At 36.4% G+C, this 115,343-nt stretch carries 91 protein-coding genes, 6 tRNA genes and 2 pseudogenes (2 of these 99 cut by a window edge); 65 read left to right on the top strand and 34 right to left on the bottom strand.

All coding sequences use genetic code 11. From position 1 onward, the window contains the following. A protein-coding gene (locus CUN60_RS12620; RefSeq protein ID WP_158649427.1) for a response regulator crosses the window boundary here: on the top strand, window positions 1–2,370 show its 3' portion. It extends 423 nt beyond the left edge of the window; the window shows 2,370 of its 2,793 coding nt (coding positions 424–2,793); its start codon lies beyond the left edge, outside the window; its stop codon occupies window positions 2,368–2,370. Beyond that, complete coding sequence (locus tag CUN60_RS12615) at window positions 2,357–3,268, top strand: diguanylate cyclase domain-containing protein (RefSeq protein ID WP_102952381.1); 912 nt, start codon at window positions 2,357–2,359, stop codon at window positions 3,266–3,268. Before CUN60_RS12620 ends, CUN60_RS12615 begins: the two co-directional genes overlap by 14 nt. Window positions 3,269–3,354: 86 nt before the next feature. Here the strand turns inward: CUN60_RS12615 and CUN60_RS12610 are convergent, their stop codons facing one another. Next, window positions 3,355–4,158: a DUF1338 domain-containing protein gene (locus CUN60_RS12610; RefSeq protein ID WP_102952380.1), complete on the bottom strand. Its 804-nt coding sequence runs from the start codon at window positions 4,156–4,158 to the stop codon at window positions 3,355–3,357. A 236-nt stretch (window positions 4,159–4,394) separates the two neighbouring features. Between CUN60_RS12610 and CUN60_RS12605 the strand changes: the two genes are divergently transcribed. The 21 genes and pseudogenes from CUN60_RS12605 to CUN60_RS12500 all read left to right on the top strand — a co-directional run bounded on the left by CUN60_RS12605 (window position 4,395) and on the right by CUN60_RS12500 (window position 26,257). Next, a complete protein-coding gene (locus tag CUN60_RS12605; RefSeq protein WP_245866356.1) occupies window positions 4,395–4,997 on the top strand; it encodes a short chain dehydrogenase in 603 nt (200 codons plus the stop codon). Window positions 4,998–5,214: 217 nt separating this feature from the next. Further along, window positions 5,215–7,578, top strand: a complete 2,364-nt coding sequence (locus CUN60_RS12600; protein ID WP_102952378.1) for a beta-N-acetylhexosaminidase — start codon at window positions 5,215–5,217, stop codon at window positions 7,576–7,578. A 152-nt stretch (window positions 7,579–7,730) separates the two neighbouring features. Beyond that, a complete protein-coding gene (gene groES / locus CUN60_RS12590; protein WP_102952376.1) occupies window positions 7,731–8,021 on the top strand; it encodes a co-chaperone GroES in 291 nt (96 codons plus the stop codon). Window positions 8,022–8,068: 47 nt separating this feature from the next. Further along, window positions 8,069–9,712: a chaperonin GroEL gene (gene groL / locus CUN60_RS12585; protein ID WP_102952375.1), complete on the top strand. Its 1,644-nt coding sequence runs from the start codon at window positions 8,069–8,071 to the stop codon at window positions 9,710–9,712. Window positions 9,713–10,083: 371 nt separating this feature from the next. Beyond that, entirely contained in the window at window positions 10,084–11,526 is a 1,443-nt protein-coding gene (locus CUN60_RS12580; protein WP_102952374.1) for a basic amino acid/polyamine antiporter, read from the top strand. An 82-nt stretch (window positions 11,527–11,608) separates the two neighbouring features. Further along, window positions 11,609–12,847 (top strand): CNNM domain-containing protein, encoded by a 1,239-nt coding sequence (locus tag CUN60_RS12575; protein ID WP_102952373.1) that lies wholly within the window; start codon window positions 11,609–11,611, stop codon window positions 12,845–12,847. Window positions 12,848–12,992: 145 nt separating this feature from the next. Then, window positions 12,993–14,687 carry a type IV-A pilus assembly ATPase PilB gene (gene pilB, locus CUN60_RS12570; protein WP_102952372.1) on the top strand — a complete coding sequence of 565 codons (1,695 nt, stop codon included), beginning with the start codon at window positions 12,993–12,995 and terminating at the stop codon, window positions 14,685–14,687. Between the two features lie 8 nt (window positions 14,688–14,695). Then, a pseudogene (locus CUN60_RS12565) lies at window positions 14,696–15,363 on the top strand (type II secretion system F family protein); the annotation flags it as partial. Then, window positions 15,352–16,062: a type II secretion system F family protein gene (locus CUN60_RS12560; RefSeq protein WP_425266158.1), complete on the top strand. Its 711-nt coding sequence runs from the start codon at window positions 15,352–15,354 to the stop codon at window positions 16,060–16,062. The pseudogene CUN60_RS12565 and the gene CUN60_RS12560, both read left to right, overlap by 12 nt. Before the next feature lie 72 nt (window positions 16,063–16,134). Beyond that, window positions 16,135–17,007: a prepilin peptidase gene (locus CUN60_RS12555; protein ID WP_102952369.1), complete on the top strand. Its 873-nt coding sequence runs from the start codon at window positions 16,135–16,137 to the stop codon at window positions 17,005–17,007. Continuing rightward, complete coding sequence (gene coaE, locus CUN60_RS12550) at window positions 17,007–17,603, top strand: dephospho-CoA kinase (RefSeq protein WP_102952368.1); 597 nt, start codon at window positions 17,007–17,009, stop codon at window positions 17,601–17,603. Before CUN60_RS12555 ends, coaE begins: the two co-directional genes overlap by 1 nt. 7 nt (window positions 17,604–17,610) lie before the next feature. Next, entirely contained in the window at window positions 17,611–19,722 is a 2,112-nt protein-coding gene (locus CUN60_RS12545) for an AsmA family protein (RefSeq protein WP_102952367.1), read from the top strand. Then, window positions 19,722–20,060, top strand: coding sequence for a PilZ domain-containing protein (locus CUN60_RS12540; protein ID WP_102952366.1), 339 nt, complete (start codon window positions 19,722–19,724; stop codon window positions 20,058–20,060). Before CUN60_RS12545 ends, CUN60_RS12540 begins: the two co-directional genes overlap by 1 nt. Before the next feature lie 15 nt (window positions 20,061–20,075). After that, the gene (locus CUN60_RS12535) at window positions 20,076–20,570 is read left to right on the top strand and encodes an outer membrane protein assembly factor BamC (RefSeq protein ID WP_102952365.1); all 495 of its coding nucleotides are present in this window, start codon (window positions 20,076–20,078) and stop codon (window positions 20,568–20,570) included. Continuing rightward, entirely contained in the window at window positions 20,534–21,199 is a 666-nt protein-coding gene (gene bamC, locus CUN60_RS12530; RefSeq protein ID WP_102952364.1) for an outer membrane protein assembly factor BamC, read from the top strand. Before CUN60_RS12535 ends, bamC begins: the two co-directional genes overlap by 37 nt. Before the next feature lie 24 nt (window positions 21,200–21,223). Next, entirely contained in the window at window positions 21,224–22,786 is a 1,563-nt protein-coding gene (locus tag CUN60_RS12525) for a M48 family metalloprotease (protein ID WP_102952363.1), read from the top strand. Between the two features lie 110 nt (window positions 22,787–22,896). Then, on the top strand, window positions 22,897–24,456 hold the full coding sequence (locus tag CUN60_RS12520; RefSeq protein WP_222593273.1) for a long-chain-fatty-acid--CoA ligase: 1,560 nt from the start codon (window positions 22,897–22,899) through the stop codon (window positions 24,454–24,456). A 106-nt stretch (window positions 24,457–24,562) separates the two neighbouring features. Next, a complete protein-coding gene (gene gltX / locus CUN60_RS12515) occupies window positions 24,563–25,933 on the top strand; it encodes a glutamate--tRNA ligase (RefSeq protein ID WP_102952362.1) in 1,371 nt (456 codons plus the stop codon). Window positions 25,934–26,017: 84 nt separating this feature from the next. Further along, window positions 26,018–26,094 (top strand) — tRNA-Met (locus tag CUN60_RS12510). Between the two features lie 6 nt (window positions 26,095–26,100). Next, window positions 26,101–26,176, top strand: a tRNA-Thr gene (locus CUN60_RS12505). 5 nt (window positions 26,177–26,181) lie between these two features. Then, window positions 26,182–26,257 (top strand) — tRNA-Phe (locus CUN60_RS12500). Between the two features lie 2 nt (window positions 26,258–26,259). Here CUN60_RS12500 and CUN60_RS12495 read toward each other — a convergent pair. Further along, window positions 26,260–26,763, bottom strand: coding sequence for a DUF4149 domain-containing protein (locus CUN60_RS12495; protein WP_158649426.1), 504 nt, complete (start codon window positions 26,761–26,763; stop codon window positions 26,260–26,262). Window positions 26,764–26,968: 205 nt separating this feature from the next. Here CUN60_RS12495 and rplK point away from each other — a divergent pair, with 205 nt between their 5' ends. The 8 genes and pseudogenes from rplK to rho all read left to right on the top strand — a co-directional run bounded on the left by rplK (window position 26,969) and on the right by rho (window position 39,896). Continuing rightward, complete coding sequence (rplK, locus tag CUN60_RS12490) at window positions 26,969–27,403, top strand: 50S ribosomal protein L11 (protein ID WP_102952360.1); 435 nt, start codon at window positions 26,969–26,971, stop codon at window positions 27,401–27,403. Next, window positions 27,403–28,095 carry a 50S ribosomal protein L1 gene (gene rplA, locus CUN60_RS12485; protein ID WP_102952359.1) on the top strand — a complete coding sequence of 231 codons (693 nt, stop codon included), beginning with the start codon at window positions 27,403–27,405 and terminating at the stop codon, window positions 28,093–28,095. The genes rplK and rplA overlap by 1 nt, the downstream gene beginning before the upstream one ends. A 239-nt stretch (window positions 28,096–28,334) precedes the next feature. Continuing rightward, window positions 28,335–28,832, top strand: coding sequence for a 50S ribosomal protein L10 (rplJ, locus tag CUN60_RS12480; protein WP_102952358.1), 498 nt, complete (start codon window positions 28,335–28,337; stop codon window positions 28,830–28,832). 51 nt (window positions 28,833–28,883) lie between these two features. Further along, entirely contained in the window at window positions 28,884–29,258 is a 375-nt protein-coding gene (rplL, locus tag CUN60_RS12475; protein WP_102952357.1) for a 50S ribosomal protein L7/L12, read from the top strand. 266 nt (window positions 29,259–29,524) lie between these two features. Further along, window positions 29,525–33,651: pseudogene (gene rpoB / locus CUN60_RS12470) on the top strand (DNA-directed RNA polymerase subunit beta). A 177-nt stretch (window positions 33,652–33,828) separates the two neighbouring features. Further along, entirely contained in the window at window positions 33,829–38,046 is a 4,218-nt protein-coding gene (rpoC, locus tag CUN60_RS12465; RefSeq protein ID WP_102952356.1) for a DNA-directed RNA polymerase subunit beta', read from the top strand. Between the two features lie 118 nt (window positions 38,047–38,164). After that, entirely contained in the window at window positions 38,165–38,488 is a 324-nt protein-coding gene (gene trxA / locus CUN60_RS12460) for a thioredoxin TrxA (protein ID WP_102952355.1), read from the top strand. A 151-nt stretch (window positions 38,489–38,639) separates the two neighbouring features. Continuing rightward, window positions 38,640–39,896: a transcription termination factor Rho gene (gene rho, locus CUN60_RS12455; RefSeq protein WP_102952354.1), complete on the top strand. Its 1,257-nt coding sequence runs from the start codon at window positions 38,640–38,642 to the stop codon at window positions 39,894–39,896. Window positions 39,897–39,959: 63 nt separating this feature from the next. Here the strand turns inward: rho and tssG are convergent, their stop codons facing one another. The 4 genes from tssG to tssD form a co-directional block, all read right to left on the bottom strand. After that, window positions 39,960–40,964, bottom strand: coding sequence for a type VI secretion system baseplate subunit TssG (gene tssG / locus CUN60_RS12450; RefSeq protein WP_102952353.1), 1,005 nt, complete (start codon window positions 40,962–40,964; stop codon window positions 39,960–39,962). After that, window positions 40,928–42,664 (bottom strand): type VI secretion system baseplate subunit TssF, encoded by a 1,737-nt coding sequence (gene tssF / locus CUN60_RS12445; protein ID WP_102952352.1) that lies wholly within the window; start codon window positions 42,662–42,664, stop codon window positions 40,928–40,930. The genes tssG and tssF overlap by 37 nt, the downstream gene beginning before the upstream one ends. An 8-nt stretch (window positions 42,665–42,672) precedes the next feature. Continuing rightward, complete coding sequence (gene tssE, locus CUN60_RS12440; RefSeq protein ID WP_102952351.1) at window positions 42,673–43,092, bottom strand: type VI secretion system baseplate subunit TssE; 420 nt, start codon at window positions 43,090–43,092, stop codon at window positions 42,673–42,675. Window positions 43,093–43,161: 69 nt separating this feature from the next. Further along, entirely contained in the window at window positions 43,162–43,650 is a 489-nt protein-coding gene (gene tssD / locus CUN60_RS12435) for a type VI secretion system tube protein TssD (protein WP_102952350.1), read from the bottom strand. A gap of 354 nt (window positions 43,651–44,004) precedes the next feature. Here tssD and tssH point away from each other — a divergent pair, with 354 nt between their 5' ends. The 5 genes from tssH (at window position 44,005) to tssC (ending at window position 51,991) form a co-directional block, all read left to right on the top strand. Next, on the top strand, window positions 44,005–46,716 hold the full coding sequence (tssH, locus tag CUN60_RS12430) for a type VI secretion system ATPase TssH (RefSeq protein WP_102952349.1): 2,712 nt from the start codon (window positions 44,005–44,007) through the stop codon (window positions 46,714–46,716). 187 nt (window positions 46,717–46,903) lie between these two features. Continuing rightward, window positions 46,904–48,505, top strand: coding sequence for a type VI secretion system Vgr family protein (locus tag CUN60_RS12425; protein ID WP_158649425.1), 1,602 nt, complete (start codon window positions 46,904–46,906; stop codon window positions 48,503–48,505). Window positions 48,506–48,532: 27 nt separating this feature from the next. Further along, complete coding sequence (locus tag CUN60_RS12420) at window positions 48,533–49,897, top strand: hypothetical protein (RefSeq protein ID WP_102952347.1); 1,365 nt, start codon at window positions 48,533–48,535, stop codon at window positions 49,895–49,897. A 106-nt stretch (window positions 49,898–50,003) separates the two neighbouring features. Continuing rightward, complete coding sequence (tssB, locus tag CUN60_RS12415; protein WP_102952346.1) at window positions 50,004–50,489, top strand: type VI secretion system contractile sheath small subunit; 486 nt, start codon at window positions 50,004–50,006, stop codon at window positions 50,487–50,489. A 14-nt stretch (window positions 50,490–50,503) separates the two neighbouring features. After that, on the top strand, window positions 50,504–51,991 hold the full coding sequence (gene tssC / locus CUN60_RS12410) for a type VI secretion system contractile sheath large subunit (RefSeq protein WP_102952345.1): 1,488 nt from the start codon (window positions 50,504–50,506) through the stop codon (window positions 51,989–51,991). Window positions 51,992–52,039: 48 nt separating this feature from the next. Here tssC and CUN60_RS12405 read toward each other — a convergent pair whose 3' ends face one another. Beyond that, a complete protein-coding gene (locus CUN60_RS12405; protein WP_102952344.1) occupies window positions 52,040–54,610 on the bottom strand; it encodes a DUF2169 family type VI secretion system accessory protein in 2,571 nt (856 codons plus the stop codon). Continuing rightward, window positions 54,588–56,060 carry a DUF2169 domain-containing protein gene (locus tag CUN60_RS12400; RefSeq protein ID WP_102952343.1) on the bottom strand — a complete coding sequence of 491 codons (1,473 nt, stop codon included), beginning with the start codon at window positions 56,058–56,060 and terminating at the stop codon, window positions 54,588–54,590. The genes CUN60_RS12405 and CUN60_RS12400 overlap by 23 nt, the downstream gene beginning before the upstream one ends. 234 nt (window positions 56,061–56,294) lie before the next feature. Between CUN60_RS12400 and CUN60_RS12395 the strand changes: the two genes are divergently transcribed. From CUN60_RS12395 to recN, 6 genes are all read left to right on the top strand, one after another. Then, window positions 56,295–57,560 (top strand): MFS transporter, encoded by a 1,266-nt coding sequence (locus tag CUN60_RS12395; RefSeq protein WP_102952342.1) that lies wholly within the window; start codon window positions 56,295–56,297, stop codon window positions 57,558–57,560. 151 nt (window positions 57,561–57,711) lie between these two features. Next, window positions 57,712–58,434 carry a pyridoxine 5'-phosphate synthase gene (gene pdxJ / locus CUN60_RS12390; protein ID WP_102952341.1) on the top strand — a complete coding sequence of 241 codons (723 nt, stop codon included), beginning with the start codon at window positions 57,712–57,714 and terminating at the stop codon, window positions 58,432–58,434. A 2-nt stretch (window positions 58,435–58,436) separates the two neighbouring features. Next, a complete protein-coding gene (locus CUN60_RS12385; RefSeq protein WP_102952340.1) occupies window positions 58,437–59,048 on the top strand; it encodes a LysE/ArgO family amino acid transporter in 612 nt (203 codons plus the stop codon). Further along, on the top strand, window positions 59,045–59,422 hold the full coding sequence (gene acpS / locus CUN60_RS12380) for a holo-ACP synthase (protein ID WP_102952339.1): 378 nt from the start codon (window positions 59,045–59,047) through the stop codon (window positions 59,420–59,422). Before CUN60_RS12385 ends, acpS begins: the two co-directional genes overlap by 4 nt. A gap of 101 nt (window positions 59,423–59,523) precedes the next feature. Next, complete coding sequence (locus CUN60_RS12375) at window positions 59,524–60,399, top strand: NAD(+)/NADH kinase (RefSeq protein WP_102952338.1); 876 nt, start codon at window positions 59,524–59,526, stop codon at window positions 60,397–60,399. 17 nt (window positions 60,400–60,416) lie between these two features. Next, window positions 60,417–62,078, top strand: a complete 1,662-nt coding sequence (recN, locus tag CUN60_RS12370) for a DNA repair protein RecN (protein WP_102952337.1) — start codon at window positions 60,417–60,419, stop codon at window positions 62,076–62,078. 37 nt (window positions 62,079–62,115) lie between these two features. Here recN and CUN60_RS12365 read toward each other — a convergent pair whose 3' ends face one another. After that, the gene (locus CUN60_RS12365) at window positions 62,116–62,928 is read right to left on the bottom strand and encodes a pyrroline-5-carboxylate reductase family protein (RefSeq protein ID WP_102952336.1); all 813 of its coding nucleotides are present in this window, start codon (window positions 62,926–62,928) and stop codon (window positions 62,116–62,118) included. Beyond that, window positions 62,918–63,622, bottom strand: a complete 705-nt coding sequence (locus CUN60_RS12360; protein ID WP_279639069.1) for a YggS family pyridoxal phosphate-dependent enzyme — start codon at window positions 63,620–63,622, stop codon at window positions 62,918–62,920. Before CUN60_RS12360 ends, CUN60_RS12365 begins: the two co-directional genes overlap by 11 nt. 321 nt (window positions 63,623–63,943) lie before the next feature. Here CUN60_RS12360 and CUN60_RS12355 point away from each other — a divergent pair, with 321 nt between their 5' ends. After that, on the top strand, window positions 63,944–67,114 hold the full coding sequence (locus tag CUN60_RS12355; RefSeq protein ID WP_102952334.1) for a beta propeller repeat protein: 3,171 nt from the start codon (window positions 63,944–63,946) through the stop codon (window positions 67,112–67,114). 29 nt (window positions 67,115–67,143) lie between these two features. Then, entirely contained in the window at window positions 67,144–69,849 is a 2,706-nt protein-coding gene (locus CUN60_RS12350; protein WP_102952333.1) for a hypothetical protein, read from the top strand. A 120-nt stretch (window positions 69,850–69,969) separates the two neighbouring features. On the opposite strand, the gene CUN60_RS12345 is transcribed toward CUN60_RS12350, so the two are convergent. The 6 genes from CUN60_RS12345 to zapE form a co-directional block, all read right to left on the bottom strand. Further along, on the bottom strand, window positions 69,970–70,362 hold the full coding sequence (locus CUN60_RS12345; RefSeq protein WP_102952332.1) for a hypothetical protein: 393 nt from the start codon (window positions 70,360–70,362) through the stop codon (window positions 69,970–69,972). Window positions 70,363–70,400: 38 nt separating this feature from the next. Further along, window positions 70,401–70,610 (bottom strand): hypothetical protein, encoded by a 210-nt coding sequence (locus CUN60_RS12340; protein WP_102952331.1) that lies wholly within the window; start codon window positions 70,608–70,610, stop codon window positions 70,401–70,403. 352 nt (window positions 70,611–70,962) lie between these two features. Next, window positions 70,963–71,038: transfer RNA gene (locus tag CUN60_RS12335), tRNA-His, on the bottom strand. A 31-nt stretch (window positions 71,039–71,069) separates the two neighbouring features. Then, a tRNA-Arg gene (locus tag CUN60_RS12330) sits at window positions 71,070–71,146 on the bottom strand. Between the two features lie 46 nt (window positions 71,147–71,192). Further along, window positions 71,193–71,270 (bottom strand) — tRNA-Pro (locus CUN60_RS12325). Window positions 71,271–71,310: 40 nt separating this feature from the next. Beyond that, on the bottom strand, window positions 71,311–72,387 hold the full coding sequence (gene zapE / locus CUN60_RS12320) for a cell division protein ZapE (protein WP_102952330.1): 1,077 nt from the start codon (window positions 72,385–72,387) through the stop codon (window positions 71,311–71,313). A gap of 103 nt (window positions 72,388–72,490) precedes the next feature. Between zapE and CUN60_RS12315 the strand changes: the two genes are divergently transcribed. Together CUN60_RS12315 and CUN60_RS12310 are read left to right on the top strand one after the other, a co-directional pair. After that, window positions 72,491–73,456 carry a hypothetical protein gene (locus CUN60_RS12315; protein ID WP_102952329.1) on the top strand — a complete coding sequence of 322 codons (966 nt, stop codon included), beginning with the start codon at window positions 72,491–72,493 and terminating at the stop codon, window positions 73,454–73,456. After that, entirely contained in the window at window positions 73,449–74,081 is a 633-nt protein-coding gene (locus CUN60_RS12310; protein ID WP_102952328.1) for an RnfABCDGE type electron transport complex subunit B, read from the top strand. Before CUN60_RS12315 ends, CUN60_RS12310 begins: the two co-directional genes overlap by 8 nt. A 26-nt stretch (window positions 74,082–74,107) precedes the next feature. Here the strand turns inward: CUN60_RS12310 and rfaD are convergent, their stop codons facing one another. Beyond that, window positions 74,108–75,118 carry an ADP-glyceromanno-heptose 6-epimerase gene (gene rfaD, locus CUN60_RS12305; protein ID WP_102952327.1) on the bottom strand — a complete coding sequence of 337 codons (1,011 nt, stop codon included), beginning with the start codon at window positions 75,116–75,118 and terminating at the stop codon, window positions 74,108–74,110. Between the two features lie 256 nt (window positions 75,119–75,374). On the opposite strand from rfaD, the gene CUN60_RS12300 reads away from it, so the two are divergent. From CUN60_RS12300 to CUN60_RS12280, 5 genes are all read left to right on the top strand, one after another. After that, window positions 75,375–76,055, top strand: a complete 681-nt coding sequence (locus tag CUN60_RS12300) for a DUF3313 family protein (protein ID WP_102952326.1) — start codon at window positions 75,375–75,377, stop codon at window positions 76,053–76,055. Between the two features lie 11 nt (window positions 76,056–76,066). Then, window positions 76,067–76,732 (top strand): DUF3313 family protein, encoded by a 666-nt coding sequence (locus CUN60_RS12295; RefSeq protein WP_158649424.1) that lies wholly within the window; start codon window positions 76,067–76,069, stop codon window positions 76,730–76,732. Beyond that, window positions 76,732–77,028, top strand: coding sequence for a rhodanese-like domain-containing protein (locus tag CUN60_RS12290; protein WP_102952324.1), 297 nt, complete (start codon window positions 76,732–76,734; stop codon window positions 77,026–77,028). The genes CUN60_RS12295 and CUN60_RS12290 overlap by 1 nt, the downstream gene beginning before the upstream one ends. A gap of 361 nt (window positions 77,029–77,389) precedes the next feature. Next, window positions 77,390–78,385: a WD40 repeat domain-containing protein gene (locus tag CUN60_RS12285; protein ID WP_102952323.1), complete on the top strand. Its 996-nt coding sequence runs from the start codon at window positions 77,390–77,392 to the stop codon at window positions 78,383–78,385. Between the two features lie 24 nt (window positions 78,386–78,409). Then, complete coding sequence (locus CUN60_RS12280) at window positions 78,410–79,534, top strand: chitinase (RefSeq protein ID WP_102952322.1); 1,125 nt, start codon at window positions 78,410–78,412, stop codon at window positions 79,532–79,534. A 215-nt stretch (window positions 79,535–79,749) separates the two neighbouring features. Here CUN60_RS12280 and CUN60_RS12275 read toward each other — a convergent pair whose 3' ends face one another. From CUN60_RS12275 to putP, 15 genes are all read right to left on the bottom strand, one after another. Further along, entirely contained in the window at window positions 79,750–80,055 is a 306-nt protein-coding gene (locus tag CUN60_RS12275) for a helix-turn-helix domain-containing protein (RefSeq protein WP_102952321.1), read from the bottom strand. Then, window positions 80,045–80,410: a type II toxin-antitoxin system RelE/ParE family toxin gene (locus CUN60_RS12270; protein WP_102952320.1), complete on the bottom strand. Its 366-nt coding sequence runs from the start codon at window positions 80,408–80,410 to the stop codon at window positions 80,045–80,047. Before CUN60_RS12270 ends, CUN60_RS12275 begins: the two co-directional genes overlap by 11 nt. A gap of 186 nt (window positions 80,411–80,596) precedes the next feature. Next, complete coding sequence (locus CUN60_RS12265; protein ID WP_102952319.1) at window positions 80,597–81,379, bottom strand: glycosyltransferase family 2 protein; 783 nt, start codon at window positions 81,377–81,379, stop codon at window positions 80,597–80,599. Further along, complete coding sequence (locus CUN60_RS12260; RefSeq protein ID WP_102952318.1) at window positions 81,379–82,488, bottom strand: glycosyltransferase family 9 protein; 1,110 nt, start codon at window positions 82,486–82,488, stop codon at window positions 81,379–81,381. Before CUN60_RS12260 ends, CUN60_RS12265 begins: the two co-directional genes overlap by 1 nt. Then, window positions 82,460–83,578 carry a glycosyltransferase family protein gene (locus tag CUN60_RS12255; protein WP_102952317.1) on the bottom strand — a complete coding sequence of 373 codons (1,119 nt, stop codon included), beginning with the start codon at window positions 83,576–83,578 and terminating at the stop codon, window positions 82,460–82,462. The genes CUN60_RS12260 and CUN60_RS12255 overlap by 29 nt, the downstream gene beginning before the upstream one ends. Window positions 83,579–83,618: 40 nt before the next feature. Continuing rightward, window positions 83,619–85,622, bottom strand: a complete 2,004-nt coding sequence (asnB, locus tag CUN60_RS12250; RefSeq protein WP_102952316.1) for an asparagine synthase (glutamine-hydrolyzing) — start codon at window positions 85,620–85,622, stop codon at window positions 83,619–83,621. Continuing rightward, window positions 85,610–87,010 (bottom strand): lipopolysaccharide biosynthesis protein, encoded by a 1,401-nt coding sequence (locus tag CUN60_RS12245; RefSeq protein WP_102952315.1) that lies wholly within the window; start codon window positions 87,008–87,010, stop codon window positions 85,610–85,612. The genes asnB and CUN60_RS12245 overlap by 13 nt, the downstream gene beginning before the upstream one ends. Before the next feature lie 10 nt (window positions 87,011–87,020). After that, window positions 87,021–88,157, bottom strand: coding sequence for a dTDP-4-amino-4,6-dideoxygalactose transaminase (gene rffA, locus CUN60_RS12240; protein ID WP_102952314.1), 1,137 nt, complete (start codon window positions 88,155–88,157; stop codon window positions 87,021–87,023). Window position 88,158: 1 nt separating this feature from the next. Beyond that, entirely contained in the window at window positions 88,159–88,863 is a 705-nt protein-coding gene (locus CUN60_RS12235) for a WbqC family protein (protein ID WP_102952313.1), read from the bottom strand. After that, window positions 88,856–89,671 carry a phytanoyl-CoA dioxygenase family protein gene (locus tag CUN60_RS12230; protein WP_102952312.1) on the bottom strand — a complete coding sequence of 272 codons (816 nt, stop codon included), beginning with the start codon at window positions 89,669–89,671 and terminating at the stop codon, window positions 88,856–88,858. Before CUN60_RS12230 ends, CUN60_RS12235 begins: the two co-directional genes overlap by 8 nt. A 9-nt stretch (window positions 89,672–89,680) precedes the next feature. Then, window positions 89,681–90,607: a glycoside hydrolase family protein gene (locus tag CUN60_RS12225; RefSeq protein WP_102952311.1), complete on the bottom strand. Its 927-nt coding sequence runs from the start codon at window positions 90,605–90,607 to the stop codon at window positions 89,681–89,683. Beyond that, the gene (locus CUN60_RS12220; protein ID WP_102952310.1) at window positions 90,608–91,264 is read right to left on the bottom strand and encodes an acetyltransferase; all 657 of its coding nucleotides are present in this window, start codon (window positions 91,262–91,264) and stop codon (window positions 90,608–90,610) included. It abuts the gene before it with no gap. Window positions 91,265–91,277: 13 nt separating this feature from the next. Beyond that, window positions 91,278–92,327 (bottom strand): TDP-N-acetylfucosamine:lipid II N-acetylfucosaminyltransferase family protein, encoded by a 1,050-nt coding sequence (locus CUN60_RS12215; RefSeq protein WP_102952309.1) that lies wholly within the window; start codon window positions 92,325–92,327, stop codon window positions 91,278–91,280. Continuing rightward, a complete protein-coding gene (locus CUN60_RS12210; protein WP_102952308.1) occupies window positions 92,320–93,654 on the bottom strand; it encodes an AlbA family DNA-binding domain-containing protein in 1,335 nt (444 codons plus the stop codon). Before CUN60_RS12210 ends, CUN60_RS12215 begins: the two co-directional genes overlap by 8 nt. 169 nt (window positions 93,655–93,823) lie before the next feature. Beyond that, window positions 93,824–95,311, bottom strand: a complete 1,488-nt coding sequence (gene putP / locus CUN60_RS12205) for a sodium/proline symporter PutP (RefSeq protein ID WP_102952494.1) — start codon at window positions 95,309–95,311, stop codon at window positions 93,824–93,826. A gap of 321 nt (window positions 95,312–95,632) precedes the next feature. Here putP and CUN60_RS12200 point away from each other — a divergent pair, with 321 nt between their 5' ends. The 12 genes from CUN60_RS12200 to CUN60_RS12145 all read left to right on the top strand — a co-directional run bounded on the left by CUN60_RS12200 (window position 95,633) and on the right by CUN60_RS12145 (window position 107,220). After that, window positions 95,633–96,166, top strand: a complete 534-nt coding sequence (locus tag CUN60_RS12200) for a hypothetical protein (protein WP_102952307.1) — start codon at window positions 95,633–95,635, stop codon at window positions 96,164–96,166. 355 nt (window positions 96,167–96,521) lie between these two features. Next, the gene (locus tag CUN60_RS13270; protein WP_102952306.1) at window positions 96,522–97,307 is read left to right on the top strand and encodes a YMGG-like glycine zipper-containing protein; all 786 of its coding nucleotides are present in this window, start codon (window positions 96,522–96,524) and stop codon (window positions 97,305–97,307) included. A gap of 23 nt (window positions 97,308–97,330) precedes the next feature. Further along, window positions 97,331–98,824, top strand: a complete 1,494-nt coding sequence (locus CUN60_RS12190) for a hypothetical protein (RefSeq protein ID WP_102952305.1) — start codon at window positions 97,331–97,333, stop codon at window positions 98,822–98,824. Between the two features lie 110 nt (window positions 98,825–98,934). After that, window positions 98,935–100,008, top strand: coding sequence for a 3-phosphoserine/phosphohydroxythreonine transaminase (gene serC / locus CUN60_RS12185; RefSeq protein ID WP_102952304.1), 1,074 nt, complete (start codon window positions 98,935–98,937; stop codon window positions 100,006–100,008). A gap of 447 nt (window positions 100,009–100,455) precedes the next feature. Next, window positions 100,456–100,689: a hypothetical protein gene (locus CUN60_RS12180; protein ID WP_102952303.1), complete on the top strand. Its 234-nt coding sequence runs from the start codon at window positions 100,456–100,458 to the stop codon at window positions 100,687–100,689. Window positions 100,690–100,715: 26 nt separating this feature from the next. After that, complete coding sequence (locus CUN60_RS12175; RefSeq protein ID WP_158649423.1) at window positions 100,716–101,255, top strand: pilus assembly FimT family protein; 540 nt, start codon at window positions 100,716–100,718, stop codon at window positions 101,253–101,255. After that, entirely contained in the window at window positions 101,256–102,248 is a 993-nt protein-coding gene (locus tag CUN60_RS12170; RefSeq protein ID WP_102952301.1) for a PulJ/GspJ family protein, read from the top strand. Window positions 102,249–102,251: 3 nt separating this feature from the next. After that, window positions 102,252–102,992 (top strand): pilus assembly protein, encoded by a 741-nt coding sequence (locus CUN60_RS12165; protein ID WP_102952300.1) that lies wholly within the window; start codon window positions 102,252–102,254, stop codon window positions 102,990–102,992. Between the two features lie 101 nt (window positions 102,993–103,093). After that, the gene (locus CUN60_RS13375) at window positions 103,094–103,501 is read left to right on the top strand and encodes a type IV pilin protein (RefSeq protein WP_102952299.1); all 408 of its coding nucleotides are present in this window, start codon (window positions 103,094–103,096) and stop codon (window positions 103,499–103,501) included. A 36-nt stretch (window positions 103,502–103,537) separates the two neighbouring features. Next, window positions 103,538–105,046: a type IV pilus modification protein PilV gene (gene pilV / locus CUN60_RS12155; protein ID WP_158649422.1), complete on the top strand. Its 1,509-nt coding sequence runs from the start codon at window positions 103,538–103,540 to the stop codon at window positions 105,044–105,046. A gap of 14 nt (window positions 105,047–105,060) precedes the next feature. Continuing rightward, complete coding sequence (locus CUN60_RS12150) at window positions 105,061–105,981, top strand: hypothetical protein (RefSeq protein ID WP_102952297.1); 921 nt, start codon at window positions 105,061–105,063, stop codon at window positions 105,979–105,981. Window positions 105,982–106,278: 297 nt separating this feature from the next. Beyond that, a complete protein-coding gene (locus CUN60_RS12145) occupies window positions 106,279–107,220 on the top strand; it encodes a diiron oxygenase (protein WP_102952296.1) in 942 nt (313 codons plus the stop codon). Here the strand turns inward: CUN60_RS12145 and CUN60_RS12140 are convergent. Together CUN60_RS12140 and CUN60_RS12135 are read right to left on the bottom strand one after the other, a co-directional pair. Then, window positions 107,198–111,163 (bottom strand): YhdP family phospholipid transporter, encoded by a 3,966-nt coding sequence (locus CUN60_RS12140; RefSeq protein WP_102952295.1) that lies wholly within the window; start codon window positions 111,161–111,163, stop codon window positions 107,198–107,200. The two genes, CUN60_RS12145 and CUN60_RS12140, sit on opposite strands and share 23 nt — an antisense overlap. A gap of 116 nt (window positions 111,164–111,279) precedes the next feature. Then, window positions 111,280–111,702: a hypothetical protein gene (locus CUN60_RS12135; protein WP_102952294.1), complete on the bottom strand. Its 423-nt coding sequence runs from the start codon at window positions 111,700–111,702 to the stop codon at window positions 111,280–111,282. Between the two features lie 317 nt (window positions 111,703–112,019). On the opposite strand from CUN60_RS12135, the gene ppsA reads away from it, so the two are divergent. Both ppsA and fabF read left to right on the top strand, forming a co-directional pair. Beyond that, window positions 112,020–114,410, top strand: a complete 2,391-nt coding sequence (ppsA, locus tag CUN60_RS12130; RefSeq protein ID WP_102952293.1) for a phosphoenolpyruvate synthase — start codon at window positions 112,020–112,022, stop codon at window positions 114,408–114,410. Next, window positions 114,410–115,343, top strand: the 5' portion of a protein-coding gene (gene fabF / locus CUN60_RS12125) for a beta-ketoacyl-ACP synthase II (RefSeq protein WP_102952292.1). The gene runs 299 nt beyond the window's last position; only the first 934 of its 1,233 coding nucleotides appear in the window; the start codon lies at window positions 114,410–114,412; the stop codon falls past the right edge of the window. The genes ppsA and fabF overlap by 1 nt, the downstream gene beginning before the upstream one ends.

Genomic DNA, 115,343 nt, shown 5'->3' with positions numbered 1-115,343 from the left:
AAGCTTAAACATAGTGAAAAACTTTTGGCAGAGACGGCAAAATTGGTATTGGTTGGTAGTTGGGAATATGATGTTGGACGTGATACTGTATATTGGGGTGAATATACCGCGCAAATGCATGAAACACCAGCTGGATTTCAGCCTTCAGTTACAGATGGGGTTTCTTTTTATAAAGAAGGAGAAAGTCGGGACAAAATAATTCGACTTTTTGGCAATGCGATTGAAAATGGTATTCCATTTGATGATGAATTTATTATTGTTACTTATTTGGGTAATGAGAAATGGGTTAGATGCAAAGGGTTTCCCGAAATGCAGAATGGTAAATGCTACCGGGTTTATGGTGTACTCCAGGATATTACCGAGCGGAAAAGTTATGAAACTAAGTTGATTCAGGCAAAAGCAGAAGCCGAGGCAGCGAGCATTGCAAAAAGTGCGTTTGTGGCGAATATGAGTCATGAAATTCGGACACCGTTAAATGCAGTTATTGGACTAAGTCAACTTTTATTACAAACTAGACTAGACTATATTCAGAGTGGGTATCTGCAAAAAATCACCGCCTCTTCAAAATTGCTACTGGGTATAATCAATGATATTTTAGATTATTCTAAGATTGAGTCGGGTAAACTGGAGCTTGAGCAGCAACCATTTAATCTTCACGAGTTAATCCATCAGATAGTAACTGTTTTTTCTGTAACTAATGGAAATTTGGATAAGCTTGAGTTTTATGTACGGATGCATGATGATATTCCTACAGAATTGCTTGGAGATTCATTACGTTTGACCCAAGTGATTAATAATTTATTGAGTAATGCGATAAAATTTACCGAAAAAGGCTATATTGAGCTTAAACTTAATCTTCTAGAGTCAGGCGATGATCTGGCCTTGATTGAATTTAGTATAAAAGATACTGGAATTGGAATTAGTGAAGAACAGCTATCACGGTTATTTAAGCCATTTACCCAATCGGACTCTTCTATTACTAGGAAATATGGCGGTACAGGTCTGGGGTTAGTTATTAGTAGCAAAATACTTGCGGAAATGGGTAGTCAGCTCAAGGTTGACAGCAAGCTTAACCATGGCTCGGTTTTTTATTTCCAGTTGCGCTTGCCTATTGTTAGACATATACAGCAGGAGAGTAATTCCCAAGCTTTATCTGTAGGGCATGGTAAGCGAATTCTGATTGTTGATGATCAGGAGCTTGCGCGTGATATTCTTAGGGAAATTTTATTAAAAAATGGCTATGAAGTTATTGAAGCGGATAGTGCTGAAAATGCAATTGCAAAAATATTGGTTGAATCTGAAAACCAAGGATTTGATTTTATACTGATGGATTGGCGAATGCCTGGTATGAATGGGTTAGATGCAATTAATAAAATTCGCAAGCTTGCTGCTGGCGGGTTAATAAAAGGACAGATTCCTTCAGTATTGATAGTTAGTGCATATTCTAGTGAGGAAATCAATTTAGGAAATAATGAGCAAATTACTTTGTTACAAAAACCAGTTTTACCACATATGTTACTTCAGTCAATGGAGGATGCACTAAAAGGAGTTTATTCATATAATGAATATACTAGTGTAAATACTGCGATTACAGATTTTAGCACCCTCAGAATTTTGATAGCTGAAGATAATGAAATTAATCAGGAAGTAGTTACTGCCATGCTAGTCAGAGTAGGTGCGCAGATAACTATTGCCAATAACGGTCAGGAGGTAGTTAACTTCATTATTGAGCAAAATGAAATATTTGATCTGATATTAATGGATCTCCAAATGCCGATCATGAGTGGTTATGATGCTGCAAAGCTGATCCATGCAGCTAATCCTAAATTACCAATAATTGCTTTAACTGCAACCGTTATGGCTGAGGATAAAGCAAATATGTTTGCATCAGGAATGTGTGATCATATAGCTAAGCCAATTGACATGCAGGAGTTATACACAAAAATTGCTCACTGGTGTTATCAAGAGGGAGACGCGATAGTTATTCCAAATTTGGATTCCATCTTGGGTATAGATTGGGGGAGTATTGAGAGAACTTTCGCCAATAACCATGAATTATTAGCTAAATTATTTTCTAAACTATTGCAGCAAATAGAGCAATATATCTTGTTGTGTGGTGAGTCAGAGCTCAGGAGTATTGATGAGTTATTTAGAGCCAGCCATTCTTTACGTGGAGCATGTGCCAATCTTTATGTCACTGGGTTAGCAAATTTTTTTGCTAAACTTGAACTTTCAATAAAGAATGGGAAAACTCCTAATGATTCTGAGATATTAAAGCTGGAACAGCTTTCTAATGGTTTACAGCATGAGTTGAGAGTACATGGCTTAAATATTTTTGTTAGTGGAGTGGAGTCTCATGAATCAATATAAAGCTACTATTTTGATTGTAGATGATACACCTATAAATATCCAAATATTATCTGAGATTCTGAAAAATGATTATCACCTAAAGGTTGCAACAAGTGGTGAAAAGGCTATTGAGATTGCTTCTTCGGGGGAAAGAATAGATCTAATATTACTTGATATTGTCATGCCGACTATCGATGGCTATCAGGTTTGCCGAAGGTTAAAAGCGGAAAATAATACCAACAAGATTCCCATTATATTTGTGACCGCCAAAAATGATGTTGACGATGAAGAAGCTGGGTTTAATCTTGGGGCGGTTGATTATATAATCAAACCATTTCATCCCGCAATTGTCAAGGTTCGTGTGCGGAATCAGGTGAGCTTGAAACTTAAAAGTGATTTGTTGGAAGAGCTTGCCCAAATAGATGGATTAACCCAGATTTTTAATCGTCGTTATCTGGATGGTAGGCTACCTCTTATTTTAGATGAGTGTCAAAAACAGCAACAGAAACTTTCCCTAGTTATGATTGATGTTGATTATTTTAAAAACTATAATGATAATTATGGGCATGGCATGGGGGATGTTTGTCTGATTGAGCTAGCAAAATGTCTGAAAAAGTACGTGAATATGGTTAAGGGGGCACTTGTTGCTCGTTATGGTGGGGAAGAATTTGTTTTGGTATTACCTGAGTTAGAAAAAGAAGAAGTTATTTCACTAGTAGATCAAGTGATTAAGGCTGTAGAGAAACTTCAAATCCAGCATGCTTATTCAAAGGTTAGTCCATTTATTACCATTAGTGCTGGTCTTGCAATATTTCTGCCCTTTAAACTCGACGCTGCTTCTAATGTACTTGCCATTGCAGATAAGGCTTTATATCAGGCAAAGAGTAATGGTAGAAATCAGTTGGTTACATTTTCATAGTAGTGGTGGATTTTTTTTAGATCTATTAACAAAGTAAATTGACCTCCTGCTGCATTTATGAATCAGGAGGTCAATGGTTATTTGAATTAGCCGCCTACATAAGTACTTTCAAATAATTTATCTGCTGATTTGGCAATGAAACCCTGATAAATTGAACCATCAGTTTGCGGATAGCGTTTGGCAAATTCATAAAAGCTATTCAAAATTTCATAAGTTCCTTGACTAAATTTTACTGGAACTTTATTTGCCATGGTGCTGGATTGTTCTAAGAGTTCTTCTGGAGTCCCTTTTATTTCACCGCCTGCGGTATTTAGGGTAAATCCATTCTCTTTTAAAAACTCATTTACTTTTTCAATTGTATCAAGTTTTTTTAATTCATTGATATAGACAGTAAAATGATTTGCGCGAAATCCAAATACATAGAGCCATGCAGCGTACTCAGATTCAGCAAGAAGTTTCTGATATACTTCATAATCAAGATCAGCCCAGATTGCACCAGAATAGAGTAATTCAGGCGTGCCCAAAAACGCTTGTGGAATCCGCTCTACACATTCTTTGGCTTTATCCTGTAAGTATTGACTGAATTTACTGGTTGTTAACTCACTGATAAATACTTTTGGTTGTTTGGGGTCGGTTTTATGTTCAAAATGTTTAGCTCTTAGGCATTTACTTTCAAATACATATTCACCTTTTACTTCATAACCAAGTTTTTCAAAATGAATTGCTAGTTGCTCAACATTGATGCGCGGATCATCAAAGGTGCGAAAGGCAATGTGATCATTAATAACCTCTTCGCCAAATTCTACAAATTTATTATAAATCTCAAGTGCTTCGGGACTTTCTTTTACGTATTGATCCCAAAGGTTATTAAATAATTCTGATGCATTCATATTTTTGTCTCCGATAAGTTTAAATAAGATAAGGTATTTTAAATAACCTTGTTTATTTAGATATTGTAATACATTTTTTATATTGTGGTTATATAAACTTATATTTTTTGTGGTTTAATTTTTGGTGAATAATATTATGTTAATAATCTCAATAGTATTAGTTAGTTATGGATTATTTGACAGTGGATGTAAATAGTCGTTACAATTGAGCACTTAATTCAACAGTGTGAGGATAAATGATGAGAGTTTTGGTAATTGGTGCGAGTGGTACAATCGGTAAGGCAATTGTTGCTGAGCTAGCAGAAAGACATGAAGTTATTACTGCGGGGACAAAAACGGGTGATGTTCAAGTTGATATTTGTAATTTGGATTCGATTCGGGCAATGTATGCTCAGGTAACAAATCTGGATGCGGTAGTTATTGCCAGTGGTAAAGTTCATTTCGGCAAATTAGAAGAGATGACGCCTGAACTTTATGCTAAGGGACTAGACAATAAGCTAATGGGGCAGGTAAATATAGTTATGGAAGGAATTAAGCATCTTAATGATAAAGGTTCTTTTACCTTAACTAGTGGCATTCTTAATCGTGACCCAATAGTTTTGGGTAGTAGTGCTGCAATGGTAAATGGGGCACTTGATGGGTTTGTTAAACATGCTGCAATAGAGTTACCACGAGGTTTAAGAATAAATATCGTAAGCCCAACTGTAATTACTGAAGCAATGGCAGGTTATGCACCATTTTTTAGAGGTTATAAACCTGTTGCGGCGGCTGAAGCTGCTTTAGCATATAGTAAAAGTGTTGAAGGTGCTCAGACTGGTCAAGTATATATTGTAGGTTGATCATCTAATTTAAAGTTCGTATACTAAATCAGATTGAAGGAGCATGGTAGGCGTGAGTGACGTGGCTTACAAGTAGTAAGTAAGGAGCGAAACAACAACCTAGAAACTTCAATTTGTTTTAGTCTATAATCCTGAATATCTGTTATTCAATATTGTATTACTGTCTGCTTCTTTATTCTGATAAAATTCTAAGGACTCATTTATTCAGGAATAAAGAATGAAGAAAATAGCTTTAACTTTTGCTGTGTTGCCATTACTTATATCTTGTAGCAGTGGCAATTCATCCAGTAGCAATACTACTCCACTAATCAATATAAGCTCAGTAACAGTTGGTAAAATGGCTGGTGATACTCAGGCAAGTCAGTTTTCAACGGTAATAAAATTTACCAATGGGAATAATAAGTTATCTAACTGGCAGTTTGGCTTTTATATGCCTCGCAGCTTTGATACTGTGGTAACTACTCAGCAATCAGTAAACCCTGATTTGCTTATGCAAATTTGTATAGAAAATTCAACTAGCTGTGCTAATTTAAAATATCAGACGACTTCCTCAATAACTAGTCAAGATTTAAGTGCTGGCTATACAACGGTTCTGGCACCAGAAGGCAGTTTTATTCTAGAATCTGGGGTTAATTATGTTGTTAATCTACTACATAATAATCAATGGAATGCAGGTAATTATTCAGCAGTTCCACAAAACTTCTTTATTACTTCAGGAAGCCAAGTTTCTAATATTCCAACAACAACTACTACTTATCAATTATTGGATTATGATGCGACAGCAGTTAATATACAGATCAATCAGCATATAAATACTATCTGGGCAAATTCAAATTCATTTATTGAAAGTGTTAATCTTATCCCAAGTCCAGTTACATATGTAGCTGGAACTGGTAGTTATACACTGCAAAGTGGTTTAGCAATACATAATGAGTTAAATACTGATAACACTGTGGCAAATTTTTATCGTGATGATCTGGCTAAAGATCTTGGAATATCAGCTACGGTTGATAATCAGCCTAATGTAACTAGTGGTATAGTTATAAAACAATTAAGTGATACTACATTAATTGCTAATAATCCCGAGGGTTATCAGATTGCAATTGGAAATGGAGTAATTTATGTTTATGCGTTAAATAATACTGGTGTGCTATATGCATTACAAAGCTTACGTCAGCTTTGGAACCAGAACTCTACTTTGGCGGCAGCTACAATTACTGATTATCCACGCTTTAAATATCGTGGGGTTTTACTTGATACTGCACGTCATTTCTTTAGCGTTGCCGAGATTAAGGTATTAATTGATCTGGCATTGGCACATAAGATAAATACCCTCCATATGCATTTTGCTGATGATGAAGGCACCCGAATTGGACTTGCCGCTTATCCAAGCATTAAATCCGTGGCTGATGTGCGTGGTTATCCCAATAGTATTACGGCATTAATGTTTATTCAGGGTAATCTGGATATTACTAATTTTAATGATCTTACTTATCCGCAATATAATACTACATATACCGGAACCTATTCATTGAATGATTTAGCTGAACTTGTTAGCTATGCGAATAAGCGTGGAATTACTATCATTCCCGAAATTGATACTCCCGGACATGCGCGCTCACTGATTAAAGCTTTTCCTGATGAGCTGGTTGATCCAAACGATAAATCTGATTTTATCTCGGTGCAAGGTTATACTGATGATGTACTTCCGGTGTGTACTTACAACAGCACAACATCGGTTGGTCCAAAGTTTACTACGCTATTTGATAATATCTTTAATCAGGCGGCGACCATCTTTAACAACCAAAGTACACTTTATGCTATAAACAATGAAATAAGTGTTGGAGGCGATGAGGTAAGTTCTGGCGCTTGGACAAATGATAGCAGCTGTAGTGGACAATGGGCTAATCTAAGTGCATTGGGTAAATCACAGTTATTTTTCCAGATGTTTGCGGCAAAAAATCCAAATCTTAAAATATCTGGTTGGCAACAATATATCCAGACCGATGAAACTGCTTTGGGACAAAACGTAGTGCCAGCAGCGCAGGCAGGGCATGTGTGGATCTGGAATACTTCCACTGGTGGGATTCCACAAGCAAAAGTATTGGCTGAATCTGGCTATCCAGTTGTTCTAGATTATGCTGATGAAACCTATTTTGATCTAGCGTATAACCCAGCGATAACTGAGCCAGGTTTCACTTGGGCAACCGGATTTTCCGATACGCAAGCAGCATTAATGAGTGCAGTGAGTGCTACCCAGACAGTTAATCAGATAGCACCAGCGTATCAGCAAAATATACTTGGACTTGAAGGTACTTTATGGGCAGAAAATCTGGCTACTTATGAGCATATGATTTATATGGCATTACCAAAGATGGCTGGATTAGCTGAGGCTGGCTGGTCACCAGCTACCATAACTGATATAAATAACCAAGTAAACTGGCAGAGCTTGTCAATCCGGCTTGGTTGTGGGCAAACTGGCTTCTTGGCATATTTGAATAAACTATTTGCAGTGCATTATCGTGGTTATCCCAATGGTATTGCCTTAGAAGTTCCATCCTCAAGCTGTCCGAAAAACTAGCTTATACGGTAAAATAAAACCACTTTCAGCATGAAGTGGTTTTTTTATTTGCAAAAAAATTATAAAAAGCTCTTGAAATCCTCTTTTATACTCCCATATAGCAATTGTTAGATTAATTTTTATTGTTACTATAACTTTTTTAGGAGTTAGATATGGCAACATTGAAGCCTTTACATGACCGTGTAGTAGTTGAGCGCGTTGAAGCTGAAGAAAAAACTGCATCAGGAATCGTTTTACCAGGTAGTGCAGCTGAAAAACCAGATATGGGTGTAGTTGTAGCAGTTGGTTCGGGTAAAAAACTTGATAACGGTTCACGTCAGGAGATGTGTGTTAAAGCTGGTGATCGCGTATTATTTGGTAAATATTCTGGTCAAGCGGTAAAAATGGACGGTAAAGAATTACTAGTTATGCGTGAAGACGACATTTTGGCTATCGTTGGTTAATAAGTTAATTCATAAAGTTTAAGTAAATAAATTAGAGGACATAAAATATGGCAGCTAAAGAAATAAAATTTGGTATTGATGCCCGTGATAAGATGGTACGTGGGGTTAACTTACTTGCGGATGCAGTAAAGGTGACTCTTGGTCCAAAAGGACGTAATGTTGTATTAGAACGCTCATTTGGTGCGCCGTTAGTGACTAAAGATGGTGTATCAGTCGCTAAAGAAATCGAACTTAAAGATAAGTTTGAAAATATGGGTGCGCAGATGGTTAAAGAAGTGGCATCAAAGACAAATGATATTGCTGGTGATGGAACTACTACAGCTACTGTATTGGCTCAGGCAGTTGTTAAAGAAGGTATGAAATACGTTGCTGCGGGTATGAATCCGATGGATCTTAAACGTGGTATTGATAAAGCAGTAGAGGCATTGGTTAGTGAATTAAAAAATATTGCTAAACCATGTACTACATCTAAAGAAATCGCGCAAGTCGGTTCAATTTCTGCTAATTCTGATTCTGAAATTGGTGAAATCATTGCTGAAGCTATGGATAAAGTAGGTAAAGAAGGTGTTATCACTGTAGAAGAAGCTAGCGGTCTTAGTAATGAACTTGATATCGTTGAAGGTATGCAGTTTGATCGTGGATATTTATCGCCATACTTCATCAATAATGCAGATAAACAAATTGCATTACTAGATAATCCATTTATTTTATTATTTGATAAAAAAATCTCGAATATCCGTGATCTATTGCCAGTTTTGGAACAGGTTGCAAAATCTAGCCGTCCATTACTGATTATCGCTGAAGATGTTGAGGGTGAAGCATTAGCTACGCTAGTAGTTAATAATATGCGCGGAATTCTGAAAGTAACTGCGGTTAAAGCGCCTGGTTTTGGTGATCGTCGTAAGGCTATGCTTGAAGATATCGCTATTTTAACTGGTGGTACTGTGATTGCTGAAGAAGTTGGTTTATCTCTAGAGAAAACTGAATTAGCTCATTTAGGTCAGGCTAAACGTGTTGAAATCGGTAAAGAAAATACTACTATTATCGATGGTGCTGGTAGCCAAGATGATATCAAAGCGCGTGTTGAATTGATTCGTAAACAAATCGCTGAATCTACTTCTGATTATGACAAAGAAAAATTACAAGAGCGTGTAGCTAAACTTGCTGGCGGTGTTGCCGTGATCAAAGTCGGTGCAGCAACTGAAGTTGAGATGAAAGAGAAAAAAGCCCGTGTTGAAGATGCGCTTCATGCTACTCGTGCAGCGGTTGAAGAAGGTATTGTTGCAGGTGGTGGAGTTGCTTTACTACGTGCGCGTTCTTCAATTGTAAATCTTGATGGAGCTAATCCAGATCAAACTGCTGGTGTTAAGATTGTATTAAAAGCAATCGAAGCTCCATTACGCCAGATCGTTGCTAACTGTGGTGATGAGCCATCAGTAGTGGTAAATAAAGTCCTAGATGGTAAAGGTGCATTTGGTTATAATGCTGGTACTGGCGAATTTGGTGACTTGATTGAGATGGGTGTACTTGATCCAGCTAAAGTAACTCGTGCAGCACTACAGCATGCAGCATCTGTAGCAGGTTTAATGCTTACTACTGATTGCATGATTGCGGATTTACCTAAAGATGATGCTCCAGCTATGCCAGGTGGTGGTATGGGCGGCATGGGTGGTATGGACGGTATGTACTAGTCATAACTGCCATTCTTGTTTAAAGCTCCTGACAATATTCAGGAGCTTTTTTGTTGCATTTTTACAGTGAAAAAAGATATTTTTTTTGACAGTATTGGTCTGAAGTGTTTGTGTTTTTTTGATATGCTGGTAGTCTATAATTAATCCTAGTTACTATAATCAATACCCTTTGAAACAAATAGTTGTATAATAATAATGTTTGATATAAACCATCTTCTTACTATATTCTTTTTTATTGTTGGATATGCTAATAAATGAATTGAATTTTAAGTTAGAATACATATTATTATAAATATAAATTATCTAATGGTTTAAAAGTATTAATAAAACAAAGTGGCAGGTAATACGTTACACTTTAAAAGGAAAGTTTTATGGCTGGAAAGACTACCGGGCAGGGAATAGATGTTAAAGATTTAACTTTTTTTGCACTATTCTCTTTAACTTTTGGTTCTATGATGGGGAGTGGTGTATTTGATATTCCACAAAATATTGCCAATCGCTCTGGGGCGGTCGCAGTTGTTTTACACTGGGGAATTGTTGCCGCAGGCATGATTGCGCTGGCTTGGTCTTTTGTTTATATTAGTAATAAACGTCCAGATATTAAAAGTGGTATTTATGGTTATGCTAAATTTGGTTTTGGTGACTATGTAGGATTTACCTCTGCTTGGGGGTATTTTCTTAATGCTTTATTGGGTAATGCCAGTTATCTGATATATATCTTTGCTACCCTTGGTAATTTTTTCCCTGTTTTCGGACACGGAGCTACTGCCGGGGCTACATTACCTTCATTTTTATGTGAATCATTGCTACTTTGGATAGTTATGGGGCTAATTATAAAAGGAGTAAAAGAGGCTTCTATCGTAAACATAATAATTACTTCAGTAAAGCTAATGGCTCTTGCAGCCCTGATATTAGTATTCATTTATGGCTTCAAGACTTCAGTTTTTATGAAAAATATGTCTACCCATGATTTGCACCTTGGGTCAATGTTCGAACAGATAAAAGCTACCATGCTAGTTACTGTTTGGGATTTCTTGGGTATTGAGGCTGCCTGTATTTATGCAATTTATGCTAAATCAATGAAAGATGTTGGTAAGGCTACTATGTTAGCAGTAATTGCCGTTCTTTTGATTGATACCCTATTATCTTGCTTGCCATTTGGGATTATGCCAACTGCAGAAGTTCAGCAGTTAACAACCCCTTCTACCGCAGGTGTAATGGCATTAGTTATTGGGCCTATTAGTGCGAATATTATTCGTTTTGCAGTATTAATTTGTGTGGTTGGTGCATTACTTGCTTGGAATATGCTGGCGACAAATATTTTATTTCTTTCGGCTCAAGATAAAACTATGCCTAGATTCTTAACCAAGCTAAATAAAGGTGGGGTGCCAGTTAATGCAGCGATTATGTCTGGGTTAACTTTGCAGGTAATGATGATTTGTGCCTACTTTAGTCAGGCAGTTTACTTAAATATGATTATGATTGCTACAAGTCTGGTGCTAGTTCCTTATCTTTTAGCAGCAATGTTCTCTGTTAAGTTAATTCTTACTGATAAAAAAGTTCATTATTATGAATTGATCAAAGGATCATTAGCCGTTCTTTATGCAGTATGGATGATTTATGCTGGAGGGCTTAAATATCTTGCGATTTCAACTTTGATGTATCTTATTGGAATATTTTTATTTTATAAAGCACGTCGTGAAGATGGGCGGAGACTATTCGAAAACAAATTTGAAATTGTATTATTTACAACCATTGTGATTTGCGCAATTGCATCTGGTTGGGCGTGGTATACCGGAGTGGTACAGTTCTAGAAAATCCAAAACCGAAAAACCCCAACAAAGTTGTTGGGGTTTTCATTTAAGTACTATTTAGTTGCTATACAGGAATTTATTAATGTTGGTTTTTAGTTTAATTGGTCTTTTTCTTTTATTGCTTATTGCTAGCTTATTTTCTTTTCTAGAGACTGCGAGTGTTGCTATTTCTGAACACCGACTGATTAGTCTTTCTGAAAAACAGCGCTGGGCACATTATGCTCTAATTTTAAAGCAGCAGTTAGAGAAAGTACTTATTTTTAGTCTTTTTGGGAATAGCTTTTTTAATGCCTTGGTAACGACATTATCTACGATGTTAGTTCTTAATATATTTGGTAATGGACACCAGTTAATTCTATCAGTTGCTACATTAATTGTTACTTTAATGATTATTATTTTTTCTGAAGCTGCACCCAAGATAATAGCCTCAAAAGCACCATTACATGTTTTAAAGTTTATTGCTATACCATTATACTATCTATTTATAGTTACTAAACCATTAATTTGGTTTATTGACAAGATTGTTTATGGAATTACTCGTTTGATTGGTGTAGGTAGTGCAGATGGAACATCACTTGATGAACTGAAAGCGATAATTGCCGATAAACGTTCGCCATTTCAGGAGCGCCATCGTTCAATTTTGTTAAATTCCATCGAGCTTGAGCAGCTTACAGTAAAAGAAATTATTATACCTTTGCGAAATGTTGAGATGATTAATTTTTCGGGGGAAATAGATCTAATTCGTCAACAGCTTGAACAAGCTCATCATACCCGAATTATTATTTATGCGGATCAATTAGATAATATTCTTGGTTATCTACATGTAAAAGATGTTTTGAGTATTTCCAATCGTGACTATACTCATCAGGAATTAAGTAACTTGATCAGGAAAATAAATTATATTCCTGACTTTGTTCCAATTATAAAACAAATCGCAAAAGCACAAAAGAATCGGGATCGGGTATTTATGGTTGTCAACGAATATGGCGACAATCTTGGTATTGCCTGTCTTGAAGATATGCTGGAAATTGTTTTTGGTGATTTTACGACTGATGCTCCACATCGTAGTTACCTGATGGTTAAAGAAGAAAATGATTCCTATATCGTTGATGGAGCAGCCTTAATTCGTGAATTCAATGAAGCCTCTGGTTTTGAAATCCCATTTAGCTACGATGCCATGAGTATTAATGGATTGATAATGAAGTATTTAGGGACAGTGCCAGTGAATGGGGTTTGTTTCAAAATTAATCAAATCTGTTTTGAGATTATTCATGTTGGCAAATTCTGGGCAGAGCGGGTAAGAATTTCTAGGTTAAACTGATTGGAGCATAACATTTTTTAGCAGACATGATAAAATATTATGTGGATTGGTTTCATTTTGATAAAAATGGATGTATCACTTAGATTAGAGCTTGTAAACAAGTTCTTAAACAACAAGTACAAGTAACCTTAGAGTAAAAGACAATATGCCAGTAAATAGTGGAATTTTTACGATTTTGGAACAAAGTGGGTTAATTTCAGATCCAGAGTCAAAAGCTGCATTTGAGCTTGTCAATCGGGAGCGGATTTCTGTAATTTCAGCAGTAATCAGAGTAAAACCAGAATTAACAACGATACAGATCTTAATGGTACTATCCAAGTTTTACGGTATCCCAGTTTTGGATATTGATGCATACAATCTTGAATTTATGCCAAAGAACTTACTGCCTGTTGATTTTATAATTGAACATAAAGTTATTCCTCTTTTTAGCCGGAATAAACGCCTCAAACTTGGAGTCATTGATCCTACCCAAAAAGAAATTTTTGCCGACATTGCTTTTAAAACTGGACTGGCAATTGATTTAATTCTTCTAGAAGAAAAACAGCTACAGCAAGTAATAAATCAGAATAGCACTAATTATTTTAAAACCATTAACCTTGATGAGGATGCACTACAGGGGGTTGAGTTTGCTGACACCTTTCCTGATAGTGATATGGTCAACTCTGGCGATGATGACCAGCCAATTGTTAAATTTGTACATAAAATGATTTTTGATGCTGTGCAGGTAGGTGCCTCGGATATTCATTTTGAGCCGTATGAGAAAGTATATCGGGTTCGTTATCGGATTGATGGTGTATTGAGTGAAGTCACTACTCCGCCAGTTGCGCTTAAGGAGAAAATCGCAGCAAGGATCAAAGTTGTTTCTAAACTGGATATTTCGGAAAAGCGTGTTCCTCAAGATGGTCGCTTAAGGCTAGCCCTGTCTCAGAATCAGATAATTGACTTTCGGGTAAGTACTCTACCTACCTCTTATGGTGAGAAAATTGTACTAAGGATCTTAGATCGTAGTGCAGCAAGTCTAGGTATTGAGGCATTGGGCTTTGAACCGGAACAAAAGCGTGTCATTATGGATACTATTAGTCGTCCATATGGTATGGCACTAGTTACTGGACCAACAGGCTCTGGTAAAACCGTAACGCTCTATACTTGCCTCAATCTGTTAAATGATGCGAGTAAAAATATCTCTACCGCTGAAGACCCAATAGAGATTCCTATCGGTGGGATTAATCAAGTGGCAATTAATGAGAAGACTGGATTAACCTTTGGAGTTGCCTTACGTGCATTCTTGCGTCAAGATCCTGATGTAATAATGGTTGGAGAGATTAGGGATTTAGATACGGCTGAAATGGCGATTAAAGCTGCACAAACCGGGCACTTGGTTTTATCTACGCTCCATACCAATAATGCTCCAGCTGCTTTAACTAGGCTTGTAAGCATGGGTGTGCCAACTTATAATGTTGGTGATGCTATCTTGACGATTATTGCCCAGCGACTAGTTCGTAAATTGTGTCCAAATTGTAAGCGCCATGGTAAATTTGATAAAGAAACGCTGATTATGGCTGGATTTTCTGAAGAGTTAGTAAATAGTGGTTGGCAACCGTATGTTGCGGTGGGTTGCTATCTTTGCCATAACACTGGCTACAAAGGGCGGATTGGTGTTTTTGAGGTAATGGCTATTTCCGATGAGTTAAAACGATTAATTTTAACTGGTGCAACTTCAGTTGAACTTGCAGATCAGGCAAGAAAAGAAGGGGTTCTTAATTTACGACAAAGTGGGCTTGAGAAAGTAAGACAGGGTGTAACTAGTCTGTCTGAAGTGGAAGCTAATACTAATGAGTAGACATCATCATGGCAAGAGTTAGAAAGCAAGCAGATCTTAGTTGGTCATACGAAGGGCGAACTAAAAATGGAGACTTAGTTACGGGGACGATAGAAGCACCAACTGCAATTATTGCCCGTGTGAAACTGCGTAAACGTGAAATTATTCCATTAAGTGTTCGCCAGAAAAGCAGTTTTTCATTTCTTGGTGATGTACTTTCACAGTTTAAAGGAAAAGTCGGCACTCAGGAAAAGAGGCTTGGCTTATTTGCTAAACTTGCACGCTCCAAAGAAATTCATGATTTGACCCGTAAAGAAGAAACAGATGTCGAGAAGCGTACCAAGAAAAAAATTAAACGTCCGGTAAAAGCCAAAGAAATTACGGTTTTTATTAAACAGTTTGTGGTAGTTATAAAATCGGGTGTTCCATTATTAAAGGCTTTTGATATTGTTATTCGTGGAATAGATAATAAAAAATTCCTTGAGATTCTTGAAGATATCAAATTTGGAGTTGAGAATGGATTGAGTCTTTCAGAGTCTTTTGGTACCTATCCAAAAGTATTCGATCCTCTTTTTATTAATTTCCTTGCAATCGGTGAGCAGGGGGGATACTTGAGACTTTATTATTGAGATATGTCGAATATCGCGAGAAAATTGATGCAATCGGACGTAAAGTAAAAGCAGCAATGGCATATCCGGTAATTGTCTTGGTGGTATCAACAGTGGTTTTGGGTATTGTTCTTGGTTTTGTAGTTCCGCAATTTCAGAAGATTTTTTCCAGCGTGGGAGCTAAATTACCTACGCCAACCTTGATTGTAATTGCGGCATCAGATGCTGTAATACACTATTGGTGGTTATTTATCGCTGGTGGAGTGGGGCTATTTTTCCTATTCCGTTTTATGTATCGCAATTTTCCACGTTTTCGTTTCTTCTGTGATAGCAGTATTTTTCGGGTTCCACTTTTTGGGGAGCTTGCCCAGAAATCATTAATTTCACGCTGGACACGAACCCTATCCCTATTGTTTGCAGCTGGTGTACCATTAAATGAAGCACTACATTCGATTGCCTTACTGGTAAATAATTACTTATATGGTGCGGCGACGTTGAATATTCAGAAAGATGTTGAATCTGGTAGTAGTTTATATGGTGCGATGCTGGTTACGGATATTTTCCCCAGTATGGTAAATCAGATGATTGCCGTTGGTGAAGAGGCTGGTTCGCTAGAGTATTTACTACAATCGATAGCAGATTATTATGATCAGGAAGTCGAAATGGTTATTGAGACGTTACTTTCTCTAATTGAACCAGCAACGATAGTTATACTGGGTAGTGTACTAGGGTCAATTATCATTGCCATTTATTTACCATTATTTAATTTGGGAAATGTAGTAGGATAAATAAGTATTCATATTAATCCGCTAATCTTATTTAATACTTGTAACTGCTTGGACTAAAGGAACAGGTTAATTATGATTGATTTATTTGGTTTTTTATTTTTTAATAGCTTATTATTTCGGGCAATTTGCTTGTTTTTGTTTGGAATTTGTATCGGGAGCTTTCTCAACGTAGTTATTTATCGTCTTCCCATCATGTTACAGAAATCTTGGCGTAATCAATGCGTTGAGCTTTTGGGTGCAGAGTGCGGAGTTAGCTCAGATAATACTCATTTTAATTTATTGCATCCGGCATCACATTGTCCAAAATGTCATAGTAAAGTCCCGGTTTGGACTAATATTCCAATACTTGGTTATTTTCTGATAGCTGGCAAATGCATTAAATGTAAAATGCGAATTTCTATTAGGTACCCTCTAGTTGAGCTTGTAAGCGGATTACTTTTTGTTGCCATTGGTTTTATTGAGTCGGAAACTTTAAGTATTATTGGTGCGCTTATCTTTACCTCGATAATAATCTGCCTGATTCTAATTGATTTTGATACTTTTTTGTTACCGGATGAGTTAACTTTACCTCTTGTTTGGTTAGGGCTATTATTCAATTTAAATGGCAGTATCTGTGGAGGGCTAAGTAATGCGGTTATCGGTGCTGTAGTTGGCTATCTTTTTCTTTGGAGTATCTATTGGTTATTTAAGCTTATTACCAAAAAAGAAGGCATGGGTTATGGAGACTTTAAATTATTGGCTGCTATTGGTGCTTGGCTTGGTTGGCAGAGTTTGCTAAATGTGATTATTATTTCTTCGCTTGCTGGCATAATTTATGCGGTAATCATGCGTTTAACCGGACGGTTACTTCCAAATAAACCCATTCCATTTGGACCCTTTCTTGGGGTTGCAGGATTAGTTACCTTTTTTTATGGAAATAAACTGCTTCCTTTGGTACTTTTCTAATGAAAGTAATTGGACTTACGGGTTTAATTGGTAGTGGTAAGACGACTGTAGCTAACATCTTTATCAGACATGGTGTAAAAGTTATTGATACTGACCAAATTGCTCATGATATTACGGCTAGCAATGGAATTGCGATACCTATGATTATTAAACAATTTGGGGCAAGGTATATAGATAATAGCGGGGCTTTATCTCGAGATAAAATGCGCGAGCTAGTTTTTGGCGATGAGAGTGCTAGAGAAGAGCTTGAGAAAATCCTGCATCCGATTATTTTTGATGAAGTTAATCGCCAAATTGCAGCGTTTAATGTTGAGAGCTATTTGATTTTGATGGTGCCATTATTATTTAAATCACCTCGTTATTTAAAAATAACCAGTCGCAATATTTTTGTTGATTGTAATTACGACGCAATTGTTTCACGACTAAAAGCAAGAAATAATTTTACCCAGCATCAAGTGGATAATATCTTAGCAACTCAGGTGACAAGAGAAAAGCAAATGCTTTTGGCTGATGATATCATTTATAATAACGGGGGAATAGATAATTTAGAGCAACAGGTTAATCTTTTACACGAGAAGTATTTACAGCTAAAGTAAAATTGTAATGTATAAATATCTGAAATTTAATGTCAGTAGAAAACAGCGTCGGATTATCGGCTGGGCAGTATTTACTGCTTTTTTTATAACAGTTGGTTTGCCACTGATGTTTTTTTATTACTGGTTTGATGCGAAAACAGTTAGACAAATTGTGATTAGCCAGTTTGATAAGCAAAACTATTCAGTTCAGATCGATGGTACTGTAGAACCTCGCTCTTGGCACGGGCTTAGTTTATTTATATCTGATCTAACTGTATTTGATAAAAGAAATCAGAAGATACTACACATAAATACAGCTAATTGTCAATTATCATGGCCGGAATTAATTATCGGCAGATATAAGGTAAAGCGTATTGCTTTTAATGGGGTTACATTTTATCGTGATGCATTAAAAAGTACAAATTATGCTACTCTTTTTGACTATAATACAATTGCAAACTCTGAATTTAGCAATTTAAATAGTTTATCAGTTACTAATCTCAATTTGATTGAAAGTGCTGCTACTTACATTATTCGTGATGCTAACCTGCAACTATACAGTCTTAATTCAAAAAAACCAACTTTCCATTTGGGGTTTAAGCTCGCTCGTTATCAATCAGATTTGAATGTCTATGGTAAGGTTTCTAGTATTGAGAATGGTAATATTAATATAGAAGAACTAAATACTGCCATTGTTAATCCTCGCGTAAACTTTGAGATGCAGTCACATGCCCGTTATGTGTCGAAGGGGCAACAGTTATGGATTGAAAATAGTAAAGGAGTAGTAAATGGTAAAAAATATAGTGGAACCATGGCAATTGATACCATCCTCTATTCTAGTTATGGCTTAACTGTAAGCAGTATAAATGCGATACTTAATAATCCGTTAAAGCAGTTTAATCAGACAATAAGTTTAAATGCCTATAAAATTGCCACAGATGATTTTTATGACTATAATATTGACAGTCTTAACCTGCGATATGAGGCGGCGAACGTTGACCAGAAATTTTCAGCAAATATAGAACTAAATGATGCCAATCTTAATGAAAGCTTGAATCTGGTTAATAATAATTGTAGCGTTGGACTTAATATAAACTCTAGCAAACAGGGGCGACTGTTTTATGGTGGATTACGAGGAAGTTGTAATTTTTATTTGCCAGTTAATCAGGCTTCATTCAATTTACGTGGTAAGCTTAATGGTGCAAATACTCAACTGACAGGCACATATAGCCATAAGGATATTATTCCTGAACTTGAAGTAACTGCAAAGGTTGCGGCATTGGATCTATCAAAATTTATTCTTGAAGAACACTCCAATCAATTCTTGCCATTATACTCAGATGCTAGCCGTCTGCCATTTAATTGGATAAGCATTATTGACATGAAAGCCAAGATGTTTTTTGAGCAGTTAAAGCTTGCTAATCTGACATTAAATAATTTTGATACTGAGCTTAGTGTGCAAAAGGGGCAGCTGAATATAACAAAGCTTGATGCTGGGGTTTATGGAGGGAAATTGTCTGGACATGCTCAAATTAACAAGGTTAAGAATGGTTTTGATATTTCTCTTGCTAATACTATAACTGGAATAGATTTAAAGCGTTTATTTAGCAACTTATTTAATGTAAATGCCATTATTGGGAGTGCAGATTTATTAATAAATACTCATGCTGAGAGTATTACTAATTACCAGGATTTACACAAAAAGATGAATGGTACGGTAAATTTGAGCGTCAATAATGGTGGGTTCTCCGGAGTTGATTTTAGCTTGTTTCTGAGCCCCGAAAATCTGGCAGCTTTCCAAAATAGAAATGTTATGATGACAAACTTTACTCGGCTTCAGGCTAATTTTAGTTTTGTTAATGGGCGTTCAGAGAAAAGTCAGATTAATTTTAATTCGCCAACTATTCTAGCGAATGGAACCGGGTTAATCAGTTTTGCAGATAATAGTATTGATTATAAACTTCAAGTTAGCAGTATTTTGCCTTTAAATATGCAAAAAATTAAATCAATTTCAATTCCTGTGGAGATTAATGGAGAGTTATTTAGCCCTAAAATTTATATTCAGAATATGACATTAAATGCTGAGTCTGGGCATCAGAGAAATAAGACTTATAAAAGCGGAAAGAGACGTGGTGGATAATGAGCGGTAATATTTTAAAAGTCGGATTTAGCAATAAGAATGAATTAGCTAAAGCGTATATTAAACAATTCAAAAATGGTGGGATTTTTGTTCTGGATAATCATACGCTGGAACTAGGTGACGAGGTATTTTTAATAATCTCCTTGCCCGAAGGAAATGAACCACTTGCGATTAGTGGAAAAGTTTTTTGGGTTAGTCCTTCCTCTGCTGTAGGATATCGTGCTGGAATAGGTGTCCAATTCAATGCAGATAGAGCCGGGCAGGATGCCAGATCTAGGATTGAAGTTATGCTAGGTGGCTTATTACAGAATAATATGCTCGAATATTATACATTTTAGGTAAATTGAAATAACATGATAGCAAATACAAATAAATTTGGATATATTCTAATTACAGTGGGCATGCTTTTAGGTTTGGGTGGATGTGGTACTACCGATTCACAAGCTGCATTTACCTCTGCGGCTCCCCGAAATACAGATACATTAATTACACCGCCAGGAATGAGTAGCCCGGACTTGAATACTAACTATAAGATGGATTTGACGGCGCAAAAGCAGTCGTCATATCAGGTTAGTCGAGCAAGAGGTATGTCAATAGTTACGGGTGGTTCTCAGCGTTGGCTAGTTATTGAGAGCCAGAGCGTTGATCGGATGATGCCCGTAATGTTGGCATATATTAATCAGCTTGGATTAACTGTAAAATATCAAAATCCCGCCCTAGGGGTAATCCAGACTGATTGGTCAAGTAGAAATACCAAAGTTCCACAGGGCGCATCAATCAGGGGGCTTTTTGACTGGATTGGTTGGGGGGGATGTATTCACTCAATTCAATGTATCTTTACCGGGTAACTTTATGGCAAGATGGTCATAATGTTGTAATAATGGATACCAATTATCAGATGGATGAGGTATATGAAGGATGTGGTAGAGAGGGAATTTCTACTACATCGAGCTTTGCTTCTTCAGATACCCAAAGAACAAAATGGATAACCAGACCATCAAATCCGCAATTGGAGCTTGAATTTCTGGCTCAGTTTATGGCTTTTGCCGGAACTCCGCAAGATCAAGTCAAGAAAATTGTTAAACAGGTGGAGTCAGCACCAAAAGAAGCAAATCTCATAAATAATAATCAGGTGATTGTGAATGATCAGTTTGACCGTGCATGGTGGCGTACTGCCGTTGCTCTTGACCGAATTGATCTTGGAGTTGTAGATAAAAATCGGACCAAGGGCGAATACTATGTTTACCCACTTCAGGCACAGCTTGATAATCCTGATCCTGGCTTTATGAAAAAATGGTTTGGTAAGGAGTCTGCCAATCAGAATAGCGCACCAAAACCGCTTTATACAATAAAATTAGTTGCTCAGGGTAATCAAACTGTAATTACTATGTTACCATATGATAGCCAAAATCTTGATAAGGATTTTAGTGCAAATCAGAAGAAGTATATGAGTGGGTTAGCTCAGCAATTACAGTAAAATTTGCTATCAGGTTATAGACAAATGAAAAATCTGGGAAGTATCATTGAGCGTTTATATGCTGCGCGAAAAGATTCTCCGCAAGAGCAACTTGATTTGGTTATTGACCTTTCAAGGCGAGGATTTCTTCATCAGGTTGTAGGAGGAGTTGCATTAGGTGTTGCTATGAGTCTTTGCAATCATAAATCCATTGCCGATGGAATCAATGGTCTGCCAGATATGGGGGATAGTGATCGAAGTAACCTCACCCCTCATCAGGCAGATATGCTTGGTAAGCAAGTAATTTTGCAAATATATGCTAGTGGCGACATGCTGGAAGATTTTGATTGCCTTGATTATCTTAATACCTTAGGAGGTAATTTAGTTAGTTATTCGCCAATGGCAGGACAGCAATTTAATTTTTATTTGATTAAAGATAAAGAAATTAATGCCTTTGCTCTTCCTGGAGGGTATATCTGTGCTTATAATGGTTTAATCTATGCGACCATGTCTGAAGCAGAATTATCTTCTGTTATGGCTCATGAGATTGGGCATGTAATTCAGCATCATATTTTCCGGAATATAAGTGTCGCCAATCGGGCACAATGGCTTACTATTGCAGGGATTATTGCTGGGGCACTGATGGCTCCAATTGCCCCTGGAGCTGCAATAATTGCTGCGCAAAGTGGGCAGGGTGCTGGAATCCAAAGTCAGCTAGCTTTCTCGCGTGATTATGAGCGTGAAGCTGATCGGGTTGGGCAGCAGTTGATGTATCAAGCTGGATTTGATGCTCATGCCATGCCAGAATTTTTTCAGCGCATGCAGGATGCATATAAATTTAATGCTAATGATGCATTAGCTTTTTTGCAGACGCACCCTGTAACTATAGAGCGACTAAGTGAAGCTGAGGTTCGTGCCAATCATATGCCAGTTAAGATGCGTCAGGATAGTATAGATTTCTTACTATCTAGGGAAAAATGTCGGGTACGTCAGCTTGGTAATGAAGATGCAATAAAATTTTATCTAAACGCATTGGCAAATAAACGTTATGTAAATATTGATGCTCAGCACTACGGGTTAGCTCTTGCTTATTTCCAGAATAAGGACTATAAAAACAGCATCCTTATTTTAAATAAAGTTAGTAGTAAGTCAGTACAGGGGCACCCTATGACTCTTGGTTTAAAGGCAAAACAATTAATTGCCGTAGGTAATAATAAATTGGCTGATACTCTTTATGATCAGGCTTTGCAGGATTATCCAAACCATAAGGGATTATGGATGGGGCAGCTTGAATTTCTTATCGCTACTAGAAGTTATCCTAAAGCTGCGAATCGCTTGGGGATTTTGGCACAAACCAATACCAGTGATCCTGATGTCTGGGATCAGTACGCGATATTATATTCCGATGGCAAATATAATCAACCAATAAAATATCATTACGGATTGGGAACTGAATTTTATTACATAGGTAATTATAAACTTGCTATGGAACAATATAATGCAGCATTGAAATTGAAACCTTCCAAACCCGGTGATACTGATTTGCAGGGCTTAATCAGTGCCCGCCTACCAGAAATTAATGCCAAACTTCAATTATTGAGGCAATAGATTCTCGAGAGTTAATTTGTTATATTCCCAACTTATGCAACAAAAAAATGCTTACGGTGCTCTAAATCAGGTATAATCAAATAAAATTTTATTCAGAATAAGGAATTAAGGTGGACAACTCCATTTCTCCAACAAATTTTTACCAGATTTTAGTTAATAATAGTGCTCTCAAGCCGGGAAAAACAATAATTTTTGAAGAAGAATTAAAGATTTCCAATCAACAGCTTGTTGAATATGTAAATACTGTAGCAAGTTATCTACATAAAAAAGGAATTAAAAAAGGTGATAAAGTTGCACTATTAATGGCAAATAGCTGGCAATTTATTGTCAATTTCTTTGCGATTAATAAAGTTGGTGGGGTAGTCGTTCCAATAAATAACTTTCTTAAAGAAGATGAAATTGCCTATATTCTTAATGATAGTCAGGCAAAGCTGCTATTTGCCTCCGGTAAGTTTGCCAAGGAAGTCAAAGAGCAGGTATTTAAGACTGGAATAGCAAAAATCATCTGGATTGGCGATGTTCCGCTTGAAAATGATAAAAACATAGATCATGATTCAATCCTCTCTAGTCCTGAAGATTCTGCACCACACACTCCGCTTGATGAAAATGAATTATCTGTGATAGTTTATACTTCTGGAACGACAGGTAAGCCTAAAGGTGCAATGCTAGCATTCCGTAATATTTATTCAAATATAACAGGTTGCCTAGAACATTTGCGCGTTAAACCAGGTAAGATTCCAATGGTATGCTATCTTCCGATGTTTCATGCCTTTACGCTAACAGTAACTGTACTATTACCAGTATTAAGTAATAGTGGTGTAACAGTGATTCGTTCGATTGCTACCAAAGGTGATTTTGCTAAACTTTTGAAGCAAGTACTTTTAAAGCGTGTTCCTTATTTCGCTGGCGTTCCAGATGTATATAGCGCACTATCTAAAGCTACCTTACCTTGGTATTTTCATTGGTTTCACGCCGTCAAGGGGTTTATTTCTGGAGCTGCGCCATTAGCCGAAGAGACTATGCGTAAGTTCGCTGCTACTTTTAAAAAAGGTACTCTTATTCAGGGGTATGGAATTAGCGAGTGTTCGCCAGTAGTATCGGTAAATACGCCATGGGCAAACCGGACTGGTTCAGTTGGGAAGGCTTTACCCGGGTATCAGGTTGAGTGTTTTGATGACAATATGCAGCAGGTAGCCCGTGGCACAATTGGTGAGATTTGTGTTAAGGGTGATTGTGTGATGCTTGGTTATTATAATCGTCAGGCAGAAACCGAAGATGCTGTTATTGATGGCTGGTTTAGAACTGGCGATATCGGTAAAGTTGATAATGATGGTTTCATTTTCATTGTTGATCGAAAGAAAGACTTGATTATCAGTAAGGGGATGAATATCTATCCGCGTGAAATTGAAGAAGTGATTTATACTAATGATAAAGTTAATGCTTGCGCTGTGATTGGCATCAAGGATATTGAGGCGAATGAAACGCCAGTTGCCTATATTGAACTTAAAGAAGGTGAAACAGCTACTGAAGCTGAATTTAAAGAATATATCAAGCCACATCTTGCGCCATTTAAACAACCGCGTAAAGTTTATTTTATGGAAAAACTTCCACGCAATGCAACGGGAAAAATTCTCAAACGAGAATTGCGTGACATTGCCAATCAGGAGTAAGCAGTAGCTCTTTCTCTATTTCATTAATACTATACCTGATAATGAAGCTATTTTTATCAGGTATAATATTGTCTTATAATTAATCTCAAGCTAATGGATAAAAAATATGGTTAGAACTCGTTTTGCACCCAGTCCAACTGGGTTTTTACATATCGGTGGTGCCAGAACAGCACTTTTTTCTTGGGCATACGCCAGAAAAAATAAAGGTACGTTTATTTTGCGTGTTGAAGACACAGATTTGGAGCGCTCTACGCAGGAATCGGTTGATAGTATTATTCAGGCAATGGACTGGCTTAACTTAGATTATGATGAAGGTCCATATTTTCAGACTCATCGGATGGAGCGCTATAAGGAAGTTATCGCGCAAATGCTGAAAGACGGCACCTCTTATTACTGTTATTGTTCTAAAGAAGAATTGGATGAAATGCGCGAAGCACAGCGGGCAAGAGGTGAAAAACCTCGCTATGACATGCGTTGTCGGCATAACCACACACCACGCCCGGGAGTAAGACCGGTCGTTCGCTTTAAAAACCCGGTAGATGGAGTAGTTGTTTGGGATGATTTGGTAAAAGGGCGGATTGAGATTGCCAATAGCGAACTGGATGATTTGATCATTGCGAGAAGTGATGGGACGCCAACATATAATTTCTGTGTGGTAGTCGATGATCTGGATATGCAGATAACTCACGTTACTCGAGGTGATGATCACGTAAATAATACGCCACGCCAGATAAATATCTTAAAAGCACTTGGTGCGACTTTGCCGCAATATGCTCATGTGCCAATGATTTTACGTGATGACGGGCAAAAAATGTCAAAGCGGAATGATCCAGTTAGTGTCATTCAGTATCAGGATATGGGGATTTTACCGGAAGCATTACTTAATTACCTTGCACGATTATGCTGGGGGCATGGTGACGATGAGGTGTTCTCAATAAGTCAGTTTGTTGAATGGTTTGATTTAAATAATATTTCACCATCTCCAGCCCGCTTTGATATGAAAAAACTGTATTGGGTGAATGGACAACATCTAAAGAATAGTTCGGTTGAGACACTAACAAAGCTTCTTCAGCCTAAACTAGAGCAGTTGGGTGTTGTTGATCTTAATAGACTTGATTTGAATGCAATTATTGAGTTGGTTAAATCACGTAGTGATAATCTGAATGCAATGGCAGAAGAAGTACATTATTTTTATCAGCCAAAAATTGCCGCTTCAGAAGAAGTTGAAAAACATTTAACTTCGGATGCAAATGTGATTCTTACTAAATTTGCCGAAGCATTATCTACCCTAAATGAGTGGAGTCTTGATGCCATAAAAGCTACAATAAAAGAGTTCTGTTCAGTGAATAATATCAAAATGCCGCAGCTAGGGATGCCATTACGACTAAAATTATGTGGAACTACGCAAACACCATCGTTTGATGCTGTTCTATATATCTTGGGTAAAAACAATGTGTTAAGCAGATTGGCGGCTTAGTAATAAATTTTAGGCGTGAAAATAATATAAAAAAACGTTGACATTGTTGAATTGATTGAGATAGAATACCTATCTCAGATTTGAGGCGAATTAGCTCAGCCGGTTAGAGCGACGGAATCATAATCCGCAGGTCCGGGGTTCGAGTCCCTGATTCGCCACCAAAATATGCCGGAGTAGCTCAGTTGGTAGAGCAGCTGACTTGTAATCAGAAGGTCGAGGGTTCAATTCCTTTCTCCGGCACCATTTTTGGCCAGGTAGCTCAGTCGGTAGAGCAGAGGATTGAAAATCCTTGTGTCGGCAGTTCGATTCTGCCCCAGGCCACCATTTTATTTTTCCAAAACAATCAAAATTGCTAATAGTCCTGTTAGTACAAATAATCCTGATGATAGAGAATGCCAAAAGTTAAAGCTTGGTGTTGTTTGAATTACGTGGTGCGCGATATCGGCAAGTTTGGTGCGTAAATTTGCTATGATAGGGAAAATCCCAAAATAGTTTACTGTTAGTATTGCTTCCGATGAGAGTGCGTACCAAAATTTACGTGATTTAAAAAAATATAGCTGGTGTTTAATTATTAGTCCGATTATTATAAAAATACAGGCCACCATTCCTGTGTATGCATTTATGTTTAGAATTTGTCCGGTAATCGTTGCTGCGGTTATCTGATCTAGTGTCTTGAATAATAGTGGGATAATTATAGAGCCAATCGTGATAGTTCCTCCCGTCCAGAAGCAGGTGGCTAGTTTAGTTAGTTGCCCGAAATTGAGGATGTCAAGGGGTTGGTTTATTAGGTTTGTTGTTTTTTTTGCGCTTCTTTTTTTTATGGTTGCCACGATTTTCCCTTGCGATAGATGGTGCGTTAATTTGGGTATAGAGCCGAGTTTATAAATGCTTTGCATTAAATTATAGTAAATTAAGTGTGATTTTAACTTGAATTATGCTATAATAACAAGCTCAAAATTTCACAATAATCCGGGGAGCAAATCTAAGTTACTGCTTAGAAATGCGTTTTTACCCATTTTAAAGGTATGTATAAAGATGGCAAAAAAAGTCATTGGCTTCATAAAGCTACAAATTCCTGCCGGTAAGGCAAATCCATCACCTCCAGTTGGTCCTGCGCTAGGTCAGCGTGGTCTTAACATTATGGAGTTCTGTAAAGCTTTTAATGCAAAAACTCAATCAATGGAGCCAGGTCTTCCTGTTCCTGTGGTTATTACCGCTTTCTCTGATAAGAGTTTCACTTTTATAATGAAAACTCCACCAGCTTCAATTCTATTAAAAAAAGCTGCTGGGATTAAGAGTGGTAGTTCACGTCCAAACGCTGATAAAGTAGGTAAAGTTACTCGCGTTCAGCTGGAAGAAATTGCAAAAACTAAAGAACCAGATTTGACTGCTGCTGATTTGGATGCGGCTGTACGTACTATTGCTGGTTCTGCGCGTAGTATGGGGCTTGAAGTTGAGGGGGTTAAATAATGGCTAAGTTAACGAAAAGACAAAAGGCGTTTGCCGCTATTGATGGTGCAAAATTATACGCTGCTACAGAGGCGATTTCTTTAGTTAAGTCGGCTGCAACTGCAAAATTTGATGAGTCAATTGATGTGGCTATCAATCTTGGTGTTGATCCGCGTAAATCTGATCAGATGATTCGTGGTTCACTAGTATTGCCAAATGGTACAGGTAAGACAGTGCGTGTGGCTGTATTTGCTCAAGGTCCACAAGCAGAGGCAGCTAAAGCTGCTGGTGCTGATATTGTTGGTTTAGAAGAGCTTGCTGATGAAGTTAAAAAAGGTAATCTTAACTTTGATTTAGTGATCGCAACTCCAGATACGATGCGTGTGGTTGGTACACTTGGTCAAATTCTTGGGCCACGTGGTCTTATGCCAAATCCTAAAGTTGGTACAGTAACTGCAGATGTGGCTACAGCGGTTAAAAATGCTAAAGCTGGTCAGGTTCAATATCGTACAGATAAAAATGGTATTATTCATTCAACTATTGGTCGAGCTTCTTTTGCTCCTGAAAAATTGGGTGAAAATTTAGCTGCTCTTGTTGATGTGCTAGTTAAAGCAAAACCTGCAAGCAGTAAAGGTCAATATCTTAAGCGTGTAACAGTATCCAGCACTATGGGTGTTGGCGTTAAGGTTGATGCTGCTACAATTGCAAAATAATTTTTAAACCTCGGTAATTCTTGCCGGGGTTTGTAAAATTTGACTCTAGTTTTGGAGTCAATTGGGGATAAGGCTTTTGCCTTATCATTATCAAAGACCGTGGGAGTCGTTTGTTTTTAACAAGCGCTTAAATTTCTCTGAAATCCTACGCAGATAGTGGAAACTCGACAGATATAAAGTTCTCATTCTGACTACTCTATTAAATCGTTTAAATCCACTATAAATTTAGGAGTTGAGCCTTGAGTTTAAACCTAGACAGTAAAAAAGTCGTTGTCGCTCAGGTCTCAGAAACCCTTGGTAGTGCTCAAACTGTTGTTGTTGCTGAGTATGCTGGTGTTACAGTTGAATCATTGACTGCTATTCGCCGTGAAGCCCGCAAAGCAAATGTTTACTTGCATGTAATTAAAAATACATTAGCACGTAAGGCAGTTGAAGGTACCAAGTTTGCTCCATTGGCTGAGAAAATGACTGGCCAATTGATTTATGGTGTTTCTGAAGATCCGGTTGCTGCTGCAAAAATTATCAACGAATTTGCCAAAGCTAATGACAAAGTAAAAATCGTTGCTGGTATGTATAATGAAAAATTGCTTGATACCGCTGGTGTTAAACAATTAGCATCTATACCTAGCCGTGATGAATTGCTTGCTCAAGTTATGGGTGTTATGCAACAAATCCCTGCTAGCTTTGTTCGTTTGGTTGCTGCAATCAAAGACAAAAAAGAACAGGAAGCTGCTTAATATAGCAGTTGTTAAAATTAATTATTTTTAAAGATTTATTAGGAGTCAAAAATGGCTGTTTCTAAAGTAGAAATTATTGAAGCAATTGGTCAGATGACCGTTATGGATTTATCTGAGCTAGTAAAAGAAATGGAAGAAAAATTTGGTGTTTCAGCTGCCGCTGTTGCTGTTGCTGCTGGCCCTGCTGCTGGTGGTGCTGCCGCTGCTGAAGAGAAAACTGAATTTGACGTAGTTCTTACAGAAGCTGGTGCAAATAAAGTTGCTGCAATTAAAGTGGTTCGTGAAATCACTGGTCTAGGTCTTGCTGAAGCTAAAGCTCTAGTTGAGTCTGCACCTAAAGCAGTTAAAGAAGGCGTAGCAAAAGCTGATGCTGAAGCATTGGTTAAGAAAATTACCGAAGCTGGTGCTAAAGCTGAGATGAAATAATTAACTTGTCAGTTAATTTGAAAATAAAAGGGGTAACACTACGTTGCCTCTTTTGCCGTATTTATTGGCAAATAGCCAAACACTAATTAAAAGCTAATAAAAATAACTATTTCGACTAAATTTATAAATATTGCTGCTAGTGTTTTTAATAATTTGATTCCTTACTTTAATTGGGAATGATTTTAGCAATAGCAATTTAAACGTAAAAAGTAGTTATTTCGGTTATCTTTTTTCTTTATTTACTCATACACATCGGAGCCTTACTTATGAGCTATTCTTTCACAGAAAAAAAACGTATTCGTAAGAGCTTTGCCAAGCAGCCTGCCTTCTTGAAGGTACCCTATTTACTGGCAATGCAAAAAAATTCCTATAACGATTTTTTACAACAGGGAGTAGCGCCAGCAAAACGGCAAAATATTGGTTTACAAAAAGCATTCAATGATATTTTTCCAATTATTTCCAATAATGGTAGTACCCGTTTGGACTTTATTAGCTATAGTCTTAGTAGTCCGATGTTTGATGTTTATGAGTGTTTGCTACGTGGTGTGTCATATGCTGGAAAATTGCATGCCAAGGTACGCCTAACTGTATTTGACCGTGATTCTGATTATAAAACTGTATTACATACCGCGGAAGAAGATGTATATATGGGAGAAATCCCTTTTATGACAGATACTGCATCGTTTATTATTAATGGTAATGAACGTGTTGTGGTTGCTCAGTTGCATCGTTCTCCTGGGGTATATTTTGAGCATGATCATGGTAAAAATCATTCTGCGAATAAGCTACTTTATTCTTCAAGAATAATTCCTTATCGTGGTAGCTGGTTGGATCTTGAATTTGATGCCAAGGATCTGATTTACTTCCGTATTGATAAGCGACGTAAAATGACTGTTACTTTGTTATTGAAAGCAATTGGTTATAGTCATGATGAGATAATTGATCTTTTCTACGATAAAGATGTTTATGCTATTAAGCGCGGACGGATTTATAAGCAAATAATTTCTGAACGCTTAAAAGGTGAGACTTCGCGTTTCGATATCAAAGATAAAGATGGTAATTTGATTGTTGCTAAAGATAAAAAAATTACAACTAAGCATATCCGTGATCTGGAAAAAGCTGGATTGACCGAAATAGAAGTTCCTGTGGAAGAGTTGGAAGGACGTATTTTAGGTGCTGATTTACTGGATCGTGATACTGGCGAAATACTTGCTAAATCAAATACAGTGATTACTGAAGATTTAGTAAAAAATGTGTTAGTAAGTTCAATTAAAGAAATTAAGACTTTGTATGTAAATGATCTTGAGCATGGTTCATATCTGGCGGATACTTTACGTGATGAAGAGGCTTCTAAAGAAACTGCAGATAATAAAGTAGAAGCAATCCACCAGATTTATAAAATGATGCGTCCAGGTGAGCCATATTCTGAAGATATTGCAGCAACCGTATTTAATCGTACTTTCTTTAATGCTGAAACTTATGATTTATCAAATGTAGGTCGATTTAAATTTAATTCCCGTACATATCTACATGAATTAGATCCAAAAACTCCACAGTGGTTTAGAAACCTGCTGTCTAGTTTACAACAGCCAGATAATGAAGCCGTTTTATTAGCAAAAGAAGATATCATCTTATCGCTGGCTATTTTAATTGAATTACGTAATGGTCGTGGTGTTATTGATGATATTGATCATTTGGGTAATCGCCGGATTCGTGGTGTTGGTGAGTTGGTAGAAAATCAGTTCCGTATTGGATTGTCGCGAATAGATAAAGCAGTAAAAGACAAGTTGACTCAACCACTTGAAGAAAAAGATTTATTGCCAAATAAGTTAATAAGTGCTAAACCAGTTACATCCAGCTTGAAAGATTTCTTCTCGACTAGCCAATTATCGCAGTTTATGGATCACACTAATCCACTGTCTGAGATTACTCACAAGCGTCGTATTTCTGCATTGGGACCGGGTGGTTTGACTCGTGATCGTGCTGGATTTGAGGTTCGCGATGTACACGTTACTCATTATGGTCGCTTATGTCCAATCGAAACTCCAGAGGGGCAGAATATTGGTTTGATTAATTCTTTATCAGCATTCGCGAGACCAAATCAGCATGGATTCTTGGAAACTCCGTATCGTAAAGTTGAGAATAATCGAGTTACTGATGAAATCGAGTACTTATCTGCAATTGATGAAGATAAAGTAGTTATTGCGCAAGCAAATGCAACGCTTAGTTCTGATGGTTCTTTTGCGGATGAGCTGGTGTTTGCGCGTAAAAAAGGTGAAACAACACTTGTTTTACGTGAAGAAATTGATTATATGGATGTGGCAACTAATCAGGTTGTATCGGTTGCCGCTTCGCTAATTCCATTCCTTGAACATGATGATGCGAACCGTGCATTGATGGGTTCAAACATGCAACGTCAGGGTGTACCATGTGTACGTGCTGATAGTCCTTTGGTTGGAACTGGTATGGAACGGGTTGCGGCAATTGATTCCGGGACAGTAGTTATTGCTAAACGTGGCGGTGTTGTTGACTTTGTTGATGGTAATCGTATCATTATCAAAGTGAATGAGAATGAAATCGTTGGCAATGATCTTGGTATTGATATTTATAATCTAGTTAAGTATTTACGTAGTAACCAAAATACATGTATCAATCAAAAACCAATTGTAAAAGCTGGGATATTATTTCTGCTGGTGATGTGGTTGCGGATGGTTCTGCTACTGATCTTGGTGAATTGGCTGTTGGACAGAATGTTCTAGTTGCCTTTATGCCTTGGAATGGATACAACTTTGAGGATTCAATTCTTGTTTCTGAGAAGCTAGTTGCAGCAGATAAATATACCTCAATTCATATTGAAGAATTATCAGTTGTTGCTCGTGAAACCAAACAAGGTGATGAAGAAATTACTCGCGATATACCAAATCTTTCACAAAGCCAATTAGCTCGTCTTGATGATACTGGTATTATCCATATCGGTGCTGAGGTTACTCCAGGCGATGTTTTAGTAGGTAAAGTAACTCCAAAAGGTGAAGTACAACTTACTCCAGAAGAAAAATTACTGCGTGCAATTTTTGGCGAAAAAGCATCAGATGTTAAAGATACGTCTTTACGTGTACCTGTTGGTATCAGTGGTACAGTAATTGATGTTCAGGTATTTAATCGTGATGGTAGCAAGCTTGATCCACGTAGCCTTGAAAATATTGAAGCTGAACTTGGTAGATTGCGTCAAGATATTCGTGATCAAATGACGATTATTGAAGATGATGCGGCTACACGGATTAAATCGACATTGCTTACTCAAGAATTGAAAAATAAAAAAGGTAAAGTAACCGAAGAGTTACTTGCTGGAATGGCTAAACGTGATTGGTTGACCCTTGAATTAAAAGATGAGGCGATCAATGAGCAACTAACCATGATGGTTAAAGCTATTGACGAAAAACGTGCCGAACTTGAAGCGCGCTTTAAAGTGCAAAAAGATAAGCTTTATCAAGGTGTTGATCTACCAAATGGCGTTATCAAGATGGTTAAAGTTTTCGTTGCGATTAAACGTCGCTTACAGCCTGGTGATAAAATGGCTGGACGTCATGGTAATAAGGGTGTGGTATCAAAAGTATTACCAGTAGAAGATATGCCATATATGGAAGATGGACGTACAGTTGATATTGTTCTTAATCCACTTGGGGTTCCATCACGTATGAATATCGGACAGATCCTTGAAGTACATTTAGGGCTTGCTGCTAAAGGACTTGGGCATAAGATTGATAAAATGTTGCGTGATCAGAGAAACATGCTTGAAGTAAAACAATTTGTTGATCAGGTTTATAAGTCTGCAGGTAAAGGTGAAGATGTAAATCAGCTGAGCGAAGTTGAGTTTAATGAGCTAGCACAGAATCTACGTAAAGGCGTACCATTTGCCTCTCCGGTATTTGATGGGGCTAAAGAAGTTGAAATTAAAGAAATGCTAAAACTTGCAGATTTACCTGAATCAGGTCAGGTGACATTATTTGATGGTCGTACTGGCATGCAATTTGATCGTCCAGTAACAATTGGTTATATGTATATGCTTCGTCTCCACCATTTGGTAGACGAAAAAGTACATGCTCGTTCAACTGGTCCATATTCACTTGTAACTCAGCAGCCATTGGGTGGTAAAGCTCAATTTGGTGGACAACGTTTCGGTGAGATGGAGGTGTGGGCACTTGAAGCATACGGTGCTGCATATATTCTTCAGGAAATGTTAACTGTTAAATCAGATGACGTTGAAGGTCGTACCGAAATGTATGAACGTCTTCTTGAGGGTGAGCATAAGATTTCTGCACAGATTCCAGAAGCCTTTAGAGTATTGACTCGCGAGGTGAGAGCGTTGGCACTCGATATGGAACTCGAAGAATAAACTGCGCAACTAATTTTGTAATAGCTTTGGCGTAAGGCTTCTTGTGTATTAATTGTATACGGCGTCGCCTTACTTCTCGCTCTTACAAATTAATTTGGCAGTTTAGACATGAATCATCAAATAAAATAGGCAATGAAGTTTTCATTGCAGTAGCGGCAAAATTTTTGGAGTAGCGTAATGTTGGAGTTTAACAATCTCTTTCTTAATAATAAAGATAGTAATGAACATTATGGTCGTATCCGTATTGGCTTAGCCTCCCCGGAAAAAATTCGTTCGTGGTCATATGGTGAAATTAAAAAGCCGGAGACGATTAATTATCGTACTTTACGTCCTGAGCGGGATGGCTTGTTTTGTGCACGAATTTTTGGACCAGTTAAAGATTATGAATGTTTATGTGGAAAATATAAACGGATTAAACATCGCGGAGTAATCTGTGAGAAGTGTGGTGTTGAAGTAACTTTATCTAAAGTGCGTCGTGAACGCATGGGGCATATTGAATTAGCTTCTCCGGTTGCACATATCTGGTTCTTAAAATCATTACCATCTAGAATGGGGATGGTACTTGATATGCCATTACGTGATATTGAACACGTTTTATATTTTGAAGCATATGCAGTTATTGAAGTCCTTGATCGTGTTGAACCTCCGCTACATCCTAAAGATGGCAAAACTCCAATTAGAAAAGGAGATATTCTATCTCCTGAACAGTATAATTTTCTTATCGAAAATAACGATGATGACAAATTAGATGTCGGAATCGGTGCCGAGGCAGTACGTAGAATGCTTCAGTCAATTGATTTAGAAACTGAGATTGGTACAATTCGTGAAGAAATGGCTACTACCAAATCAGAAACTAATTTGAAAAAATTGGCTAAACGCCTGAAAGTACTAGAAGGATTCAAGCGTTCAGAAATGAAACCTGAGTGGATGATTATGGATTGTGTTCCAGTATTACCACCGGAATTACGTCCATTAGTTGCTCTTGATGGTGGACGCTTTGCTACTTCTGATTTAAATGATTTATATCGCCGTGTAATTAACCGAAACAATCGGTTACGCAAATTGATCCAGCTACGTGCGCCAGAAATTATCCTCCGTAATGAGCGCCGTATGTTACAAGAAGCTGTGGATTCATTATTTGATAATGGTAAGCGCGGTAAGGTGATTACTGGTGCGAATAAACGCCCATTAAAATCACTTGCTGAGATGATTAAGGGTAAATCAGGTCGTTTCCGTCAAAATCTATTGGGTAAACGTGTTGATTATTCTGGTCGTTCGGTAATTACGGTTGGTCCTAATCTGCGTTTGTATCAGTGCGGGTTGCCAAAAATTATGGCATTAGAGCTTTTCAAGCCTTTTGTTTATCATAAGTTACAAATTTTAGGTTATGCTTCTTCAATTAAATATGCGAAACGAATGGTTGAGCAGGAGCATCCACAGGTCTGGGATATCCTTGAAGATGTAATCCGTGAACATCCAGTATTATTAAACCGTGCACCGACACTTCACCGTCTTGGTATTCAGGCTTTTGAACCAGTATTGATTGAAGGTAAAGCTATTCAATTACATCCACTGGTTTGTGCAGCATTCAATGCCGATTTTGATGGGGATCAGATGGCGGTACACGTACCATTGAGCCTTGAGGCGCAGATGGAAGCGCGCACTTTGATGTTGGCATCGAATAACGTATTATCACCAGCTCATGGTGAACCAATCATTGTTCCATCTCAAGATATTATTCTTGGACTTTATTATATGACTCGTGAAAAAGTTAATGATAAAGGTGAAGGCACAATATTTGCCAATCTTAAAGAGCTTGAACGTGCTTATCAAACCGGTCAAGTTGGACTACATGCTTTAGTTGAAGTGCGTTTAGAAGAATGGCATCGTGATGGTAATGGCGATATGGTTAGCCATTCTGTTCGTCGTAAGACTACAGTTGGTCGCGCTATTCTTTCTCAAATTATGCCACAGGGGCTAGATTTTGAATTAATCAATAAAGCATTGAAGAAAAAAGAAGTTGCTAAATTAATCAACGTATCATTCCGTAAGTGTGGGATTAAAGATACAGTGATTTTAGCCGATCATTTGATGTATATGGGTTTCCGTTATTCAACAATTGGTGGAATCTCTGTATGTGTTAATGATATGCATGTACCAAATTCAAAATATGATAAAGTTGCCAAAGCTCAATCTGAAGTTGATGCGATTTTACAGCAGTATAACGAAGGTCTGGTTACACAGGGTGAACGTTATAATAAAGTAATTGATATTTGGGGTCGTTGTGGTGAGGATATTGCCAAGACTCTGATGAGTGAATTATCTAAAGAAAAAGTAACTGATAAAGATGGTACTCTTGTAGATCAAGATTCATTTAATTCAATCTTTATGATGGCGGATTCTGGTGCGCGGGGATCGATTGCTCAGATTAAACAGCTATCAGGAATGCGTGGTTTGATGGCTAAACCATCGGGTGAGATTATGGAAACTCCGATTACAGCAAACTTCCGTGAGGGATTGACGGTATCGCAGTACTTCATCTCAACCCATGGTGCACGTAAAGGATTATCGGATACCGCACTTAAAACAGCAAACTCGGGTTACCTGACGCGTCGTTTGGTGGATGTTACCCAAGATTTGGTAATCGTTGAAGATGATTGCGGTACAACCAATGGTGTAGTAATGCGCTCTATCATTCAGGGTGGTGATGTAATTGAATCATTGCGTGATCGTATCCTTGGACGCGTTGTTGCTGAAGATGTTATTGATCATGATACAAATAAAGTAATTGCTGCGGCTGGGACTCTTCTTGATGAAGGATTGGTAGAACGAATTGAGCAAACTAATATTGATGAAATTAAAGTTCGTACACCATTAACTTGTGATACTCGCTATGGTTTATGTGCTAAATGTTACGGTCGCGATCTAGCTCGTGGTTATCAGGTTAATCAGGGTGAAGCAGTTGGTATTATTGCTGCTCAATCAATTGGTGAGCCGGGAACTCAGTTAACGATGCGTACATTCCACATCGGGGGTGCGGCTTCGCGCGCTGCTGCTGTGAGTCAGGTTGAAGCTAAATCATCAGGTATTGTTGGTTATAAAGATTTACGTTATGTAACTAAACCATCTGGCGAAAAAGTTATTGTTTCGCGTTCAGCTGAATTGGTGATTTTGGATCAACATAACCGCGAACGTGAACAACATAAAATTCCTTATGGCTCAATACTTGCCGTTGCTGATGGTGAAAAAGTTGATGCTGGTAAAAAGCTTGCTAGTTGGGATCCACATTCACGCCCAGTAATTTCTGAACATTCTGGTACAATTGTTCTTGAGAATGTTGAAGAAGGCTTGACAGTAGTTAAAGAAACTGATGACGTAACAGGTTTAACTGCGCTTAAAGTAATTGATCCGGCTAAAGTTAAAGGTGCTAAATCTAAAGATAAAAACTTGCGTCCAGTAGCGCGTCTATTTGATGAAGCTGGTCGTGAGGTTAAAATATTTGGAACCGATGCGCCAGTTATTATTTCTTTCCAGATTGGTGATATTATTGCGGTTCGTGATAATCAGAATGTAAATGCTGGTGATATTATAGCGAAAAAACCACAAGAATCAATGAAGACTCGTGATATTACTGGTGGTCTGCCACGTGTTGCTGAGTTATTTGAAGCGCGGATACCTAAAGATGCGGGAATGTTAGCTCCTTTATCTGGAACAATTACCTTCCAAAAAGAAACTAAAGGTAAACATAAAATCAAAATTCTTGCTGTAAGTGGTGAAGAAGTTGATTTAGCAATTCCAAAAGATAAGCATATCCTAGTTAATGATGGTGAGTATGTGGAACGTGGACAGATGATTGTTGATGGTCCAGTTGATCCACATGAGTTACTAGAAATGAAGGGTATTGAAGAATTATCTAAATATATCGCACATGAGGTACAGGAAGTTTACCGCTTGCAGGGTGTAAAAATCAGTGATAAACATATTGAGGTGGTTGTACGTCAGATGCTACGTCGTGTAGTGATTGTAAATCCTGGTGATAGTGCAATTTTCCTTGAGGGTGAACAGGCTGAGCGTTCAGCAATTCTTGATGAAAATGATCGCCTAATTGCTGCGGGTAAAGAACCTGTGGAGTTTAAAAATATTCTTTTGGGTATTACTCGTGCCTCATTAAATACTGATTCGTTTATTTCTGCGGCATCATTCCAGGAAACTACTCGAGTTCTGACTGAATCTGCTGTATCTGGACGCGTTGATTACCTACGTGGATTAAAAGAAAATGTGATTATGGGACGTCTGATTCCTGCCGGAACCGGGTTGTCTTATCATCGTGCTAAACATGGTCACCAACTACCACAAATTAATGATAATGGTACAGCACTAGACTTAGATCAGTAAGTATTATTGTGTGGGTACATATAATGTGCCCTAAAAAATAAACTTATTTAAGATTTATAGTAATATATTTTTATTGTGCTATAATAATGGCGAAGGTTTTTTAAGGTTTTTAAAAATTATGAGTAATGTTGTATATGCTACAGATGCTTCATTTGAAGCTGATGTTTTAAAGTCAGAAGTACCTGTTTTAGTCGATTTCTGGGCTGAGTGGTGTGGTCCATGCCGTATGGTTGCGCCAATTCTGGATGATTTATCTAAAGAATACGCTGGGCGTTTGAAAATTGTTAAAGTTAATGTGGATGAAAATAGTGTTTCTGCTGCAACTTATGGAGTGCGCGGAATTCCTACATTATTGCTATTTAAAAATGGTCAAGTTGTAGAAACTAAGGTTGGTGCTTTACCTAAAGGTCAGCTGGCTGCATTTATTGACAGCAATATCTAGTTATTATAAATAGTTGCCGAATAAGGCAACTATTTATCTTTCAATCAAATCGAGTAATTCCAAATACCACAAAAATTCTCAAAAATTCAAAATTCATTGTCTGGCAGGAAATTAAAACTAACAGTAACAGGTTTTTAGGTGTTATAAAAACATGCATTTATCAGAAATAAAAGATATTCACGTATCGCAGCTTGTTGAAATGGCTGCTGGTTATAATATTGAGGGGGCGAGCAGACTGCGTAAGCATGATCTGATTTTTGCTATTTTGCGTAAAGTTGCCGAACAGGGTGAGAATATATCCGGTGGTGGGGTACTTGAGGTTTTGCCTGATGGTTTTGGCTTTCTACGCTCGCCAGATACTTCATATCTAGCCAGTCATGATGATATATACATCAGTCCAAGTCAGATTCGTCGTTTTAATTTGCAAACTGGTGATACCGTTGAAGGTGAAATTAGGATGCCAAAAGAAGGTGAAAAGTATTTTGCCTTGGTAAGAGTTGATACAGTTAATGGCAATCCACCTGAGGCAAATAAACATAAGATATTATTTGAAAATTTAACTCCATTATTTCCAGATCAGCAGATACACCTTGAGCGAGATATTAAGGGTGAAGAGAATTATACAGGAAGAGTAATTGATTTGTTCTCTCCAATCGGTAAAGGACAGCGTGGTTTACTGGTTGCACCACCTAAGACTGGTAAAACAGTTATGCTTCAACATATTGCTCATTCTATTACAGCTAATCATCCTGAAGTTGTTCTGATTGTATTATTGATTGATGAGCGCCCGGAAGAGGTTACTGAGATGCAACGCTCGGTAAAAGGTGAAGTTGTTGCCTCAACATTTGATGAACCAGCTGCGCGCCATGTACAGGTTGCGGAGATGGTTATGGAAAAGGCTAAACGCTTGGTTGAGAGTAAGAAAGATGTGGTAATTTTGCTTGATTCAATTACGCGTCTTGCGCGTGCTTATAATACGGTTGCGCCTGCTTCGGGGAAAATTTTAACTGGTGGTGTTGATGCTAATGCCTTACATCGACCAAAACGTTTCTTTGGGGCTGCACGGAATATAGAAGAGGGTGGTTCACTGACGATCATAGCTACAGCGTTAGTTGATACTGGTTCGCGCATGGATGACGTGATTTATGAAGAGTTTAAAGGTACCGGAAATATGGAATTACATATGGATCGTACTTTGGCAGAACGCCGAGTTTATCCGGCAATTGATATCTTACGGTCCGGAACTCGTCGTGAAGAGTTACTATTAAGTAAGGATCAGTTACAAAAGTTATGGGTGTTGCGGAAGTTCTTGTCTGAGAAACAACCGATTGAAGCGAGTAGTTTTGTTCTTGAGAAAATCAGGGAAACCAAGAATAATGGTGATTTCTTTAATGCAATGACTAGGTAGTTTTAATTATTCATTTAACCAACGGTTTTGATGTCTCTAAGAGTTAGTAAAACCGTTGGAATATTATTCAATATAATCAAATCTGACATTATAAACAGCCTTTCTTGAAGCTTTCTTATCTAAAAGCCAGCTATCATATCCCAGTTGTGCACCATTTATTTTTCCAAGAGTTATTCCAGGGACTTCTTCTCCTAGAATTGATAATTCTACATCCCAAATTAATGGTTGATCAATATATAAACTAACCGATTGATGAAGTAGTTTAAATTTTTTAGAGTTAGGTAATAACTGGGAGTAGTCATCATAAGAAATTGGTCCAATCTGAATTGTAAATGCATTATTAGTGGAGATTATCTCTTTGCCCAGGTGGCTAGTTTCGCCTAGTTGACAGTTATTAATTCCTAAGCTAAACTGCTGATCTTTAGGGATTGGTAATAAACTATCTTGGCATTCAATGATTTTGATTGTGCTTAAGTTTAGTAGGTCACTAAGTAGAGTTTTCAAGCCATACGCAGATCTGGGGAAGTGCCCTAATATTCCAAGGTAGCGCAGCGGATTATATTCTGAAGAAATATTATTTCTTACATTTTCATTGGTAAGTCCACCAAAGCTATATAAGAAAAACATATAACTGTTATCTTTTTCTTCAAAAAGCTTATAGCCAAGTCGATGAGTCCGCCATATTTTGAAAAAAGAATGATAAAGGTGATTGTTAAAAATGTCGATAAATTCTCTATTTAATGAATTGTCTTCTGCCGCTTCATGAAATAGATTCTCAGTATAGAATGTTGGCAGCGGAGAAGATACCCCATAAAGTCCAAGAAAAGTAGCAGTTAGCAAATAACGGCTGCCATTTTCTGTCGCAACTTCTTCAATGCTGGCAACATCTGAGCCTGGGAATTCAAGTGATAACTCAGGGCGAATACGGAGTTGTTCCTGTAAGGAAGTTTTTTCTTCTTTAGTTAATAGGTTTAGTAGCCTATTAGCCTGAACGAAGGAAAACTTATTGCCAGAGGTTAATAGTAGCTCTTTTATATTAATGTTCGATTGCCTATTTTCACTGGCCATTTAAAACTTACTCCCGAGTTAAGTTCTTTAAGATTAAATTGGATAAAAGTATTAATACTTGCATAGATCGTGAAGAAACTATTTAATACACTTCCAAATAAATATACATCGCCAAGTCCTGCAAACTGATCTGCATATACTTCCATTTCTATCTTGTGTCCCCGAACTATACGTCCTTTATGTACCCTGTCAATTGGAGCTGCCTTGATACTACTTATTCCTGTAATTCTCTTCTGATTGGCTGTAAGTCTGGGTTTATCCTGATCTTCACTCGATAGAAATAGTTTTAACATGGCTTTAAGATTATCTAATTGTGTTAATGACAGAAAATTCAGTGATAAGTATGAAATAAACCGCCAGAAATTCATTGAGTCGGTTGGTGGTTCTATCGAATATGTCGGTTGTAAAATATTCCGAAAATTAAGGCTTTCAGGGGAATTAAAAGTTGGAACGCAAATATCGCCTATTCTTAATTTTTCGGGTAGCCTGCCATTAGTGGATTTTACAGTAACCACAAGAGTCTCTTCATTTATTTTGGTAGCGTCTTCCTGATATGGGAAAAATAAATATACTTCTGGATGGTTGTTTATTATTGAGCGTTCTCGAAGTAGCTGATATACAGGGCTGTTAGAGCTTTTATGTCCAACAAAACTGTTAATTGGAAGGTATTCTTTTTTATCATTAACCCCTTCGGTATATGCAACTACACTTTGGACTTCATATACCTGATAATGAGTTGGATAGTGGGGGTTTGGACGCAATAAAGTTTTTTCTATTTGGTGATTGAGAGTAATTGGATCCATTTCGTACGAAAACAGATTTATTACCGGAACTGCATTTAAAATGAAAGTATCCTTATTTACCTGTAGGTCATTTTCTGGAATGTCATGCAATTCAAAAGTAATTGAAAATTTATCTGATTTTCCTCGATCCAGCCATTTATCAAACCCGGTAAGCTTCATAAAGAAGAATTTGTAAGGTAAAATAAAATATTCCTGTAATAAGCGAAAGGCGGAGAATGATTGTACTGGATAATCAAGAAGCTGATTATCTATATCCATCCCAATTGCTTCTAGCTGCTCTGGTTTTAGGATAAACTGTCTCCCATCTTCAGATTTTATAATAATCTTTTTTAAGTTATTATACAGAAGCATATAAATATTTGCTGCCCGGGTATAAGTTCCACCAAGAAAAAGATATAATCCCTGTTGAATATTCCAGCTTTCCAATGTAGTACCTTGTAATTCAAAATATACATCTAGATGGGAGACCTCTTCTGTTACCCGCTCCAGTTTTGCAGAGATGATTTTTAGTGGGTGAACTTCAAGATCAAAAGAAGTTTGGAACTGACATGATGTGCCATCAACTTTGTTCGCTGCAAGTGTTGTTTTAGCTTTTACAGTTACTGGTTCAGTTTGCCCTGCTTTGGGCTCAAATAATACAATTGATGTTGCCGGAATAGGTCTTACGAATTGTGGGTAAATTAACTCGATGGTTTCTTTAATGAATTTCTGAAATTCATTATCTAGTTTTTGATTTAATAGACCACTTAAAAAGGCAACGCCTTCAAGCATCCGTTCAGCTCCGGGATCCATACTTGGTCCCATTAATAGTGGTGCTGTTACTGGATGTTCTCTTGCAAATTCAGTAGCTGCTTCTCGTAGCTTATGTAGCTCATTCTCATAGTATTTATTAAACATAAGCTTTTTTACCTTTCAACTTTCACCATGCCATCAGACGTTATTACTGTTTCAAAAAAAATTGGGTGCTGGCGCCCACCATTATCAACAATTAGTTCTGCTGATAAGCCAAACTTTAGTGTGAGAGCATCACTTGTGTCAGGGTTATAACTAATTTTAATATTGCGTAATCTGGGTTCATAACGCTCGATAGTGATTCGCATCATCTTTTCTAGTTCCTGAACAGCTTCAGCAAGGTTTTCCCCCGGAAAGTTAGTTAAATCTGGCATGCCATAATTATCTGCAATTAATACACTTCCTCGTCTGGTATTTAAAATATTTCGCAGATGTTCCAAAATCGAGTCAATATATGCAGAGCTATTATTATCCTGTTTATCAAGAGTTTTCTCAATATAACGGAAAGTTTCAAATAAAGTGCGAGTTGTCATTTATAGTACTTCAAATAAAAATGGCATTGATTAAAACCAATGCCATATTATAAACCACAAATACTTGGATTATGCTAATTTAGGTGCATTCCATGCATCTTCTGCTTCCGTACTATTTATATTGTCTATCCATGAAATTTTCTCATACGACATTGAAATTGTCTGCATATGTTTGTACGGTTTATTATCAGCAATAAAAGTCTCTGGAAACCATTCACGAGAGTTTACTACGATTGCCTTTGTTAACTTAACAGTGTAATATTTTTCTTCAAGACCTTTATCATTAATACGATAAAAATCAAGGGTTACATCTAATGGTTCACCAGTAGAACATGCTTGGAAAATTTTCGGCGTATGCTTTCCAATTTCAGTGGTTAGTACTACAGGATTATGAATCCGTTGACCAACAGCCAAACCAGTATGCGTGTCACGAGGGATTTCAACATCATGATCAAGTGCGTAACCTAAAATGGTATTTTCACGACCTTGCTGTTTAACATCGCCCTGGATAGCTCCCTGACTTGAACCTTGAATAGTTGCGTATATTGTAATAGCCATTTTCATCTCCTAGTTTATTAAGAATTTTTTAGTATTGAAAAGCTCAGATAGTTAGTTATTGAGCTATCTGAACTAACTTTTATACCTGTTATAACATTTTACTTTGTTAAGTAAAATATACTTATTATTTTGGTATGGCAAAATAATATCATAAAGAAAATTGTATTGCAAGCTTTTTAGTTAGCCAATTTGGACAAGAAATTAATATATGGTATTAATAAGATTGCTGCCATAAAGGTTTCATATATTTTCTTTGAAAACCAGTGTTTAAATCTGGGTTGACTGTCAAACTACTTATGATATAATTGGCTAAACATTCAACTATAACACTCGCTATTATTTAGGAGCATATATATGATCGCTAGCGATATCAAAGCCTTGTTGATGAAGTTAAATGATTGCAGTAGTATGGCACTGCAAAATGCGATCGGAATGTGTGTTTCACGAACTCATTATGAGATTACAATTGAGCATTTCTTATATAAACTACTTGAAGATATGGACAGTGATTGCTCGGTAATATTAAAAGAAAGTGGTCTAGAGCATGTAAAAGTCCAAAAGTTGCTTTTACAGGCACTTGAAGAGTATAAGTCTGGTAATTCTTCCAAGCCCGTTTTTTCGCCACAACTGTTAGATTTAATTCAGGACTCTTGGCTAATTACCTCCATTGACCTTTCTGAGCGCAAAATTCGTAGTGGAGCTATTTTAATTGCTTACTTAACTAAGCTTGTGTTGTATTCATCTGGTTATTACGCTGATTTGTTAAAAGAAATAGATCGCGATGCTTTACTGAAGTCATTTGCTGATTATACTCGAGCCTCAAAAGAGCATTCGACAGTAGATGATGCTGGGAGCTCATCAAATCCAATGGATGGGGTTCAGCAAGTAAATGGTACAACTGGCTTTGTTAAACAGTTTTGTACTGACTTTACCGAACTTGCTAAAGATGGCAAAATTGACCCGGTCTTTGGGCGGGATGAAGAATTGCGTTTGATAGTTGAGATTTTGGGGCGCAGACGGAAAAATAACCCTATATGTGTTGGAGAACCTGGGGTTGGTAAAACCTCTATTGTCGAAGGGTTAGCATTACGAGTAATAAATAATGATGTTCCTGATTTATTAAAAGACATGCGGATTCTTGGTTTAGATATGGGGGCTTTGGAAGCTGGAGCTGGCGTAAAGGGCGAATTTGAAAAACGTTTGCGTGGTGTGATTAATGAAATAAAGTCTAGCGCGCAAAAAACTATTTTATTTATTGATGAAGCTCATATGCTTATCGGGGCAGGTGGCGCTGCTGGTGGGAATGATGCTGCTAATTTATTAAAGCCATCTTTGGCGCGTGGGGAGTTGAGAACTATTGCCGCAACCACTTGGAAAGAATACAAGAAGTATTTTGAGAAAGATCCTGCGTTGGTAAGAAGGTTTCAGCTAGTGAAGCTTGATGAACCTTCGCTTTCTGATGCTACGCTAATTTTACGGGGAATAAAAGAGCATTATGAAAAAGAACATCAGGTAACAATTCGCGATGCAGCAGTGGAAGCTGCAGTTATTCTATCTGACCGCTATATAACCGATCGGTTTTTACCGGATAAAGCGATTGATCTTCTTGATACTAGTTGCTCGAGAATAAAGATAAATCTTTCTGCTAAGCCGGGCATCCTTGATAATAAAGAACGGGAGATTCTTGCTATAAACCGTACTTTGAATGCTCTGGAACGAGATCGTTTAAATCGGATTACCATTGATGAAGAAAAATATACCAAACTAGCAATTGAGAAAAGTCTACTTGAAGCCGAAGCACACGAGCTTTATGAGCGCTGGATGAAAGAGAAGAAGTTAGTAGAAGAAGTACTTGATTTACGGAAAGAGTTATTTGCCAATAAAGAAAATGCAGATAGAGCTAGGGAGTTAGGTGAAAAACTAAATGAAGCCGAATCTGAACTAAAACGTAATCAAAATCCGGATGCTTTATTAAGGATTGATGTTGATCAGGATGTCGTAGCTGAGGTTGTTTCAGATTGGACTGGTGTGCCTTTGGGTAAAATGCAGCGTGATGAGAGTGGTATTCTTATTGACTTGGAGAGTAGGCTTGCTGAATCTATCCGGGGTCAAAATCATGCGCTTCATTTAGTTGCTGATTCTATTCGTGCTGCCAAGTCTGGGCTGAAGAATACTCAGCAGCCAATAAGTGTATTTTTATTTGTTGGTCCAAGTGGTACGGGTAAAACTGAATGTAGTCAAGCTTTAGCTGATTTGATTTTTGGTAATCGCAAGAATATTGTTACTATAAACATGAGCGAATTTCAGGAGAGTCATACAGCTAGTAGATTACTTGGCTCCCCTCCTGGATATGTCGGTTATGGTGAGGGTGGGATGCTAACAGAAGCAGTTAGACAACGTCCATATTCTGTGGTATTACTTGATGAAGCAGAAAAGGCTCATTTGGATGTATTAAACGTATTTTATCAGGTATTTGATAAAGGTATCGTTAATGATGGTGAAGGCAAAGAAATCAATTTTAAAAATACCATTATTATCTTAACTAGTAATCTGGCATCAGATGTTATTCAGGAGATGACTAGTGGTGATGGGGCTAGTGAAATTCCGGTTGCCAATATTATTAGTGCGATAAATCCGATCTTGAGTGCATATTTTAAACCTGCATTGCTGGCTAGAATGACAGTTGTTCCTTTCTTTAGTCTTGGCAGTGATGCTATGTATGGGATTGTTGAGCAAAAGTTAAAGAATATTCAAAATACCTTATTTGCAAATAATAAAATGGTGCTTACTTATTCCAAGGCTGTGGTAGAAGCCATCGTTAGTCGTTGCGTAGAAGTGGAAAGTGGTGCGAGGAATATTGATTTCATATTAAATGGTAATGTTTTACCCAAACTTTCAAAAACAATAATTACTCATGCTGGTAGTGGAAAAATGCCAGAGAAGGTGTTTATAGATATTATGGAGTCTGGTGAATTTATTTTTAAATTTGATGAAGAAATAAAAAATATCGAGAGTGAAGTAAAAGAAAAAACTAAAGCTAAGGCAAAAAAAGCAAAACAGGATTGACTTGGCTAGTCAATTTGTAATAAAGTATTAACTCTATTACAAAAATATGTATGACTAGACAACTGAATGAGGGTAAGTGAGGGTATTGCATTTATATCTAAAATAATAAATAAAAACATAGATATATAAAGTATGTAGATAATTTGGCAGATTCTTATAGTATGGTTTATTGGTTTAGGAGATGACAATGGCCAATGTATTTCATTTTAAAATAAAATGGGAAGAAACAGATAAAAACAAAATAGATTTTGATGTGGTAGAACTTGATGGTAAGGAAGCTTTATCACAGCATTATGAGTTTGTTATCAATCTTCGTTCAAGTGAGTTACTAAAAAACACTAATCCATTAGGAAGAAAAGCAAGTTTAACCATCCAAATGGAGAATATGCATGATTTTTCGGTTACTAATCAACAATCAGTATATAATGGAATAATAATAGGATTTAGTAGCCTAGTCAAGATTAAAGATTACTACTATTATCGGGTTATTCTAGCCCCAAAACTAGCCAAATTAAGGTATTCAAAAAAATCAGATGTATATATAGGCAATGGTTTGGGGGATATACTAAATAATGTTTTTAACGAGCAGGGCTTCTCACAGGAAGAGCGTAAGCTTTCTTTTAATTCATCTGATAAAAAATATCAACCAAGTTCAGATTGCTATAATCGCTATGCTTTTATCTGTCAGTACGAAGAAAGTGATTATAACTTTATTAATCGGCTGATGGAGCGAGATGGCGTTTATTATTACTTTAAACAAACGGAAAGTGGTGAGCAAGTAGTTATCACTGACCGGAAAGAAGATTTTATTTCACGGCAGGAGTCATTGCGGTTTCGTTTTTTAAGTGAGCAAACTTCTGCTCCGGATCCGAATTCAATTCATGCTTTCGAAAAAAAGATGGTTAGTGTTCCCAAACAAGTAACTATTCTTAATTATGGTTATGAAAAAGCTAATCTTGGTGATCAAGGGGTAATTTCTTGTTCTGCTTTTGTTAGTGCTGATGGCACTGAGGATAAAAGTCTTTTTGGCGAAGAGGTTATCTATGGCGAAAATTTTATTAGCCAAGAGAATCAGGGGGATGGTCAATTTTTAGCTACAATTCGCGCACAGGAACTATATTCACATAGCCAATTTTGTTATGCGAAAAGTACTGCGGTTCCGATTCATGCGGGAATGAAAATAAAGCTGGATGATACAAAATATGATGAATACAATGGTGAATATTTAGTAGTGGAAGTAATTCATAAAGGACAGCAGCAATTGGCTGGAATGCAAAATCAGAAAGATAATTTGCGTTTTTATGAGAACACACTAGTATTATTACCAGCCAAAATTCAGTTTCGTCCAAAACGGATTACTCCTTTGCCGAAAATTTATGGTATCATGAATGCACTAGTTGATGGTGAACAAGATAGCCAATACCCACAGCTTGATAGTACTGGGCGCTATAAAGTTAGGCTTCCATTTCTTAAGACCGCTAAAGCTGATGGTAAAGGTTCAATCTGGATTAGAATGGCAACCCCATATGCCGGTAATGGTTATGGACTTAATTTTCCATTACATAAAGGAACAGAGGTAGCTTTATCATTCCGAAATGGCGACCCTGATTTACCAGTAATTATGAGTGCAGTATTTAATTCAATAAATAGTAATTTTGTTGTTGATCAAAATGCCTATTTGGGAGGAGCCATTATTAGTAAATCTGGTAATGTTTTTGTAATGGATGACACACAAGGTAACTGTGCTGTAGGGCTATGTGCTAATGACTCATGGCATTATTACAAGTAATTACTAAACTTTAAGGAGGATATTATTATGGCTGGTTATCTACTTTCAAATAAAGGTCCTGGATTAACTGTTAGCTCTTCAAATAGTAATGCAACATTAGCTATTGGAGATACTATTTCAATGGCAGCTGGAACTACAACTAAAGTAACAGCAGGTGCTACAGCGAGTTTGGCAATAGGACCTACCACTTCATTTAACCTAGGGACGACTGTTAGCTTTAATGCATCAACAACAATTTCCTTTAGCGCAAGCAAGGCCAAGAAAATTTATGCAGACGACAAGACAGAAACTGCGGAGAATACAACAAATTCTGCGACGGGGACATATCTTATTCAAGGTGGGACTCTGGCTGGTAATGCAGGTAATGTGGCAAGAATTTCCCGTAAAAAAGAGATCGGTATTGCTTTATTAGCAACTGCAGCTTCCTTAGCTGCTACAATTGGTGGGTCAATCTATGGTTTGATGAATCCACCATTTACTGTTAGCTCATCAACAGGAGCAAATGGTTATGCTACAGGATATTCATCAAGCTGGAGCGGTCTTGAGATAGGAATAACTGCAGTTTTTACTATGGTAGTTCAAATGCTAACAACTAAATATCTCTTTAACCAGATTCAGGTGGCCCCAGTTGCTAAATTAACTTTAGATAGTAATGGCTTTAAAGCTACTGCTACAAATAGTAATAGCTATACGGCAGATATTGGGATTACAAGTCCAGCAAATACTTTTCCAGTAATAGAACTAAATACCAGTTCTACGGTAGCAAACAGTAATTTCAGCAATATCTATCTTGGGCAGAAAAGGATCTTAATAAAAACTAAAAATAATGGAGTTACTCCTACGATTGCATTAAATAATAGTACAAATGGGGGGACTGTTTCACTATTTAATAATAGTACTGGGGTTTCCAATGGTGTAATTACGATGGATAATACTGCAACTAAAATTATGCGTCCAGCTCAAAATACCTTGTTGCAGGTTGGAAATGCGGCTACAAATTCCGCTTTAAATCTACAGAATAATCAAGCCGCCTTGAGTGCCACTGGAGGTGGGCAAACCGGGGCTGTAACTGTAACACCTAACTCTGTTGTAGTTGGGACGGGTGTTAATAATGCAACTTTTAATGCGAATGGTATTACTCTTGGTGGGGTTCAGATAAGCAGTAATCAGATATCTATTGGTGGGGTTTTAACTGTTATGGCAAGTGCAATTCCTGGATTAAATTCCGCAATACAACTGGCACAACAAACTGCAACTCAAGCAGCAACACAGTATACTGCACAAATAAATCAGTTACAATTGGACATCCAAGCGTTACAAACAGAAAATGCGACACTAAATACAACTATTAATACTTTGAGGAAAGATGTAGAGGATTTAATATTTACGTAGAGGGAATCAAAGTTTTTACAATTGATTTATGGTAAATGTTAAAATACTTGACATATATTGCTAACAATTAAAGTATATTAGATGCTAATTTTAAAGGAACTAAATAATGGCTAAAGAATCCTCAATTGCACCCAAAGAACGGGTGAATATTGTATATCGTCCACATACGGGCGATGCTAAGGAAGACATTGAATTATCATTGAAGTTATTGGTGCTTGGTGATTTTACTGGTGATGTTGATAATCGTCCGTTGGAAAACCGTAAGCCAGTTAATATTGATAAAGATAATTTTGATGAAGTATTAAAAGCATCTAATGTTAAGGCAACTTTAAGTGTAGCCAATAAACTGTCTTCGGAACCAGATGCAGAACTAGCTGTTAATTTGCGATTTGAACAGATGAAAGATTTTAACCCAGATTCAATTATGCAACAAGTTCCTGAATTAGCCCAAATGAAAGAATTGCGTGAGGCATTAAAAGCATTGAAGGGTCCACTTGGAAATGTTCCAGAATTCCGTAAAAAAATTCAGGATATTATTAAAGATGATGGTGCTCGTGAGCGCTTATTAAAAGAATTAAATATTGAAGCATGACTAAGGAGTAGTGAATGAGTGATGCAGAAAAGCAAGTTGAAGGCGGTGCAGCAGCCCAGAATGCTGAGTCTCAGTCGTTAATTGATGAAATAGTTTTAGCGACCAGACTAAAGCCAGTTGATGAAGGTTATGCCGCGACCAAGCAAGGGTTACAGGCGTTTCTCGATGAGTTACTTAAACCTGAAAATGCAGCAACTAAAGTGACCCAAGGTTTGGTAGATGAAATGATTGCCCATCTTGATCAGAAAATTAGTATGCAGATGGATGAGATTCTCCATCATGAACATTTTCAAAAACTTGAATCAGCATGGCGATCATTAAAATATCTAGTTGATAAAACTGATTTTCGCGAAAATGTACGGATTGAGTTAGTTAATGTATCCAAACAGGATTTGCTTGACGATTTTGAAGATGCTCCAGAAATTAACAAGTCTGGTTTGTATAAAACCATTTATACCAGCGAATATGGTCAATTTGGTGGTCGTCCATATGGTTTAATTTTGGGCAACTATGAATTTATCCCTGGAAGTCAAGATATTAAGCTTCTACAGTCAATTGCTAGTGTTGCAACCATGTCTCATGCACCATTTATTGCTGCTGCGGGGCCTGAGTTTTTTGGGTTGGAGGATTTCTCAAAACTGCCAAATTTGAAAGATCTTAAATCAATTTTTGAAATGCCTCAGTATATCAAATGGCAGTCGTTTCGTGAAAGTGAAGATGCACGTAATGTTGGCTTGGCATTACCGCACTTTTTATTGCGTTTGCCATATGGTCAGGATACTGTTCCAGTTAAGAGCTTTAATTATAAAGAGACAGTGCTTGATAGTAATAAAAAATTTCTGTGGGGTAATGCAGCTTTTGCATTTGCTACTCGAGTTACTGACAGTTTTGCTAAATATCGCTGGTGTGCGAATATCATTGGTCCACAAGGCGGCGGTGCGGTAGAAGATATGCCAATCTATCAGTACGAAGCAATGGGCGAATTGCAAACTAAAATCCCTACTGAGATTTTGATTTCGGAGCGGCGTGAGTTTGAGCTTGCTGAGGAAGGGTTTATTGCCCTGACCATGCGTAAAGGTAGTGATAATGCTGCATTTTTCTCGGCAAATTCAGTGCAGAAACCGAAGATATTTGGTGATACACCTGAAGGAAAGCAAGCTGAGGCAAATTATAAGCTTGGTACTCAATTGCCATATACATTCATTGTTAGTAGGCTTGCTCACTATATCAAAGTTATTCAGCGTGAGAATATTGGTACTTGGAAAACTCGTGATGATATTGAAAATGAGCTTAATAACTGGATTCGCCAATACGTTGCTGATCAGGAAAACGTCTCTCCAGGCGTGAGAAGCCGTCGACCATTACGTAAAGCACAAATAACTATAGCTGATGTAGAGGGAGATCCTGGTTGGTATAAGGTTAATTTGCTAGTACAGCCTCATTTTAAATATATGGGTGCTTCATTTACTTTATCACTAGTTGGTAAATTAGATAAAAAATAGTAAATAAAAAAGATGCAGTTTAACTGCATCTTTTTTATGCTTAATAATTTAAATTATTTTGGGGCTAACGCCCATTGCAGAGAGTAAGGTCTGTTCAAGGTTTGCCCCAGTTAAGTCAGTTTGCCCCATACTAGCTTTGTAAAAATCTACGCCGTAAAGATTTGAATAGCGTAAATCAGTTGCTAGTAAATTGCTTCGCCGTAATGACCCCTTAAATAGGTTGATTCTATTTAAGTCTGCATGTTCAAACACCGCTTTTGTAAAATTTGTTTTTTTGGCAGATGCTAGTTCTAGTTTTGCTTTGGTAAAATTTGAACTACTAAAATTTGATTCATCAAAAATAGCATTACTAAAATCAGACTCTGCAAGTTGTGCGCCTTCCCAGCTGGCAAAATTTAGGTTGGTATTTTTAAAATTTGCTTTATAAAGGGAAGTAGTTTCATCTGCTCGCGAATAGCTAAGGTTTGCATCCTTAAAGTCAGTTGATTCTCCAGTAGCTCCAGCTAATTTAATCCCAGTAGCACTAGCATTATTAAATTTAGAGTTGTTCAAAATTGAAAGGGATAGATCAGAATCTGTTAGAGTTGCCTTCGTAAAGTTGGCGTTAGATAGGTTACAGTTTGATATTATACAGCGAATAAATTTTGATTGTTGTGCCACTATATTTTCCAGATTACTTTGATCTAGGTTAACATCAGTAAATTGAGCACCTAATAAAATATTTTTATTAAAATTACTGCTATTTAAATCTGAATTAGTGATCTTAACACTAGTTAAATTAGCATTTAGAAAATTAGCACGACCTAGATATGAATCATTGATAGTAGCATCGTTTAATGAGGTATTACTAAAATCTGCACTGTCTAGAAAGGAATTATTAAAAACTACATTGTCAAGATTACTATTTTGAAAATTCACATTGTTTAAAATTGACCGACTGAAGTCAGCGCCTTTTAAATCTAAACTGCTTAGATCAAAATTACTTAAGTCCAGACTGCTTAAATCTTTATTGCGATTGTATTTGGTCATTACATCGCTAGTGGTTAATGTTAATGGAGTTAGGACTGGCAATGGTATGGTAGCTTCATCAATACCGTTATTATCTATAGGGCTTTCTTCAGCTATTTCTGGTTCTTGTGCTACTTGGTTATCTTGTGAAATTTTATCCAGTTTTACCAAATTTTCTACTAACTCAGCAGCATTACCCTCTAATGGACCAAGTTGCTTCAATAAATCTGACAGGGGAGGGAGTTTACTCTCAGCTGACTGCGTAATTACCTTATCCAAATCTGCCTGAGTTAAATTATTTTTCTGCATTATATTTTGTGTGATTTGCTGCAATTCCTTCAATGCTTCCTCACTACTCATTTCTTTACTTTGCGGGTTGGCAGACATTGACATTATTTTTGCTGTTTGCTGTTCGGGATCAACTCCCTGTGCTTTTAGTTGATCTGAGAGTTTTTTCTGAATATCTTGTAGGTCTTTTAATGCTTTATCTAGTTCTGGGTTCTGTGGTAGAGTATATTCTTCAGCTACTGTTTCTTCTACTGGAGCTGATTCTTTTGCTATAGGTGGTTCTTCTATTGGAGGTTCCGCGACAGCTTCATTTTCTATTTGGTCGTTTAGAAGTAGCTGCTGTAAATAGAATTCAGCTGAACGAGGGGCTTCCTCTACTGATTCCCATACTGCATATAGTTGTAAAAGATCACTATATTCTTCATCAATCACATTTATATTGGCACGAAAAAGTAAGGTACCTACTTCCTGATTTGGAAATAACCAAAGGGTTTCTGCTTTTGTCGGAAGCTCCTTAAATACTTCTTCATTATTTCTGTTTTTCTGGGTGATGAAGATTCTTGCCCTCACCCCTGGTAGCTTTGATGTTTGTGTAGAGTTAACCGGATGCATGTTTTTTATAGTAAATTTTTCTGTACCCTGAAAATAACCTTTTAATTGCTGATCTTCCGGTGCGGAATTGAAGATTAACGGATCAGTTCCTTTTGGGAATTCAGGCCAGCATTCCTGTAAGTAGTTATTATCAATTTGCCCCATATATTGCATTCTTTGTGGCCAATTGATTGGGTAGGCATTAAAACCTGCTGGGTGTGGTTGATCACCTTTTCTGGTAATGGGGCTATTTGGATCCTCAATATTTGGTAAATAAAATTTCCCAGCCTCTGGCGCCTTATACCCTTTTCCTACAGGGTTTTCTGCACATCCATCCCCTCCATATGCATTTGTATAATCAACTGTTAGTTCCGTAAAAAATTCTGGCTTACTTGCGCCTATGGGCGTCCAGTAGCGATTACCGATTACAACTAATGACTTGGATAGCTGATCTATGGTTATATGTATTGCCATAGCTTGAACAGGCTTGCTAGAATAGGCTTTTCCATATATCAAATATTCACCACGAGGTTTGGGTAGTCCTAAATCAAGAATCTCATCTTTTCCTAGGTTTAGCTCTACTATTTTCCATAATTGTTGTTCTTCTAGAAGTCGTGGTTCATTCATGTTAAAAGAGAAGGTTGCAAAAGCACCAATAGTTAGAATATCTTGTTTATTTAGCAACTGAGTTCTAAACAATAGCGACATATTATTTGGTTTTATTGTTTTCATGTTCTTTATGATTATTCAGAGGGGCATTTTCAGCAGTTATATCTTCTTCAATCTCCATTAGTAGCTGATTGGCTTTATTTATTAAAACTTCTAGCTCCGGGGACTTAATTCCTGATTCTCTTAAGTAATTAATTACCTCTTCACCCGATGGGTAAGAATTAAGTCCGGATTGTTCCCGATGTTTTTTAAATGATTCAAGACTTTCATGATTAAGGTTTAATTTCTCCATTATTTTACTAACTTCCTTTTGAACTTCTATAAACATTGTGCTGAGCTCAGGGTCTTCATTTAAACTAGCATTATTCTGTGGTACATATTTTAATTCAGGTGGAGGTAATTGGATTTTATATTGAGAACATATATTGTTTCGGTTATTGGGTTCTTTTGGTGATAAATCTTCAGCTGCCATTGTAAACTGAATTTTGGAGTATAAATCGGCATTGGAGGGGGCTTCTTTATAGCGTTTTATGATATTGTTAGCGTAATATTCCAGTGGTCTTATTTCTCCATTGATTTCCTCTTGTTGAATCAAAAGAAACTTAATATCTTGTAGATCGTCGCTGTTGATTTTTATTGTTATTCGATATTGGAGTATTCCACATTCTAAGTTAGGAATTACCCACAGAGTATCAGATTGAATATTTAATTCATTAAGAACTTCTTTATCTTCTTCTGCTTGAATAGCAAATACACGCAGCCGCTTCCCTGGTAATTTTGAATTTATGCTTGGATATAGTGGGTGCATATTGGTAATCTGTATTGGTTCATCACCATTAAAAAAACCGGATAATCGCTGATCATTCGGCGCTGTATTAAAGTGTTCGGGAAGAATATCGTCTGGTATAGTTACTGAATCCATTTTAAAATCGATATTTGGATGTTGTATAAAGTGTTGACTTCTTTGTTGCCAGTTTGGTGGAAATGGCTCAAATCCAGCTGGTGTTACTATATCTTCGATTGAAACCAATAACTCCTCAGATGACTCAATGTTGGGAAGTAACGTTCCAATAGTTGCCTTATAACCAACTCCATCTGGGTTTAGTTCAAAACCATTACCACCAAATGCATAATTATATTTAATCGGCATTAAATTAAATTGCCTTGCAATACTGGCCCCATAATTTGTCCATTCCCGATGTCCAAAAACCATGAGAGTTTTAGATATTTCGCCTACCGATACATTAACGCTAAGTGCATGAACTGGCTTGGTTGAGTATGCCGCGCCAAAGACAAGAAATTCAGCTTGTCCCTTAGGTATTCCCATATCCCAAAAAGTATCTTCTCCCATGGTGTTTTTTATAATAAGTTCTAACTGCTCTGAGGATATCAAACGATTATTTATACTCAAACTATTTAGAGAAAAGCCTAAGGCAAGATTCAGACACAGAATATTATTATTGTCTGCAGAAATTTTTTTCAATTTTAAAAGGAAATTATCATGAGTTATCATTATAATCTTAACTATAAAAGTTAATGTTGATTGTATATAATTCTTATTATGTACTTTTAGCTAACAGCAGTCATTTAATTATACCATATGGGATTGATATGATAAAACTGCTTTTGGATTATTTGGCGGTTATATTTAATATTCGTGTTAGTTGTAGTCTTCTTTGATTTATATTTTGTTTCAGAACTAGTTAGTAATATTGATATAATATTCGATATTTCTTTGGGTAAATAAATGCATCCTCAATTTACGGTTTTATTAAATAAACGTTTGTTGTTAGTTCTATCTGGAATACTCTGTGAGTATTTTTTATTTACCACTTTTATTTTATTTTCCAAAACCATTAGTGCTGATTTATTACCAAAAGTATCTGTTTTGGGGCACCAATTGTTTACAATATCTGTACTGTGCCTTGCTGGACTTTCGAGACCCCTTGGCGGTATTTTATTTAGTTCTATTGGTGACTCCCCAATTCGCTACCGGATTTTTAATTTTTCTTCTCTGGTAATGGCTATTTCCAGCATGATTATTGCTTGCCTACCCAATGCGATATATTTTGGATTTTGGGCACCGATTCTTTTACTTTTTATTCGGATGTGTCAGGGCATTGTTATTGGCGCGGTTATTCCCGAGGCGATTTTATATTGCTATGAGCAGAGTGAGCCGCATAGTAGATTATTTGCTACCAATCTGGCTAATATGGCAACAGGTTGTGGCTTCTTGCTGGCAATGTTAAGTGCTGATTTTATGTATATCTTTCTGGATGAACATAATTGGCGGTATATTATGTTCGCAGTTTCAGCCATTTGTTTGTTACTTTTTATTTTTACCAAAAGTTACTTTATCAACTCTAAAGCACCACAGCAAACCACTTTAGGTGGATTTCATTCCATTCGGGATGTAATTAATGGACATAAGTGGGAAATTATTCGTCTTTTTTGTTTTGCCACATTCTTAACTAGTGGTGCAGCAGTATTTTTCTATATAATGCCTGATTTTCTTACCCAGTACTTTCATTATACTTGGACTGAAACCAGAATTTTTGGTATTTCAGTTGTTGTTTCATATTTGTTCGGGATGATAGTTGCGGTCTTTTTCCATGAATATATAAATAAGAATTTTTATATTTCTTCTGGGTTTATTTTTAAAGCTCTTCTAGTTTTTGTATTTCATTCTTATATTACGCATGATTTTTATGAGGTGCTACTATTAAGTGATTTTTGTTGTTTTATGTTTGGGTTTTTTGTTGCCAAATTACCAGTAATGATGATTACAAGCTTTCCAACTCATTTACGTTATGCTGGAGTTAGTTTGGTTTATAATACCAGTTTTGGGATAATGTTTGGGTTTTCGCAGTATATAATCGGTTTTCTGATTCAGAAAACACATAGTCTTTATATGCCATCAATGTATATTATCTTTTTTAGCTATGTTTCATTAATTAGTCTCTGGTTTATGTCAAAAGATACTTTTACTAGATATAATAACCATCAGAAATAGGGGGCTTTTCTCCAGTTTTTTTGGGTAGTATTGACTATATAAAGTTTTATCACTATATTTCTTTTCATTCTGGAGTTAATATCATTTAACCTGAGAATGCTTTTATCTATTATAATAATTAGTATTTAGTTCATATGGGGAAATAGATATCATGCCAAGGCTTGGAATTAATATAGATCATGTCGCAACATTAAGAAATGCGAGAGGTACAATTTATCCCAGTGTAATTGAGGCAGCTCTAGTTGCAGAAACTAATGGTGCAGATCTAATAACATTACACTTACGTGAAGATCGCAGGCATATCAAAGATCAGGATGTGTATATTCTTAGAAACTGTCTCAAAACTGAAATGAATTTAGAGATGGCAGTTACCCGAGAGATGCTCGAAATTGCTCTGCAAGTAAAGCCACATTTTGCTTGCCTAGTTCCTGAAAAGCGTCAGGAAGTAACAACAGAGGGTGGGCTTGATGTAGTCAGTAATTTCGCCCCTGTTTCGCAGATGGTGCAGTTATTGCAGCAACAGGGTATTTTAGTATCACTTTTTATTGATGCTGACCAGCAGCAGATTATTGCGGCAAAACAGACTGGTTGCTATTCGATTGAAATACATACTGGAAAATACGCTGATGCTGATAATTCAGTTCTGGCTAATCAAGAATTACAGAAAATAGCAATCATGAGTGAGTTTGCAGCAAATCTTGGATTAGTGGTCAATGCTGGTCATGGCTTACATTATCATAATGTAAAATCAGTTGCAGCGATTCCCCAAATTCATGAATTGAATATTGGACATGCTATAATTGCCCAAAGTATTTTTCATGGGCTGGGAAAAGCAGTCAGTGATATGAAACGGCTAATTGAGGAGGCTAGATAATCATGCTACAGTTTTTTACAACTCTTTTTGGTGGAACTCTTTTTGTTTTGGCGGTAATAGCCGGAATTGGTCCACAAAATCTTAATACCATGACTCATGCGATAAGGCGCAATCATGAATATGCCGTTGCTACGACCTGTTTTTTTGCCGATACGGTCCTGATTCTAATCGGGTGCTTGGGGTTAAAATTCACAGAATCAAAAGTTGTACTTTTACTTATTAATGTAGTTGGGATAGGCTTTCTTGGCTACTATCTTTGGGTTAAAATCCGGGGCTTAAATAAGCCTCATGATGTTAAATTTAGCCACGAAATTCTTGATAAGAAGTCTGCCATTTTACGAGCCTTGGCATTAACGTGGCTAAACCCATTGGTGGCAATTGATACACTTATCGTGATTGGTGGTGCATCAACTAATTATCATGGTATTTTTAATTTTGCGTTTATTGCTGGAGCTATTCTGGGTGATTTTATCTGGTTATTTGGCTTGACACTGATCTCAAGGACATTTGCTGAACGGCTTAATCGTCCATTGGTATGGTTATTTATTGATATTTCTACCATCCTTCTGGTTGCATATATATTAATTCGTATGGTTTCTTTCTTGTTTACATGATTTACGCAATTGGGCATGATATTGTTGAGAACCGACGGATTGAACATATGCTCTCGCGATATGGTAATCGTAGTTTGAGTCGGATACTTACACCGCTAGAGCTGGAGCTTCTTGAAAAACGGAGTGACAAGATAAAATTTGTTGCCAAGCGGTTTGCTGCTAAAGAAGCATTTGCCAAAGCTTGCGGTACAGGATTACGTGAGCCAGTACTACTTTCAAATATTAGTATTCTTAATGATGAACTAGGGAAACCCTTTTTTAAACTAGCTAAAATACTAGATGAGTGGCTTTTAACGAGAGGGATATTGCGCTGTCATCTGAGCTTGAGTGATGAGCGAAGTCTTAGTAGTGCAATCGTAATTTTTGAATCCTAATTGTAACTAGTAAGCAAGAAGCTTGGCAACACAACCTAGGATGATGGATCTGTTTGAGTGTGGTTTTTGAATGCATTGTTAATGCATAGTTATGGAAGTTAATGACAAATTTTACAAATGTTGCCATAATTGGTCGGCGAAATTCTGAGTATCTAGTAGAACAAGTTACAATGCTGGCAAGATTTCTGCAAAGCATCGGCTGTAAAGCTTATATTGATTCCAGTGTTTCTGGTGAATTAGACTGTAGTGGATATAAATGTGGTGATTTACAGCAATGGCTTGATATTATTGATTTAGTAATAATTATTGGTGGTGATGGAACTATGCTCTCTGCTGGACGTGAGATTGTTAATTATAATATCCCAATCGTGGGAATCAATCAGGGGCGTCTTGGTTTTATGACTGATATTGCTATTGAAGATATGATTCAGGCGGTTAGTGATATTCTGGTCGAACGTAAGTATCGTCAAGAAGAACGAACCCTATTGTCTGCTCAAGTTCTACGCGAAGGTAAATTTGTTTATCAGTCTTTGGCACTTAATGATATTGTTATTTCTCGTGGCGAAATTGGTAGTATGATTGAATTTGAAATGAGTGTTGATACCGAGTTTGTCCATTCACAAAAATCTGATGGAGTGATTTTTTCAACTCCAACGGGTTCAACGGCTTATTCTTTAGCCGCTGGAGGACCTATCCTTCACCCTAACTCAAAGGTTTTTTCAATAGTTCCAATCTGTCCACAGTCAATGTCAAATCGTCCGATTGTTCTTAGTGATGATGTTGTTATTGAGTTGATTATTGTCAAAGATACTCCGACTATTATTCATTATGATGGTCAGGAATATACAGACTTGCAATATCTCGATAAAATTGTAATAAGTAAGGCAAAACGCCCATTGAAATTATTACACCCGGTAGGATATAACTATTATCATACTTTACGTACCAAGCTTGACTGGTCAAAACGAGTTTCCTGATAGATGTTGAGGTAAGAATGCTAACAAGTTTGCAGGTAAAAGATTATCTTTTAATTGATGAGTTGGATATTGATTTTTATTCTGGCTTAACGGTTATTACCGGAGAAACTGGTAGTGGTAAATCGATTTCGATTGATGCGCTAATGCTGATTTTTGGTGCTAAAGCTAGTGCTGAAATGATCCGTTCTGGACAGAAGCAGGCTTCATTTACTGCCACATTTCAGGTTGATAGCGAGCTGATTCTTAGCTGGCTAGCTGAGCGTGAATTTATTGATGATAATCAACAAAATATAGTTATTTGTAGACGCGTAATTGATGCCAATGGACGTTCCAAATCCTTTATAAATAGCATTCCGGTTAATTTGAGCATATTAAAAGAGCTTGGTGAGATGTTACTTGATATTCATACTCAGCATGCTTCAATTGCGCTTTTAAAGCCTGAAAATCAGCGTAAGCTACTTGATGAATTTGCTGGTGTTACTGATAAAGTCACCAATTTGGCAAAAGTATTTAGTGATATTAATAATGTAAAACAAAAAATCGAGAAAGCACGTCAATTTAGCCAAGATATACTAATCAGGCAGGAAATATTAACTGAAAAACTGAATGACCTGAAAGAACTTGATCTTGCTGAGGGTGAATGGGATGAGTTACAGATTAGGCAGAAGCAGCTAGCCAATGCTGGTTTTTTATTGCAGGAGTTAGACTTTGCAGTAAATCTGGTATCTGGAGAGCAAAATTCAATAGCCGATATACTTGGAACATTGGATAATCGCTTAGCGAAAATTAATGATTATCTGCCAAATAGCCAGCAAATTAGTCAATTAATTAGCAGTATGGAATCAGAAGTAGCTGAACTTGAGCATGAATTACAGCTCGTTGCAAATAAAATCGAGCAGGATCCTGAGCAACTAGCAATAGTTGATGCACGGATAGATGAAATTTATAGTCTGGCTCGTAAATATCGGATACGTCCCGAAGAAATTCAAGAACATCAACAGATTTGGCAGCAAGATTTAGATAATTTATCTGCCGAAAGTGATTTAGATAAGCTTTTACAAGAGCTTGAACAAAAAACTGCCAGCTATATGCAACTTGCTATAGAAATTTCTGAATCTAGGATTAAAACTGCAAATAAACTAGGTAAAGAAGTTAGCCAATTATTAAATAAACTTGCGATTAATGGCGAATTTAAGGTTAATCTAACTAAATTAGAATTAATGTCTAGCTTTGGTCTAGATGATATTCAATATCAGGTATGTTTTAATAAAGGTATGCCATTACAGCCATTGAATAAGGTTGCATCCGGTGGTGAATTATCCCGGGTTACTTTAGCTTTATATGTTATTTTGAGTATTAATAATCCGCCCGAAGTAATCGTTTTTGATGAAATTGACGTTGGGATTGGTGGTGGCGTTGCCGAAGTAGTTGGAACTTTACTTGCTGAACTTGGTAAATCGAAGCAAGTGATCTGCATTACTCATCAGCCTCAGACTGCTTGCTGTGGTAATTATCATCTTCGCGTTAGTAAGGAAGCAGCTAAGAAAACTAGTTTTTCTAGAATAGAATATGTTTCTGATGAGTCAAGAATTGGTGAAATAGCACGCATGCTTGGCGGATTAAACATTACTGAAACTACGTTGCAGCACGCTCGCGAGATGCTTGGAAGTGGGGTGTAACATACTTCCCCACTTTAAGATTGCTAAAACCTAAGTTTTAATTAAATTCTTTTGCCATTTCAAGTGCTCGGTTATAGCAATTATCCATTGCTTGTGCAATTATGTCATGTAATCCATTCGTTTCAAATGTTAGTATTCCCTGTTCTGTAGTACCTTTTTTCGAGGTAACTCTTGCACGTAATTCTTCGATGGCAATATTTGGATTACTAGTAATCATCGCGCTGCTGCCCATGACCGTTTGGTTCACAAGATTTCTGGCATCAGTCGCAGTAAAGCCATATTTTTCAACTGCATGATTTATGAAACCTTCGATAAAGTAATAAATAAAAGCCACTGTGCTACTAGTTACTGGCAATACTTTATCCACAAAGCTTTCATCTTTTGCCGGATAAATTATTCCTATTGCTTCAAAAATGCTATAAATAATTGCTTTTTCCTGATCAGTAACTAGCTCTGGGCAATATATTGCCGTTGCTCCCAAACCAAGACTTGCGGGAGTATTTGGCATGGTTCTGATTACTCGTTCATTTCCTGTCCAGTTTATGATAGTTTGACTAGGGATTCCTGCCATTACTGAAATGATTATGCAATCCTTTATTTTCTCTTTAATTGCATTGATGGCTTCCTTGGCATGCTGTGGTTTGACAGCGATAATTAAAATATCATTTTTATCTAAGGTGCTATCCAGGGTTTGCCAGATCTGGAACTCTGGGTAGTTATGAGAAAGTTCTTGTGCTCGTTCATTATTATTTTGAATTATCTCAATTTTAAATGCCGGGTTATTTTTTAGTTTGCTAAATATAGCCTCAGCCATATTACCACCACCAAAGAAAACAAGTTTATTTGTCATAGTTACGTTCTCCAAAAATTTTACTACCAATTCTTATCATGGTTGAACCACACTCAATTGCGATCTTATAGTCATTCGACATGCCCATTGAGAGGTGCTCTAATTCAAATCCATTCTGGTTAAGCTGATAAAGATATTGAGAAAGTAGATTAAATTGTTGCTTAAGCAGCTGCTCATCCTTAGTATTACTTGGCATACCCATCAGTCCTTTTAATTTTAATCTGGGTAAATCAGTGACCACCTTTGCTAATTCATAAATTTCAGCATAGCTTTTTAATCCACCCTTACTTTCTTCATTACTAATATTAACTTCAATCAGGATATTTAGTGGTGGAGAGTCCTCTGCTCGTTGATCATTAAGTCGTTTGGCGTGCTGAGGTGTAGTTAGTGTATGAACCCAGCTGGCATGTTTGGCTATAAGTTTTGTTTTATTGCTCTGGATAGTTCCAATAAAATGCCAACTAATCGAGTGGTTCTCCAGGTTTATAGCCTTACTACTCATTTCTTGAGCATAGTTTTCACCAAAGTCTTGTTGTCCCGCATTAATTGCTTCCAGTATTGCTGCTTCAGAGTGTGTTTTACTTACTGCAATAAGTTTAATCGGTCTTATGGTAGAGTTAATTTCTTGTTTTAGGGCTATAAGATCATCATTTATATTTTTCATGTTTGCTTGTTGGTTTTTCTTATGGAAGATTAATTATAGCATAGTTATTCAGGCTATTTGAAAGGTAGATGTTATGTCTCAGATAGAAAACTAATAGTACATTAATGAAGCAAGAGTCGGTTAATTATTAAAATCTACAATTAAACTGTGATTACTCATTCCCGTCATTTTTGGACGGTTTTTATTTTTCTACTCTTCATGTAGAATAGCGTTCAATCAAATCTTTCATATTGAGTCTATTGAGAAAGTTTTTTCAGTATTCGATCATTACAAAATTAAATGGTGCTTTAACTATATTGTGTTAACAATGTCTTATTTTTGATCAATCAATTTTTAATGGGAAGCAAGAAATTGAAAAACTTTATTATATTTCTATTATTTTTATTGCTTAGCGCATGTAATAATGGAAGTGATAATTCAAGCATCACGAACCATGCTTCAGCAAGCAATTTGTCGCAATTAACAATTGATTACGTCTCTACTATCCCATTAATTAATGATCTATCAACTACAGTGACAATCTATGTTCATAATAATACCGATGATGATATTAACAATATTATTTACACCATCAATAAAAATACTCAAAATAGTGGCGGCATGCCAATCATTAGTAAAGCATCACTTACTTCATGTGCTCATATTCCAGCTAAGTCACGTTGTGGGCTCGAAGTCACTCAACCCTCATTTTTATTTGATGCACCAAATCAACAGTCAGGTTCTTTGCAAATAAATGCAGATTATCAAGTTAATGGTTTATCTTTGAGACAATCACGGATTATCAATTTTAAACAAGTTAAACCAGATCAGGGGGTCTATTTCTCGGACGACAATATAGCTTATCAGGGTAAAGATGCAGCTGGAACATATTTAACCACTTTTATCTACAATAATTCTAATAGCAATTTAAATCATATTCTGGATATACGTAGCTCAAATCCAAATGTTTCAGTTATTGATAAGATAGATTATTTAGCCTCTTATCAAATCAAATCATTAGAAGTAAAAATAACAGCAAATAGTTCGGTGGTTAATGCAGAGCTTGAAGCAACTATTGAAAATGAACTAACAGGAAGTCAAATAGTTAAATCAGCATTACGATCTACGCCGGTATTTGGTGGTTTAATAGTAACAGGCACTCCGGAGATACTGAATACCGCTTTAGGCAATAATGGTAGTTTTCCAGTTCAAAATGTAGGAGACACTAGCCTCACAATGCATATTACGTCCACAGATGGGATTAATCTTACGACGGGTAGTAATGCTTGTGGCAATAATCAAGAACTACCGTCTGGTGATACTTGTATTATTTATTACACTGTGCCAGATACTAACTCTGGTAATGGAATAATTACCATCGATTATGGGGGTAATCAACAAAATCAAACAACAATTAATTGGTTTAATTCGAGTGGTAGTGCTTTACTTGCTATGCAAGAAAGCGTTAGCTTGATTATTTTTCCACGCAGTAGTACTTATACAGAAAGTGTAACGCTGATAAATCTTGGTGGATACAAATTAACTAATCTAACTTATACCGTAGAAAATAATACTGGCAGTGCAGTAGTGAATATTCCTGCTGGAGTATGTACGACTCTTGCGGTCGGTCAAAGTTGTAGTTTTCAAGCTGTATTTAGTAGCCAAATTGGTGATATAGCGGAACAAAGTTTGGTTATAAGAGCTACAGGTAATTATTCTAATAACCAAGTTTATAGCCGCGTAATCGGAGTTAGGTACTGGATAACTAGACCATCCGCTGTCTTAGTTGCAGAGGGGGGTAGTGTAAGTCGTCTTGATGTTGAAAGTGATTATATTCAGCCATTACTGGCTGCCAAAACTAAGCTATTAGGAGTTTCTCTCAGCAGTTCTGGTAATGCAGTTGCAGTGGGAGATGATGGTGTGATTTTATACAGTGAGAATTATGGTGAATCTTGGACACAGGTTTCTGCTGGGATTAGAGCCCCTATAAATAGCGTATCCTGTAATGGAACAGTTTGTATTGCTGTTTATGGTTCTGAAGGCACTGTTGATAAAGGTATATTACGATCTATTGATGGTGGCAAAAATTGGAATATTGTGAGGAGGCTTAACTCCAGTGGGCTTAATGGTCTGGTTCCGAATGCTGTTCACTGTGATGAGTCAGGAATCTGTATTTTAGTTGGGACGGTAGTAGGTAGTAGTTCCTCCATAAGTCTTCGTTCCACCAATAATGGTGTAACTTGGACTGAATCTAATAATAATCCAGGAAGTGCGGTAAGTTCATTTGGGCGAACATGGATTTATATCATTAATAATTCGACCATAACTAGAATATCTTTTAATAGTCAGGGAAATACTTGGGGTAGTTCTGGTACTGGAGCTTCTATTTTCGTAAGTTTATGGGGTGTTGCCTGTAAAGATGAAAATATTTGTTTTGCCGTTGGTGGGAGTGGAACAATTCGACGAACTAGCAATGCCAGTAATATTGGACAGGCTGGAGGGGTAAATTGGAGTGGAGTAGGAGTTGGAAATGTTCGTTACAATGCCGTTAGTTGTGCTAGCAATGCTTGTATTAGTGTAGGAAATAATGGTGGTCTTGCAAGGACTATTACAACTGATGGTAGTGAATGGGAAACACGGACTGCATTAGGTAGTAATAATCTAAATGCGATTAGTTGTATTGGTGATCGTTGTTTGATAGTTGGTGATAGCGGAGTAATTTATACTTCAAATAATTCAGGGGCAACGTGGAGTCAAATAAACTATGGCGCAGATAGTCTTAGTTCGGCTAGTTGCAGGGATGCGATTAACTGTGTATTGGTTGGTGCTTCAGGTAATGTAGTTTATTCTAGTGATAATGGCATTAGCTGGCAGAGTGCGAATTCCTTAACAACTAATAACTTGAATAGTGTTACTTGTTTATTTGGGACATATACCTGTCTTGCAGTAGGAGATGGGGGAGTTATTCGTCGATCTTCCAATTTTGGCAGAATCTGGTCAAGCATTGCTTCTCCAATCACAAATAATTTAACGGCTACGAGTTGCTTTGATAGTAAATGTTATGCAGTTGGATATAATGGAAAAATAATTACAGCCAATACCAATAATTTTGTTTTTACTGAGCTAACCAGTGGTACTGGAAATCGGCTTAATGGTATAAGCTGTAGCAATGCAAATACGTGTATCGCGGTTGGTAATGGAGGCATAATTCGTTTGACTTCAAATGGAAGTACCTGGAGTGGAATTGGCTTTGGGACAGCTGATTTTAAAGGGGCAACGGTTAATGCCCAAGGGAAATTTTTAATTATACGGCAAGGTAGTATTCTTCTTGCGAATGATCAGATACCAGCTTCTGGTAGTTCCAGTTGGACAGGTGTATATAGTGGAGCTAATGATGTCAATACTATTGCTTGTTTTGGAAATATCTGCGTTGCTGGTGGTCAAAATGGTTTACTCTTAAAATCATTAAATGGGGGTCAAACCTGGGCAAATGTAAATTCAGGTAATACCTTAGCTATATTGGCTAATACAGTTTATAACTAATGGGTACAATAATTTTAGAGGACTTAAATATGATGTTAATTAAAATCAGGAAGAAAATAAGCCTAGTATTTCTTGTCTTAGGGTTGAGTTTATTGCTTAATGGATGCGGTCAGAGCTCAAGTGGAGGGGCGACTAATACTAACACTTCCTCCAATTCATTCATAAAAGAATTATCAGTTGATAATATGGGCACTATTCCATTATTAGGAACCAGTAATACCCGGACTTTAACGTGGGTACATAATAATAGTGACGTTACCATTAATAATATTAAATACGATACATTTACCAATTTAAATGACAATGAACCTATGCTTGATCCAGATTCAGTTAATAATTGTAAATCGATTAAGGCACATCAATCTTGCCCCTTAACAATTAATGGTATAAACAGACAAAAGCCATATTCAGGGCTAATTAAGCTTGAATATGAATATGATGGGAAATTAAAGACAAACTCCCAATCAATTAATTTTGCTCCGGTGGCAACTCAGAAAGAAGGCGTATTCTTTAGTTCCAATGTTGCAGTTAGCAGTGTTGCTAATAATAAAGGATACGGTGTATTTTATGCTTATGCTACTGGTGATAACCAAATCTATAATATAAGCTCCTTAAAAATTGGTAATAATGGAGCCGTGATTACTAATGGTAATATCAGTAATCAGCAAATTCAATCTGGCTTTGTTCAGGCAATAGAAGTTAGCGTTTACAATGCTAATAGTAGTTATAATATCCCAATTACAGTTGATGCAACTTTGGCTACAATGCAATCGGTTACCAAGCAAGCTCGGCTCTTCAAAAATGGCAACCTTAAATCAGCTAGTTTTTTGAATACTGCATATGTATCTGCGTTGCCTAATAATGGTGCGGTTTTGATCTCATCCTTACCGCCAGTACTTAATACAGCAGAGGAGTCGAATCATTCATTATATTTTGTAACTAATATAGGTAATAGCGATGCTAACATTTCAGATATTATTGCTACTAGCGGTATTACCATTGAACCTGGCAGTAATCAGTGTGCCTCAGGTCCTCTAGCCGCAGGGGACAGCTGTAGCGTACACTATAGTGTAAGTATGAGTACTCCAACTTCTTCAACGAATACTATTAGTGTAAATTATACAGGAGGAGCTACAGGTTATAATAATAGTAATCAATCAATTTATTGGTTTAATGGCAAGAATTCTGCTATGATATCAATGATTGCATCGGCTAACCCAGTAACTTTTGTTCAATCAATTGGTACGAATGTTACAATTACCGTTACTAATGTTGGTGGGCTTCCCCTAGATATCACAAATACCCCAAGCTCAAGTACTTACAGTGGAAGTGGCGTAGCTAACGTGTTACCATCTGGAAATAGTTGTACTGGTTCAACCTTGAATTCGGGGGCAACTTGCAGTTTTATGATTAATGTAAATGATAACGTCGTTGAGGCTGAAAAGCAAATTAATGTCTACTTACAAGGTAGCTATTTTAGTGGTGGTACTACACAAAACTATTCAACAGTCATGCCTCTTTATTATACTTCGACCTCATCACAGCCTATCTTGGTTATTACACCAAATCCGGTAACGTTAATGTCAGTAGTAGGAAATGACATTGAAAGTGTTACCCGCAATTTAATAATTAGTAATGTGGGAACTGAAACTGCATTTTTTGATAGTATTGGTCTTGCCGATAATCCTGCATTCATGTCCACTAGTAATGGTGATGTTCCATGTGGAGCCTCTCTTGACGCGAGTGAAAGTTGTTCTGCTATTGTAAAACTAGGTCCAGTTTCAAGCGCAACCGAACAAGATGGTATTGCTCATTATCAGGCTACTTACACAGGCTCAAATATTGTGTCTGCTCAAGAAAGTAATAATATTCCGTGGCAAGTTACTCCAAATGAGCAGAGCTTGACTTTGACATCAGTAACTGCTTCTGGTAATAGCAGCGGTACAGGTTCATCTAGTGACCCGTTAGTTTTTAGTGGTAGTATCCCTTCCTCTAATCAAACTATTTCTTTACAGTATACCAATACTGGTACACATGCTCTTACTATTAGTGGTTTTCAGAATGGTAATTTGGGATATGCATGGGGTATTAGTAGCAACTCATGTACCACTAATACAGTTTTAGAACCAAGTGATACATGTACTATTGTTTATGTAAATAATTTAAGCACTTATAATCAAGCTGCATTTGGGTCTTCTTCAGTATTGGTAACATCGAGTTATACTGTAAATTTACCAGTTCCTGGCTTTGTTGTGATTGATTATTCTTCGATAACTCCAATGCAATTCACAATACAGCCTGATTTAAGCACTGTTCTGCCTGATACTGCTTCTTTAACTGAGGTGAGAGCAGAAGTTCATCTTGCTACCTTAACCAATACGATAACTATAAATAATCAAGGTACGCCCGGGGCATTTTTAACTGTAGCCCATACTCTTGCTAATGCTAATGGTTACCCTGCTATTAGTTTATCAACTATGATGGAAAATTATTTTGCAAGTTATTCGCTAGACACTCAGTGTTCAGCTAATAGTAATAATGGAATTATGACTGAACAATGCTTATTGTCACCTGTAAATGGTGTAGTTAGTATAGCTAATACGTATAGTATTAATTACACTTTATTTGCAACGCAGTCAGCAATATTAAATGCTATTTTTACTTTGGATGATCTTACTTATCCTTTAGCTATGAATACTAATGCTGCACAAGCTGAAATTAGTCAAATTCCATAATCCACGGCTTTAAATAAGGAGCCTTCTTGAATTAGAATGGGATAATTATGGGTTAAGATTATTTTAGAACGATATTGCAAGTAGGTGCTATCTCATTATTATGAAATAGCACCTATTCGGTTAATGTTGTATTCTATTAATGGGTTGGTTATATTTATTGACAATAAAACCTATTATAATTTTATCTTCATTGTTTTCGATAATTGAATGGACTGGAACATCTAGTACCTGTTCGAAGTTATGTGAAGTTTCTCTTAGCAATGATATTTTGCGATAAGTACTTCCATCGGGAATAAGATTTAGGCAATAGTGCCCAGTATCCATTATCATATTTTGTTGTTTAATATCAAATTCTGCTTGAAGAAGTCCCTCATTATTGGTATTGATGTTTGTTATTTTTGTCATGAATAGTGGCATGGTCATATTCCTTTCGGTTAATATGATACTATCCAGATTGTTGGTATTTTGTCTTTTTAACTCAAAGACTAAAGAGCCAGCTATTTTGAAAGTCATTTGTAAACTCCTTCCTTTCAACTAAAGCTTAATATTCTTTACTGTATTTCTGATTTACGATTTCGTTTTCTGGTTGAAGACTTTATCTTTGCTAGAGTTACCGATGTCGGTTCCTTGCTCTTATTGATAAAAGTAACGCTTAGTTTTCGCATCAGATCCTGATGGATATGAGATATACCTTCATTTGAAATATAGGCATCCAGTGGTGATAGTTCTACCGTTTGTGGTGATGTAGTACGCTTATTCATAAAAACTCCATAGCTAAAATTCATTTGTATATGCATTAGAGCCTGTTTACTAAGTCCCAATGAGCTACGAAATATGACCAAATGGCTAAAAATTTATAAAATTCTCGTTAAATAGAATAACTATTCGCCTCAAATTTAATAATTTTTTATTGCATTTATCATGATTTCTTGCTTGCATTAGACTTAGCAAACAGGCTCTTAGATTTATTTTCGTGCGGTAACTATTATTGCATAAATTTGTAAATGATTTTGATGCACTGCAAAGATGCTATAAAATACAAGGCTTATTTGGAAAGATGATGTTTATTATATATGAAGTAATTAATATGAAGATAAAATAATTGGGTAAGAATGGGGTGGATAATCGGGCTCGAACCGACGACAACCGGAATCACAATCCGGGGCTCTACCAACTGAGCTATATCCACCATTGGATAGCTAAAATAGTTATACTTTGAATGGCGCGCCCGACAGGAGTCGAACCTGTAACCCCCGCCTTAGAAGGGCGGTGCTCTATCCGGTTGAGCTACGAGCGCAAAATCACTCTCGTCAACCACGAAATTATACGGTGATTTTGATAGATGGTCGGGGCGGTGGGATTCGAACTCACGACCCCTTGTTCCCAAAACAAGTGCGCTAACCAGACTGCGCTACGCCCCGAATGACCATAATTTCTAACTAAGAGAGCGGTATTATACGGTTATGGGGCTTTATCTGTCAAGTTCTTTTCTAAATATTCTTGCGTTTGCATCTCTTCAAGCCTACTGATGGTTCGCTCAAACTCATTGGCGAAATCACCGCGACTATAAATATCTTTAAATGGAACAGAGCTTGAGATGGCAAGTTTACGGTTGCTGTCATAAAGGATATCAATAAGCCAAGTAAATCGGCGCGCAACATCTTTTTTGTCGGTAGTTAGTAGGCTAATATCACTGATAATAAACCACTGGAATTTTTTTATCAGCTCCAGATAATCTAGCTGGCTACGCATGTCACCACAGATAACATTAAAGTCAAACCAGATGATGTCGTGTCCCTGTTTGATATAGCGAATATTGCGCTTACAGATTTCAATACTACCAGCGGTGGTACTTTGTTTATTATTGTTTATTCTCAGGAAAATCTTGTCTAGTTTATTTACTGCCTCAGTATCGTTCATGATAAATAGTTGATTTACCGAATCATTAAATAAGCGATAATCCTGTTCGGCATCAAGACTGCGTATAGTGAGACATTCTTTTAGGACTTCAATCGCGGGTAAAAAACGTTCGCGCATTAGCCCATTTGGCCAGAGTCCGTCGGGGTGATAATTTGACGAAGTAACTATATAGATTTTATTGGCAAATATGCTTTCTAGCAATCGTTTCATAATCATGGCAGTGGCAATATCACTAACATGCATTTCATCTAGATAGATAATATCATAATCAGATTTCAGCTTTTTGGCAATAATGGCAAGTGGATCATCGACGTTTGATAAATTTGCTAACTGGCTATGAATATCCTGCATGAATTCGTGAAAGTGTTTGCGGGTTTTTCGGGTGGTATTGGTATGGTCAAACATTGCATTCATTATCATTGATTTACCGCGTCCAACTCCACCATAAATATAATATCCTAATTTGTGGTCATTTCTAAATAGTCGCGTGATAAAATTGAGGCTCGCAAAATTGGACAAGAATTTATCTAGTTCTTTAATCAGGTTATACTGTGCCTGATCATAGTTTAATTCTTTACTGTCTGTTTGCTTTTGGTACCATGAAGTTAGCTTTTGCATACGAAATATCTGTAATTATTGAAAGTTAAAGTTGTTAATTGTAAATTATGTTTGATGATTCGTGCAATATCAATTTTTAAACAGAATTTTATTAGGTTAGTTTATGACGTTAAATTTGAGTGATCCCCGTCAGTATAGTAATATTTTTCCCGATTCAAATATGCTGATAAGTCAGGCACAGGCCGACTTGGTAGATAACAATAGTGATAGTTCACTGATGGTTGCGTTGATTGAAGACTTATTAAAACGTGAGCAGGATGAATTTTTGAGTGTCGCTTATAATTTGGCTCCGAATCGCGAAATTTCCGATTATATTTGGGATGCTTTGCAATGTGCTATTAATAGTGGTAAAACCCGATTTTTTAGCATTCCTGTAATTCTAGTTGTTGGTAGTGGTAGCAAAGCTACGGTTAAAACTATTCTTAATGGTGAGGCTTTAAATCAGTTATTACTAGCCAAAGGGATTTTGAGCAAAGATCAGAATCCTTTCGTATCTGACACACTTTATCAGCTTGATGATGTTGTCAGACTAAAACCATCATATTTATATAAACAGCAGCATTCGCATGCTAAGATTGATTTATTTGATAAGTCGGTTAGTGATATTGAAAATTTAGGCGAAAATGTATATTTGCGTTATATCGTTGGTGGCGCGGATATAGTTGAGACTGGTTCTTTTGATAAACGCAAATTTGATACCCTTGGGCTTGAATTAATGCAGTTTATTACTGATAGCTTAAAAACAGACGGGGCTACTATATTCCCAATACCATTTCCACTATGTAATCTTTCTGAAGCGGCTCATTTGGGTGAACGTTACCGTAAGGAAATTCATATCTCGCTGCGCCTTAGTAATCAAGTACGTCAAATGCGCCAAAATGGTAAAAACCCCGAAGTTCGCTTGAAAACAGTTGATGAGACGATTAAAGTTGAGCTGTGGGATAATTTAAGTATGAAACCAGTAGAAATTCTTAGCTGGCATCTGGAGCGTCGTGATGACTTTGAGTTGGTTTGTAGCATCCTTAACGGCTTATTTGTTGATATGCAGCTGGCAGTGAGTTATGAGTGATTTAGCCGCCAAGATTAATGATATTTTGCCGCAAACTCAGTGCACCAGATGTGGTTATCCTTCTTGCCGAGATTATGCAACTGCAATTGCCGAGGAGAAAGCAGATATCAATCAGTGCCCGCCCGGTGGTAATGAGGGAATTACTTTATTAGCGAATTTGCTGGATAAAGAAGTAAAACCACTAAATCCAGAGAATGGCAAAATTGAGCCGCGGCGATTAGCAATAATTGAAGAAGAAACATGTATCGGTTGTACTTTATGTATAAAAGCTTGTCCTGTTGATGCGATCATTGGGGCAAATAAGATGATGCATACGGTTATTGCTAGTGAATGTACTGGTTGTGATTTGTGTATTCCTGCTTGTCCAGTAGATTGTATCAAAGTAGTGCCTGACCCGGATCAAGTCTGGAGTACGGAACGAAGAAATCGTGCACAGTTTCGCTTTGAACAGCATCAATTCCGCCGTGAGAATGAACAAAAAGCAAGAGATGCACGCCTTGCTATGCAGACACAGTTACTAAAAAAGGTTAGGGCAGCGCCAGATGATAATTCTGCTAAAGAGGAAAACTCAAGGGCAGATTTAATTGCTCAGATTATGGCTAAGGCTAAAAGTACTCAAAAATAAACCCGGTATGATACCGGGTTTATTTGTTATGCGAGTAGCTGATTTACATAGTTTTCAACACCTTGTTCCAGCGTCAGAAATGGTGTTTTATATAACCCGTCATTGATCAGGCGCGTATTGTCTGCTTGGGTAAAGCATTGATATTTACCCGCCAGATCACCGGGGAATGGAATATATTCCAAAATACCTTGCGTTACTGCTGTAGCGAGATCAATGGCTGGCTTACCTTCGGCTTTACGGCAAGCATTAATCGTTGCCATTGCCAGATCATTAAAGCTACGTGCCTGCCCAGTTCCGCAGTTAAAGATTCCAGATACTTCATGCGGGTTTTGGATATGGTTGGTAAAGAAATGCATGTTTACATTGACTACATCTTCAATCGATATAAAATCACGTGATTGTTCCCCATTCCCGTAGCCCTGACAACCTTCGAAAAGCTTAACCCCGCCAAATTCCTGATATTGACGGAAGTTATGTAATACAACTGATGCCATTCTACCTTTGTGAAATTCACGGTGTCCATAGACGTTAAAATATTTTAACCCAACTACCGGAGCTTTTAAACCACCTTCAAAATAGCGGCGCACGGTTTGATCGAATAATAGTTTTGAATAGCCATAGACATTTAATGGAATTTCATTCTCACGGTCTTCGACAAATTTACTGCTTGCTCCGTATGTTGCAGCCGAAGATGCATAAATCATTGGCACTTCATTTTTTTGGGCATACTCTAGTAAAAGACAAGAGTATTCATAATTATTTTTCATGATATAGCGTCCATCAGCTTCTACTGTAGCCGAGCATGCGCCTTGATGAAAAATGTAGTCAACCTGATTGTCGTATTCACCGGCAACGATAGACTGGATAAAGTCTTCCTTATCGATATAATCGAGAATGTCTAGATCGGCAAGATTTCTGGCTTTATTGCCATTGGTCAGATTATCTACGGCAATAATATCGAAGTGCCCGCGGGCATTTAATTCTTTGACTATGTTCGCACCAATAAAACCAGCCGCTCCAGTTACAACTATAATCATATGCTTATTTCCCTGTGTGTATTGATATAATAAGTATCAATTTTACTACTAATTAGGGCTGATATTATACTGATTTATAAATTAAATCAATTTTCGTGTATGAATCAGGCAAATTTGGGGGTATTTGCTTCTATTTAAATGTATAATTTAGGCTAATATATCTTAATGCTCTAAATAAATATTTAAAAAATCTGATACTAGTGTCTGATTTACCAGCGCAAGACTTAATAAACAGCCATCTAGGAGGGAAATTAATATGCCAAAAAAATGTGCGGTATTGGTATTAGCTACATCAATTTTACTTGCCAGTTGTGCATTTATGTCATCAACTAGTAAAGCCCCTTCCGATGACGAGTCTCCCGGGTTTCTTGAAAGCTATAATTTGTTAAAACCTTATCCAAGTGAATCAGGGGTCAAGGCATGGCGTTATATAAATCCAAAATTTGCGAGTCATCAGTATAAGTCTGTAATCGTTAGACCTGCTGTAATTGTTAGTAATCCTGATGAAAATAGTATTTCACCTGAAGTAATAGCTAATGGACAGAAATATTTGCAAGACTACACAAAAGCTTTTATCAAGCAAAATGGCTATACGGTTGTGAATAATTCTGGTTCATCTGTTTCTGCATTAGATATTATCGTTGCTGGCGCTGAAGTTGATCCTGTTACGTGGAAATTAAGGAAGCTTACTTCGGTAACTTCGGTTATGGGACGAATCACTGGACGGATTCCGATTGAGTCTGGAGATGATAGTTTGCTTGTGCTTGAGATCGGTGGGCGTGCTATCGATACCCAGTCTGGTTTATTGGTCGGCGCTTCATTCGTATCTGTGCCAGCGGTAAAATTTAAGGATAAGGCAGATAGTGTTGCCGAATTTGAAAGTGCATTGACTCCATGGATAAGTCAGGCACTAAAGAACTTTCATGAAAGTAATTAAAAAATATGCATATGCAAAAATTATTTATATCTTTAGGAACGGCAGTTTTTCTTTTTACGGCTTGTGCAACTAATACCCAGCCTATTTCTAATAACCTAGACTCAAGCTATGCTAAATCATATGGTGATCTTACTGAGGTAAATAATCGATTATCTCCGGGCGTAAGAATTTTTAGTTATAATAATCCGACATGGACCAAAGGTAAATATACAAATACACTTATTAATCCTGTTGTATTTTACGGTGGTGAATCTAGTCAGACACAGATTGAAATGTATTTTGATACTAATAGTCGCATTGAGCTACAACAATATCTGGTTAATTTATTAAAAGACTATTTAACGGTAGTTAGTAAGCCTGCAACTAATGCAACCTCATTGAAGATAACAGTAACTGGGGCTAAACTTGTCGATGCATCTGATGGCTATACTCCGGTTAAATTGATTCCGGTGAGTCAGCTACTTTCTGGGGAGCCTGAGCAAAATTCAGTACTAGAAATTAGTGCTGAGATTACAGATAGTATTAGTGGAGAGTTATTAGGTTCCAGCATAATAACTATAAATGAAGAAAAGCTACAAAAAGATGTCCGTAGTCAAGAGGATTTTGTTAATCAGGTGAAACTATGGTCAGCAATTGCGACCAAATATGCAGCAAATTATAAGGTGGTTAATGATTGATGTTTAAGCAACTATATTCTGAAGAGTTAAAGAAACTTCTAACCGATGTCAATAATGGGTTAACGCTTCTTGATGTTAGGCAACCCTATGAACATGATGAGTTTCATATTCCTAATTCTATTTTGATCCCGTTAAATGAACTGCCTGAGCGTGTAGCGGAGTTAGACGAGTACAAAAATTCTCCTTTGATTGTCTATTGTAAGGCTGGAGTTAGAAGTGCGATGGCGTGCAAATTTCTTGCTGCACATGGTTTTAATGATTTGACCAATCTCGCCGATGGTGTAATGGGGTGGTAATAACAAATATTTTTAAAAAGCCTACTATCATTGGGGAAGGATTAGTGGTCATATTAATGAAAGCAGGCTTTTAAAAAATCTCTTACAAATCTTCTTACCCCGATATGATAGCAAAATAAACTGGTCTTTGGTTTCCCAGTTTTGCATATTCATTTCCCATTTATGCAAACAGCTTCTTAATCGTTATTGGCAGGCTATTTTTACGCTTCCGTAATTTCTATCACTAAACTCCTGATATTCAAATTAAAATAAGGAGTTTCCTTTTTGATAATTTGATACATTACGATATCAAAATAGGATAATATATGCTTTGCTAGTAATAGGCTCTAGCAAGTAAGCTTTTAATCTAAAGGGGCTTCGAGTGAAAAGATTATTGATTAGTCTAGTTTGCGCGATTTTATTATTGCCAGCGGCGACAGATGCAGAGCCAGTGGCAACTTGGGTTGATACATCTTTTCCATCGGGTGAAAATATTAATTTGATGGCATATTATCATGGTTATTTTTATACCTCGGGAAGTAATGAGAATGGCAAAGGGGTATCATGGGAATACTTTGATAATAAGTGGAAAATGATATATCAGGCAAATGATGATAGCGTAATAGTTGATACGGCAATTGTTGCTGGTAAATTTTACGTGGCTGGTAATTATCCCGGAAAAGGCTCATGGGTTATAGAGTATATTGCCGATAAGCATAAACCGCAAGATCTTAAATTTAATTCAGCTAGTCATATTTCACGAATTGAAAACTTACGCGATATACTTTTTGTGAGTGGCGCAGATTATAATGATCATGGTGCGGTATGGGTTTCTTCAAAGCCGAAAAGATGGGTAAAAATAAGTCCCAAAGGATATAATTATATTTCTGAAATGACTATTGCTCCGAATGAGTTACTTTATGCAGCAGCGATTGATAGCAAAACCAGTAAAGCGAGAGTTCTTGAATATTCCGACATTACAAAAAAATGGCATGATACCTATTTGCCGCGAGAAATCGTTACTGTCTGGAGCCTTATTTCTGATAAAAATAACATTATTTATGCTGGTGGTCTAGATAATAATTATCGGGCACAAGTCTGGAAATATTCTAATCATAAATGGGTTTCGTTAAAGCTGGATAATGCACAGAGTCTAAGTAGTCTTATCGTAGATAAAGATGGTAATTTATTTGCTGCGGGTAAAGATGGTAAGTTTTATGGGCAAGTGTGGCGTTATGCAAACGAAAAATGGGAAAGCCTAAATTTTCCTCCTTGTGATAATGTAAATAGCCTGACTATTAATAACGAAAGTCAGCTTTTTGCCACATCTAAAGATAATAAAAACTATAGTAAAGTATGGAAATTTACTTTACCTTAGCAGAGATTGGATTAGGTTAGATTTATGAAGCTAAAATTATTTCTGTTAATGATAGTAAGTCTTTCTAGTTATACCTATGCACTAGATTGTTCTTTGCCTTGTGGCGCAAAAGAGCTGATCGCGTGTGCTGCCAAAAATAATGATACTACGCCCGAAGATTTCTTTAATTATAAATTATTCCATCAGATGAATATCGATGGTTTCTGTAAGAATCCTACGCGGACTAACTTAAAAACTGTTCAGCAAAAACACTTTTTTGATAAATTTTGTCAGAGTAAAAAAGGTTCTTACTTAAACTATGATTCTTTTATCGCGGCTGCGAAGAGCTTTCCGACTTTTGGCTGTAGTGGGGATGCTGATAATCGTTATAAAGAATTAGCTGGTTTTTTGAGTACCATATCTGAAGAAACTACCTCAAGATTAAATAATTATACTAACGATGGCTTATATTTTCGTTATGAGAATAGCGCTCTTAAAGGTAATTCATTAAATCATAAAACCAGTTATTTCCCAAGTAACGGATATATGGTGGCGGTTAATGATGATGGTGAAGTGTCTAGCTCAAGTATTTGGTTTGGCAAGCCTAGTGGTTCGACTATAATGGATCTCGAAGCAACCCCGGAGACGCTTATTTGGGGTAAGGTAGATGTTCCCGATGGGTATCGCTTGATTAACCTAAATAAGGTGATTGCACCTAGTTATTGGGTCGGTATGGGTCCAATTCAGTTAACTGGTGGGTCAATTATCGAATTTTTTGGCTGGTATAATAACAATATTCTTAAAGATGGTGCGCAGTCCTACAATATTAGTAAATTTATTGAGCAATATATGCAAGATGGTCAGATGGCTTTTACCGGAGCTTTCTGGTACTGGATGGTCAGAGTCGGTGGCATTGGTTATCCTACCATACATGAGATAGTTACGAATCAGGATAAGCCTGTTTGCCATGATATTGGTGTCGCTACTATAATCATCAATGGTGGATGTCGTGGTTATAATCCCGGGCGGCTTAATTATTATAAATATTTTACTAATCTATTTCATGTCGATATTAAGCCTGTTAGTATTCCAATTCAGAAGAAGGGTAAAATAATTACACTAAATAGTATGGAGTGTGGGGAGCAACTTAAACGCTATTGCCAACAGTAGAGGGTGCTAGTGATTTTAATTCGTCCGTAGGGGAATTATCCACCAGATAGACAAAATTAATTTGAATACTATGACTATTAAAGATATCGTTTAGCAGATTAGCTATCTGTGCCGAATTGTTTTTATAAAGTACTATTGAGATATTAAGCATCTTAGTCTTAACAGTTATTTACAAGCAATCAAAATGTACCCTTACCTAGGAAATTATCTTGGCTCTACAGTATAATACTCAAGCCTTTTTTTTGAATGATATTTAGTAGCTTTAAGGCCAGTCCACTGGGCTTTTTCTCACCACTTTCCCACTTCCTGACCGCTGAGATACTAACGTTTAGACAATCGGCTAGAATAGATTGAGATATTTTTTCTTTTTCTCTTAAGTGTTTTATATCTTCTGGCTTTAACTCATGAATTGGGGGAATGTTTAAATGTCTATACTTTTCCATGCGTTGGTTAGAAATTAATCCTGCCTCATGTAATTCTTTTGCTGTTTCATAAACAGCTTGCTTTATATTATTTTTCATTTTTGACCTCGATTAAAATATTAGCTAATTTATCAATATGTATACTAAATAAATCTTTAGCTAACTTTTTTAACTCTTCTAAATCATCATTACCAATATTGCTAAGCTCTGATTTACTAAAACCATATATATAAATCCAAGAGTTATCTTTTGTTTTATGGGCAATTATAACTCGATAAGCTCCGCGTTTGCCTTTATTTGGCATGGCAACTCGCTTTTTGTATAAGTTGCCACCTAAATTAGCTTCGAATAAACCTTTTTCTAGTTCTTCAATTGCAGTAATTAAAGAATCATTACTTAATTCACTTTCTTTATTTTGCCATTTATTAAAAAACTGTGTCTTAAAAACTCTCATTGTGATACCACCTAGTGTTACATTATACACAATATTATTTAGTTAGTCAATAACTTATGACGGAAAAAATAGGTAAAAGTGAAAATAGCATTCATTGATAAAAAGTAGGATGAGTATTCTTTTACCATGAAATTCTAAAATGTGATTTTAATTTTTCATGGTAAATGATTTAGAGATGATTTGGGTTTATTTCCATATATATTGTGGAATCTTACGGAGTAGGCGTAAAATAAATGTAAAGGGTAGCGGAGTAAGCTTATTGATTTTCCACGCAAGTCTAATATTATTAGCTCCTTTTTTTCGATTAGCTAGACTAATATTGCTTGCTCCTCCATCACGCATTTTAATTAGTATTTTTGGCAAATATGCAGCTGGTACATTATTTTTAACGAAGATGCGTAACATAAATTCATAATCGGCTGAAATATCAAGATCTTCATTATATAAGCCATAACTATCGTAAATTTCGTGATCAACAAATAAGGTTGGGTGAGGAGGTACCCAGCCATAGTAAAAACGACGGGGATTAAATTTTCCGGACTGCCAGTAGCGGGTAATTTTATTAATGTCATTTTGTTTGACATAAACCAAATCTGCATAATGGGCTTTTGCGATAGGATTTTCAATTATATTATGTGCGATTGAACTTAGTACCTTATCATCAATATAAAAATCATCGCTATTTAAAATTCCAATCCATTTTCCTTCTGCTTGCAGAATACCTTTATTCATGGCGTCATAAATACCGTTATCTGGTTCGGAGTAAAATCTAAATCGGATATTCTTATTCTCAAACTTAATTTGATAATTTTTGATGATGTTTAGGGTATTATCTGTAGAGGCTCCATCAATAATGATGTACTCATAGTTAGAATAGTCCTGATTTAAGACGGATTCTATAGTATCAGAGATCGTGGATTCGCTATTATAACTAACCGTAATTATTGTTATAAAGGGTTCTTTATACATTAATGACTTAGACCTAATATTTTAGTTATTTTATCTAGGACTTGTTCTATAGATATCTCAGCAATACATTTCCAGCTGCCATTTACTAGTGGATACTTACATTTCCAGTTACAATTATAACAATCCATTTTATCATATAAGATGTGCTGTAACCCTGACTGTATTAATTCAGGAGGATATGGGAAAAATCTACCAAATTGTCCTCCACCTAAAATGATTATCGACTTGACTCTAAGAAGAGTCGCCAAATGAGCTAGGGCAGAGTCATTGCCTATAAATAATAAACTTTTATTAAGAATTGAGATAGACTCTAATAGCGTAGTTTTGCCAGCCATATCTATAATTGGATTTTTAGGATTGATGGTATTAATTAATCTAGTCGCTAGACTACGTTCATTTTCTGCCCCTAAAATAACTATGGAGTAATCCAGCGATAGTTTCTCCGTCACGGCAATGAATTTTTTTAATTGCCAATTTTTTTGGGAGACGCTTGAAGCAAGATTTATTGTTATATACTTAGTGGGTAATCCATTTATTTTTGGAATTGGTAACTTAAATATATCAAATAGATTCACTAGTTCGAATTTTACTGATTCGTTTGTTAGTTTCTCTAAAAATATATGATTAAATTCAAGTTCTGTAAGTGGCTTATTTGATAGTTCAATTAGTATATCGTAATAGCAATCAAAGAAACGTTTCATAAACATTGGACGGTTATAGTGAGCATTTATTCCAATCTTTTGTTTGGCATGTGTGAAGCTAATCAATGTGTCAACTATGATATTGCGAGTAACCATTGATGATATGGCTAGATCGTAAGTATTTTTCCTTAGTGCTGAGATTATTTTTAGCCAGTATTTAGAGTCAAATGACCTAAGCTTTTTTATATCTAATCCAATTACCTTATCAAATATGTTTAAGCTATTTGCCAAGTCCACGTATTGCTGGTTACAAAGTAGGGTAATTGTACTATTAGTATAAAATTTTCGGAATTGTACAGCAGTACTAAGCCAGAGTACGAAATCTCCGATTAGATCGGTACGTATGAAAATAATTTTTACTGACTTAGTTTTAGAGTTACTATAACAGTTCTCTTTTTTTACATTCATCTTCAAGTAGCTCAACTTTTTTTTGCCATGTTAAATTATGGACTGCAAATTCATGGATTATCTGGTTTAAATCTTCACCATATTTGGTTATTAGCTTTGAGTAAAATTTTATAAGCAAATTTATATCTATTGGGGAGTCATCTTTTGGTAAATTAATTATAAAATCAGATTTAGATAAATCATAGTCATGATAGCTTATGCAACTAGGTAAACCCATTAGAGTGGCTTCTCTTGTTTTTAAGGGAGTTGCTTCCTGCATGTCTACTCTATGCAATCCTAGACATCCAATACAAAAATTTGCGGTTTTATAAACTTCTTGTAATTTTTCAATTGGCATATGATCAGAGAATATAATCTCCTTATCTAAGTTATTCTTTAAAATTACTTTCTTGAATTTCTCAATTAATACAGTTTTTGAGCATACTATATGAAGTTTGATTAGATAATTACTATCATTTTTATTTTGATAAAAATTAATCAAACCATGTATTAGTCTATCTAATCCATGATGTAAATATAGCTTATTTGCAATGAAAACTAAATGAAACTCTTTTTTTTCTACAAACTTTTTGATTGTTTGTGATTGGTAGTGAAGATAATTCTCATTAATTTTATATAGTTCTATAGAATTCAATCCATTTTGCCAAAGATATATCTTTCCCTTATATTTTAAGACTTCTTCATCTTTTTCTTCTGCCATTTCAATGATTAAGTCAACTTTAGGAAGAATCATTTTTATATAAAATTTATAAAGAAGATAAATTACCTTTTTTTTAATATAGCCTAATTCATTATTAGTCTTTATATCACTATATAATGAACTAATTGGGCTAGGGAATTCAAGGATTAGATTTTTTTCTTTTAAAAAAGGGTAAATCAGAAACCATACTCGATCTAATCCATAGCCATGTCGCAGATAAATTAGATCAAATTTTCTAATTTCTCGTATAACTTCCCTCAAGCTTTCTACTGTTCGAAATAATTTAAAGTATTCTGCTTTGTATCCAAGAGATTTCCAAGCTCCTATTTGGGAAATATATTTTGTATCAAAATTAAATTCTTGTCCATTGATATATAAGATTTTCTTCATTGCTTTATAGTCAGAAAAATTCGATAACCATCTTTATTTATTAAATATTTATTTTAAATAATTTACACCAAGTACCAAAACTGATAACTCGCCATAACCAGAAATCAAATGGACGTTTATTGGCAATAATATCTTCGAAAGTTGCCATTACTTTTGTTTTATTAAAGATGTACGGACAACTATCTATGGCTTCTATTAACTTGTCTTTAAATAACCCGCTATTTTGCTTAACCCAGATTTCTTCTGGTGTCGCAAACCCAAGCTTCGACATTCGATTTCGGATTTTATCTGGTAATATTCCTTGTAGACCATCGCGTAGGATTCGCTTAGTTACACCACCCTTAATTTTATAATTGCTTGGTAAGCTGAATAAAAACTCTACAAGCCGATAATCCAGAAAAGGAACTCTTGATTCTATTGAGTGTGCCATTGAATCCCGATCTTCCCAGTGTAATAGCATTGAAAGATTATTATACATTATTTGGCTATATAGAGTCTCTTTTACATTACAATTATTTAATCCGTTTTTAATGTATGGATTGGTTGAAGAAAATATAAGAAATTTACTATTTAGCCAGTTATTAGTATAAATACCTTTACCCAGTAATTTACCTACAAGCTGCTTAATTTGTGGTGGAAATAACGCTAAAATACTTTTTAAAATGGTTTTGATAGTATTTATATTATGTAGTTTTCTAAAATTATATAACTCATTAGCATACTTTATTAATTGTCCTGATTTTAGCAGCTCATTAAAATATATCTGGAAATATAATCCCTGATAGCCAGCTAGCTGCTCATCAGCACCTTGTCCATCTAGTATTACGGTTGTTTGCTGCTCTTTGGCTAGTTCAAAAACCGACCATTGCGCAAAAATACTGGTCGAACCAAAAGGTTCATCTTGATGCCAGGTTACTGTTTCATTTAATTCAAATAGTTTATCTAAATCAGGGTAACAATAAAATGCATTTACTCGGCTATCTTTCACTACTACATCAATATATTCTTTTTCATCAAATTCTTTATGCTTACTACACGCAGAAAATGTGTTTAATAACGATAGAGCTTTCTGTTCCGCTAATAATCTTGCCATTACACTGACAATTGATGATGAATCAAGTCCACCAGATAAACATGAACCTACTTTTACATCTGCACGTAAGCGTAATTTAACTGCATCTATAAATTTTTCCTGAAATTGCTTACAAGCTTCTCTATAGTTTATATTAGGATTTTCTCTTACATCAAAATTGTACCAGCGACTGATTTTTAAGTCAGATTGACCAAAGAATTTGTTTAATTTGATGGTTGTTGCTTCTCCACCGCGCAGTTGCCTTACCTCGCAAAACATTGTTTCTGAACTGTGATCGCTTAAGCCATAAACCAGAAAGTCATGTGCTATTTGGTGATTTAGGTGTGGATTCCAGCTTGCTAATTCTGTAAATTGTTTGATTTCAGAAGCAAAAAATATTCCATTGTCATCAATATAATAATAAAGTGGTTTTATACCGAATCTATCACGAGCTATAAAAACTTTATTATTTAGCTTATCATAAATAATAATTGCAAACATTCCATTGAATTTATGTAGGCAAGCAACACCCCATTGTTTATACGCAGATAGTATTACCTCGGTATCTGATTGAGAAGAAAAAGTATACCCAAAGTTTTCTAGCTCTTTGCGTAATTCGATAAAATTGTAAACCTCACCATTAAAAGCTATCCAATAGTTTCCATTGTTAATGCTTAATGGTTGATGTCCATGAGCAGATAGATCAACAATTGATAACCTACGATGCCCCAGAGCAAGTTTTATCTTTTTATTATAATATTGATTGATCTGTAAATATGGAGAATAAGATATTGACTGATTATGAGGTATGCTATCATTTCCCGCAAGAATACAATCATTATCTTCTGTATCAATTAAATAATAACCTTCGTCATCTGGTCCACGATGGCGAATTTGATTATTCATTAGTTCAATATATTTAGCTTCTAGTGAATGATCTTGAAAAGCAATAAAAGCACTTATTCCGCACATTTACAACTCTTGCTACCATTTAGATGTTTAATTATAAAAAAACAGATACCTATAGTTACTAAATACCCAATCCGATACGGAGTTCTTAACTGGTATACTCCTAAAAGAGTGTTTGTTAACAGCAAAGATATCATACAAAAACCAATTGTAATATAATTATAATCAAATTTGTAATTTTGCTGGCTTAAAATAAAATATAATGAAAATAAAATCATGTTGCTTAGCATAGTTGCAATTGAAACTCCATTTATCCCGTATAGTTTAGCCAAATAATAGCACAAAAGCAAATTAATAGCTGCACTAGCAATATTTATTATTAGAATGGAGGTTAATCGTTTATTTATATGTAGTCCAGGTGTGAATATATATAATTGTGAAAATAATAAACCGATTGCTATATTTCTAAAAACTGGTATAGATGAGTAATATTCTTTTGCTACTATAAGGCGGATAATTTCATCCCCATACGTTATTATAACTGTAATAATTAATATTATGATTGGTAAAGTCTTATTTACTAATTTAGAAAACTGCTGCCGGAAGTCAGGATTATTCATAGAGCCATAGATAAGGGGGAAAATTGAGGCAGCAATTCCACTTATCAAAATAGTTACTACGTTTGCAAATCTATAACCAACACCAAATAATCCTAATTCAGTTAGTGAGAGATTAGTTTTGATTATAATCCTATCACTAAAGTTAAGGACTACTGTTGCAACCGCACTTATTAATAGCGGAAAGCAAAAATATATTAATTTTTTAATTTTTGTTATATCAATATTTAAAGTAAGATAATCCCTTACAAAGTATAGCCCGATAATATTTCCCGATAGAGAAGCTAACAAGATAGCAAAGATTGCTCCAGTTAATTCTAATTTACAATGAATGATAAAAATAACATTTAAAATAAGGGTAATGATAATTGGCGAAACATCTACTATTAAAGTTTTATATTGCTGTAATTCAAACCTTAATAGATTAGTAATATAAGTATTTATTGCTTGTGAAAGAAATATTAAGAGAATTAGGTTAAAGGTTAGAGAGTTGCTAATAGGTATAATGTATTTAGTAACAGTGGGCATTAACAAATTTGCTAGTATTGAAAATGTTATATAAGCAATAATAATGTAGGTGATTACTGAACTAAATAAAACTTGTTTTTCGTTAAATGATTTACTCTCTGGAATGTAGCGTGCTAAACCCTGATACAGCTCAAGCCCGCAAATTAAACCAACAAAGCCAGATAGGACTGTAATTAAATCTAGAATCCCATAGTCCTGGGGTTGGAGGTAATGAGTAAGAATAGGCAGCATGACAAACGATGCACCTCGGCTAACAAAAGTAGCTAAAGTATAAATTGAACTATGCTGTATAAATTGTTTTAGCATTTGTTTTAAATTAGGTATTAGTACTAAAAAATGCGGTAATTTGCATTATGATATAATCAATTTCATTGCCAGTAATACCATAATATAACGGTAATCTGAGTATTCTTTCACTTTCTTTGGTTGTATAGGTATCATTTCCTACGAATTCAGAGTATAGCTTACCTGCGGTAGAACTATGCAATGGTACGTAATGAAATATTGCAACTATACCTTTTGCTTTAAGGTAATCTATTAGCTTTTGCCGGGAATTCATATCGGTGAGTTTAATGTAGAAAATATGTCCATTATGTTTACAGTTGTCAGGGATGGATGGCATGGTGAAATAATCTTCGTTTAACTTTTGCAATTTATTATAGTATTTATGCCAAACATTTAACCGATAATTAATTATTTGATCCGCCTGCTCTAGTTGTGCCCATAAGTAAGCAGCATTTAATTCACTTGGCAAATAAGAAGAGCCAATGTCTACCCAAGTGTATTTATCAACTTCACCTCGGAAAAATTTACTCCGATCAGTACCTTTCTCGCGGATTATTTCTGCTCTTTCGATGAGATGGGGGTTATTAATTAGTAGCGCGCCGCCTTCACCCATTGAAAGATTCTTGGTTTCATGGAAGCTAAGGGTGGCAATATCTCCAAATGAACCAAGATACCTGCCATTATATGTTGATAAGATCGCTTGAGCAGCATCTTCTATGAGCGGAATATTATATTTTTGTGCCAGAGCTTTAATTTTATCCATATTGCAGGCAACTCCAGCATAATGGACAATAACTATAGCTTTAGTCTTTTCATTGATAGCAGCTTCAATTAGGTTTTCATCAATATTCATCGTATCTGGGCGGATATCAACAAACTTGATTTTAGTGCCGCGCAACACAAAGGCATTTACAGTGGAAACAAAAGTGTATGATGGTGCAATTATTTCATCACCTGCTTTAATATCTAACAAAATTGCAGCCATTTCTAACGCATGAGTACATGAAGTAGTAAGTAAAGCTTTTTTTACACCTAATTTTTTTTCCAGCCATTCATGGCAGCGCTTGGTATATATGCCATCACCAGAAATTTTGCCTTTGGCTAGGGCATCTTGCATATATATAAATTCATTGCCTGTAAATGGCGGCTTATTAAACCCAATATGCATATTATTCTACCTTAAATTTATTTCTAGTTATAAAGTCTATACTATTTTCGCCACAGTTAAACAAAACATCTAAGACCGATACATAATGATCAAATTTACCATGTAGTTGTTTGTATTCGGGATAATGGACATAATCCATATAAGCTAATTCAATATTGGCATACAGGAATTTTTCAGAACTAATATAGCTTTTGGCTGTAGGTCCTGACAAATAAAAATTTGCACCTACTTTTTTGCATATTTCAATCAATTTGTCATCTTTGTGACCATTTGTATTTAATTCTTTTGAATTTATAAAAGTGGTATTTATACTCAGAGTTTTGGCAAGTAGTTTTGTAACATAAATATTAAACTCTGAGAGATTCCTCCACCTTTGGGATAAATATATTTCTTCTATAATACCATGGTAATTTCCAAAGTAGGGTGCTTTCTTATACGCATTGTAAATCGTTTTATAGTGTTTTAGCTGCCAGTTTGTATCCTGACAAGTTTCTATCTCAAATATCTTTGTGCCACGAGTGGATTTTTTAACTGGCACTGATAACCACATAGTCCCATTTGCTGTTTTAATTCTATTTCTTGTACGCCAATCTCTTACTGTAAAATCAACATCCTCTAGAAATACAAAGGTATCTACTTGACTTATCATATCAAATACACCCTTCCAAGGTATGTAATTAGATTGGAGAATGGCACATTTATGCATGTTCTATTTTATCCAGTTTGTATTGACGCCATTCTATATCGTCGATTGCATCTTTAAAATTAAATCCTAAAATACTTTTTTGTTCGTCATCCATTACATGTTTGATAATTTCAGGCATTTTATGAAATTTATATTGTGGCTGAATAAATGGTCTTATATATTGATGATTTATTGATACTCTAGGATTAGTAGTGTTATTAATACCAGCTTTGTGTAAAAGCATTGAATTAAAGATTAGTACATCACCAGCATTTAAATTTGGCTGGATAAAATGATTATTTATAAACTCTTGTGATGGAGTTGTATTGAAATGAGTTGAATAAGGTAATATGCATGTGCCGCCGTTAATGTCTGTAAAATTATCTAGTGCCCACAAAGCATTGAGACTGATAATTTCATTACAAACAAAATTTTGATATGGAAGATCTCTATGCCAATTTGATTGGTTATGGTTGTCACCTAAATTGATAATCCCATTTTGTAATCCTAAAATGAACTTTTGGTTTATTAGTCTTTTTACTAAATCTAGTACCAATTTATTAAATGCTAGCTGGCTAAATAACTTAAAATCGTATTTTAATAAACAACGAGCCATGTTTAAATCATTAATTTTTGTTAGTTGATAATTAGAGAAGTGCAGTTCTTGTTTCTCGTAAATTCCTAGTATTGATGTTTTAAGTTTACTAATTTCGGGTGGAGTCAATACTTCATGTAAAATTGTGTAACCTTTGAGGAGAACTTCCTCTATCAATATATCATTTTTATCATCATAATGATGAAAGTTTAAATTTCCGTATGAGGTTGTCATAAGCTATTACTACTTTTCACAAATATCTGCAATCGCTAATCCAATGCCTGTTTTACCATAATTGTTTCCATTATATAACATATATAATTTATTGTCATCTATAAACACGCACGGATAACATACCATTTCAGAGTCCCAACCTGTTGCAGACGGTGAGATAACATTCATTTTATCATGAAATACTACCCATTCTTTGCCATTAATTGAATGAGCATAGCCTATTTTATACTTGTCTTTATTCCCACGATATGAATACCACATATGATATGTTTTATTTAATTTAATTACACTGGGTCTTGAGAAGGCTTGAGCAATATTAATTGTTGGTGGGATACAACAGCCATATTTTGTCCATGTTTTTAAATCAGCGGATTGAGCATATTTTATTACATGTAGCATTTCCCCATTTCCATAATCCCAAGTTATAGTTGAACCATACCACATGTGATATATGCCATCTTCAAAGATGATCCAAGGGTATGACAGGCTTATGGGGTCTTCTGAGTCTATACCTAATACCAGGTTATCATGAGGACGATAGAATCGATCGTAAGAGGGCAGTAAGTCAGCAAATGCAATATCTCCTCTCCAATGTCCAGAAGGAGTTTGCCAGGCCATATAAAATATCTTTGTTACTTCCTTATAATTTATTGCACAACCTAGGCCTACGCCACTTTCATCAATACTTCCTTTTGTACCGTGTAAAAGTACAAGTTTTGGTTCATGTGTGTTAATTAATGCTAGATTGTGAACATTAAGATCAAAATAGGATATATTTGACTTTCCTTCTGCGTCCCGCATGCTATAAAAAACCCGATATAAGTCTTGCCCAAGTTTTATAGCAACCGGATTAGCAGCGTGACTATATAAACTATCTGATTTCTTGCTAAGATTGGGATCAAAAATTAATCCAATCTTATTCCAGTTTAATTGCATTTAGATTTTTATTTCTAGGCTTGATCGAGGATATAGTTTGGCCGCTGGTGCTACATATACTTGGTATGGCTCAGTATTTTTTGCAATCCATGCCCCTGCACCAATTAACGATTTGTATTTAATTATAGTATGGTCTCTTATAGTGGCATTCACACCAATAAAACAATTGTCTTCAATTACACATCTGCCGGATATGGTAACTTGTGAGGTAATAAAACAATGATTTCCTATAAATCCATGATGGCCTATATGATTGCCGCTCCAAATAACATTATTATTGCCAATTTTCACATATGGTTGAATTGTGTTATCTTCAAGTACAAAATTATTTTCACCAATCTCGTTTGTCCAAATAGTGGCTTTAGAGCTGATATAATTTACAAAGCTATATCCTTTTCTTTTCGCTTGATTATAAACTCTTTCACGCACCTCATTCATGTTTGAGTAGCCTACAGCGATAAATAGCTTATATTGTGCGGGCGGATAATTATTCTCCAAATTCTCAAATTCAATAATAGGAAGATTATGAAATTGATCTTTATCTTTAAATGTACTCTCAACAGTAAATGCTACTACTTCATAGGGGGAATCGTTTTCGAAATAGAACTTCGCCAGTTCAGCATTATCTCCTAGTCCATAAATTATGACTTTATTCATTTCTTATACCCGTTTATAAAAATAATCTCTGATGTTGTTTAATTAAATTATCAAGATTGAAATAACTCTTGATAATGTTTGAGTTATGTTTTGCCGCAGTTGAGGTGATTTTAAGCATATCTACCCCATCATTAATAACGAATAATTCGATGCCTTGTTTTACTAATTCATCATATATAGTATTTTTATTTATGTAAACTTTTTTACCAAAATACAGCAAGTTAATTATATTTGCTAATGCTTCTTGTCTATGATGATTGAAAATAGCAATATCAATGGTAGTTAAAAATTTATAGTATTCATTTTCTTCTAATAAATCTATCATTGGTACAAATTTATCCTTGAATATTTCTCTTCCATATCCAATAACTTTTTTTGCATTCTGTTGGCAACCGTAGGATAGGGGGCAATAAATTAGTATATTATTATTAACAAATGGTTTAAGACGATCGATTGTTTCTATATGATTGTTAGCTAATGAAGCTGAATTCCCCAATAATATTTTAGTAGTACCTGTTTTGGCATTAACTTTAGGGATTTTAACATCTTTATATAAGTTGCTGGTGTACATGATGCACTTAATATGTTGTGCATCTGAATTATAGAAGTTTTTAGCAAGAAAATAGTCATTTTCAGTATTGGTGACATAATAAGGGATATTTTTTAGAATCAATTTTTTAAAAAAGAAAAACTGTCTATATTTTAATGTTTTTGTATAACTTACTTGATTTGTATCATCATATAAATCAGCTCCCCAGATTACCCAATAGCACTTCTTAATGTTCCATGGGGAGATCGTTAGTAAGCGAGTAATGAAGCGATTATAAAAAAAGCCATGCAAGATTATTTTAGTCGCTTTATTTAGCATTAATAATACTTTTAAGTAGTTAAATTTTCCATTGTTTTGAGTTATTAACATGCAATTATTAGGATATTCATAAACAAACGATGTTGCAAAAATGACAAAAAAATGATTCTCTTCCCCAAAATTTTCATTGATAAATTCTATGTAGGATTTAGTTATTGGCGATGAACTACATAAATGTAGTATTTTTTTATCCATTTATTTTCCAGTACCCAGTTTTTTCTGCCCCTATTCGTTCTAGCTTATTTTGTTGTTTTAAGGTGTTTATATCGCGAAGAACCGTCCTTTTTGATACCTCTAATTGGGTAGCTAATTCGCTAGTTGATATATTAGGATTATTTGCAATAAGTTCTAAAATTACATTTGTTCTCTTAGCTGTAGCAATTTCATTTTTATCGGTGACATTATCGGATTGCGGTGTAGTTTGGCGATAAAATATCGTCGTAAACCAGTATTCATCATACTCAAATTCTACGCTACAGCCACCATGAAGAGCTACGGCATCTCTGATGCGTTTTATTCCGGTTCCGATTTTTTCGATATATCCAACTCTATGTAGTAGATCAGCAACGATCGGGTTACGCGTAACGCTTTTTCGACCAAAAGCTTCTTTTTTTAATCCCGGTGGCAACCCTCCTGGGTTACTTATTTCTACTCGGTCAGAAAAGATGGAGATAACAACATTCGCCCCAGCTTCGAAATAATCACGGTGACATAATGCATTGACTACCGCCTCGCGGAGGGCTATCTCTGGGATTTCCAGTATTTCTTCCCGTTTTAGATGCTCTATTTTGTAAGCAAGGTTTAGATGTTTACGTAAAAAAATCATGCTATCATCAATATTGCTGATGATATCTCCACAAAAATCCTTACGATCCAGAATCGTTATATTTTCGGTACCTTTAAATAGTACGGCACAAACTTTTGCCTGTAAAATCAGAAATTCGATATTATCAGCAAAAAACAAAGTGCCAGCATTGCTTAGTTGCGTCTGTGGAGTCAGGCAATTAAGGCTTATTAAAATATCTTGCTCTGGCAGAGTAGGGGAAATCCCGGCTAAGCGAAGAAATCGCTGATATTTGCTTCTAGAGAAGTCTTTATCAAACATAGCTCTCAGATTTGTTTGTCTGTCAAACTGGATGATATTTTGTTTTTGCAATAGCTCTATTATTTCGTTTCGTGTCAATTTTTGGCTATTTGGTCCCACGCGGAGGAAAAAACCATCGCTGCATGAATGTGGTTTATTGCTACTTTCTGGTACTCTGATGATTATTAAATTAGTCTGATACTCTATATTTACCGTTAATTTTGGTTCGATATGGTTGATACTATCTTGTAGTCGTGATCGGGTGACATTATCAATGCTAATTCCCTTGATAACACCCTTATTGCTAATACCGATAAATATCACACCTCCAGCAGCATTGGCAAATGCACAAATTTCACGAACCAATGATTTATCAATTGATTCTTTAAATTCCTGATGATAGCCTTCGCCGAGGCTGATTATTTGAGCCAATTCCATAATTACTATGCTGGTGTTATATTTAGTTGTAATTGTACCATTCCTAAACCAATAACGGTAATTTAGTATTAAAACAGATCTGGAAGACCATGTGAAAAACAAAAACTCTTAATGATTTTAGCTAAAAATGGAGGTAACACGCTTGAGTGGTGTTACCTTCTAAATTAAATTATCTCGAGTGGGAGATTTCCTCGGCTACTTCTTTGAAGGTGCTTAGCATTTTTGCTGAAGGTGGGGTGGTTAATAAGCTGACGATTATAATCGTGATACTATTAAATACAAATCCCGGTACGATTTCATATAGATTCAGCCAGCCATATTGTTTCCAGATTAGTACTGTTGCTGCCCCGACTATGATTCCGGCAATTGTGCCAGCCTTATTCATTCTTGACCAAAGTAGTGAAATCAATATCACCGGTCCAAAAGCCGCTCCAAATCCTGCCCAAGCGTAGCTAACCATTCCAAGTACTTTGTTTTCTGGGTTAGATGCCAACCAAATAGCAATAATAGATACGGCAAATACCATGGCGCGACCAAACCAAACAAGTTCTTTTTGGCTTGCATTTTTTCGGAGGAATGTTTTATAAAAATCTTCCGTCAGCGCGCTTGAGCAAACTAATAACTGGCATGAAAGTGTACTCATGACTGCCGCCAAGATTGATGCCAGAAAAATACCTGCAATCCATGGGGTAAATAGCTGTTTAACCAGCTCCATAAATACCGTTTCAGGGTTAGCAGATACACCTGAAGCTAATTCTGGATGGCTTGCATAAAAAGAAATCCCGAAGAAGCCTATTGTAACAGCACCAGCAAGGCATAATATCATCCAGCTCATGCCAATCCGCCGCGCATTTGGAATTGTTTTGGCTGATTCTGCTGCCATAAATCTTACTAGGATGTGTGGCTGCCCGAAGTACCCTAATCCCCACGCTAATAATGAAATAATCGCAATACTATCAAGATTCTGACTAAAACTGAGATAATTTACATTTAGTGAATTAATATGATCAAGGCTTGCTTGAATCCCGCCATTATTAAATATAACAAATACAGGTACTATCAGTAATGCAACTATCATCAATGCCGCCTGAACAGTATCTGTCCAACTAACAGCCAAAAATCCGCCAATAAATACATATGAAATCGTAGCTAATGCACCAATCCAGAGTGCCGAATGATAGGGAAAACCAAACATATTTTCAAATAATCTGGCACTGGCAACTACGCCTGAAGCACAGTAGATGGTGAAGAAAATCAGAATTACCAAAGCGGTGATAATTCGGATAATATTGCTATTATCTTCAAATCTTGAACTTAAATATTCTGGCAAGGTAAGTGCATTTGAGCATTTTTCGGTATAAATCCTGAGTCGTCCTGCAACGAATTTCCAGTTAAGCCATGCTCCGGCAATAAGTCCGATAGCTATCCATGCCTCCGATACTCCATGAAGGAATACAGCTCCGGGTAAGCCCATCAAGAGCCAGCCACTCATATCCGATGCTCCTGCTGATAATGCAGTTACCAAACTTCCGAGGCTACGCCCACCAAGTATATAATCTGATAAATTACTGGTGGAACGATAACCAAAATAGCCAATTGCCATCATTGCGATAAGATAGATGATAAAGGTTATCATCGTAGGTGAGTTAGTAATCATAAAAGCCCTCATTTATATATGTATACTCAAACAAATTGAAGTTCCTAGGTCGTTGTTTCGCTCCTTACTTATTAGTTGTAAGCTGCGTCGCTCATGCCTACCATGCTTCTTCAATCTGATTGAATATATAAGCACCATTTTTAATTGATACCGGATAATTCAAGCAAACTAGCTGTGTGCCCAAGTTTTAATAAGAATCCGATTGTACTATATTTTTTGATTAGTGTAAAATAAGGGCAAAATTTATATTCTTTATGAACTGATTTTTTTGCATTCATCAAGAAATTTTAATCATTAATTAGCAAAGGCGCAAAGGCAGGCATGAAAAGTCAGAAATATCAGGTTAAAGTTACATTTAGCTGCAATCGCAAAACCTCACCAGAAAAAATGACCATAAAAGAAGGTGTGGAAAATTCACGGTTTATGTCTCTTACTGTCAATAAACTTAGTACTAAGTCCCGTTCCTCATTGGTAATTATTGGTAGTGATTATGATACCGAGTTTGATATTGATGATGTTGAATTATGTGCCGACAATATCAAAGATCTAAAAACTCCCGATAGTTACACCAAAGAAGAATATCAGCTATTATCTGAACAGAATAAACTACTCCAAAAACAAAATCGCGAACTTAAAAAAAGCCTCGATAATCTTTTAAGCGGATTAAAGTCAGCGGTGAATCGTATTGAGTTAATACAAGATAATGTTGGGGCAGGGGTGCACCTTGGCGTTGAAAATTTAGAGAAACCCTTAGCATCTAGAGTAAAAAATTCAGCTGCTGACAATGAAAAATCTAGCCCAGCGAGTGGGACTCAGACCAAAGCTCGCCGAAGTAAAACTAAGAGCATAGTTTAGTTGGCTTTTATTTGTTCACAGTCTGTTAATAACTAAAAATCATTTTATTAATCAGTGAATTAGCATGGCTATTTTACTCAGTCTATCAAAAGTTATCCTATGGCTTATCCCGAAGTTATCCACAAAATCTGGGGATAAGTCCTATACTATTTTATTTTCCCTATTGTAAGGGCATTATCTCTGTGATAAAATGCTAATATAAGTATTTTCTGAAATTGTTATTATTCCAATCTATTACAGTAGCATCCATTGCTAGCTGTTTGGGGTGTGCAGCTTTATAACAATAAGTATTAATAAATTTTGATAGATTTTTAAATGAATATGTAGCCAATTGGCGCATGATTTGAGGGTAATTATGGAACGAGATGATAAAACTACATACAGGCAGCAGACAAATAAATATTCCGCGCGGGCAAGAGATAATAATCCGCCAGCACGGCGACGTGTGGCAGAAGAGCGTGATGATGATTATGTGGCAGAACCAAGGAGAAATAGACGAGTAGAACGAGACGTATATGATGATCGAGGTTATGCGTCGGTTCCGGCGGGTTCGTTTTTACATGATAAAAAGAAAATCTTGATTGGTCTAGGTGCAATTGCTGGTATAGCTATAGCTGCCGGAATTGGTTCAATGATAAGTAATGCGGGTAAAGTTCGTATTGTAAGTGTTGCTCCTGCCTCAGTTTCTGCTCAGCAGCCATACCAGAAATGTGATGATGTCGAGACTACGCGTTATTCGCGAAACCATAAAAATGGCACTGAAGGTGCGGTAATCGGCGGTGTTGGGGGTGCTGCTGTAGGTGGGCTAATTACCCATTCATGGGTAGGTGCTGGAGTTGGTGCTGCCGTAGGTGCGGTCGGTGGTGATCTTATACAACGTAGCCATCAGCCGGATTATGTAGCGCATCATAGTACTAGCACTGAATGTGAAACAGCTTATCGTCAAATTCAGGTACCAATTGGTTATCAAGTGAGTTATATGGGTAGTAATGATCAGCTTTTGCAAATGACAACTCAACATGCTCCTGAGCTTGGTTCAAAAGTTGCGCTTGAACAATTGCAGGCAGATGAAGTTACACTTCAACAACAGCAGGCAATGGTTCAGCAGGCGATAGCCGCCAAGCCAGCTGCTACTAACTAAATACAATTTATAAGGCAACTGTCATGAAAAATAAACTAAAAAATTTCTTTACGGTTGCCTGTTTGGTTTTTACTAATCTTATTTCTCTCTCGGGGTGTAATGGGAGTGGTTCAACTGCACAACCAGTAACCCAACAGTTAAATAATCTTGAAAGCTATATTGCAGAATTTAATCACTATGCTCTAGATACGCCACCAAAAGGTGATTATCAGCAAAATACACTTACTTTGACCGCTACAGCAACACTTGTCCATATTCAGGTTGGTTTCTATACTGAGTTAGAGTGTTCACCAGACAAACTTCAAAAGGTGCTAAACATATCTTCAGAAAAAGGTGTAGTACTTAATTCGGGTAGCTATGTTCCGACTGATTTATCTAATTATCATTTGGTTCAGTATTACGAAGGGAATAGTGGTTCTGGTAGCTTGGCTGAATTAAATGAAGTTAAATCACTCAAATTTACCTATGTGTTTTTAGAGTCTTCGAAGCCAGTTAGTGTTTGTTTATCTAATGCTCAGCTTGGCGGTGAAAAACTTGCTGATTATAGTCAGATCGTAAGCACAAAAGTTAATTATCTGCTCGATGGCTCCAATATAGGTGTTTGCACTCCAGAGCATTGCTCAACTTCGCAATCATATTCAAGTTATTATAATGCTTCATGTTCAGTTGGTAAAGTTAAATGTGGCGATGGTAGTTGTGCAACTAGTCTTATTAATTGCCCAGTTACTAATCCTATACTATCAACTAAAGAAGTTCAATGTAAAAATGGAGCATGGGCGCCTTCTTCATCTCTATGTAATGATAATACTTGTCCTGAAGGAAAACTGACTTGTCCAAATGGCGCTTGTGTAGCTGATATTGCAAATTGTGTAGCGCCAGCCGCGTGTCGTTCAGGCTATGTTTTATGTCCAAGCGGACGTTGTGAAGCAAATATATCTTTATGTAATAGCTCTGGTTCTGCTTGTCCTACTACAAGCCCTATCCGGTGTCCAGCAGGGGATTGTGTTGCAAATATTAGTTTATGTCCAGAGCATTCTACCTGTCCAACTGGGATGGAGATGTGTAATGATGGTAGTTGTCAGCCTTCTTGTTCTGGTGTGGTTAAGAAGAGTAAGTGCTCAAGTAATCAAGTTGAGTGTCCACCAATAAATGGAAAAGTAAGCTGTGCTAGTGATTTAGTACAATGTCCTAAGCCTGCTATTTGTCCTAATGATATGCCGGTTAAATGTCAGGATAATACTTGTGCCAAATCTGAGGCGGATTGCCCAGCTATACCAAATAACTGGAGTAATTCGCATGTTATTTGTCCTAGTGGAAACTGGAGCGATAATTTCAATAATTGCGGTAGTCCAGCAGCCTGCCCGGGAGATCGTCCGTATAAATGCTGGAATAATACTTGTCGAGCTAGTTCGGATGAATGTCCGAAAGCCTCTGTTTGTCCAAAAGAGGCACCGATACTGTGCCCAGAGGGTAATTGTGTTGAGTCGGCAGCTCAGTGTAAATCGCCAGTTTCATAAAGATTAATTAATAGCCATGCTGATTAATATAAATACCTAATATCATTGTCATTAATTAATGCCATCGTTTATAATATCGGTGGCATTTTTATTTGTAAAGAGTTTTTATTATGCAAAGAGCATTTAATTTTGGTGCTGGTCCAGCAATGCTGCCAGTAGAAGCGATTCAAAGAATACAAGATGAATTATTTGATTGGAAAGGGACAGGTGTTTCGGTTACCGAAATCGGGCATCGTACCCAGCAATTTCAAGAGTTATTGACAAACTTGCAGATTAAGTTACGTAAAGTTTTGGGAATTCCTGATAACTATAAGGTTGTGTTTGTAACTGGTGGTGCGCAAGGACAATTTGATGCGATCCCGATGAATATTTTGGGTGATAAAAAGCAGGCTGATTATTTTGTTACTGGTACATGGTCTAAAAAAGCTGCTGATTTTGCCAAAAAGCATGCGGAAGTAAATATTGTTGCAACAGCTAGTAAATCAGCTATTCCTGCTGTTTCGGAATGGAAGTTGAATCCAGATGCAGCATATGTATATTATTGTCCGAATGAAACTGTGGACGGTATAGCCTTTCCTGATATTCCTGAAGTTGGGAATGTTCCGGTTGTTGCCGATCTTACATCTTCAATTGCTTATGCGCCGATGGATTATTCAAAATTTGGTTTGGCATTTGCCTCAGCCCAGAAAAATCTTGGGATAGCTGGTGTTACTCTTGTGGTTGTACGTGAAGACTTGATCAATAATCCTAAGCCGTACACGCCAAATGTATGGAATTATAAAGTACAGGCAGAGCAAAACTCGAGCCTGAATACTCCGCCAACTTTTGCAATCTATGTAATGGATATAATGGTTGATTGGATTATTGCACAGGGTGGGGTTGAAGCTCTGGGGGTTATTAATAAGCGTAAAGTTGCCAAATTATATGATTATATTGATAATAGCAGCTTTTATCTAAATCATGTCGAGAAGGCATATCGTTCAGAGCTAAATGTGCCATTTAATTTAGCAAATAATGAAGTTTTACCAAAATTTTTGGCAGAAGCTAATGCCAAAGGGCTCAAATATTTGTCTGGACATATAACGGTTGGTGGTGGTAGAGCTAGTCTTTATAACGCAATGCCAGAATCAGCTGTTGATTTACTTATCGAATTTATGGATGATTTTGCCAAGCGCAATGGATAGATAAAAAACCCGGGATTAACCGGGTTTTTTATTATGGTTATGAAATAGGTTTATTGCTTGTAATTTAAGTATAAATAACTATATCATTATTATGTGCCAAAAGTATTACTGGCTGATTTGGTGCGGTATTTTAGTTTTATGTAAATTTGTATGCTTATCAGTGTACAAATGTATAATGCTGAACTTATGCGACGGGTTAGCTCCACAAAAACGGAGTTAACTAAACATTTTACATGATTTATAATTTTGGGTTTGAGAAAATAAATAAATTTAAATTATTTCAGGTTTAGTATGATTGAAGGTTATTTGTGTTAAGATATAGTAATATCTTGTATTTATAAGTGATTTTAAAGTAAGTTGAAAATACTACCATCCAAAATGGACGGTTATATTTTTTTTGTTCCAATGTTACAATTCTAAAATAATTTATTTAAATTGGGGAATTGTATGCAGGAAATAATTGATGTAGGAACCTTCAAGCTGGTTGCTTTGGGGCTCGTGTTTTTTGTATTGGCATTACCAATAATTGTCTCACGCGGGTTTCGTGGAGTTTTGATTATGGTGGCATCTTTATCTGCTGCCGTATACACGCATGAGCATTGGCAGAATTTAAAGTATTCTGGGTTGGTTTTTTTTAGTTTACTACTTATTCTATGTTTATTTTTTCGACCACAGCATTAATCGAAAGTTGATTTAAGGTGCTATTATTGAAAAATAAAGGTTTCAGTCTCGTTGAGTTGACGGTAACTCTTGCCATAACCGCGGTAGTAGCATTGATGGCAATACCCTCTGCGACTCAAAGCATGTTGCGGGCTAGTGTTGATGGTGCTGCCGGGCAGATAATTGCGCTTTCGGGTTTCGCCCGTACCGAAGCATTGCGGCGTAGTTCAAATATTATAGTTTGTGGCGCAGCACTTGATAATTCAAAAAAGCCCACTGCATGTAGTGGTGCCACTGACTGGAGTAATGGTATATTGGTATATCAGGATTTAAACTTAAATAATGGCTATAGTGATGAAGAGCGAATTAAATTTATTCGTTTTGATAATGGCATAACGGTAACTGCTAGTCAGCAAAATATGACTATTGGTTCTACGGATGTTAATAGCGTTAATAATCTTACTATTTGTGTTGGTAAATCATATGCAGGGCTAAACAGATTCTTTTCTCAGCAGATACGACTTAGCAGTTATACTGCAAGTGTTACGTGTGCCAGAACTGATAATGCAACCTGTGCTGGATGTTAAATGGTTAATAAAAAAATCGCGAATGTCTATGGCTTTAGCCTGTTAAATACAATAATAGCTGTTAGCCTTGGTGCTGTTATTATGGCTGCGATATGGCAGCTTTATAGTACAGTTAGTTCGACTACTGGTCAGGCTAGAAGTAAAAGCCTGCTAACCGAACGTTCAAGTATGGCATTACTACAGCTGACTGATGATATTAAAGCCTCGGGTAGTTTTGGTTGCTTTAATGGTAGGATTGCAGGGGAAAGTCAAAATTTAATTAATTATATAAATATTCCAAATGATTTTAGAAGCTACGAAAGTAGCTATGGTGGTTTATATGCTTTCGTATTACCATTGCGGAATATTGATAATACCCTTGCAGGTGAAAATATTGTAGCCGGTAATGATATATTAAAATTGCAATATGGGGTTAATTCGGCATTCCTTACTGCTGGAAATCCTTTAACCTTTCAAGAGCCAAGCTATCGCTTAGTAGCAGATATTGCTAATCCGTTGGCAAATCGCTATGCACTTGATATAAATGGCAGCACGGCAAATTCTACTTATGTTTTGGCTAGCTGTAGCCGCTTTGATCAGATAACGGGGCAGGTAAATGCTAATACGTTACCTGCGGGAAATAATCTACTTGAATCTTCAATAAGAGGTGTACGTCATGATCGAGATAGTGCGCGCTTGATGAATTTTATTACTAAGTATTATTATATTGGAACGGTGAACGGTATTACTGGCTTATATTCAAGGTTTCTGTTGCCTACTGGCGCTATGTCAGCTTCTCAGCTAGTAATTCCTGAAGCTGTGGGCTTAACTACTCAGTACGAGATCCAAACCAATAATAGCCGGCAAATAAAAACTAGGACAAATATGCTAGCTGGGGACTGGATTAATATTAATCAGGTAATTTTGACTATACAGTTACAGTCAAGCGAAAGTAGCGGACTTGGAAGTACGCGTTTGACTGAATCTATCACCCAGTCTATTTTATTGCGGTAAGCTATGAATACAGTAAATAAAAATCATGGTATTGCGCTGATAACGGTTTTATCCCTTTTGGTGTTTGTTGCTGTGTTATTATATGGGCTAGCAGGGTTGACCAGTGTTGTTCAGTCTGATATTGCGAAAAAGAATGATATCATACTTGCCCGTACATATGCTAATGCGGCAATTTTTGACGCAGAAAGTGGGGCAGTTGCGCGGATTCGTACATTTGAATCATCTCAATTTCCTATACCTACTAATATGACAAATGAAAGTAGAATTTCTGTTCGTAACCGATATTTCACTAATAATTGCATCAATAATCAAGGTATGGCTGGGTTTACCAAAGGTTTATGTAGCGCAGAAAGTGCTGATAATGGTTATAGTATGCCATTATTGCGACTAGGTACAGATGTAGTTAGGGCATGTACTTCAGGCTCTATTGGAACTGTTATTAGTGGGCAGAATGCACTACCACTGATCGATGATAGAACTAGTAGGTTCTCTTTTACTTACGAAACAGGTGATGCAACAATATGCCATCAGCCAAATTACATCATTGAATTGATCAATACAAATTTTAATATCGTTGTTAATGGAATTAGCGTGAGTGGTGCCCGTCTGTACCGTGTAACTGCCAAGGCATTTGGACGCAATGGCAATACTCAGGCAATAGCCCAGGCATATTTTTATGCTGGGCGTAATAATAATACTGGTGTTGTTGCAGTATCGCTATTAAATAGTCAATTGCTTAAATAATTATCATAAAGGTTAAATATCTAGTGAACTTTGTGTGAAACTGTCATAAATATGAGCAGGGAAGACTCATAGGTTAAATTATAATAATAAGATATATAAAAATGAAAAAAATAAAAGGCTTTTCTTTAATCGAGTTAATGATTGTTATTGCCATCATGGCAATATTAGCAACCATTTCTGTACCGATATTTGGCTCTACCGTTGGTTTGAAAGCTAACCGGAATGCTGCTGAACAACTTATGTACCAAGATGCGCAGTTTATGGAGCGTTTCTATAGTGAAAATGGTAGCTACCTAAACGTTCAGAATAACTATCCAACGTTGCCATATACCCAATCACCCACAACAGGGACAGTTCAGTACACCATCGGCTTTCTTGGTAATACTACGAATGCTAATAGTTATACCTTAATTGCAATGCCTCAAGGTGCTCAAAATCAGACTGGAATGATAGTCTGTCTTGATAGTGATGGTAATCTAAAAGAAAGTGCTACGGTTAATTGTACTTGATTGTATGATTAATCTGGTTTAATGAGTATGACAAAGATGAAAAAAACTATTAATGGAATAAGCCTAATTGAGATAATGATTGCTGTCTTGGTAATCGGTGTTGCTTTCTTTGGCTTTATGAAATTACTTAGTTCGAGTCTGAAAAGTACTAGCTATGCCAATCAGCAGAAACAGATAAATCTGGCTGGACAGTATATTCTTGATCGGATTAATGCTAATTTGGGTAGTAACTACTTGACTTATTACAATCAGGGAAATGCGTGGTTAAACAATAACCCAGAGCCAACTCCAAAATGTAATCAAGAAAGTTGTACGCAGGCTCAACAGGGCACTTTTGATCTCTTTCAATGGCAGCAATATTTAGCAACACTTCGCATTAGTGGCTTACGGGGCATTGTTTGTCTCGATAATGCAGTTGGTGTTCCAGCTCTCAATAGCCCTAATTGTACCAATAGCGGGACTAAGCTCTATATCAAACTCTTCTGGCAAAATAATCTAGCAGCGAATGAGAGTGGAAATGTGCGTAATTATTTGATTATTCCAGTATTAGCAGGTGCTAACCTAGCAAATAATTATCTTGGATTGGAATCTGTACCTAATTCTCCTAGTGGAAGTGAAAGCAGTCCAGGAGGAGTTACCCCACCTGCAAACCCTGGTCAATTTGTCTTTGAACAGATGCACTTTGGTCCATCTTTTACTCAATGTTATGGTTCTGATTGTAGTAATACGGTAGTCATGGGAGCATGTAATGGCAGTGATTGTAGTGGAAGTGTTTTTTTTGGTAATTGCAACGGAAGTACCAGCTGTGCCAATACTACATTATTAGGTGCGTGTAACTCCAGTGCCGATTGTTCGGGATCTTTAATGATGGGTGATTGCAATTCAAGTAACTGTTCCAATTCTTTTATCGGTGGTAGTTGCAATCAAGGTGACTGCTCTGGCTCAGTTATCTTAGGGAATTGTTGGGGAAGTAACTGTCGCAATTCATTAATTTATGGGGCGTGTAACGGTGATTGCACTGGCTCAGTAGTTTTTGGTGGTGATAGTATTGTAAATGCAGTTCAAAGTGGCGGAGGTAGTAGCTGCTGGGGGACGGGTTGTCCAGGTGTTGCAACCAATGCACTTTATCCATCAATTAGTTATAACTCCTCAACGGGTGTAGTCAGCGGGATTGAGCAAAGCATGTTTGGGGCATTAACCTATACCAGCATGGATACCAGTAGTTGTCAGAATGGTGGTACCTGTAATAGCTCAGTAATTAATGGTGCCTGTGGCAATGGTGGCAGCTGTACTAATTCACTAATTAATGGAAGCTGTAATAATAATTCCACTTGTAGTGGGTCAGTTATAAATGGTAGTTGTGCTAATAATGGTGTTTGTACTAACTCAATTATTATTGGTGGAACCTGCGGTAATAATGCCAATTGTACCGGGTCAACAATAGTGGGTAATTGTGCCAATAATGGTAGCTGCTGTGCTAATAACGCTAACTGTACCAATGTTACCTGTCGTAAAACAGATGGTTCGGTTGGAACCTGTAGATAATTTTTGGAAGTAAAATGCAAACAGTTAGCGAAACCATACTTGAATGGTCGTCTTCAGCAACTATACACCAACAGTTAAATTGGCAGTTGTCAGCCGATGATTGCATTGATTGCTTTTCTGAATCTATGCAGCCGCTTGCCAGCTTTATTTTTGAGCAGCAGGATGTTATTAAATCACCTAGTGCGCTAAATGAATTAAAACAGTGGATATTATTACAGTCATTATATTACTATTGCCAAAAAACAGCGACTAATAAACTCGATATTATCAGTAGTGTTTGTGCCAAAATTGTTGCCGATGGAGATGGTATTTTTAATAATGAGCAAAAACAAATAGCTAGCTCAATAATAGTAGATGAAGGTTATCATAGTTTCTCATGCATGGCAATTAGGAGTAAAGTCGCACAATTAAATAGGATTCAATTTGTAAAATTACCAGATAATACGACTACTCTTATGGAAAAAATCCAGCAAGCAATGGCTTTGATAGACCCCAAAAATATTGATGCATTCAATCTGATTATCGCTGCTTTGGTGAAAGCTACAATGTCAAGTGAAGTAAATTTGAACCTTGAAGAGAAAGAGAATGCTAGTCTTGCCGATTCAATATATTATCGTTTACAGAAAAGTCGCCAGAGTGATGAGACTAGACATCTTTGTTTCTTTTTGGATATTCTGGAGTTATACTGGCAGCAGTTACATGTGAACATAAAAGCAGATATAATGCCCGCTATTCAATTATTTGTTGAATCATATAATCATGGCTTTTGCCACTTCGGTAATGAGTTTATTGCCCGCCTTTTGATTCCACTAAGTGTCAGTAAAAACATGCTGGATAATGCACTTCAATATATCCGCCATAAGGACGCTGATTTTAATTCTAGAATCTATAACTCCATGCTAAGTCTTCTGAATCAAAGCAAAATCTTATCCTAGCTAAAGTAATTCCCTCAAGCTATTAATTTACTTTAATAAAGTAGTTATTCCCTCAAAATCCTTCAATGACAAGCTATTGAGAGATATTTTAAATTAACTTACTGAGATAAATAATTATAAATGAAATCTTATTATGCATTTATGTTATTGCAATCTGTTATCGTTAAGAGTATAATCATGCCGGAATATAAGCAGTATTCTTAGAGTCAGTTTAGTGTTTTTTATAGATTGGGAAATTTTAAACAGGCTCTTAGATAAAAATTATATAAGCAATATAAAAATCGGAGTTATGATATTATGCAAAGTATCCCAGAAGCAATACTTGACTGGACAAAGTTATCCAGTGTCCAACATAAAAAAATGCCAGAACTAACTAACAGTCAAGAAAAAGATATTTTTCCTTTAAGTAGTCAGCCACTGGTAAAGTTCATTGAAACCAGAGAGTTATCTTGTCAGCCTCAATCGGATAATACCGATACTAGAACATGGATATTAACTCAAAGCTTTTACCATTATTTTAATGAGTTATCCACTCTTGAAACCAAACTGATTTGTAATGCTAATGCTGGTATTATTAGTGATTCTTATACTGTCAAATTTGATCGTGGATTTAAGCAAATTGCTAGTACAATAATCATTGATGAAGGTTTTCACAGTTTTTGTAGCCTTGATGCGGTTCGTCAGGTAGAAACGAAAACAGGTATTAAACCAATCAAACTTCGCAAGAAAAATCATGCTGAAGCTATCTTTAGTACCTGTCGTAAAATGATTGAGCATCAATACTGGAATGATTTTACGCTGGTTGCTGCGTCAATTTTGGAGGCTATCCTTGCCAAAGATCTTGATTTATGTCTGCGTGCTAGGAATCGTGTTGAGAATGGAAACACCAACGAATTTTTCTATGCATTACAGGAAAATCATCTTAACGATGAGGCAAGGCATTCATGTTTCGCATTATTAACGCTGGAATCTTTCTGGAGTAATATCAGCGAAGATGAACGTAGTAATTTATTGCCTGCAATACACAAGTTTGTTGAACTTTATTCAAACTTTGCAAGTTTTGGCGATGCTGAATTTAATAATCAGATTATCCGCGGGCTTGGGTTTGATGATAAGGTAGCCAAGGAAGCAATGGTGTTTCATGCTGAATATAAACGTCATGATGCCAAGCAACTTCATACAAGCATGCTTAATCTTTTGAATCAGACCAAAGTTTTTACTGCCGGAGCGGTTGTTTAATATTGTTCAGAATATCCAGGCTGGATGTAAAATTATTTATAATTTGCTTATCAATCTTTGTTGGCGTCATAACTGGGCTCTCGATATTTCCTGAAATATGGAAGCTTACAGCTAGTGCCTTGTTGATTGGTTCACCAACTAGATATTCTGCTGCATAGACAAAGAATCCGATAAATGGATTAAGTGTTACAATCCCTGCGGTAGTGGCAACTGTACCACCCAATCTTGGCTCCAGAGTTAGGAATGTATCGATCCGGTTATTCATGAAATCTAGATTACCAAATGTATTAACGGCTGCAATTGGTCCAACCATATCAAATTTTTTGATTCTTACCGTACCATCTCTTAGATATAAGTTAGTTTTTAGGGTATCAAAGGCGAATCCTTTACCAAAAAAGCTATTTAATCCAAGGGGGTTTAGCGAGGTTGCATAGTTACTTAAACTGATAACCCCAAGTAAACTACCAAAAAGCCCTGGGTTTACTTGTACCAGTTGTCCTTTATTGACGTCAAGTGTAGCTGTACCTTGCATGCTCTCGAAGTTAAAAGCTGCAAAACCTCCTGCCCAGCCTATAGTTGCATCAAACTTGCCTTTACCCTTACTAAAAACATTTTCCTGCCCGAGCTTGGTTAATAGTAGACCAAAATCATTGATGTCCGAATGGATGATGATTCCGACATATTCATTAACACAACCGAGACAATTGTCGCTAGCATCAATTCTGATATTCGCTGCCTGATTGGTAATTGTCAGGTTATCAATATGTAGCGAATTACTTTCTTCATACAGGCTACCTTTCACTGATCCAAAGAAGTGATTTTCTACGTAGAAATTATCAATATTCAGATCAACATCTGGATAGTTTATTTTTTTTGCCTGTAGTTCTACCAGTGATTCTGTGGTGGATTCTACTGCTAATAGTATATTTGTACTTTCGGTTATTTGATTGAGCATAATATTTGGAACCGACTCCTGATGCGTTCCGGTTTGTGAGTAAGTAATAGAACTTTCTACTATGCGTTCTTTGCTTTGTGATTCCTCGCTATTAACCAGATTACTTGAAGATAATAGTAATCGCTGTAAATTAATTTGCAAGTGATTGTCATCTAACTGATACCTGATTTTTCCTTTTATATCTGGGGTATTGATATTAGCATAAACACTCTCTGGTAGGACTGTTGCATTTAGAGTCCCACCATCCAGATTATAGTTTTTAGCAAAGAAACCATTAGTGTTCACTTCTACCTGAATTGGGTATATCGTAGCATCATTCCTTGCTTTTTTAATAGTTTCTTTTGATTCATTTCCAGTTTCTATGTTTGATATATTCTGTGTTGACGGGGTAAGTTTACTTGCAAAAGCTGCCCAATCAGTGAAACTAAATTTATCCGTATCAATCTTTGCGGTTACTTTGGCTGATTCCTGCTGGTTCTGTAGCTGGTAGTTGCTAGTGCCTACTGCAAGGCGGATTTTATTCGGCTCGAAGTTTGAATTAAGATCTACATTTGTATATAGTTGATTATTATAATTTAATCTGATTAATTGATGAGTGCTATTTCCCCGGTTGTAGCTGATATTAAGTGGTGCAATTGCGGATTCACTTTTACTAATAGGGTTTACAGCATCGATTGTAACTCCCTCCAGCGAACTTTTGATATTTAACTGTTCGGAGGCAAGGGTATAGGTTATATTTGTTGCCGATCTGCCGTAGATTACTGATTCGGCTGGTTTATATGCCAGATGCATTATTTGCCCATAATCGAGATCAGGCGAATTTATGGCAATTTCCTTGTCCGTTAAGCGCAAATTTAATGATGAATTGAGTGTCGTAGCTTTTATGGTACTGGGTTCAATGCCTTTTTGGCTAAAATTTACCGCTCCATTGATGTTATTAATGCTAACTGGTACAGATGTTAAACTTGCGGTATTATTTTCAGGTGTAAATTTTCCTGATAACTGGACTTTTTGTGGAGAGGATAAAGGTAATTTTAGATTAACTTTTAGCTTACTACTACCATTGATAATTGCCTGATCTTTGGCTGGTGCAACTTTGTTGGCAAACGGAGTCGTTGCTAGATAATCAAGATACGCAGTTGTTAGTCCGTTGGCTTCAGCATTAAGTGTTAATTGTGGGGAGTGAGCCCAATTCTGGACTTGTAGAGTACTTTTGGCAATAGAAGTATTTCCTGCTGAACCACTTATGATTTTTAAATTTATCTGACTGTTATTTAAATCCAGCTTAGCATTGACCTTCTCTATCGCGCCCCAAGTTGGCAGAAATTTATAGCTTCCATTATTGATGTTGGCTGATGCGTGAATTGTACCTTCACTTTCATTCTTAAACGGAAAATTCTTCAGATTGCCTTTAAGAGTAATATCCCCGTTTGTTAGTGTACCTTTTAATATGCTGGTTTTTAGCTGTTTTATCGCTCCTGCTGGTACTAATTTGGGTAAATCACTGACTATGCCATTTAGATTAAGATTACTAACCCTAGCCTTTGTATCAATATAGGTGCTTTCAGTATTGAATAATCCATCACTTGATACCATGAAATTTTTTGTTTTTAAGCTAATGTTACTCCAGTTGACTTTAGTATTACCAGACTCTATCAGCCAATCAATACTTCCGGTTAGAGAGTTAATTTTTAATGGGTGATATAATTCTTTGGGCGAGTTTAATTCGCTATCTGCCAGATTTAGATTTACTCGTCCAGTAGTTGTAGTCGCTTTAACTGCCAAATTTACATTATTTATACTGGGGATATTTGATTCTTGTGATTTTAATGACAGGTTTTCTATTTTGGCTGTTAGAGTGATACTTTCTGGTGTAGAGATATTATTTAACCAGTTAATTGCCAAATAGGAGTTTCCACCAAGAGTTAGCTTTTCTGTTGTTGGATATACTTCCAAAATGCTATTTATGCCTTCAATACCCAATCTGTCTATAGATAGCTGTCCACCTTGTTTTTCTTTATAGAAACCGCTCAAATTGGCATTCTTAAACAGATATCCTGATTTGGTATTAATTATCAATTTTTGTCCGTTAATTGTATAGCTGCCAGGCGTCGTCTGCTCAATCTTTATGGCACCTGAAAAATCGGTGAAATTTTGGATATTATTATCATACTGGGCAAAATTTTGTTTATTGCTATCAAATTTAGTTTTGAATTCCTGTAAGCTTCCATTTTTAATAGCTGCTTTTAGCTTGATAAGATAACCATTGCTATTGACACTTTTGAGGTTAAGGTTACCTGATTCCCAGTGTTCAAGATTCCATATCTTATCACCCATCCAAGATGCATTGAAATCCAGATTAGTATTTTGCCCAAGTTTTAATTTACTAACAAGGTTATGCTGATTTTTTAGATTATTGAAATCAATAAAGATATTGCCAATATGGATAATTCGCGGATAGTGTTTACTATCATGTAAAGATAAATTTATATTGGTGATAAAGATTTGTTGCTGGCTAAGTAACAGTTTGTCCAGATTAAAATCAGATTTTGAAGGGCTATTTAGGTTAGTAACAATTTCACGGTTTAGGCGAATATTGTCCTGCTGGTCGTATTCCAGAGCAATATTGCTACCATCAATAGTCAGGTAGCTAAAAATTGGTTGCAATTCCCATAGGCTTTTATATGAAAGTAGTGCGACAATCTTTTTGACTTTGAGAAATGGCTGGTTTTTATTTGCAGTATAGATCGTTAAGTTATTAATGGCAATTTCTGGCTGTAGCCTGCCGGAAAAGCTCGTTTGTAGTTTATCATAACTATAATGATAGCCTGTTAACTTAAATAATTCTTTATCAATCTTTGAATGCAAAGCGTCTAGACTTTTAAAACCAACAACTGCTACAGTTGATGAGAATAAAATCACCCCACCTGTAACATATGCAGAAATTTTAAGAGATTTATTTAATAATTTCGAAAGCCTAGTGTACATTGCTTATTGATAATAAAAGTCATTTAGATGTTTTGAGGCAGTTATTATCGCATATTTTACTCTGGAATAAAAAAAAGCAGCCATGATTTATGACTGCTTCAGAAAAGACTAGACCCTTAAATTCCGCCACCTACATCAAATGCAGCAAGTCCTACAGCTTGTCCATTTCCATAAATTGTAACTTGCTGTGCATTACTGGTACTACCACCTGTATTATTGATAGTAAATGAACAACTTTGAATCCAAGTTGTAATATTACTACAGCTACTAATGTTGGAAGTGTAACCACTTAGTGTATTTATGCTCAATGGACCTAAGTAGTTATTAGAACCGTAATATGTGAAAGTTATGCTACAGCTGCCATTATTTGTAATGGTAAGACATCCGGTAGCTGTGCCTGACTGAATATTGAATGAGCCATTATTGTTTGAGATATTTCCAGAAAATGTCTGAACATCTGAACCCGTGGTTGTTCCTGAGTTACATGCAGTGAGACCAGCAAAAGTACCCACTAAAGCCAAGATTTTTAATAATTTCATAACTAAGCCCCTTAAATTTTTAGCTACTAATTATAGCAGATGTAGAAATGATACTAGTTGTATATATCTGCTATATTGTGATTATTTATTGAATGACTCAAGAGAAATTATTGGTAACTAACTCCACTTTTATCATTTGTTCTCGGCATTATACGGTAGTCTTTGTCGCTTGAGTGATTTTTAACGACACCACTATAAGGATAATCTGTGATAAAATCAAATATTATTTTGTGGGTTGAATTTGGTTTTATTTAAATAATAAAATTAGATCAAAATATTATGGATAAAGACAAAAGATTTTCTTGTGGGGCTGTTATATGAAAAATATCATCTGGTTTGAAAATTTACGAATGGACGATGTTGGGCAAGTTGGGGGTAAAAATGCCTCATTGGGTGAAATGATTTCCCAGCTTGATAGCAAGGGCATTCGGGTGCCAGGTGGTTTTGCAACTACTGCTGAAGCTTATAAACACTTTCTTGAAAGTAACAATCTTAAAGCGCGCATAGATGCAGTGCTAGATAAACTCGATGTTGATAATGTGATTGAACTGGCTAAGGCTGGTAAAGAAATTCAGGGCTGGATTATGGATGCACCATTCCAGCCTGATTTTGAAAAAGATCTCGAAGTAGCCTATGAGGAGATGTTAAAACGTTATGGCAACGAAATTTCAGTTGCTGTTCGTTCGTCAGCAACAGCTGAAGATTTACCGGATGCCTCATTTGCTGGGCAGCAGGATTCATATTTGAATATCCGTGGTCTGGATAACCTTAAATCAGCAGTTAAGCAGGTATTTGCTTCATTATATAACGACAGAGCTATTGCCTATCGTGTGCATAAAGGGTTTGATCACTCGTTGATTTATTTGTCAGCAGGCGTACAAAAAATGGTGCGTTCAGATATTGGTAGTTCGGGAGTATTATTTACTGTTGATACCGAATCTGGGTTTGATCAGGTTGTATTTATTACATCTAGTTATGGTTTGGGTGAGTGTGTGGTTCAGGGGATGGTTAACCCAGACGAGTTTTATGTATATAAACCAAACTTAGTTAAGAAAAAACAGTCAATTATTCGTAAAAACCTAGGTAGTAAAGCCATGAAAATGGAATTTGCCGATGTTACAGTTCCGGGGAAATCAGTAAAAACGGTTGGGGTTCCAAGTCATGAACGGAATCAGTTCTCTATCAGTGATGCACATATTGTTGAACTAGGGCAATTTGCCATGATTATTGAAGAACATTATGGTCGTCCGATGGATGTTGAATGGGGTAGGGATGGTGTTGATGGTAAGATTTATATTTTACAAGCTCGCCCAGAAACCGTTAAATCTCAGGAAAATCTAGCAGGTAAACAAATTCGTTATCATTTAAAAGAGCGTGGTCATGTTCTTGTTGAAGGTCGTGCAGTTGGTCAAAAAGCAGCTACAGGTGTTGTTCGTTTGGTCAAAGATCATTCAGAAATGCATAGTGTAAAAGCAGGTGATATTTTAGTAACTGACATGACTGATCCTGATTGGGAGCCAGTAATGAAGCGTGCAGCTGCAATTGTTACTAACCGTGGTGGGCGCACTTGTCATGCGGCAATTATTGCTCGCGAACTTGGTATCCCGGCTATTGTAGGCTGTGAGAACGCAACTGAAGTATTGCAAGAAGGTCAAGAAATTACTGTTTCTTGCTGTGAAGGTGATACTGGGCATATTTACGAAGGTAAGCTGGATATTGATGTATTAGAATTAGATATCGGTAATATGCCTAAACTTCCGGTTGAAATCATGATGAATGTGGGTAATCCAGAGCTAGCATTTAATTTTTCTATGATTCCAAATGCGGGCGTGGGTTTAGCTCGCTTAGAGTTTATTATTAATCGTCAAATCGGGATTCATCCAAAAGCCTTACTTGAATTTGATAGCCTACCTGAGCCACTTAAATCAACAGTTGAAGAAAAAATTTCTGGTTATAGAAGCCCAGTAGATTTTTATGTGGACAAATTGGCTGAAGGTATCGCTACCATTGCTAGTGCTTTTTATCCGAAAAAAGTGATCGTTCGTTTGTCAGATTTCAAATCCAATGAATATTCTAATCTAATTGGCGGTAAACTATATGAGCCAGTAGAAGAAAATCCAATGATGGGCTTTAGGGGGGCTTCTCGCTATATTGCTCCTAGTTTTAGAGATTGCTTTGATCTGGAGTGTATGGCGATTAATAAAGTACGTACTTTGATGGGCTTTGATAATGTTACTATCATGATCCCATTTGTGCGGACAACTCAGGAAGCGAAAGAGGTTATTGAACTTTTATCAAATAATGGTCTTGAAAGAGGCAAAAATGGCCTTAATATCTATATGATGTGTGAAATCCCATCCAATGCGATTTTGGCTGAGAAGTTCTTGGATTATTTTGATGGATTCTCAATTGGTTCAAATGATATGACTCAATTGACACTTGGGATTGATCGTGACTCAAATGGGGCAATTGCGGCTTCTTTTGATGAAAGAAATGATGCGGTTAAAGCGATGTTACATCTTGCTATTAGTGCTTGTCGCAAGCATGGCAAGTATGTGGGGATTTGTGGACAGGGTCCATCGGATCATCCGGATTTTGCCCAATGGTTAATTGAGGAAGGGATAGAGACAATTTCCTTAAATCCGGATACCGTTATTGATACCTGGTTATATTTATTTGATCATTTAAACAATCAAGGAGCTAAATAATGTCAAAAAGACGCGTAGTAATTACTGGAATAGGGATAGTGTCTCCTGTTGGTAATGACTTGGCTACTAGCTGGAAAAATATCGTAGCTGGAGTTAGTGGAATTGATTTAATTACTCATTTTGATGCTACTAATCTTGCTACCAAAATTGCTGGTGAAGTTAAAGGTTTTTCTACTGACGGTTTTGTCGATGCAAGAGAAGCACGACGCATGGATAGATTTATTCAGCTGGGCATGGTAGCTGGAGTTCAGGCGGTTCGGGATTCTGGGATTGAAGACTGTAATATCGACAAGGAACGTGTTGGATTAATTATCGGTTCTGGGATTGGCGGCTTACCAAGTATTGAAGAAAATTCAATAACCTTGAAAGAAAAAGGTCCGCGCCGCATTTCACCTTTTTTCATTCCGGGTGCGCTAGGGAATATGATTGCCGGACAGCTATCTATTCTTTATGGTTATAAAGGTGTTAATTATGGTGTAGTTAGTGCCTGTGCATCAAGTAATCATTGTATGGGTGATGCTGCTCGCTATATTGAGTATGGTGATTGTGATATTATGCTTGCTGGTGGCGCAGAAGCTAGCATTTGTGCTGTTGGTATGGCAGGATTTAATGTGCTAAAAGCATTATCAACCCGTAATGATGATCCAAAAACAGCCTCTCGTCCATGGGATAAAGATCGTGATGGTTTTGTGATGGGTGAGGGTTCGGCTGTATTTGTGCTTGAAGAGTATGAGCATGCCAAAAAGCGTGGCGCAAAAATTTATGCTGAAATAGTTGGCTATGGTGCAACTTCTGATGCTAATCATATAACTGCTCCTACAGTTGATGGTCCGGCTCGTAGTATGCGGATGGCATTAAAAAATGCGGGTATTAATCCAGAGCAAATTGGTTATATTAATGCTCATGGTACTTCAACACCATTAGGCGATTTGA

Origin of the sequence: Aquella oligotrophica, from assembly GCF_002892535.1 — a bacterium.
Classification (GTDB): domain Bacteria; phylum Pseudomonadota; class Gammaproteobacteria; order Burkholderiales; family UBA11063; genus Aquella; species Aquella oligotrophica.
This window is presented reverse-complemented; position numbering and strand designations above follow the sequence as displayed.

Coding starts and splice junctions, on each gene's coding strand:
- CUN60_RS12180 (WP_102952303.1), top strand. CDS start 100,456: ATGCAGGAAATAATTGATGTAGGAACCTTCAAGCTGGTTGCTTTGGGG.
- CUN60_RS12215 (WP_102952309.1), bottom strand. CDS start 92,327: ATGGATAAAAAAATACTACATTTATGTAGTTCATCGCCAATAACTAAA.
- CUN60_RS12600 (WP_102952378.1), top strand. CDS start 5,215: ATGAAGAAAATAGCTTTAACTTTTGCTGTGTTGCCATTACTTATATCT.
- CUN60_RS12350 (WP_102952333.1), top strand. CDS start 67,144: ATGATGTTAATTAAAATCAGGAAGAAAATAAGCCTAGTATTTCTTGTC.
- rplK (WP_102952360.1), top strand. CDS start 26,969: ATGGCAAAAAAAGTCATTGGCTTCATAAAGCTACAAATTCCTGCCGGT.
- CUN60_RS12540 (WP_102952366.1), top strand. CDS start 19,722: ATGAGCGGTAATATTTTAAAAGTCGGATTTAGCAATAAGAATGAATTA.
- CUN60_RS12150 (WP_102952297.1), top strand. CDS start 105,061: ATGCAAACAGTTAGCGAAACCATACTTGAATGGTCGTCTTCAGCAACT.
- CUN60_RS12525 (WP_102952363.1), top strand. CDS start 21,224: ATGAAAAATCTGGGAAGTATCATTGAGCGTTTATATGCTGCGCGAAAA.
- tssB (WP_102952346.1), top strand. CDS start 50,004: ATGGCTAAAGAATCCTCAATTGCACCCAAAGAACGGGTGAATATTGTA.
- rplA (WP_102952359.1), top strand. CDS start 27,403: ATGGCTAAGTTAACGAAAAGACAAAAGGCGTTTGCCGCTATTGATGGT.
- CUN60_RS12295 (WP_158649424.1), top strand. CDS start 76,067: ATGCAAAAATTATTTATATCTTTAGGAACGGCAGTTTTTCTTTTTACG.
- tssG (WP_102952353.1), bottom strand. CDS start 40,964: ATGGCCAGTGAAAATAGGCAATCGAACATTAATATAAAAGAGCTACTA.
- CUN60_RS12260 (WP_102952318.1), bottom strand. CDS start 82,488: ATGAATGTAAAAAAAGAGAACTGTTATAGTAACTCTAAAACTAAGTCA.
- CUN60_RS12140 (WP_102952295.1), bottom strand. CDS start 111,163: ATGTACACTAGGCTTTCGAAATTATTAAATAAATCTCTTAAAATTTCT.
- CUN60_RS12135 (WP_102952294.1), bottom strand. CDS start 111,702: ATGAAATTATTAAAAATCTTGGCTTTAGTGGGTACTTTTGCTGGTCTC.
- CUN60_RS12605 (WP_245866356.1), top strand. CDS start 4,395: ATGATGAGAGTTTTGGTAATTGGTGCGAGTGGTACAATCGGTAAGGCA.
- CUN60_RS13375 (WP_102952299.1), top strand. CDS start 103,094: ATGAAAAAAATAAAAGGCTTTTCTTTAATCGAGTTAATGATTGTTATT.
- pdxJ (WP_102952341.1), top strand. CDS start 57,712: ATGCCAAGGCTTGGAATTAATATAGATCATGTCGCAACATTAAGAAAT.
- tssC (WP_102952345.1), top strand. CDS start 50,504: ATGAGTGATGCAGAAAAGCAAGTTGAAGGCGGTGCAGCAGCCCAGAAT.
- trxA (WP_102952355.1), top strand. CDS start 38,165: ATGAGTAATGTTGTATATGCTACAGATGCTTCATTTGAAGCTGATGTT.
- tssE (WP_102952351.1), bottom strand. CDS start 43,092: ATGACAACTCGCACTTTATTTGAAACTTTCCGTTATATTGAGAAAACT.
- rffA (WP_102952314.1), bottom strand. CDS start 88,157: ATGCATATTGGGTTTAATAAGCCGCCATTTACAGGCAATGAATTTATA.
- CUN60_RS12385 (WP_102952340.1), top strand. CDS start 58,437: ATGCTACAGTTTTTTACAACTCTTTTTGGTGGAACTCTTTTTGTTTTG.
- CUN60_RS12280 (WP_102952322.1), top strand. CDS start 78,410: ATGAAGCTAAAATTATTTCTGTTAATGATAGTAAGTCTTTCTAGTTAT.
- tssF (WP_102952352.1), bottom strand. CDS start 42,664: ATGTTTAATAAATACTATGAGAATGAGCTACATAAGCTACGAGAAGCA.
- putP (WP_102952494.1), bottom strand. CDS start 95,311: ATGATTACTAACTCACCTACGATGATAACCTTTATCATCTATCTTATC.
- pilV (WP_158649422.1), top strand. CDS start 103,538: ATGAAAAAAACTATTAATGGAATAAGCCTAATTGAGATAATGATTGCT.
- CUN60_RS12560 (WP_425266158.1), top strand. CDS start 15,352: ATGGCATATCCGGTAATTGTCTTGGTGGTATCAACAGTGGTTTTGGGT.
- pilB (WP_102952372.1), top strand. CDS start 12,993: ATGCCAGTAAATAGTGGAATTTTTACGATTTTGGAACAAAGTGGGTTA.
- zapE (WP_102952330.1), bottom strand. CDS start 72,387: ATGCAAAAGCTAACTTCATGGTACCAAAAGCAAACAGACAGTAAAGAA.
- CUN60_RS12265 (WP_102952319.1), bottom strand. CDS start 81,379: ATGTATAAAGAACCCTTTATAACAATAATTACGGTTAGTTATAATAGC.
- CUN60_RS12275 (WP_102952321.1), bottom strand. CDS start 80,055: ATGAAAAATAATATAAAGCAAGCTGTTTATGAAACAGCAAAAGAATTA.
- CUN60_RS12245 (WP_102952315.1), bottom strand. CDS start 87,010: ATGCTAAAACAATTTATACAGCATAGTTCAATTTATACTTTAGCTACT.
- CUN60_RS12225 (WP_102952311.1), bottom strand. CDS start 90,607: ATGCAATTAAACTGGAATAAGATTGGATTAATTTTTGATCCCAATCTT.
- gltX (WP_102952362.1), top strand. CDS start 24,563: ATGGTTAGAACTCGTTTTGCACCCAGTCCAACTGGGTTTTTACATATC.
- acpS (WP_102952339.1), top strand. CDS start 59,045: ATGATTTACGCAATTGGGCATGATATTGTTGAGAACCGACGGATTGAA.
- CUN60_RS12200 (WP_102952307.1), top strand. CDS start 95,633: ATGAAAAGTCAGAAATATCAGGTTAAAGTTACATTTAGCTGCAATCGC.
- rfaD (WP_102952327.1), bottom strand. CDS start 75,118: ATGATTATAGTTGTAACTGGAGCGGCTGGTTTTATTGGTGCGAACATA.
- CUN60_RS12420 (WP_102952347.1), top strand. CDS start 48,533: ATGGCTGGTTATCTACTTTCAAATAAAGGTCCTGGATTAACTGTTAGC.
- CUN60_RS12310 (WP_102952328.1), top strand. CDS start 73,449: ATGAGTGATTTAGCCGCCAAGATTAATGATATTTTGCCGCAAACTCAG.
- CUN60_RS12575 (WP_102952373.1), top strand. CDS start 11,609: ATGTTGGTTTTTAGTTTAATTGGTCTTTTTCTTTTATTGCTTATTGCT.
- CUN60_RS12230 (WP_102952312.1), bottom strand. CDS start 89,671: ATGACAACCTCATACGGAAATTTAAACTTTCATCATTATGATGATAAA.
- CUN60_RS12345 (WP_102952332.1), bottom strand. CDS start 70,362: ATGACTTTCAAAATAGCTGGCTCTTTAGTCTTTGAGTTAAAAAGACAA.
- CUN60_RS12425 (WP_158649425.1), top strand. CDS start 46,904: ATGGCCAATGTATTTCATTTTAAAATAAAATGGGAAGAAACAGATAAA.
- CUN60_RS12235 (WP_102952313.1), bottom strand. CDS start 88,863: ATGCATAAATGTGCCATTCTCCAATCTAATTACATACCTTGGAAGGGT.
- CUN60_RS12255 (WP_102952317.1), bottom strand. CDS start 83,578: ATGAAGAAAATCTTATATATCAATGGACAAGAATTTAATTTTGATACA.
- CUN60_RS12580 (WP_102952374.1), top strand. CDS start 10,084: ATGGCTGGAAAGACTACCGGGCAGGGAATAGATGTTAAAGATTTAACT.
- CUN60_RS12290 (WP_102952324.1), top strand. CDS start 76,732: ATGTTTAAGCAACTATATTCTGAAGAGTTAAAGAAACTTCTAACCGAT.
- CUN60_RS12340 (WP_102952331.1), bottom strand. CDS start 70,610: ATGAATAAGCGTACTACATCACCACAAACGGTAGAACTATCACCACTG.
- CUN60_RS12555 (WP_102952369.1), top strand. CDS start 16,135: ATGATTGATTTATTTGGTTTTTTATTTTTTAATAGCTTATTATTTCGG.
- CUN60_RS12145 (WP_102952296.1), top strand. CDS start 106,279: ATGCAAAGTATCCCAGAAGCAATACTTGACTGGACAAAGTTATCCAGT.
- CUN60_RS12375 (WP_102952338.1), top strand. CDS start 59,524: ATGACAAATTTTACAAATGTTGCCATAATTGGTCGGCGAAATTCTGAG.
- rpoC (WP_102952356.1), top strand. CDS start 33,829: ATGTTGGAGTTTAACAATCTCTTTCTTAATAATAAAGATAGTAATGAA.
- recN (WP_102952337.1), top strand. CDS start 60,417: ATGCTAACAAGTTTGCAGGTAAAAGATTATCTTTTAATTGATGAGTTG.
- CUN60_RS12615 (WP_102952381.1), top strand. CDS start 2,357: ATGAATCAATATAAAGCTACTATTTTGATTGTAGATGATACACCTATA.
- CUN60_RS12210 (WP_102952308.1), bottom strand. CDS start 93,654: ATGGAATTGGCTCAAATAATCAGCCTCGGCGAAGGCTATCATCAGGAA.
- CUN60_RS12400 (WP_102952343.1), bottom strand. CDS start 56,060: ATGATAACTCATGATAATTTCCTTTTAAAATTGAAAAAAATTTCTGCA.
- CUN60_RS12300 (WP_102952326.1), top strand. CDS start 75,375: ATGCCAAAAAAATGTGCGGTATTGGTATTAGCTACATCAATTTTACTT.
- CUN60_RS12170 (WP_102952301.1), top strand. CDS start 101,256: ATGGTTAATAAAAAAATCGCGAATGTCTATGGCTTTAGCCTGTTAAAT.
- CUN60_RS12395 (WP_102952342.1), top strand. CDS start 56,295: ATGCATCCTCAATTTACGGTTTTATTAAATAAACGTTTGTTGTTAGTT.
- CUN60_RS12610 (WP_102952380.1), bottom strand. CDS start 4,158: ATGAATGCATCAGAATTATTTAATAACCTTTGGGATCAATACGTAAAA.
- CUN60_RS12190 (WP_102952305.1), top strand. CDS start 97,331: ATGAAAAATAAACTAAAAAATTTCTTTACGGTTGCCTGTTTGGTTTTT.
- CUN60_RS12270 (WP_102952320.1), bottom strand. CDS start 80,410: ATGAGAGTTTTTAAGACACAGTTTTTTAATAAATGGCAAAATAAAGAA.
- CUN60_RS12405 (WP_102952344.1), bottom strand. CDS start 54,610: ATGAAAACAATAAAACCAAATAATATGTCGCTATTGTTTAGAACTCAG.
- asnB (WP_102952316.1), bottom strand. CDS start 85,622: ATGTGCGGAATAAGTGCTTTTATTGCTTTTCAAGATCATTCACTAGAA.
- tssH (WP_102952349.1), top strand. CDS start 44,005: ATGATCGCTAGCGATATCAAAGCCTTGTTGATGAAGTTAAATGATTGC.
- CUN60_RS12315 (WP_102952329.1), top strand. CDS start 72,491: ATGACGTTAAATTTGAGTGATCCCCGTCAGTATAGTAATATTTTTCCC.
- CUN60_RS13270 (WP_102952306.1), top strand. CDS start 96,522: ATGGAACGAGATGATAAAACTACATACAGGCAGCAGACAAATAAATAT.
- CUN60_RS12220 (WP_102952310.1), bottom strand. CDS start 91,264: ATGAATAAAGTCATAATTTATGGACTAGGAGATAATGCTGAACTGGCG.
- rplL (WP_102952357.1), top strand. CDS start 28,884: ATGGCTGTTTCTAAAGTAGAAATTATTGAAGCAATTGGTCAGATGACC.
- ppsA (WP_102952293.1), top strand. CDS start 112,020: ATGAAAAATATCATCTGGTTTGAAAATTTACGAATGGACGATGTTGGG.
- CUN60_RS12535 (WP_102952365.1), top strand. CDS start 20,076: ATGATAGCAAATACAAATAAATTTGGATATATTCTAATTACAGTGGGC.
- groL (WP_102952375.1), top strand. CDS start 8,069: ATGGCAGCTAAAGAAATAAAATTTGGTATTGATGCCCGTGATAAGATG.
- serC (WP_102952304.1), top strand. CDS start 98,935: ATGCAAAGAGCATTTAATTTTGGTGCTGGTCCAGCAATGCTGCCAGTA.
- CUN60_RS12165 (WP_102952300.1), top strand. CDS start 102,252: ATGAATACAGTAAATAAAAATCATGGTATTGCGCTGATAACGGTTTTA.
- CUN60_RS12545 (WP_102952367.1), top strand. CDS start 17,611: ATGTATAAATATCTGAAATTTAATGTCAGTAGAAAACAGCGTCGGATT.
- groES (WP_102952376.1), top strand. CDS start 7,731: ATGGCAACATTGAAGCCTTTACATGACCGTGTAGTAGTTGAGCGCGTT.
- tssD (WP_102952350.1), bottom strand. CDS start 43,650: ATGGCTATTACAATATACGCAACTATTCAAGGTTCAAGTCAGGGAGCT.
- CUN60_RS12365 (WP_102952336.1), bottom strand. CDS start 62,928: ATGACAAATAAACTTGTTTTCTTTGGTGGTGGTAATATGGCTGAGGCT.
- rho (WP_102952354.1), top strand. CDS start 38,640: ATGCATTTATCAGAAATAAAAGATATTCACGTATCGCAGCTTGTTGAA.
- bamC (WP_102952364.1), top strand. CDS start 20,534: ATGTATTCACTCAATTCAATGTATCTTTACCGGGTAACTTTATGGCAA.
- coaE (WP_102952368.1), top strand. CDS start 17,007: ATGAAAGTAATTGGACTTACGGGTTTAATTGGTAGTGGTAAGACGACT.